Below are 115343 nucleotides of genomic sequence, written 5' to 3' on the forward strand. Positions count from 1 at the left end.
GTAATCCCAAATCCATCGCAGATCTTTATTATCGACGGCACAGAAGGCGCATTCGTCTTATGGAGCATGGTGCTCAGGGTGGAGTAAGGAATCCCAGACGCCTTGGCCAGGCGGTAATAAGTCCACGAGCGGGCCTGACAGAGCTCCTGGATACGAGCTACAACATCAAATTCCTGCATGGGGTACCTCCTGGAATTAGTGATTATATTTTACCCAGGAGTACGGAATTCCGTTAGATTATAAATTACGTATTATTTTAATTGATTATATGACGTTATAATGATATATTGGTGCAGTAGACATCAGCCACGTTTGAGTCTGACTTTACAAATCTGGGAGGAATACACCATGGATCACATGAATGAACAGTCCAAAGAACATACATCAGAAGACGAATATGTTGAAAAAGGGAAACACATTTTGTTAAACGGGATCAAACGAGCTGTTTTGGGGCTATTACTTTTTGTAGTGGTACTGATTGTAATTAATATCGGCACCAACATCTTTTCTTCCTATCCAGATGTGATCTCCGTCAACGAAGTTTATAAAATGGAGTATCCAGGTGATTATGTACAAGAACATGTCGGGGAAAAAATACATTTCTCCGATGTTGTAATATGGAACACAGATCCTTCTTCCGGACTGGCGCAAGACGCTCTTTTTGACATTTATTTTAAGAATCCCGACGATGTTGCCAAGATTGCTCCTATGGACAGCATCGTGATCAAAGGAGAACTTTCCGGCTTTAACTCTAGCGGCCGCGTTCTAATAAAAAATGCTATCCTGGAAAAGATCGACGGAACAAACGAATCTTTAACATCGGAGCAATCGCAACCTGAACCTACTTACCCTTCTGAAAATTCCTATGATATTTGTATCAGTGCAGAACAGTTAATTGAGGAAGCAGATGCCAATATCGCAAGAGTCATCGGCACTTATGCCGGCAAGCGCGTAATGATTACCGATTTGAAGATTATAGCTACTGACGCTGATAGCGCATATTTTGACGCCGTAAATTCAATCTACTTCCGCGATCCAAATGATCTTTATTCCATCAAGGTAGATGATAAAATAACCGTCATTGGCTCTATCGAAGAATTTATCGGAACGTATGCCATTATGGATGCAGTCTTAGTCAACAATCCTGACATCAGTACACAAAGCCAAAGCAACGAACCTAACACTCCAAGTTCTACGGATGACACTCCAAATTTAGTACCTGACGCTGATACAGTGCCAGCAATCAACCTCAATTATAATTCTTACGATTCGAACTGGAATTTTGTAAATGAGCATATTGGCGAATGGGTTCGCATGTATGGGGTCGTGGCCGATATGCGCTGTACGGATTATGCCTATGGTCCTGAGTCTTACATTTACATGGACCCCAATGATCCTATCTCTCATTATGGGGATTTCATTGTGTATGGTGAGGATATGAGCATGAGCATTCCCATTGCGGACAGTCTGACTGATGATTTCCTCATTTATATCACTACTGATGGTGATAAAGTAATTGGTATCAATGCCACACCTGCCAATGATAATTTGTCTTCTGACCCTGGTTATGGCGCCAGTGAACCTTACTAAACCCGCCAATACAAACTTTAAATAAAATCGCAAATCTTTAACGAATGACTGAGCATAGTACCAATTACAGCAACAGGCGCTACAACAAAACAAGTGCTTATAATAACCTCAGCTCAGATGAAATCGGGGACATTTTATTGGATGACACAACATTTCTTCAGGGACAATCTTTCTAACATTTTTTCTAACACAAATCTTGAAAATATCCGCTCCCAGATAGATCACCGTTCATACATCTGGGGATTTCGCAAAAACATCAAGAATATGCCCCGAAAATTAGTTCCCAAATCCACGTAATTACTGCGTATTTAAGAACCTTTTTCTCCTATAAGGCCCTCATAACCCGGAGGTCGAAGGTTCAAATTCTTCCCCTGCAACCAGAAATCCGCTGGAATCGCATGATTCCAGCGGATTATTTTTGCTTTTTTGTACTTTTTCTGACCCAGATTCTGACCCACGTCGGCACAAGCTCCGGATCGCTCTCCTCGCCGTCTGCGGCAAGGCTCGCTCCCTCCGCTGCGCCTCCTTTCCAAATGCGACCCGCTGCGCTGGGCTCTCATTTGGTTTTATCCGCCTCCCAATACCCTCGCCATCGTTTGGGCCGTCTGGCGCCGGGCGACGCTGATTACATAGGCGTAGGTGTCCAGAGTAAAGCCCGCCGAGAAGTGCCCCAGCATACCGGAGACGGTCTTGATATCCACCCCGTTTTGCAGGGCCAGGGCGGCAAAGGTGTGTCTCAAATCGTGGAACCTCACTCTGGGGCGGCCCTGCCCGTTTCAGCACGTCTATCGTATCCTCTGCCAATGGCAGAGTGCGGTAGGCGTTTTTTGTTTTCAGCGGAGCTTCGGTGATCTCGCCGTTGATGCGGGTGCTCCGCCGCCGAACGCAGCTCTCCCCTTCTCAGCCCTGTTGTCAGCTCCAGGCAGTGGAGCTCAAACACGCCCTTCTCTGGCCCCCCTCAGAAAGGACTGGAGCGGCTCCGCAGGAAGGGTATTCATCTCCCTGTGCTCCATCTTGGGCAGGGCGCTCCCCTCCGCCGGGTTGTCAAGGATGATCCGCTGCTCCTGCGCCAGCTTTAAGGCAGAGGATAGAATCTGGTGGATGTTCCGCACCGTCGTGGCACTGAGGCTCTTGGGCTGGCCTTCGGCCTCCGTCTGGGTCTTGCCCAGTACGTTCTTGTAGATAGCCTTTCCGATTTCCGGGTCATATCCCGCTGTGTATCATCCCTCCCAGCGGCCATCTTTCCGTTTCCTGATATTGCCCTCACCGTTGGCCCGCTTTTTCGCCATATGTGTCGCCTCCTTTGCAGCAACACACAATATCAGCAAACATCGCAAATATCCAGAAGCAACGGCCAGAGTTACCAGAACAGTAGCAACTGCCCAGCGGCAACTCTCTTTTTGTTTTGCAGCGCATTCCTCTACTCTATGCTCAGACTGATAGGCAACCGTTTTTCTAGTCTCAATTTCTGCAAAGCGCCAAATGCACAAGCAGCAATCTAGCTTGTCCGCCAACGTCTGCTTTAGGCTTTCCTGTCTTTACGCCTCAGGTGAATCGCAAATCCGGAAATCTCATCTTTAAAGTAGACAGCAACCAGTCCCTTTTCGTCCTGTACACGCGTCTCCTCCCGGAAATCAATTCCTCTGAAACGGAACCAGGCAACGGCCCGCTCAATGTGCGCCACCGAAAAGGCCAGGTGGCCGTGCTCACCCAGGAAGGGGGTTTTGCAGATTTCGGCTGCTGTACCGGCAAAGAAAGAGCCCGGCGTTTCCTGCACATCGAATCCGAAGAGGTCCTGAAAGCTGCCGGCCACATCCCGGGCCTGCGCCGCATCGGTACAATTGATGCCCACATGGAGCAGCTGCGCATCCAGTATGGCGGAAACGGCCTGCTTTGCCTGCATCCGGATCTTGTCAAATTCTCCCGACGCGATCTGCCGGGCAGAGGCCACGAAGCTTCCGCCGCAGCACAGAACGTTGGGCAGCGCCAGATATTCCTCCAGATTCTGTACGGAGATCCCTCCTGTGGGTATGAACCTCATCTGGGGGTAGGGCGCTGACAGGGCGCGCAGCATGGAGGAGCCTCCGCTCTGCTGTGCCGGAAAAAACTTCACCTCGGTCAGGCCCAGTTTCCGTGCGGCTTCCAACTCAGTGGGAGAGGAGATACCGGGGTAAATGGGGGTACCATGGTCAAAACACCACTGCACCACATCCGGATTCAATCCAGGTGAGACGAGGAACTTCGCACCTGCGGAAACCGCCGCCTCCGCCTGCTGGACCGTCAGGACCGTACCGGCGCCAGCCAGAAAGTCGGGGAACGCCTGGGCGATCTCCGCGATGGATTGGGCGGCGGCCGGTGTGCGGAACGTGATTTCCGCGGCCGGGATCCCGCCGTCAATCAATGCCTGCGCCAGAGGCACGGCATGGCCAGGGCTGTCAACCGTCACTACGGGAAGCAGGCCAACGGCATAGAGCTGGTCAGAAAGATTGGTCATACAGCACATCCGCTCCTCTCCATAAAGCGTGCAAGTTCCGCACGATTGGGCAGGCCCTCATTATCACCCACACTCATAACCTGAATGGCGCCGATGGCGTTGCCGCGCCGGACCGCCTCAGAAAGCGGCAGGTTCTCCAGCAGACCGCTGAGCACGCCGACAGCAAAGCCGTCGCCCGCACCTACTGTGTCCACCACATGAGCCACCGGGAAGCCCTCCACCTGGAACCCGTTCTCCCCGTCAAAGGCGCACGCGCCCTGAGGCCCCAGCTTGATCACCACCGTTTTCGTGCCGCGCTTCCGATAGAAGGCGGCAATGTCTTCCGGGGCATCCAGCCCGGTGAGCAGACGTCCCTCGGCGATCCCGGGCAAAAACAGATCGCACATGCCTGCGGCCCGGTTGATAAACTCCGCCATATCCGCCTGGCTGGGCCACAGCTGGGGGCGGAGGTTGGGATCAAAAGAAAGGAACAGTCCTTCTGCCCTGGCCCGCTCCATCAGCGTCAGGACAGCAGCCCGGCAGGAATCCGAGAGCGCCGGGGAAATACCGGTCATATGCAGCACGCCGTATCCCGACAGATCCAGGTCCCGTACATCCTCAGGGGACAGCGTGGAGGCGGCGGAGCCTTTGCGGAAGTAGAAAATCTCCGGGTCGCCGTGAGAGGTCTTGGATTTGAGCATGAAACCGGTGGTCTTTTCGTCGGAGAAGGTGGTCAGTTCGGTGCCGATCCCGTTCTCCTTCATGCCGGTCAGGATGCGTTTTCCGAAGGGATCCCGACCCAGCTTGGTCAGATAGCCCACCTTGTGCTCCAGGCGGCGCAGGCCCACCGCCACGTTGTACTCCGCGCCGGCAATGGCTGTGCTGTAGCTGGAAACCGCGTCCAGCGGCCCTTCCTCCTGGGCGATAAACAGCCCCATCGGCTCGCCGACAAGCAATACGCCTTCCTTCATAAAAAGACCTCCTCAGCATTCCCAGGGAAGGGGAAGGCCGATGTCAGCCGACAGGCCCTCCAGGGATTCCGCCACGTCCGCGGGCAGCTCCAGGCCGTTGGCCTCGGCGGCGCGGTGCCGTTCCCACTCGATCTCGCCGGGGGTATAGATCCGCTCGGAGCCCTGCGCCTTGGGGGCGCTGCGAAGATTCCGGGCCATGGATTCGTTTCTGGCGGCGTAAGCCTCCGCACCGCAGAACACAGCGGGATTGACCACCAGAAAGGCGTGGCAGACATTGTTGGGCTTTTCCAGTTCGAAGCACCAGCTGACGATATCGCCATTGGTGCCCATACCTCCGCCGGACAGCGCGCCGGTCAGCAGCTCCACCAGCACAGCCATGCCATAGCCCTTGTGGGCGGCAAAGGGCTGCATGGCCCCTTCCTCGGGATAGTGGCTGGGATCGGTGGTGGGCAGGCCGTTTTTGTCCACGATCCAGGTTTCAGGAATGGAGCGGCCGTCCTTCCGGGCCTGGACCACTTTGAGGGAGGCCACATTGCTCATGGCGATGTCCAGGAAGATGGAGGGAGTGGACCGGGCGGGGGCGGCGTAGGCCAGGGGGTTGTTGCCGATCACCATACCACGGGCGCCGGGGACTGTCATATTGGGGTCCACGTTGCTCACGCTCAGGCCCAGCATACCGGCTTTCGCTGCCATATTGGCATAGTATCCGGCGGCTCCGAAATGGCTGCTGTTCTTCACCACCACAAGGGCGATACCGGCGCTTTTGGCCTTCTCAATGGCCAGGGACATGGCCCGGTAAGAGGCCGACTCGCCCATGCCATTGTGGGCATCCATCAGCGCGTAGGCAGGGCCCTCGGATACGACCTGAGTCACAGCGTGGATGTCCATGCCCCCTGCACGAAACTTTTTAATGTAATTGAACAGGTTTTTTGTACCGTGGGAATGGGTCCCAAAAGCATCGGTTTCCGTCAGCACTTCCGCGCACAGGCGCGCGTCCTCCTCACTCATTCCCTCGTGTACCAGGGCGCGGGCGCAGAAGTCTTTCAACGCCGCAATTTTGATCCGTTTTGCCATCACAATAACCTCATTTCATGCTGAATTATATTTTCCGGCCAGTAGAGCACATCTCAATATTGCCGTTGGGACAGCGGTTGAAGCACATGCCGCATGCCACACACTGGCTGCGGTCGATGGCCATTTCATCCGTACCGGATACATAGGGGGCAAAGTCGGTGCAGATGGTTTTGCAGAGCTGGCAGCCCTCTCCGCAGCCACAGTTCAGGCAGCGGGACGCTTCCGCAACGGCGTCCTCCAACGTGTTCAAAACAGGCTCCTGCATCTGATCGCGGTAGTAGCCAGTGCGCGCCAAAACCTTTTCAGCGGATACGGGAATGGCGGCGGGGGTGGGCTCCAGAACGGCCTTGTCTCCCCGGAGACGCCGGTCCAGCTCCACGGCATCCCGTCTGCCGGCCGCCACAGCGGCAATCACGCTTTGAACCGGCAGGGCGGACCAGACGCTGTCGCAGGGCAGTGTCACCTGAACACCGGCCCGGCCGTGCAGGAGCAGGCCGCCGGGCACCGCTTCCACAGGCACAACATCCGTCAGGATTTCAATCCCGTGCTCCTTGGCCAGCTCCATCTGCTCCCGGACAAACTTCTGTCTGACGTTGACAGACGGACAGACGACCACCGCCCGCTGGGCGCCCTGAGAAAGGGCGCAGACGGCGGTATCCACCGCGGCGGCCAGAGGTCCCAGGATTACGGCGGTACCGCAGAGGGTCTGAGGAGAGAGGGGCCGGACGCTCTCCATGGCCGGGCAGTTGGGGAAGGCCGCAGTCTCCGCTTCGGGCCGGCGGCGGAGGACGGCGTCAAAGTCTGCGCTTTCAGGCTCCGGAGCGCTGCATCGGATGGTGATGCCGCTTTGCGTCAGGCGCTCCAGAAGCTCGTCCAGGGCTTTCTGGGGCAGGCGCCCCGCTCGAACCAGGGTGCCAAGGTCCCCGCCAGGCGTATCGGAAGGCTCCAGTACCGTAACGGCGTAGCCGGCCCGGCGCAATTCATCCGCGCAGGTCAGTTCAGACGGGCCGGAGCCAACCACCGCCACATGCATGCCGTTGGAGGGCGCCGCAGCTGCCGCAGGCTGCCACCCCTGCTGCCTGCCCCAGTCCAGCACAAACTTCTTCAGCTGGCGGATGGCGATCGGCCGTCCATTTCTGCCCCGGACACAGGCATCCTCGCAGGGGTGGGGACAGACATAGGCGCAGGCGCCCTGCAAAACGCCCTTTCCCGTAATCAGGTCGAAGGCATGGCGCAGGTCGCCTCTGGCAATGGACTGCACATAGGCCTGCACCGGCACATGGTGGGGGCAGGCGGCCTTGCAGGGGCCGGACAGGCGGGGTTCCTTAATGTGGGCGTAGCCGTCGTACAGCGTCAGTTCGGGTGCGGTTTTGAGCTCAGGCTCCACCAGGCCGCAGAAATCCTCGATGGAGGCGTAGCCGTGGCTGTCCATATAGGATTTCAGGCCGGAAATCATCGGGCGCACGATGTCATAGCCCCGGATGAGGGTCTCGGAGCACACACCCAGCAGGGTGCCGCCGCACAATACCATCTCAGCGGCGTCCTTCCAGTCGGTGATTCCGCCGGCGGCCATGATCGGCCGTCCCGCTCCGCACACCTTGCGGATCTCATAGGTATCCCGCTGCGCCAGAGGCTTCAGCCAGGGGCCGCAGTAGCAGCTCATGCTGATCTCGTCCTGAAGATGGTAGCAGGCCTTCCCGGGGTCATCCAGATTGATGGGAGGAATACCCAGCCGGTTTCCCGTGCTGCCCACCGCGTCCGCCCCGGCTTCATACAGGGCGGCAGCCACCTGGGCCACCTGTCCCCCTTCCGGAGTGAGCTTCACAAAGAGCGGTATGCCGATCTCCCGCTTAATGGCACGCACGATCTCGGCCACCGCGCCGGCCTGCTGTCCGAGGCTGGCGCCTGTCTGCTGGGCAGTGCATGCCTCGCCGCCGGAGGAGAGGGAAACATTGTAGGACATGTTGGGGCAGCACATATTCAGCTCGATGATATCCGCGCCCGCCTCCTCAAACTGTCGGGCCATATTGACCCAGCCCTCTACACCCTTATCCCCCGCGTAGGTAATGTTGGCCATGAGGATCAGGTCGTGAAGCACCTTCTTCCCATCCCGCACGAGCGTAAGGCCCTCCTGAAAGGTGAGGCGCTTTTCAGCGGTAAAGGCCAGGGCGTTGGTCTCCTGAAACAGGCCGTAGCGGGGCTTGCGGTTGATGTAGGGAGCGGGATCAATGGACAGTTTGATGCTGGCAGCGGCCCAGCCGGTTTCCTCAATGCGCTGAAGCTGCCGGACGGTCTTGGTTGTCGGGCCGGAAGCCACATAGAAGGGATTTTTAAAGGTGACGCCGCCTACCGTGACCGGGATTCTGATCTCCTCCATCTTTACCCCTCCTGTTCCGCGCTGCGGATATGGCGCCCTTCTCTGGCTGAGCGGTAGATGAGCTCCACGACCTTCATGGCGGCCAGTCCGTCTTCACCCCGCAGGCCGGGATCGGCGGGGACGTTCCGGGCCGCGCAATCTATAAAATGAGCGATCTCGGACACGTAGCCCAGGTCGTATTTTTCATCCACGGCCGGTCTGGACCAGCCGGTGGTGATCTCGGCCTTTTCCACCGTGTAGTCAAACCCGGGAATGGAGTATCCGCGGATCGCGCTGGAGAAGGTCAGATCCAGGTGGAGGCAGCCCTTTGTGCCGTAAAAGTCCAGGATGTCCTCCATGCCGCCGGTGGTCACATAGTTGGCCTCCAGCAGGGCCGTGGTTCCGTCAGCAAAGCGCATCATGGCGCCGGCCCAGTCCTCGCCTTCCATCTCCTTATGGATCAGGTTGCCCTCCAGGCCCCGGGAGGTCAGGGCGGTCAGCTCCGTCCAGCTGCCGCCCTTCAGGGCCAGAATGAAGCCAACCGGATGGATGCCCAAATGGATCATTGCGCCGCCGCCGCAGAATTTCAGCTTCTGCGCGAAGGGGCTGTGGGAGCCGCAGTGGCATTCCCTGGCCCGCACAAAGGTCAGCTCTCCGATGGCGCCGCTCTCGATGATGGACAGCGCCTTCCGAATGGTGGGACAGCCCAGCCAGTCCTCGGCATAATAGACATGGCGGTCCGCCCGCCGGGCGGCCTCCATGATCTCCTCGGCCTCCTCCACGGTGGTGGCCAGCGGTTTTTCGCTGATGACGTGGCGGCCGTGGGTCAGCGCGGCCAGGGCAGCATCTCTGTGCAGGAAATTGGGCAGGCAGATGTCCACTACATCGCAGTCCACCTCGTTCAGGGCGGTCTCATAGTCCGTGTACGCGGCATAGTCGGTAAAGCCATATCGTTCCGCCAGAGCCTTTACACGGGACAGATCCTTGTCCACGATGGCCACGATATGGGCGCGGTCCTGAATGCGGGCGTATCCGTCGGCATGCAGATCGGCGGAAAACGCCGCGCCAATCAGAAGTACTCTCACTCGCTCCATAGTCATACCTCTCAAAAATTACTGTAGCCAAATGGCTGTTTGGCGGCCATATAGGAAAAGGCGCCTTCCATCTCCTGAACTGCCAGCTCCACAAAACGCTTCAGAACACGGGCGCCTTTTTCGGCGCTGGCTTTGCTGGGCTCGCCCCACACGCCGCTGGGGGACGCGCGGAAAACCGAGCCGTATCCCAGATAAGAACGGGGGACCTGGGGTACGTAATCCACCGCCCGGTCCATGTGGACCAGTTCCGGCGCGATGTGCAGCATCAGGGAGGTCTCCACCTCTCCGGCATGCAGCTCTGTGGTCGTCTCGATCAGCCCCTCCGCCGCCGCGACGGGGAAGAGGGTGCAGATATCTATATTGGCCACCATAAAGCCGGGATTGCAGGTGGCATTGACCTGGCGAATCACCGGCGGCAGCGCGAAAATGCCCCCGTGGCACTGAAGGATGGCACAGCGGGTAAAGCCCTGCTCCTTCAGGCTCATTAAAATGTCGGTCACCATGTGGTAGAAGGTGTCCGGATCCATCCAGACCGCGCCCTTCTTCCCCATATGTTCCCGACAGGTACTGATGGGAAGGGGCGGCAGAGAAAATCCGCCCGTGGCCGCCGCCACACCGGCGCCCAGCGCTTCGGCGATCCGATAGTCGGTGGAAAGCGGAAGATGGGGGCCGTGCTGCTCAATGGACCCGATGGGCAGGATAGCCAGGTCCGGGTTCCGGGCAGCCAACTCATCTGCTGTGACATCAAAAAGCTGCATGATGTGCTCCTTTCTTCAGGGGAAATTCCCGCTTAAAAAGCCTGGGATGCACTATCGGCGTCCAGATAGAGACTGGCGCCCTGACAGCGGCGCAGGATACTGGCGGGGCAGGACTCCGAAATGGGGCCGTTCAGAGCAGCCGCGATAGCGGCCGCCTTCCGCACCGTGGGCACCACCGCAACGGCGTGGGGCACAGACATGATCTGTGACATCGTCAGAGTGAGCGCCCGGCGAGGTACCTCGTCCACAGTCGCAAAGCAGCCGTCGTTGACCTGCTGCATCCGGCAGACCGGGTCCAACTCCACGATCTTTACCCGCTTGGGGTCGTGAAAATCAGCCGCGGCGGGGTCATTGAAGGCGAGATGCCCGTTTTCGCCTACACCCAGGAAAATGAGATCGGGCGGATACTTCTCCAGCAGCGCACTGTACTGCTGGCACATGGCCTCCGCATCCTCCGGTTTGCAGGCCATATAGTGCAGCTCCAGGAAGGGGACCTTTTCGAAGATGGCCCGGCGGAGAAAGTTGCCGAATCCGGCGGGATGGCCTGCCGGAAGGCCGATGTACTCATCCTGATGAAAGCCGCGGACCTTGGACCAGTCGATATCCTGCTTCAGGAGGGATTCCAGAAGGTCGTTCTGGGAGGGAGCGGCAGCGAAAATCACGTTGGCACAGCCATTTCGCGCAATGGCGTCCCGGATAATGCCGGCGGCCTCGGCTGCGGCGGCCGCGCCGCTCTCCGCGCGGGTGTCATGGACATGAACAGGCAACAGCTCTATCGTTTTATATAATTTCTCCATAGAAGATCCTCTCCTTCTCGGTTTACTCGCCTCGCACACCCAGGTAGGCGGATGCAATGTCAGCGTTATTCAGCAGTTCCTGTCCGGATCCGGCACTGACCAGATTTCCGTTTTCAATGACATAGGCGTAATCGCAGATACTCAGAGACTTTTTGGCGTTCTGCTCCACCAGCATCACAGTGATTCCGTCGTCCCGGATTCGCTGGATGGTCTCAAACACCTCGCTTACGATGATGGGCGCCAGACCCAGAGATGGCTCGTCCAGCAGAAGGACCTTCGGCTTGGCCATGAGGCCGCGGCAGATCGCGCACATCTGCTGTTCGCCGCCGGAGAGCGTGCCGGCATCCTGGTGGCGTCGCTCCTTCAGCCGGGGGAAAAGTTCATACTGTTTGTCGATCAGGGCCCGCACCTCTTTGGCGTTGCGATTCAGATAGGCGCCCAGGCGCAGATTTTCTTCCACGGACAGCCCTGCAAAGATCCGCCGGCCCTCGGGCACCTGCACGATGCCCGCCGAGACTACCTTGTGGGAATGCGTGGGAAGGACCACGCCGTTCAGAGAGATTGTCCCGGTGTGCTTCACCATGCCGGAGACCGCATTGAGAATGGTGGTCTTGCCCGCACCGTTAGAACCGATGATGACCGTAATTTTCCCGGCATCCACATCCATATCCACACCGTGGATCGCCTCGATCTGCCCGTAAGAAACATGCAGTCCCCGAATTTCCAGCAGAGCCATCAGAGTTCCTCCTCTCCCAAATAGGCAGCCAATACCGCCGGATTCGTCTGAATTTCCGCCGGAGTTCCAACCGCGATGGTTTTTCCGAAGTCCTGGACGTAGATACGGTCGCAAAGCGTCATGATAAGGTCCATCCGGTGCTCAATGACCAGAATGGAGAGCTGGAAATGCTCCTTGATGAGCCGTATGAAGTCGATCAGAGCCAGTACCTCCTCGGGATTCAAACCGGCGGCGGGCTCATCCAGCAGCAGCACCTTGGGATGGGCGGCAATCGCGCGGGCGATCTCCACCCGGCGCTGGATGCCATAAGGCAGGTTGGAGGGGCGGGCGTCCTTGTACTGGGCCAAATTCAGCACTTCCAGGCAGTTCATCGCTTCCGCGGCGATCCGCTTTTCCTCGCGCCAGCGGCGAGGCGTCAGGAACATGGCCTCCAGCAGGCTGTACTTTCCTCCCTGGTCCAAGCCCACCTTTACGTTATCCAAAACATTGAGTCCGGTGAAAAGGCGGGTGTTCTGGAACGTGCGGGACAGCCCCATGCGGGCGACCTCCACCTGGGTGCTCTGGGTAATGTCGCTCCCCAGGAACTCCACCTTTCCCTCATCAAAGTCGTAGATATGGGACAGCAGGTTGAAGATCGTAGTCTTTCCAGCGCCATTCGGCCCGATAATGCCGGCGATCTCGCCTGCATGCAGCTCCATGTTGAAGTCCTGAACAGCCTTAACGCCGCCAAAACTTTTAGAAAGATGCTCCGTTTTCAGGATCGTATCACTCATGTTTCTTTCCTCCCTTGACTTTGGAGCTCTTTCCCCGTGAAAAGCGCTTACGCAGCGCGCCCAGGCTCAGCTCCCGCTCGCCCAGAAGGCCGGTGGGACGGAAGTTGATGATCAGGAGGATCAGGATGCAGTAGATGATCGTCCGGTATTCCTGGAGGCTCTGACCAAACAGTGTCACGTTTCGGAAGATCTCCGGCAGGCACTTCAGGAAGGCGGCGGAGAAGACCGCACCGGTCAGACTGTTCGTGCCGCCGAAGAACAGAAAAATCTCCTGCTCCGACGATGCGGTCCAGCCAAAGGATTCCGGAAGCAGCACCCGGTTCTGCAGGCCGTAGAGGATACCCGCCAGGCTGGCCACAATGGAGGCCAGGATGTAGATTTTGATCTTCAGCTGATAGACATTGATTCCGAAGCTCTTGGCCGCCAACTCATCCGTCTTGAGGGCAATGCACATGCGGCCGAAACGGGAGTACTTCAGGTTCCGGATGCAAAATACCACCAGCACCACCAGCAGGATGGCGAGGGGCATCAGATGCTCCACCTTGGGGATTTTGGAATAACCCTGGGAGCCATTGGTAATATCGCTGAAGGTAATGAGCAGCGCGGTAATGGCCTGACCCAGGCCGACGGAAATCAGGGAAAAATAGTCTTTGCGCATGCGGACGGTGGGCAGGGCGGCTACCCAGGCTACCAGCGCGCATGTGGCGATCCCGCCCAGACTGGTAATCCAAAACGGCAGGCCGGTGTTTGCGGCCAGAATAAACGTCACATAGGCGCCAACGGCCATGTAGGCTGCCTGGCCCAGACTGAACATGCCGGCCAGACCGGTCAGGGCAAAGATACCGGTGACAGCGATGATAGAAATACATGCCTGAATAACCAGGCCAACGTAATAGGAACTCATATCATCACCCTCCCCTTATACCTTGTCCTGAGCAAACTTTCCGGAGATTCCCTGAGGACGCAGGAACAGGAACAGCAGCATGATCCCAAAAAGGAGTGCGGGCGTGATGCTGGAGCCCAGATAGTAGACCAGCACCATTTCGATCACGCCCAGCAGAATGGCCGCAATAATAGCGCCGGACAGGCTGCCCAGTCCGCCAATCACGGAGGCGATGAAGCCCTTTACCATCATGGAAGAGCCAAGAGAGGGGTAAACCGAATACTTGATGCCCAGCAGGGTTCCGGACACGCCGGCCAGAAAGCCGGCCAGCGCGAAGGTCAGGAGAATGATAAAGCCGGAATTGATACCCATCAGGCGGCCTGTCCGTCCGTCGATGGCCACGGCCCGGATAGCCAGACCGATTTTTGTCTTATTAATCAGGAGCATCAGCACCACCAGCAGCACCAGCGAGATAACCAGGACGACCAGGTCCATGGTGGAGAAAGAGGCGCTGAAAAACTGCATAGAGGTTTTTTCAAACATAGGCGGGAAGCCATAGGACATCTTTCCGAAAAAGACGTTCAGGATCTGTTCGATCAAAATGGCAAAGGTGATGGACGCCACGAAATAATAGATGTTCGGGCTGTTGTTTTTCCGGATGCGGCGGTAGCAGAGCGTATCCAGAAGCAGCGCGATCAGCAGGCTGACAATTGCGGTAAAAATCAGCGTGGCCCACAAGGAAGTCTGCAAATAAAAAGTCAACAGGGAATTGAGGAAAGTTTGCAACCTTAGTAGGAGGCGAAAGAGAGCAAAACAAAAAGACCGCCGCGCAAGCGCCGGTCAAATTGAAAGAGTATGGAAGTGGTTAATCAGCATTTTCCCGTAAAGCCAGATACTCCTTTACACGGCCATAGTAGATGCGTAGGAACTTGTTGGCGCCGGCTGTCATGTAAACCAGATAAGGTTTGCCCTCGGCTCGCTTCTTGTCCATAAAGCAGTACACCGGGTCGTCCGCAGGCATAGTTTTTAACAAGCAGTCCATGACCAGGAAGAGTGCTTTGCGCAGTTCTGGCGGACCGCTTTTGGAGGCTCTTGTACTCTTTGCCTCATGGGTGCCGGACTGGTCAGCTCCAGGGTCAACCCCCGCAAAAGCCGTAATGGCGTTTCTGTGGGTGAACCGAGTTACATCACCAAGTTCCGCCATAAGCTGCGGGCCAAGAGAATCTCCAACACCATGCATAGCCATGACTACGGGATATTCTGGGAGCTGGGCTGCCAAGGTACGCATTTCGGCCTTGAGCCGTTCCAGAGACGCAGAGACGGCGTTCAGCGCATCAATAGCCTGCCGGATCATCGTTTTGGTCAGGGCATCTTTGGGGAGCATGGCAATCAGATCTTGTGCTCCAGCATGGATCTCAACGGCTCGGCTCTGGCTGAAGTTGTAACCATGGCGCTTGCACCACTTGCGGTAGCGCTCGGTAAAGGCAGTAAGGCTCATATTCCGAACGCAGTCCACATGCCAAAAGGCCGTGGCAAAGTCCACCCATTTCTGACTGCCGTCCTCTCGGACGGGACTGTCAAACAGGGCATTGACACCGGGATAGGTCTGGTCCAGGAGCGCAATGAGATTGTTTTTCATCATCGTCTTGGTCTTGGAGTACAGCCCCTGCTGCCGGTTCAGCGTTTTCAGTTGCATCCGAATCGTGTCCACAGGAGTATGTTGGCGCAATTCCACCCAGTTGTCAAGCCCATAGCGGGCAATCTTCCTGGCATCCGCCTTGTCTGTTTTCACTTTGCGCAGGGTGTTGTTCCCGTAGTCCTTGATGAGCTTTGGATTGACCGCGCTGACAAAGATGCCCTGATCGTGGAGAAAGCGGGCCACCGGCTCATAGTACCGCCCGGTGTGCTCCATGACCACCCGTGTCTCACCATCCAAGCTTTTCAAGTAGTCTGCCAGCTCTTTGAGTTCACTGCCGGTGTGACCAACAGAAAACGGCTTTGCCACCACTTCCCCAAAGGGACGGAGAACAGACACCGTGCTCTTTCCCTTGGAAATATCAATCCCTGCCACATTGCTCATGTACAACGCTCCTCATCATGGATTTGTCTTTGGCGACCAACCATTTCATCATTGCCGATCCAATCTATTTGATGACACGGGCGCACCGGTGTGGCGGCTCAACCTGCATAAATCGAACGCTGCGAACGAGAGGCTGGCTGACGGACTTCGTTACGGACGCGATGATCCTTGGAGGATTGCATCAGGCCAAGACACTCTCATTCTAACAGCTTAGGCAACGATACGGAAAAGACACGGCTGGCTGCCGTGCCTTAAACCGTAAATATATTGTAATAGGAGGATTTTCAAACGCAGAATAGAAGAAATAGGCAATGTAGGCGGCGGCACTGATCATTCCGCCGTGGGCGAAGTTGGAGAACTTCAGAATGCTGAATACCAGGGCAAAACCTACGGCAATCAGGGCATAAACCGCACCCAGGGAGATCCCGTTGACGATAAGTTGCAGACTCAAGATAACACCTCCTGATTTGTAGAGGGTATATGGAAATACATGGGGGCGGCGTTTGCCGCCGCCCCCGGTGGAAAAAACTGCGCGTTAGGCGTCCCACTCCTCACTCAAAGTATAGGAGGTGATAACCTTGATGTGGAAATCTTCATCGTACTCCGCGATCAGCATGGGCATGCCGATGGTACGATGGGTTTCAGGATTGATGGTGATAGAATGCGCAGCACCGGGGGCATCCTTCACCTGGGCCAGTGCGGCAGCCACCGCCTCGCCGTCATAGGGATCGTCCACCGCCTTGAAGCCTTCCGCCAGAACCATGGTGGCGTCATAGCCAAAGCAGGCGTTAGCGATGGGATACTTGGTCCCGGTCTCCTCCATGTACTTCTGAATGATGGGATAGGACGGGTCATCCGGATTTTCCATATCGTAATTCATCAGGAAGTAGCAGTCGTACACGTCGCTCTTAACCAGCGTATTGAAGGGGGACTGGAAGGTGTTGTTGCCCAGAATGATTCCCTCGTAGCCGGCCTCCCGGAGATAGTCGTAGCAAAGTGCGTTATCGGCAGCATAGTTGCACACAAAAACGGCATCAGGGTTGGCGTTGGCGATCTTTACCGCCTGCGCCCGGTAGTCCACGTCACCAGCCTGGAACGTCTCTTCCGCCACGACAGTACCACCCTGAGCGGTTACATATTCAGCAAAGGGCTCAGCGTGCATGACTGCATAGCTCAGTCCGGCATTGTAGAAAGTGGCGAAGGTCTCACAGCCCAGCTCCTCCAGGCCGTAGGCAGCAATGCAGTAAGACTGCTGGGCACAGCCGGGCTCAGCCAGGAACATGTAAGGATAAGGCTCACCAGTCTCCTCATTGGTGGTGCAGCGCTCGTCCATAAAATGGCCCACGATCGGGACCTGGTCCTCTTCGGAGAGGTCCACCCAGGCCAGGGCGGGATTGGACAGCGGAGGGCCGACGATGGCAGCCACGTTATGCTCATCCACCAGCAGGCGATAGCAGTTGATCCCCTCCTGAACATCGCCCTTGCAGTCCATGGTCACCAACTCCAGCTGCCTGCCGTTGATCCCGCCCTGCTCGTTGATCAGGCGGACAGCATACTCCACGCCCCAGGCATTGGCGTTTCCAGCCTCAGAGGCGCTGCCGCTGAGATCCTGAATGGTTCCGATGACGATGGTGTCCTGATCGCCGCCGGCGCTTTTGCTGGCGTCAGGTGTGTTTGTCTGCTCGTCGGTGGTACCGCAGCCGGCCAACATCCCCAACGCGGTGGAAGCGGCAAGAAGAACAGCGAGACTCTTTTTTACTTTCATAGTTGTTTCCTCCTTCTGCGTGACGTTTTGCGAGCTGATTTTTGCGAAAGAAATTGAATATTCCGCCAAGTAAACGTTTTCTTTGTTTTCGCAGCAGACGAGCTGGAAAGAATCACCTCCCATGGCTCAAATATACATTTCCCCAAAAGATAATTGATCTTCCATGGCCTCATTATACACAATCGACAGAAAAACGCAAGATAAAATTCTGGAAATCAGGAAAATATTTTAGTAAACGTTTACTAAACTATTGACTTTTTTGGGCCAGTTCTGCATAATAAATTTGCAAATTTATCGACACAAAGGAGTCGGTCATGAAGATTGGTATTTTGGGTGCGGAAAGCAAACATACAGACTATTTTGCCTCACTCTTGAATTGCCGCAGGCTGTTTCCGGATATGGAGGCAGCCGCCCTGTGGGGCGGAGATTGTCCCCAGCGGATCTCACACTGCACAGAGGTCGGCGCCATTCCAGCCGTGTGCAAGACTCCAGAAGAAGTCATCGCACACAGCGACGGCATCCTGATCACCACCCGCAGAGGAGAGAGCCACCGCCGGTTGGCAATCGAATGTCTTCAGGCGGGAAAGCCGGTTTTTGTGGATAAACCCTTTTCCTGTACGCCGGAAGACGCTCTGGCCATCATAGAGGAATCACAGCGGACAGGGGCCCCCCTGATGGGAGGCTCCACGCTGTGTTTCCTGCCCCAGGTGGAGGAATTCCGCGAGCGGGCAAGATATTGCTCCAAAGTGAAGCTCTCCTATGCAGCGGACTGCGATTCGCCCTTTGGCGGATGGGGCTTTTACGGAAGTCACCTGACGGACCTCTGCTCCGTGATCTGCGGGATGGACGCGAAGAGCGTCCGCGCTGTGCGCATGGGCAGTACCGTGGAGATCGAAATCTGTTACCCGGGGCGCCATGTAACGCTGTACACCAAGCCGGATCTGGAGGAACCGGAGGTGGTGTTTTCTTCCTGGGGCGAGGAGCGGTGCCGGCTGCCGGACTTTAACCGGTGCTATGAATATGGCATGCGGGCATTTGCAGATATGATGCGGGGCGGGCTGAGCCGCGGGACCAGCCGCCTTCTGTTTTCCACCCGTCTTCTGGCCGCAGTGGAACAATCTTTGCATTCGCAGGAGAAGATCTCTCTTGTGGCGTAAGCAATGTATAAAAAAGCCAGGGAGCAGTTTCCTGCTCCCCGGCTTCCGGATATCTCATTCAATCACTTCAGCGCACGTACACTCTGGCGCTCCACTAAAATAGGCTGAAGGCTCAGATTCAGATTCGAACTTTTGTGGCCAGGAACAAGCTCATCAATGAGCATCATCGCCGCAAGGCGCCCTGTCTCGTAAGAGGGGCAACGGATCGTGGTCAGCGCCGGCATAAAGCTCTCGGCAAACGGGATGTCGTCAAATCCCATGACCGAGATATCTTCAGGCACCCGGACACCGCTCCGATGCAGTTCGGCAATGAGGCCAAAGGCCACCATATCGTTGACGCAAAGCACAGCGGTGACATCGCTTCCCCGCGCCAGCATCTGCTTGGCGATGCCGCTTCCGGCGTCCATCTCATAGCTTCCGCTCTCAAATGCATCACCCGGCTCGCTGATATAGAGCAGGTCTTCTGATACGGTCAGGCCAAACGCTTCCATCTGCGCCCGGTAGCCGTTCAGCACCGCCTTTCGGGTCCAGCGCGTTAAGGGAGTGGAGGCGAACGCGATCCGGCGGTGTCCCTTGTCCCACAAGTACTTGACAGCCATTTGGGCACCCAGCCCGGAATCGTAGTTGATACAGGCGCAGGCGTCATTCTCAAAGCGCTGATCCAGCTGCACGATCTTCATGCCCTTGGCAAGGAACTCGGAGACAGACTTCTGCTCCTCGTCCACTGAGGAGAGAATGACACCCCGAACCTGGCGATTGTAGAGCCGCTCCAGAAATTCGTGCTCCCGCTCCACACTGCGGGCCGAATTACAAATGATGATATGGTAATTCCGTTCAAAACACACAGCAGAGATGCCCTGGATGGTCTGCATATAGAATGGATTGGTAATATTGGGGATAACCAGGCCAATATCCTGACTTTCAATCCCCTTTAAATTGCGCGCTGCAACGCTGGGAATGTACGATAGCTCCCGCGCCGCGTCCAGCACCCTCTTTCGCAGGCGGGGAGAGACATTGTACCCAGAGTCCCCCAGCACTCTGGATACTGTGGCAACAGAAGTCTCCGCTTTCAGCGCCACATCGCGGATAGTAGCCCGTTCCTTCTTGGTAATGGTAATCGCCTCCCGATGCAAGTTGGGGTGTTCTTATTTTAACCGCAACTTCTCGGTTAATCAAGATAAGAAAGGAACGCAAGAAAACAGAAAGGAGCGGAAAAGAATGACAGAACAAGATCGGCTGGAAACAGTCACACGGCCTTCCCCGGCCTTGATAGAGGACATCAAGCAGCTGGAAGGGTCAATTATGGTCCTGGGCGCCGGAGGCAAAGTAGGGCCCAGCCTGGCGCTCAAAGCGAAGCGTGCCTGCAAAGCCGCGGGGATCACCAAACAGATCATCGCCGTATCCAAATTTGACGATCCGGACGCACCGGAGCTGATGAGACAGCACGGAATCCAGGTTTACGAAACAGATCTGTTCGATCCAGAACAGTTAGCAGTTCTCCCCAAAGCGCAGAACATCATTTTTATGGCAGGCAGGAAGTTCGGAACCACACAGAACCAGGACTTGACCTGGGCGGTAAACGTTCTGCTGCCAGCCAAAATATGCGAAGCATTTCCCGACGCCAGAATCGTCGTGTTTTCCACCGGAAACATTTACGGTGACCGCCCCGCAGGTTCGGGCGGTGCTTCAGAGGCAGATGCGCCGGCTCCCGACGGCGAATATGGCCAGACCTGTCTGGGACGGGAGCGGGTGTTTTCCTATTACGCCAAGAAAAACGGGACAAAATCGCTGATGTTCCGTCTGAACTACGCCGTGGACCTCCGCTACGGTGTCCTGTATGATATCGCAAAGAACGTTTGGGACGGAACCCCTGTCAAACTGGGCAGAGGCGTGTTCAACTGTATCTGGCAAGGTGATGTTTGTGAATACGCCCTGCGCGGCCTGCTCCACACCGCCAATCCGCCTGTCATTCTGAATGTAACAGGACCAGAGACCATTTCCACCCGATGGGCCGCGGAGGAGTTCGGTCGCATATTCCAAAAAACGCCCTGCTTTGAGGGCGAAGAGCAGCCGCAAGGTATCTTCAGCAATACGGCCAAGCTGAACGAATGGATGGGGTATCCCAGCGTAACTTTGGCCGACATGATCCGCTGGCAGGCCGAATGGGTCCGGGACGGCGCGCCCACCCTGACGGCGCCCACTCATTTCGACACCACGGACGGCAAATATTAAGGAGGTCCCCTTATGGTTTCATTTGATATCAAAGATAAGGTAGTTGTCATTACGGGAGCCGGTGGGGTCCTGTGTTCCACAATGGCATATGAGATGGCCCAGCTGGGGGCGAAAATCGCGCTGCTGGACATTGCTGAAGACCGGATCGCCGCCATTGCCGACGAGATATGCCAATCCGGCGGAGACGCGATCGGCGTACCCTGCAATGTGCTGGAGACAGAAAGTATCACAGCCGCCAAGGACGCAGTTGTAGCGCGTTACGGACGCGTGGATGTTCTGATCAACGGCGCAGGCGGCAATAAACCCGCCGCCACCGCCAGCCCCGACCTGAGCTTCTTCGATATGCCCGCCGACAGCCTGTCCTGGGTCCTGAACCTCAACCTTCTGGGCACCATCTATCCCACGCAGGTATTCGGACGGCAGATGGCGGAACAGGGTTTCGGCTGCGTGATCAATATCTCTTCCATGTCCGCCTACACACCGCTGACCAACACAGTGGCATACAGTGCGGCTAAAGCCGCCGTTTCCAACTTCACCAGTTGGATGGCAACCCATTTTGCTCAGAACTACTCCCCCGAAATTCGGGTAAACGCCATTGCCCCCGGTTTCCTCCACACGCAGCAAAACCATTACCTTCTGGTAAACAGCGACGGCACGCCCTCCGCCCGGGGGCAGAAGATCATCGCCGGAACGCCCATGGGCCGCTATGGCAGGCCGGAGGAGATGGTAGGCGCCATCGTCTATCTCTGCTCAGAGGCCGCCAGCTTTGTGACCGGTGTAGTACTCCCCATTGATGGCGGATACAACTCTTACTCCGGGGTCTAAATTTGCTTTAATGTCCACTCCGCCGGCAAAGCCTTTACCTTTCTGTGCCTCACCTCGGACAGGGCGCCCCGATTCCCCAGATCCGTCAGGATCAGCCGCTACTCCTGGGCCAGTTTAAGGCCGGCTGTGAAGCTGGCACTCGGAAAGCCGCTTGTGCATAGCAGCTATGCAGTAATACATTGTGTGTCGCCCTCGTTGCGGCAACACACAATACCAGCTTTTCCGACGGATGGTCACAGGGAGTAGGCCGAGTTATCAGAACAGCAGCAGCATCCCAACAGCAGCTTTCTTCTGGCTTGCCGCGCATTTTCTGAGGTCTCCAGCTACCGTGGCGGCAAAAAGAAGGGAACTGCTTGGGAACGCTGGCTTTTCAAACCCACCGGCCACTGTGGCTAAATTCAGGCTTTATGTTTGGAGCGCGGGGAGAACAAAACCTTTTGTAACCGCCGCAAGAGCTTCCATACAGGCTTTGGAAGTCACACAGTCAGAGCCTGGCGTCAAACCGACTGGACCTGCGACCATAACCTTCAGCTGCTCCTCCGTGGCTCCGCACCGCTCCGCAATCAGCTTCGCAAATTTCTCCAGCCCGTCGGTTGGAGCAGCATATACCGCCTGTCCCATGTCGGAATCCACAACGATCCGCTGATACCCCACCCGCCGGAACACCTCTTCCACAATATCAAAGGGAAGGTGGTGGGCTGCGGGCTCCACTTCGTCGAATACCACAGCATTCAGCTCGATCATGGCTCCCTGGTCCGCCCAGCGGAGCATATTTTCGATGCCGGCGTCGATGTTGAAGAAGGGATGGTTGACCAGGATCTTCTGAAGTCCCAGCTCCACGGCCTTGTCGATCAGCTTGTTGATCTCGGCCACGGTGCCGTGCCCGGTCCCCAGGGCCACCTCCGGGTAATACCGGGCCAGATACTCCAGTACCTCCACCACTTCCGGCTTCAGCTCTCCCCGCTCGTCCAGATAGTAGATGGGTTTCTCCTGAATTTTCAGCTTCCCGGCGCCCACAAATTTCTTTTTCTTGTGGTGGTTGATATGATTCATCGCCGAAATAGTCGGCATGAACACGATCTTCGCTCCCATGGCGCAGGCCGCGTCCACCGCGTAGATGTTGATTCCCCCCACCGCGTTGTTCAGCACGATGCAGCCATAGGCCCGGCAGCTCCCATCGCCCAGGAACTTGGTCACCATATCTGTCCCCATAATCGTGGGGAAATAGTGATCCTTCGACACAAACGCCCGGTAGCCCCGCTTCTGGGCGTCCAACAGCATATCACCGGCGTCCAGCTTTCTCTTTGCCACGGAGGGGCCTGCATGTACATGGATATCCACCACGTTTTTCATCTTATCGCTCATTTTGCATACCTTCTTGCAGCTCACACCGTTTCCACAACGGCGGCCATGCCCATTCCGCCGGCCGCGCACAGGGTCGCCAGGCCCAGCCGGGCGCCCCGCCGCCGCATCTCGTGGATCAGGGTCACCATGATCCGGCTGCCGGAGGAGCCAATGGGATGGCCCAGAGCAATGGCCCCGCCGTTTACATTGATTCGGTCCATGCGTGCCTCCAGTCCCATCTCCCTGATACAGGCCACGGACTGAGCGGCAAAGGCCTCATTCAGCTCAATCAGATCCATATCCGCCAGGGACAGGCCGGCCCGCTCCATGACCTTTTTTACTGCAAAAACAGGTCCCATGCCCATATATCCGGGATCCACTCCAGCGCCGGCAATCCCCCGGATCCGCGCCAGGATATTGAGGCCCCGTTCCCTTGCATAGCGCTCGCTGGCCAGGATCAAAGCAGACGCGCCGTCGTTTCTCCCCGAGGAATTGCCTGCCGTCACCGTGCCTCCCGCTTTAAACGCAGGCTTCAGCTTTGCCAGCAGCTCCATGCTGGTCTCTCTGGGGAATTCATCGGTGTCAAATACCACCGGCGGCTTCTTCTTGCCCTGGGGCACGGTCAGCGGGACAATCTCCTCCTGAAAGCGTCCCGCCCGGATCGCCGCCGCCGCCTTCTCCTGGGAAGCCAGGGAAAACCGGTCCTGATCCTCCCGGGTGATGTGATACCTTTCCGCCACATTCTCCGCGGTCATTCCCATATTGAAGCGGCCATAAAGATCCGCCGGCTGGGAACAGAACTGGGCTTCCGTCAGGGAATCTTTCAGCTCCGTGTTTCCTGTGCCCACACCCCACCTGGCGTTGGAAAGATAGAAGTGGGCGTTGGTCATGCTCTCCACACCGCCGGCCAGAACCACCCGGTTCCCGCCCAACAGGATGGAGTACATTCCGTCCCGCACCGCCAACATACCTGAGGCGCAGGCACACATGACCGTGTTCCCCGGCACCTCCTCCGGAACGCCGGCTTTCAGAGCTGCATAGCGGGCAATGTTGGAAAAATCCGAGGTCTGACGGCACTGTCCAAAGTCGACCTCATCAACTTCTTCCGGTTTTATCCCGGCCCGCTCCATCCCAGCTCTCATTACTTCCGCCGCAAGATCCGCAGCCGACAGAGGCTTCAGGGAGCCTCCAAATTTTCCAACCGCAGTCCTGCACGCATCCACAACCACAACTGATTCCATTTTTCTCCACCACTTCTCCCCCATACGCTTTCAGCATTTATGGCGTAAAACACCAATGCCTTCTGATTTTTCGTCTGCTTTTTGACCTTCTTTCCATTTGTTTAGAGTTTAGCATTCCATTTATCTCTTTACAAATGAATAATTCTGTATTAACTTATCTATATCTTAGATATATCGTCAAGGGGGGAAACCATGGCATTGACCCGCGAAGCAATTGAAAGCTTTTTGGCCACCGTCCGCCTGCAATCCGTCTCAGAGGCCGCTAATGCGCTGTTTGTCTCTCAGTCAACCATTAGTCATCGGCTTCAGGTGTTGGAGGCCGAATTGAACACAAAGCTCTTTTATCGGCAACGGGGCTTTAAGCACCTGACCCTCACGGAAAGCGGAAGGAGCTTTATTCCCCTTGCCAATCAGTGGCTGGAACTGGACAGTACCATCCATCAGTCGTTGTCCTCCACCCCCTCCGGGAAAATCGTCATCGGCAGCATGGACAGTATCAACCAGTACCTGTTAAACGACATCATCCGCCAGATCAAATTAAATGACCCCCGGCTGAATCTGCAGTTCGTGTCCTATCACTCCCAGGAGATTTACTCCCGCCTGACATTGGGGCACATGGATATCGGCTTCGCATTTTATCCCATCCACTATGAGATTGACGCGATCCCCGTGTTTAAGGAACCGCTGTACATGATTTCCGTCACAGGCAGCATCTACCCCCAGGGTCCTATTCACCCCCAGCAGTTGAAAAAACAGGATCAGATCCTCTTTCGCTGGAACCCAGATATCCTCTCCTGGAATCACGAGTGGTGGCCAGAGTCTGAGCCTCCCTATGTCCAGGTGGACTCCACAGCGCTGCTGACCACCTTTTTGACAGAGCCTCACCACTGGGCGGTCTGCCCCGCTTCTGTGGCGGAAAATCTACGCACCCAGGGTCTTATAGAGATTCACCCCTTTTCCGTTCCGGCCCCACACCGGATCTGCTACCTGCTAAAAAAGAAGCACGCCGCGCACATCGGCTCGGATTCCGTGGAGAAATTCATCGACCTGTTCTACCGGCATCTGCCATCCCATCCCTGGAGATATGAGGAAGATTAGCTCCAGGGAAGCAAGTCTCCAGGTCTGTTTTCTCTGCTGAAACAGCATATCCCCGGGGCGCAGGCGCCCCGGGGATATGCTGTTTCATGTTCTATTACCGGATCTCTTTGCTCTCTTCCCGGTCCGCAGTACGCTTGGGGAAGAAAATGTCCATATTGTAGACAGGCTTGTCATAAGGGTTCTCAATCCAGTGCATGGCACCGGCCGGAATACTCATGAAACACAGGCCGCCGTTGTTGTCCAGATCAGCATCAAAAGTATAGACCTGATCGTCCACATGGAAATCGCACTTGCCCTTGAGGATGACCACCGTCTGCTCGTAGTCATGCTTGTGGGGGCCGGGAACATGGCCCGGCTGGATCACACCCATGCTGATGGTATAGTGGCTGCTGCCCTGGTAAACCTTTCTCTTCACTGTCGGTTTTGGATTGAACCATTCGCACTTTCCCCAGTCCAGATGTCTTACTTCACTCATCATCCGTTCCTCCCTTGATGATTTTTATCCAGTCACCTTGGTACTCTGTCGGTTCTTTACGCAAATAATTGTAACAGGCACACATTCACCGCGCTAATGAATTTTTCCACACAACTTATCGATAACTTGAATATATATAGAAACGGATTGGTCGGAGTACTTGCCAGTCTGACTCTTTCTTACATCCTCAGAGCATGAAAGCAGGCTGGACCGTCCGAAAACCCAGGCACTACGTCTGCCCGAAAACACACCAAACAGCAGCCCAGTGTCCAACGGTATCCACATTCCGAGCGAAAAGGGTGCAAAAGCGCTCAACGGGGTCGAAACCACTTTCGAGCCGCAACCCATGGCGGTATTGGCGCCAGAGGTCTCGCCGGACCCGCCTCCGTACAGCACCGCTCCCGGTGCAGCGCCAGAAGGCTGAAAAAGCACCGCGATCCATGGGATCGCGGTGCTTTTTGTATTTTCAACACAGGTCTAACGCTTTGATTGCCCAGGCCTGGGGCTTGCGCCTCTTCCTCTGTACCAAATATTTAAATAGCAAATTTATTTCGGTTACTAATGATCATGTTTTTATCTCTCCATAGATTTGCCATGTATTTGGAATCCTTATGCGGCAGGCAAGCTTCAACAATCCAGCCTAAATGTGTATAAATTTTCGGTACCGTTCCAAAACGCTTCACGCTTGCAAACCGTTTCCGTTTTAAAAATTTGGAACAGAGCTCGTCAGAGAATACGGTTCAGCTCATTAGAGTTGGAGTGCCGCGAAGAAGCCGGAGGACGTCGCGTTATAGATCGACTGCTCCTTGCCGTTGCAGTCGCCCGCGTTGATTACATCAAACGCAGTGCCGTAGAAGGCGTCCCGGGCATCGCAGTCGGATCTCATACCAACAGCAAAGATCACCGTGTCGGCCGGAATCAGTTTTTCCGCACCGTTTTCATCGACGGCCATAACCCCCTCTTCGGTAATTGCCGTACACTTCGTTTTCACCATGCTCTTGATCGGATGCTCCCGTTCCTTGGTTTCGTTGACGAACACCGCTTTTTCGCGGTCATATTCCTTTTCCATAAACCAGAGGGTATAATACCGGTCTATGTACAGGGTTTCCGGCAGCAGAATATCGCCCATCTCAATTACCGTAACGTCGGTCTTGCCCTGCTCGGCCAGGTATAGTGCGGTTTCACACCCGACCGATCCGCCGCCGATGATCACGATCTTTTCACCAACCTTTGGCTTTCCACCGTACAGATCCAGCGCAAGGAAGGTATTGTTCTTCTCTTTGCCCGGAATATTGGGCACAATCGGCTTGGACCCGATGGCCACGATAACGGCGTCCGCCTTTTCGCTCTCACACAGTTCCGGAGTTGCGGGGGTGTTCAGACGGATCTCAATATTGGGATTCTTGTTGACCTGGCGGATCAGGAAATCCTTGAATTTTTTAAGGTCCACCTTGAATCCCATATAGTCCGAGTGGATCAGCTGGCCGCCAAGACTGCCGGTCTCTTCAAACAGGATAACCTTGTGTCCCCGGTCAGCGGCGTCCAGCGCAGCCTCCATCCCGGCGGGGCCGCCGCCCACCACCAAGACCTTTTTCTGCCTTACCGGTTTGGGGATATCGTGGATCACAGAAGGCAGGAGCTCTTTTGGATTTACCGAGCATTCCCAATGGAAGGTGCCGTTTTCAAAGTCAGATACGTTGCCCGGCCGTGCGGTATTGATTCGGCTGGCCGAGATATCCAAGCAGCGCATACAGCGAATGCAGGGGCGGATGTCCTCCTTTCTCCCCATACGGGCCTTGATCCCCCACTCGTTGTCCGCCATAAAGTTTCGGGCGGTAGCGATAAAGTCGGCTTCGCCGTTGGCCAGTATCTCTTCGGCCACATCAGGATCATTGATGGAACCGATGGCGCTGATGGGTGTATGAAGATGCCGCTTGGCATAGGCCGCCAAATGGCGCTTTTCACAGTTCGGCATATAATAGATGGATTCCTGAATGCCCATGGTGGGCTGCACGTGTCTGGTGCCGCCGGAGCACTGGATGATATCGACCTTATCCTCGATGAATTTCAGCATCTCTACCGCGTCTTCCGGTGTAACACCGCCGTTGGTGAATTCGGACAGGCTGATACGGAACTCGATCACCAGATCTCCGCCTATCCGGTCGCGGATGGCGTCCAGCACCATGGATGCCAGGCGGATCCGGTTTTCCGGGCTGCCGCCGAAGCGGTCTATCCTCTTATTCTCATAGGGGGACATAAACTGCGACAGCAGCCAGTTATGCCCGCCATGAAGCATAATGACATCAAATCCCCCGCGTCTGACCATGTTGGCCGCATTGGAATAATACCGCACAATCTCGTCAATGTCCTTCTCGGTCAGCTCATGGACCTTTGCCCCGGTGTAAAGGATCTTTTCCGTGGGACCCACCGCATTTTTGGACCACTGACCGATATGCGTCAGTTCCATGGACGCCAGGGCGCCATAGGCGTGGACATAATCCGTAAACAGGTGCATGGTTGCAAGAGTATTGGGCTTGAAAAGGTTGTAGCTGGGTGTAACGATACCGCCGCCGCCCGGCTCCACGCCGCCCTCCATCATATTGACAACAGCCGCGCCGCCCTTGGCCGGTCCGGCATAGTATTTGATTCCCAATTCCGTGATATGTGCATAACCCGTCCCGTCAATTTCCAGTACCGGCAGGCGGCACCCGTGGGGGGAGGCAATGATTCGGTTTTTAAAATACTTGCCGCGGATCACCGCCGGGCTGAAAAGGTGGGGGTAGTGTTCTTTATCGGACAGCAGCGTTTTCATAAATATCCCTCCATTTTTGCACAGATTATCTGGGACAGTATCCCAATAACTCGTTTCCGGCTGTTCAGCTCTCCATGTCAAAGGCGGCCAGCTGTTCAGCCGCCTGCTCGTCGGTCAGCCGCTGGAGTCCGAAGCCAGTCAGGGCTGTAATCACACAGGCCAGGATCGTCAGCGGGATGGGGAACATATAAATGGCAAAGTCCAGGGTGGACATTCCGAAAGTAGTGTGATAGAACACCGGGGTAAGCAGCCAGGGCCAGAAGGAGCACATCGGGCCCGGGACAGCCAGCAATACCCGTGCCAGGACCAGGCGGTCAATCTTATGCTCCAGATACACGCGTTGGAAGATACTTCCGGTAATAATCTGCGGCGCGTATGCGTTGCCGCCGCAGGGGGACAGGCAAATACCGGTGAGAATGGTGGCCAGGATGACCGAGCGTTCTTTCTTGAGCTTGGAGAAGAACACTTCCATCAGTCGGGCCATAAAGCCGGATTCCTCCATGCACGCAATGATCATCTGCGCCATGATGATTACCAGCAGCAACTGCGTTGTGCCGTTCATGCCGCCGCGGTTGAGCAGGCTGGTGGTCTGGCTGCCCAGCTGGGCCACATCTACGCCGGCAGTGTTGACCATGCTGGTGCTGAAGCCGCTGGTCATGGAGATCAGCCCGCTGGACAGGCCAAAGGGCTGGAAAATCGTGCCCAAAACAATTGCCAGAACCGCACTGATCACCAGCGTAGGCGCGGCCGGTATCTTCATAATCATTCCCACCAGCAGCATCACAAAGGGAAGGACCAGCAGGATGTTGAAGTTGAAGATCTGATCCAGTTCACCCAGCATGATCTGCAAGGTTTCGTTTTCCGCTGCCTGACTGACACCGGAATTCAGGCCCATGATAAAGAACAGGATCGCCACGATCAAATAGGCGGGCGCATATGCATATACGATCGTATTTTTTACCGCCGCGTACAGATCCACACCGGAAGCGGCGGCAGCCAGGTTGGGGCCGTCGGACACGGGGGAACAGTTGTCGCCGAAGTTTGCGCCACACCAGATGGCGCCCATTGTGATGGGAAGATTCATGCCGATCGCCTGTGCAATGGCAAAGATGGCGATGCCGACCGTCCCCAGGGTGGTCCAGGAAGATCCGCAGAACATGGCAACCAGCATACAGGTGAGGAGCGCTGTTACGTAGAAATACGAGGGGTTAATGATCTGCGCCCCGTAGTAGATGAGCATGGGGATCGTGCCGCTGTATACAAAAGCGCCGATTACCGCGCCCAATGTAATGATAATAAGCAATGCTCCCAGCGAATTGCCCACCCGCTTTCCCATTGCCCTGAGCATCTCCGGCCATGTTTTTTTGGAAACCGCCATGGTGATCAGGATCGTGACCGCTGTTGCCAGCAAAAATAGCGACGGGATATTGATTCGGAAAATCGCATAGCCCACCAGGCAAAAGGCGAACACCACAATGAACGGGGAAACTGCTACTAGGATAGGGATTTTCTTTGTGTTGGCGCTGGTTTCTGACATCTTTCTCCACTCCTTTTCCATTTTCTTTCCTTACACGCCTAAATAATTCATCATTTATTTGTGTACATTAAAAAACGTTTTTGATCCGCTTCAGAGCCGTTTCCAGCGTCGCCCGGGGAACCGCAAAATTCATGCGCATAAACCCCTCCCCTTCCGGCCCGAAGTCAGTTCCGCTCTGCAGTCCCACCCCCGCCTGATTCACAAATTTTTTCACCAGCTGCGCTTGGGCAAGCCCCAACTCCCTGCAGTCCAGCCACAGAAGATATGTTCCCTCCGGAGAAACAGGTTTTATACCCGGTATGTCTCGCAGGATCTCGGATGCGTACTGTAAATTCCCCCACAAATATTCACACAGTTCCTCGACGTAATACTCACACTGCTCAAAGGAGACACAAAGGGCAAGCGTTCCAAAAATATTTTCGCGGTACCCTTTGCAGGCGGCCCGTTCCCGTTCCATTCCCTCCCGCAGCACCGGGTTCTGGCAATAGTAGGCCGCCGTATTCAGGCCCGGCACATTAAATGTTTTGCTTGCCGCCAAAAATGTCACGCTGTTTTGGGCCGCCCACTGGGAAACCGCAGAAAACGGGATATGCTTTTGGCCGGGATAAATGATGTCTGAGTGAATCTCATCCGCCAAAACAACAACGCCGTATTTCCTGCAAATCTCACCCATACGACTGAGTTCACTTTGGCTGAAAACACGTCCGGTGGGATTATGGGGATTGCAAAGTATGAATATCTTACTTTGCTCCTGTCGGCAAAGAGCCTCCAGCCCATCAAAATCCACCTCGTAGCGCCCCTCCTTTAAAATCAAAGGATTCCGTTTAACCTTCCGCAAATTGCGCTCAACCGACTGTACAAAGGGAGGGTAACAAGGCGTCTGAAGGATTACGCTGTCACCGGGTTCAGAGAAGGCACGTATTCCATAAATGATCCCGGGGATCACACCTGGACAATAGGCGACATGGTCCTTGCCAATTGCAAGCTGATGGCGCTTGTCATACCACGAAGCCACAGCGCTTTTCAACTGTTCGCTTTCAGGGGTATACCCGTAGATCCCATGTTCCGCCCGGGAAGTGAGCGCATGCACCACTTCCGCCGGCGCTTTGAAATCTGAATCAGCCACCCACATGGGGATTGTTTCCGGCGGATAAAATTTTGTGCTGTACTTCACCGAATCACCATTCCGCCGGTCAACTATTTCATCAAAATTGTGTTTCAACTTGCGCCTCCTTCTCTCCAGCACCCGATTGGTATACCAAAATTATAGCAACCCAGATCTTTCAATGCAAGATATTTTCTTTGCATAGTTAAAATATCATGTAAATGCACAATATTTTTTTGTATTTTTGGGCATAACAACGTAATTTTATTATTCTTAATTTTTTCTCTTTCCTTTTTTCGAAAAAATGGTATACTAATTTTAGCGCACAGGTTAAAATATCATCCAATTTACAGCCGGCGATACGCTGATTTTTTGTGCAAAAGATCTTAGGTTTCCGAGACGAAATTTTTTGCGGAACGAGAAAGGACATAACATATGGCAACAGAAACGAAAGCCAACGGCTCACCCAGACTGTTTGAACAAATTCTGGAGAAAATCAAGTCGTTAATCATTAACGAGCACCTGACCAGCGGGGACCGTCTTCCCTCCGAACGGGAACTTGCGGAACGCTTTGGTGTAAGCAGGGTACCCGTCCGCGAAGCTCTGAAAATTTTGGAGTACATGGGGATCCTTGACGGAACACAGGGCTCCGGCTTCTATGTCCGTGACGTGCAGGTCGGTGATCTCTTCAACAAGGTCAATTTTGTTTTCGCGGCTACTTCCAAAACCATTACGGAGCTGATGGAGGTCCGTATTTCTTTGGAGGCCGACGCCGCCTACTATGCCGCTCTTCGCAGAGATGAGCAGGATCTGGCAGCCATGCAGGAAACGCTTCAGGCGATACGGCGGCTCAAGCGGCTCAATTCCAATCAGGAGGAGGATATCGAGGAACTGCGCCAGCAATCCAACAATTTTCACATGGCGATTATCCGCGCGGCCAAAAATTCCGTTCTGCAAAGCGTATATGTCAGTCTGTTTGATATGCTGCAGGTTTCCAGGCAATATACCTTTGCCCATTCTACAGTTTCATACAATTCTCTGTTAGCTCATGAGGCAATTTATGAGAAAATTCTCTCAGGCAATGCTGAAAGCGCCCGCACTTGCATGGCGGAGCACCTTACAGAAGCAAGGGATGTATTTGTGCGAAGCATTGTCGATGAGGAGCAGAAGCCATAAGCGGATCATCTCTGACTTTATATGATAAGGAGGAATTACGGTGCCAGTCGGAATCTTGATTGATAGTACGGCAACTCTGGTAGGCGGAATCCTGGGCTCTTTTCTTGGCGACCGGTTTCCTCCAAAGATTGCCAAAACGCTGTCCTATGTCTTTGCGATCTCAGCAACTGCGATTGGCATTACGATGATCGTCTCTGTCTCTCAGCTTTCCGCGGTTATTCTGTCACTGATCCTGGGCGCCTGCTTAGGCGAGCTTTTCTCCCTTAACAGAAGGATTTCAGCCCTTTCGGGCAGATTGAACCTCTTTTTTCAAAACAGATTTTCCTGCCGCTCCATGGACACCACAGAGTTTATTAACATTATCATCATGTTTTCCATCAGTGGATATGGTATTTTCGGTGCTTTGAATGAAGGCTTTTCCGGTGATCACTCCTCTCTGATTGTAAAAGCCATTCTGGACTTTTTTACCATATTATGTTTTTCAGCCACATTTGGAAAAATCCTCATTTGCACGTTTGTTCCCCAATTCTTCGTATACATATCGCTATATCTTTTGGCCTCTTTGGTCATGCCCCTGGCAGATGCCACAGTTATGGGCGATCTGTCCGCCTGCGCCGGCATCATCACCATGGCAATCGGCTTAAATCTTTTGTTCAAAAAAAATATTCCAACAGTGAGTATGCTTCCAGCGTTGGTTTTGATTATTCCGATCTCCCGACTATGGGCATTCTTACTGTAGCACCAGCTAATCGCTGATCACAGAAGACTAACCCCAATTCAGAAATACCAGGCATTTTCTATCGTTTCAGCACACATTTCGGCTTTTTGGACGCCAACATTTTATTGGGCAGAACCCATTAAAAGCTTTCTACATGCTAAACATTGTCCCGGTACTGACTTCAGCGGCCGCCCGAAGCAGGCCTGGTAATGCCCCTGAATCTGGGCCAAGACCGCAAATCAGCACCTTCTCAGCTAAATGGCCAAGCGAAACGTACAAGAAAATAAGAAAAGCATGCAGAGGGGGGACTGGAGGCGGCAGTTTTGGATTAAAAGCTGCTATTGGCAGCGCGGCAATTGCTGGCACACCAAATATATGAAAACAAAATAAACTATTTTGTATATATCCCTTAATCATCATCAAAATCTGAATGATATTATTTATGTTTATAAAACGTCAGGTTCAAGGGCTCTTAACACCAGAAATTCACCACACAAAAAACACCTCTGCACATGGAACAACCTTGTTTCCATGTGCAGAGGTGTTTGCTGATTTAGAGGTTCAGGATGGACTTAAAGAACAGTGCTGGTAGAAACCGTTCGGCTTGTCTGACACCAGACAACAGACTGATTTAGCCCCTCAAAGAGCGCCCGGAGGCCCACGTAATCCGTTCCGGATACGGAGGTGACCGGCAGGGTTGCAGATACGCCGTTATAAGTCACGGTAACGAACTCTCCGTTTTTCTCCACGGTGCCGCCGATTCCATTCATTACATCCGCAACAGGAGCATAAATCTTGCCGGGCTCCTCAATCAGCGCGGAATTGAAGGTGAGCGGTACGCCATGCCACATTATCGTCGGCACAGCGGTATCCTTTGTATAGACCACCTCGCCGCCGATGACGGTCATCAGCGCCTGTACATCCTTCATCTCATCCTCAGGACAGGTCATGATATCCCGGTCGATCACAACGAAGTCTGCCAATTTCCCCACTTCCAGAGACCCCTTGATATCCTCCTCGAACTGGCCGTAGGCCACCCAGATCGTGTAGGATTTCAGTACTTCTTCCCTAGTTACAGCCTGCTCGGCATACCACCCGTTCTCAGGCACGCCGTCCCGATTCTTCCGGGTCACACCGGCGTAGAAGTTGTGCCAGGGATTGACCAGTTCCACAGGGGCATCGGTTCCGCCCACAATAATGCTGCCCTTGTCCAGAACAGTACGCCAGGCATAGGCGCCTTTCATACGCTCTGCGCCGATGCGGTCTTCCGCCACCAACATATCAGAAGTGGCGTGGATGAATTCCATGGAGGGGATCACACCCATCTGGATGGCCCGGTCAATATCCTCGGGAGCGACGATCTGGAAATGCTCAATACGCAGGCGATGGTCCTCCTGAGGATTCTCGCTCTGAAGCCTCTCCAGCGTATCCAGCACCTGGCGGCAGGCCGCGTCGCCGATGGTGTGGGTACAGATCTGATAGCCCTGATCATAGGCCAGCTTAAATACCTCGTAGGCCTGCTCATCGGTGAAGCGCAATTCGCCACAGTAACCTTCACGGTCAGAGTATTCCTCCAGCATAGCGGCGGAGCGGGCTCCCAGCGAGCCGTCAGTAGTGATCTTTACCGCGCGCAGATTCATGCGGTTGTCGTACATCATCCCGGCAGGCAGATTTTCCCGCACATAGTCCGCCTGAGCATTGGTGGTATCCAGCAGCCGGACCAGAGGATAGGTACGCAGCTTCATCTGGCCGGTCTCATAGAGATACTGATAGTTCTCAATGTCAGTCACGTCACAGCCGGCGTCCATGGCGGAGGTGATGCCGTAGGTAAACAACTCGTTCTGCGCCAGCAGATAAATCTCCCGCTGCTCCTCCGTGGAGTAGGCAGGGATGATATTTGTGAAGAAATCCCGGGCATTGTCGGTCACACATCCCAGGACCTCCCCATCCTCGGTTTTCAGGATCTCTCCGCCCTGGGGATTGGGGGTATCTTTGGTGACCCCGGCCAGCTCCAAAGCCATGCTGTTGACCCAGGCCATATGGCCGTCCGCACGCTTCAAATACACCGGATTATCGGGCGCCACCGCGTCCAGTTCCTCCTTTGTTGGGAAGTCGGTGTCCTCCCAGATCGTATTCATCCAACCTTGACCCTGGATCCACTCGCCCGGCTCCGCCTCTTGCGCAGCAGCCCGCACCGCCTCCAGAATCACATTCTTGGGTTTCCAGAACACATTGAGCTGGATCAGTGTTTTCCCCATGCTGGACATATGCATATGTCCTTCCATAATTCCGGGCAGAACAGTCAGTCCATTTAGGTCAGTCACCTTTGTGTCCTCTCCGATATAGGCTTCCACGCCCTCCTCCCCGCCTACATACACAATGCGGTCTCCCTTGATGGCGAGGGCGGTGGCGGTCGGATTGTCGTCGTCTACCGTATAGATGTTGGCATCACGGTACACAATGTCCGCAGCAGTCTGGACAGGCGTCCCGACGGCAAACGCCGGTGCAGTGCCAAGCAGCAAGGCCATTGACAGTGTCAGGGGTATCAGCCGCGTGGGATGTTTTCCTAGCATCTTCATCTCTCCTAACATGTATAATTCGGCGTGGAGCATGGTCCCTCGGAGTAGGTTGCTGCCCTCCGCTTGCCGCAGCGGAAAGGCAAAGAACACTTCTTCATGATAAATAAAATTACCAGCTCTGTCAGTCAACCTCTTTACAAAACCCATATTTTTTGCGACAATGATCGGGAAAGGCGGTTGGAATATGGAATTGCGCAGGATAGGCTGTAATCTGGACCACGCAAAACCGAGAGCGGGTATTCGCACCTCTCCCTGGCTCTCGGCAGACGGATTGGACTGGACTGAACTTATCCAGGGCTATCCCTCATGTGTTATTCCAAGAAAACATATCCTGTGGGCGCAGGGCTCTACTGCAGATGAGGTATATGTGATGAAAAGGGGTCTGGTACGCCTGGACCACTGTTACAGCAGCGGAAAAACCCGTTGCCTCTACATTGTTTCTTCTGGTGTCACTCTGGGCGAAAGCAGCGCCCTGTTCGGTACTGCACACAGTTATCAGGCGGCCGCACTTACGTCCTGCACCGTCCATATCGTTCCGGCTCCCGTCTTCCGGGAACGGGTCTCCCTCTTCTCCGCGTTGAGTGATCAGTTGCTCAGCGTAGCGGCCGGCAAAAAGCTTGTGCTTCTGCGGCAGCTGACTTTGGGCAGCTTTTCCAGGCTATACACACGGCTCTGCCATTTTATTTCTGAACTTTCTGAACACTATGGTGAAAAAACAGAGGAAGGCATACTCTTCGCGCTTCCCTTTACCCATCAGGAGTTGGCAGAGTTATTTGGGGTCACCCGGGTCGCGGTAAGCCAATGCATGGGAACACTGCTGCAGAACCATGCAATCGAACGGCGAAGGGGCAAGTTTCTCCTTCGGGATCCAGCCGTATTGAGAAACTGCTGGAGTGAGCTGTTTCAATAAATGTTACCCGGGGCAGATAATTGCTGAGATTAAGTTCCCCTCATAGGGCGCGCGTCACAGGCCACCGGAACAGGCCACTCGCCTGCGGTCTTAAATTCCGCAATCCACTGATACCCGTATGCTGAGTATTGGCTGTTAGCAGCTCATGCAGATAGTACAACACCCTCAGCCGGTTTTCCAAAACCCGGCTGAGGGTGTTGTCGCATTAACTCCCATCCAATTCATATTTTTGGCTGTAAAAATATCCATGCTTATTTTGCGTCGGCGCTTTCCACCACATCCTGCAAGGCGGTGCCGCCGATATAGCCGGCCAGGCGGACCGACAGCTTCCCTGTCCGCTCCACGTCAAAAATCAGGCCGTTTCCGTTTTTGACAGCCGGCTTCACGTTCTCAAAGCCCGCCACCCGGAACTGTCTGCCGATCTCCCGCAGGAACCCTCCGTGGCCGCAGATGGTGACCTGCCGGCAGCCCCGGTCCAGCAGGCCGGACAGCAGCAGGCTGAAGTCCCGCCGGACCCGGGCGGCAAAGACAGGGGTGCTCTCCCCGTCCCCATAGCGGGACTGCCGCTCCGCTCCGTTCTCGTCGAACCGGTCGTCCCGCCACTTCTGGATGGCGGCGGGGTCCGTCTCATATTCGATGGGGCCGAAGTCCCGCTCGTTGAGCAGCGCCGTGGCCTGGTAGGAGGCGCCGGGATAGATGGTGGTCAGGGTCTGCCGGGTCCGCAGGAATTCGCTGGTATAGCAGACCTCCGACAGCGGGGGATAGATGCCCGCCTTCCGGTAGCCCTCCAGCTCCCCGATCCCCTCCGGGGACAGCGGGGGATCCAGCCTGGCCCCGGAGATCCTTCCGGCAAGATTGATCGCGGTTTTCCCGTGTCGGATGAAATATACAAGCATAAAGCCGCCCCTGCCTTTCCTGAACATTCTGTACGTTTTTCCCGGGTACGATGCTGTTTTGTCCCGTATTATACGACCGGGAAAACGGAATGTCAATCAGGGCCGCCGTTTTACTACCAATAGTGGCACGCCGTTTGCATAACACCTGTGTGGCGCCGACAAATACAGCATACACAGAAAGGGAGGTCACACGATGATCGTAAACGGAAGGGAAATCCTGAAAGATGCCCGTGAAAACGGCTATGCCATCGGGGCGTTCAACGCCAGCGACCACGGCACGGCTGAAATGATCCTGACGGCCGCCGAGGAGCTGAACGTCCCGGTGATGATCCAGATCAGTGATTTTGCCAGTCCGCTGGCACCCAAGCGGGTCCAGATGACGCAGAAAGAATGCGATTACTACATGATGTACCTGCGCAACCGGGCGGAGGCCTCTCCGGTCCCCGTGATGATCCATCTGGACCACTGCAAGACCTTTGACGGGTGCATCCGGGCCATACGGGCCGGAGCCACCTCTGTGATGATAGACGCCTCCATGAAGTCTATGGAGGAAAACATCGAACTGACCAACAAGGTGATCGAGGCCGCCCACGGCTGTGACGTGCTGGTGGAAGCCGAGATCGGCCACGTGGCCAAGAACACCGACGAGGTGAAGGACCAGTACACCACCGTGGAGGAGGCCAAGCACTTCTATGAGGCCACCGGCGTGGACCTGCTGGCGGTGGCCATCGGCACCGCCCACGGCGTCTATACCACCAAGCCCGTGCTCCAGTACGACCGCATCTCCCAGCTGAAGGAGGCCATCCCGGCTCCCCTGGTCATGCACGGGGCCAGCGGTCTGGCGCCGGAGGAGTATCAGAAATGCGTCCGGCGGGGAATCTGCAAGATCAATTTCAACACCTACCTGCAGACCGCCGCCGCCCAGTCCCTGCGGGAACAGCTGGCGGTGGCCGACAACACCGCCCGCTTCCGCACCCTGGTGGACGAGGCCAAGAAGGTGGGCACCGCTTACGTGAAGGAGCACATTGGCTACTTTGGAACCAAGCCGTACACCCGTTGAGTTCACGCATCCGCGCACGGCCGGCCCCTGAGGGCGGATACAGTAGGAGGGAAAAATATGGCCAACCTGGCAAACGGAATGGACCAAACTGATACACGCACGGCAATCGTGATTCTGACCCACGGGGAGCTCGGCGAGGCGCTGCTCCGCTCGGCGTCCATGGTCTTTGGGGCGGACGCCCTCTGCAAGACCGCCGCCGTGTGCCTCCATGAGGGCGAAGATCCGGACGTCTACCTGGGCCGGGTCCGGGAGACGCTGGAGCAGGCGGGCGACAACTGCCTGGTCTTTGTGGATATGTACGGCGGTACGCCGTTCAACACCTTGGTAAAATTGTCCCGGCAGCGGATCCCCTGGGCCGTCAGCGGGGTGAGTATGCCCCTGCTGCTGGAGGCCCTGAACCTGCGCAACATGATGTCCGGGCGGGAGCTGCTGGACGCCGTCTACGGGGCGTCCTCTGAGGGGATCATCAATCTCACCGATATGCTGAGCAAAAAGTTCGGCGGCACGTAGGCCCCGGCTTTCTTCCGGCAGACCACATCAAAAAAGACAGGAGGCAACCGCAATGGATTTAGGCCTGAAGAATAAAATCGCCATCGTCACCGGCGGCGCCCGGGGCGTGGGCGCCGGCATCTGCGAGGTGCTGGCCCAGGAGGGCGCCGATCTGGTCATCAACGACCTGAACATCACCGACGAGACCCATGAGTTCGCCGACCGCCTGACCAGGGAGTACGGGGTCAGGACCCTGCTGGTCCCCGCCGACGTGGGCGACGAGGCCCAGATCATGCAGATCTTCCAAAAGACCTATGAGACCTTCGGCACGGTGGACATCGTGGTGAACAACGCCTTCTTCCTCAACAACTCCACCGGCCCCATCGAGACCTTTGATCCGGTAAAATTCCAGGTGGCCGAGCGGGTGATCGTGGAGGCCGCCCTCATCACCAGCCGGGAGCTGATCAAGCACTGCAAGGAGCACGACAAGCCGGGCCACATCGTCAATATGCTCAGCAAGTCCGCCTTCCTGACCAGCAGCCCCCATCACGTGACCTACATCGCCGCCAAGGGCGCCTGCGCGGCCCTGACCCGGGGCCTGGCTTTTGAGGCCGCCCCCTACAAGATCTTCGTCAACGGCGTCATCCCCGGCTACGTGTTCAACAGCCGCACCGACGTCAATTCCGAGCGGTACAAGCGGACCATCCAGTACATCCCCCTGAAGCGCTATGGGATGCCCATGGAGATCGGCAACGTGGTGGCCTTCCTCTGTTCGGAGAAGGCCTGTCAGATGAACGGCGCCCTGGTGGACTGCACCGGCGGTACCATGAACGGCCAGATGTGAGGAGGGGTTGACCATGAAAAGCTTTTCCGGGTTTTCCCTTCGGCTGTACACCGAGATCCAGTTTGGAATGGACTGCCATAAAAATCTCTGCGCTCTGATCCAGAAGTACGGCGGCCACAAGGTCATGCTGGTGTGTGACGATGTGGTGCGGGCCATCGGGCTGTACGACGAGGTCACCGCCCTGCTGAAGGAAGCGGACATCCCCTTCGTGGAGCTGTCCGGCATCCAGCCCAACCCCCGCCGCACCCTGGCCCACACCGGTGTGGAGCGTGCCAAGCAGGAGGGCGTGGACTTCGTGCTGGGTATGGGGGGCGGCAGCACCATCGACACTACCAAGGCTATCGCCTTTGCGGTGCGGTACGACGGCGACTGGTGGGACCTCTACTGCGGCAAGGCCAAGCCCACGACCCGCCTGCCCATGGGCGTGGTCCCCACTATCGCGGCTTCCGGCAGCGAGATGTCCATGGCCTCTGTGATCCTGGACGACGTCTCCACCCACAAGAAGCTCAGCCTGCACTCTGAGCTGTGCCGTCCTGACTTCGCCGTCCTCAATCCGGAGTTTACCTACTCCGTTCCTGCCTTCCAGACGGGCGCAGGTGCCGCGGACATCTTTGCCCACACCTTTGAGCGGTACTTCTACCACGACTCCTGCGCCCTGGCGGACGGCTTCGCCGAGGGCCTGCTGAAAACGGTGGTGAAGTACGGCCCCGTGGCCGTGCGGGAGCCCAAGAATTACGAGGCACGGGCGGAGCTGCTGCTCTGCGCCTCCTTCGCCCACAACGACATCACCGGCGTGGGCCACGGCGGCCGGCAGCGGGGCGGCGCCCACGGTCTGGAGAGTATCCTGTCCGCCGCCTTCGACACCGTCCACGGCGCCGGTCTGGCGGTGGTGATGCCGGAATTCCTGCGCTACATGGCGGACTATTCTGAAGAGGCCTGCGCCCGGGTGGCCCGCTTCGCCATCCAGATCTTCGGCGTCACCCCCGATCTGGAGGACTTGAAGAGCGTGGCCTACGAGGGGGCCGCCCGGCTCCGGGCCTGGTTGGACTCCATGGGGATGCCCGCCCGGCTGTCCCAGCTGCGGGGCAAGGACGGGCCCATCTGCGCGGAGAACATCCCTGCCATCGTGGCAAACGGCCGCTTCGGCCCCGACGGGATCTACCGGAACTACGTCACCATGACCAAGGAGCAAATGACGGCGTTCTACCAGCGGATTTTGTAAGATACGCACAAGCTCTATTGGTAGTGGCATGGAAATTGCTATATAAAAACAACAATAGAGCGCGGGTATAGCAGAGGGGCAGCGTCCACCGTCCATCTGCCTTGTGCTCAAAGACTGAAAGAGGAGGAGAACTATGGCTGACATCAAAATGGTTCGTGTCGACGCGAGACTCGTGCATGGGCAGGTGGCCGGGAGATGGTTCAAGACCCTGAGCTGCGACCGTGTCGTGATTGTGGAGGACGAGTGTGCCAAAGACCCGTTCATGGTGGAGCTGTTCCAGCTGGCCTCCCCGCCCGGCACGGACATCATCTGCTATTCCTTCGACCAGGCCCTTGAGGAGTGGAACAAGGACCAGTTCGGCACAGGGCGGGTGATTGTCCTGTTCAAGTACCTGGCGTCCGCCAGCAAGGCCTGGCACATGGGCGTCAAATTCAAGGATCTCAACGTGGCTCAGATCCCCGGCGGGCCCGGCAGGCGCCTGGCCTACGCCACCGTCAGCCTGGGCGAGCCGGAGATTGAGCTGCTGGAGGATCTGGTAAACAACGGCGTCAACGTCTACATCCAGCAGGTCCCGGAAGACAAGCAGCAGCCGATCATGCCGGTGATCAACAAGCTCCGTAAGAAATAGGGATACCGTTCCATCCATCAGGTATACAGAGAGGAGTAAACGTAATGACGATATTCGTAGCATTAGGACTCGGCTTACTATATTGGATTGCTGAATATGACACCATCCTCACGAATTCGTTGAAGTGGCCGCTCTTCGTGGGCCTGCTGCTGGGCCTGCTGTTCGGCGACGTCAAGACCGGCCTCTACATCGGTGCGTCCATCGAAATGATCTTTATCGTCAACACCTCCGTGGGCGGCAACCTGCCCGCGGACAAGACCATCGCCACCTTCGTCTCCGTACCCATTGCCATTCTGAGCAACATGGAGCCTGAGATGGCTCTGGCCATCGCTGTGCCTCTGGCCACCCTGGCCAAGCCTCTGGACGACCTGCGCAGAATGATCAACGTCTACTGGAACAAGAAGGCCTCTCACGACATCGACAAGCTGAACATCACCCAGCTGAAGCTGGACGCTTGGGTCTACCCCGCCCTGGTCCAGCTTCCCCTGCGCGTCATCCCCGTCACCCTGCTGCTGTACTTCGGCGCCGGCAGCGCCGACGCCATCGTCAGCGCCCTCCCCGAGTGGGTCACCCACGGTCTGAACATCCTGGGCGGAATCCTCCCTGCCATGGGCATGGTGGCCTGCGTCAGAATGATCGGCCGCAAGAACCTGCTGCCCTACTTCCTGCTGGGCTACTTCGCCTCTGAGGTGTTCGGCCTGGAGTCCATCGTCCTGGCCATCTTCGCCGGCATCATCGCCTTCATCACCATCGGCGGCCCCGAGGGCTTCAAGGCCACCACCGACACCCTGAGCAGCTTCGCCGGCGGCGAGGCGGAGGACCGGCAGCTGGAGCGCAGGCTGTCCAAGAAGGCGCTGCGCAAGACCCGCTACCGGGGCGTGTTCGCCCACCGCATCGCCCAGGATATGGAAAACTTCTACGGCACCGGCTTCTGCGTGGCGGCTCAGCCCTGCCTGGAGGAACTGTACGGCGACGATCCCGAGGCCTATAAGGCCGCCCTCCACCGCCACCTGGTCCCCTACATCACCGAGCCCACCTGGGGCGCCTGCATCCAGGGCGCGGCCATGGCAATGGAAGAGCAGATCGCCAACGGCGCCGACATCGACCCCAGCATGGTGGTCTCCCTGCGCACCGGCCTGATGGGCCCCTTCGCCGGCCTGGGCGACACCATCAACGGCTATATCCTCAAGCCCATCGTCAACAGCATCGGCATTTCCATGGCCCTGGCGGGCAACCCCCTGGGCGTGTTCCCCGCCTTCTGGCCCCTGGTGTTCCAGAACTTCATCGTAGGCTACAATATGTTTGACCTGGGCTATAAGCTGGGCAAGAACTCCCTGCTGAAGCTGCTGAAGGGCGGCTGGATCGACAAGATCATGGTGGGCGCCGGCATCCTGGGCATGACCATGATGGGCGGCCTGACCTCCAAGTACGTCAAGCTCTCCACCATCGTGGACTTCCAGCTCTCCACCGGCGAGACCTACATCCTGCAGGACTACTTCGACATGCTGCTGCCCGGCCTGCTGCCCCTGGTCCTGTTCTTCGTCTCCTACTGGTACATGAGCCGGCCCAAGGCCAATTACACCAAGCTGGTTGTTATCTTCTTCGCCATCTCCCTGCTGGGCTCCCTGGCCGGGATCATCTGACGGCGGAGGCCCGTCAACGGGCAAATCAAAGGAGTATCCGATATGAAGAAAATGGTAATCTTTGTCAATGACGAGCTGCAGCTGGAGCAGTTCCGCTCCGGTTATGTGGGAAAGCGCTATCAGGCCATCGCGGAGGCGTACGGCGTGGAGATCCAGTATCTCATCGACACCTCCCTGCCCTCCAACGACCACCCTGAGCTGAAGGCCACCCACCGCATCGAACTGGAGGGTCCCGAGTGGGCCGTCCACGACGGCCACACTCTGGAGGTGGTGAAGGACGCCGACGTGATCCTGGTGGGCTTCCACGCGGTGAACACCCAGCTGTTGAACGCGGCGGAAAACCTGAAGCTGGTAGGCGCCTTGCGCAGCGGCTGGGAGAACGTCAACGTCCCCGCCTGCACCGAGCGGCACGTGGCGGTAGTAACCTGCCCCGGCCGGAACTCCGAGCCGGTGGCGGACTACGCCATTGCCATGATGATGGCATTCAACCGCAACATCGGCCGGGACGACATTTCCAAGCGGCCCGGCTGGAAGTTTCCCGACCCGGAGCACAACGAGATCCGTCCGGTGCTGATGGGGGAGGCCACCATCGGCCTGATCGGCTTTGGCATCATCGGCAAGAAAGTAGCCAAGCGTCTGAGCGGCTTCGGCTCCCGGGTGATCGCCTACGATCCCTACGCCGACCAGGAGGCCGCCCGGCAGATGGGCGTCGAGCTGCTCCCCCTGGACGACGTGATGAGCCAGTCGGACATCATCTCCGTCCACGCCCGGCTGCTGCCCGCCACCAAAGGCATGATCGGCGCTCATGAGATCGCCTGCATGAAGCCCACGGCTATCTTCGTGAACACGGCCCGGGGTGGTCTGGTAGACGAGGAAGCTCTGCTGCGCGCCCTTCAGGAGAAGAAAATCCGGGGCGCGGCCCTGGACGTGTTTCATGAGGAGCCCCTTCCCAACGACCACCCGCTGCGGGGCCTGGAGAACGTGATCCTGACCCCCCACGCCGCCGGTCGGGCGGGCGACACCTTTAAGATCGTCAACGATATCATGTGCGACGAGCTGGAGCGGTATTTCAAAGGGGAGCCTCTCCGCAATCAGTTGAAGTAAGCAACGTACGGCTGGCGGCCCTTGCGGGCCGCCAGCACCCATAATCCGTCCGTTGGTACGGAAAAGAACGGGAGTGGTCAAATGCTTTCCATTAAAAGGATGCTGCGAGGCGGCGAACCGGGGGAGGACCTGCTGAAGCTGGGTATGCGCTACAAGCAGGGCAAGGGGGTCCCCGTGGACGAGCAAAAGGCGCTCTACTGTTTCCGGGAGGCCGCCGCCAAGGGCAACGCCGCGGCCATGACCATCCTGGGGCTGTACTTCTCCCAGGGGAACCTGGTGGAACAGGACCCCAAACAGGCCTTCCGCCTCTATCAGAATGCGGCCAGGCTGGGGGATCCCTCCGCCCTGAACAACCTGGGCTACTGCTATGAGAACGGCATCGGAGTGGGTCAGAACCTGCCTCAGGCCATGAAGTGGTACCTGGAGGCCGCCCAGCGGGAAGACGTCCACGCCCAGGTGGTGGTGGCGGACTGGTATCTGTACGGGATCGGGACTGCCAAGGACCCGAAGAAGGCTTTTCACTGGTATCAAAAGGCCGCCGCCAAGGGCTCCAAAGAGGCCCAGGACGCGCTTGGCTCCTGCTATCTGGGGGGAAAGGGCGTGGCCCGGGACGAAAAAGAGGCGGTTTTCTGGTATCTGAAGGCGGCCAGCCAGAAGGACGGGCAGGCCCAGTGGCACCTGGGCAACTGCTACGAGGCCGGCGTGGGGGTGGAGCGCTCCGTGCCAAAGGCCGTCAAGTGGTACCGGCGGGCAGCGGAGCAGGGCTATGTGGCCGCCATGCTCTCCCTGGCCAATCTCTATTTGAAGGGCGAGGGCATTGACCGCAGCCCGGAAAAAGCGGTACACTTCTATCAAATGGCAGCCAATGAAGATGACGTTATGGCACAGCTGATCCTGGGCACGTGCTACCAGCAGGGTGTGTACGTGGAGCAGGATCTGAAGCAGGCGGTTTACTGGTATACCCGGGCCGCGGAACAGGGGGACCTGTCCGCCGCCCAGCGCCTGATCCAGCACTATGAATCAAGCGAGGAAACCGAAGAAAACCTGGAGCACGCGGCTCATTGGAGGTCTGTGGCCGAAACGCTGAAGGGCGCCTAGCAGGCGCCCGCCGTTCCGGTCTGTACGGAAACAGGGCGTCCCGACGCCTGTATGAGGAGTGGGGGAAATACCGTGGCCAGGATTGATCTTGTCAGGGAATATGTGGAAAAACGATTTGCGGACAATCTGAATCGTCCGGACGCATGCGGCGTGGAGGCGGGAGAAGTGGCCAGTGCCCTGGGTATCTGGCGGAACGATGCGTCGGCGGATCTGAAGCGGCTGTATGAGATGGGGCTGCTGCAAAAGTGCGGAAAGCGTCCGGTGCTCTACTACCCGGCCGGCGCAGTAACCCCTCAGTCGGAGGGGACGCCCGGCGGGGAGGACGATCAGAAGGCCCCCCGGCCCATGAGCGCTTTCTCCAACATCGTGGGGGCCGACGGCAGCCTGAAAAATCTGGTGCAGACCGCCAAGGCGGCCGCCATGTACCCGCCCAACGGGCTGCATATGCTGATCAGCGGTGAGAGCGGCGTGGGCAAGAGCATGTTCGCCGAGGAAGTGTGGCGCTTCATCAACGAGTTCCGGGGGAGTGAGGAGCACCCGGTTCCCTTTGTGGTCTTCAACTGCGCAGAGTACGCGGATAATCCGCAGCTGCTCCAGTCCCACCTGTTCGGCCACGTCAAAGGGGCCTTTACCGGCGCGGTGGCCGACAAGCAGGGATTGGTGGAGGACGCGGCGGGTGGCGTGCTCTTCCTGGACGAGATCCACCGGCTGCCGCCGGTGGGACAGGAGATGTTCTTCACCCTGATCGACAAGGGGATCTTCCGGCGGCTGGGGGATACCGCAGCCCGGGAGGCCCACCTGATGATCATCGGAGCCACTACGGAGGAGATCACCAGCGTGATGCTGCGCTCTTTCCGCCGCAGGATGCCGGTCCAGATCCAGCTGCCCATGCTGGCGGAGCGGCCCCTCAGCGAGCGGATCGCCCTGATCCACAACTTCCTGAACCAGGAGGCCAATCGGGTCAACTGCCCTATCTTTCTCACCGGCCCGGCCTGCCGGAGCATCACCCTCTGGCAGAGCAAGGCGAACATCGGGGACCTGAAAAACCTGCTGCAGCTCTGCTGTGCCAAGAACTACTGCGCCTACCTGATGAGCACCCGGCAGGAGAGCTCCAGGCAGCCGCTTCTGAAGATCGACCTGTGCGAGCTGCCATTCCAGAACGAAGGGCTGGAGGAGAACGGCCCGGACGGACCGGACCTGTCCCCCGTATCCCAGGTGTTCCAGGAGGGGATCCTGGCGGTCCCCCGGACCGATCCGGAATTCCACATGCCCTATGAGGACTGCAACCAGTCCATTGATCTGTATGGCTTTGTGAAAAAGCAGCTGAAGCTCTACCAGATGCAGAACCTGCCCCGTATCGAGATCGAACAGCGCATCAGCCGGGACCTGGAGGCCTACTACGGAAACGCTCTGAAAAAGCTGCCCGCTCTGGACGAATCCGGCAGGGAGCCTCTTCCCTTCCAGAACGTGGTCTCCCAGGAGGCCGCTGACGGGGCCAGTGAGCTGCTCACCCTGGCCTCGGTCCACTTCAACCGGTCCTACCCCAAAAGCGTCAGAGCCATTCTGGCGCTGCACCTGCAGCAGTTCATCGAGCGCTCCCGGGTGGGCTATGTGGGGCTGGACACCGACTTCAGCGGGGCGGAGCCCCGCTACGAGGATGAAATCTCCTTTATCCGTTCCATCCTGCCACACATCACCCATATGCTGAACACCACCGTCCCGGAGGATGAACTTCGCCTGCTGGCCATGTTCATCCGCCACCCGGACGAGAACTTTCTCCAGCGGATCGGCATTGTGGTGGCCGCCCACGGTGAGTCCACCGCCACCAGCATTGTCGGCTTCGCCCGGCAGCTGCTGTCCGTCAACTACGCCGTGGCCGTGGATATCCCGGTGGACAAGAGCGCGGCGGATATGCTGGAAAACCTGTGCCGGGCGGTGCGCACCGGGGACGCGGGACACGGCGTGATCCTGATGGTGGACACAGAGGACTTCCTGGCCGTACAGCAGGAGATCATTCAGCGCACCGGCATCCAGTGCCGGATCGTCCCCAGCGTGAACACGCCTCTGGTGCTGGAGACCATCAAGCAGGTGTTCTCCGGTTCGGAGGAGCTGGACGCCCTCTACACCCGGCTGAAGAACCGATACCGTGAGTATATCAACGTCCTCTTCGTGGACGACGCGGAAAAGCCTCCGGCGGACCGGGAGATCCCGGGGGACGAGAACCTGGTGGTCCTGACCATCTGTGCCACCGGTATGGGCAGCGCCAAGATGCTCAGCGACTTTCTATACAAACATCTGACCTTCCGCAGGCAGGTGGACATCCGCCCCATCAGCGTCAACGAAAACGGGGCGGAGATCGCTGCCGGGCTGGGCAACCGGCTGAGAGCCGTGGTAGGCAGCTTCCGGATCCCGGGCCTGGATGTGCCCTTCTTCAGCACCGAGACCATTCTGATGGGCAACGGCCTTAAGCAGCTGGACGCCCTGCTGCGGCTGGACATGGCCCGGGCCCAGCCGGACCGGGCCTCCCTCAGCCTGCGGGACTACGCCCTCTCCCGGGTCAGGACCCAGATCAAACACTTCGCCCCCTCCTACGACGGGGAGCAGGTGATTGCCGCGGCCACCTCCATTGCCGACCAGGTGGGCGCCTCTATCCTCCGTCGGCCGGTCACGGTGGACGTTCTGGTGCGGGTCATCCTCCACTTGGGCTCCCTGCTGGAGCGAATGAAAGTGGGCGAGGTGGCGGGTATGCCGGAGTGGGGCGCGGAGTGGAAGGCCGCCCGGGGCAAGGAGCTGGAGCAGCTGCGGGCCATCATCGACGGCGCGCTGCAGCCCTTCTCCTATCAGATACCGGAAGCGGAGCTTCTATATTTCATGCAGATCCTTTGAGCTCACATTTTTTGAGAAACAGCGAGGTATGTATTATGTTGACCGAAAAAGTAACCGTATGCAACCCTTCCGGTCTCCACGCCAGACCCGCCAGCGCCTTTGTGCAGACTACGGGTAAGTTCAAGAGCAAGGTGGCCATCCGGAAAGACGGGGAGGAGTACAACGCCAAATCCATTATCTCCATCCTGCGGGCCTGCGTGAAATATCAGGAAGAGGTGGAAGTGGTGGTGAACGGCGACGATGAGGCGGAAGCCCTCTCCGCCATCGTCGCCGCCATCAAGGGCGGACTGGGCGAAAAAATTCTGACCTGACCGAAGGAGGCTCGGATATGCAGATTCAAGGACTTGGCATCTCGCCCGGCGTGGCAATGGCCCGGGTGGTGGTTTTGGAAAACAAGGAGGCTGCGGTCCCTCAGCATCTGGTGTCGGAGGACCAAGTCGAGGAGGAGGTCCGCCTATTCGAAGGGGCCCACGCAAAGGCCGTGGCGGAAACCGAGGCTCTGTATCAGCAGGCGGCCCGGAAATTTTCTCAGGAGGTGGCCTCTATCTTCGAGGCCCACAAGATGATCCTGGAGGACCAGGACTCCCTGGTGGTTCCCATCGAGGACTGTATCCGGGAGCAGCACTGGAACGCCGCCCGAGCCGTGGATTGGCAGCTGGGCCAGCTAATCGGATTCTTTGAAGGTCTGGCGGACGATGAACTGATGAAGGGGCGGGCCGCGGACGCCCGGGACATCCGCGCCCTGCTGCTGCGCCATGTGCTGGGGCAGGAGCAAGTGGACACCTCCCACCTGGAGGAGGACACCATTATCGCCACCTATGAGCTCACCCCCTCCGAGACGGCGAAAATGGACCTGGAGAAGGTGGTGGGCTTCATCAGCGAGGTGGGTGGGCCCACGGCCCACTCCGCCATCATGGCCAGAAGCATGGGTATCCCTGCGGTGAGCCAGATCGGGGAGATCGGCAGCGTGCTGCACAACGGCATGGCCGTTCTGCTGGACGGCAATCGGGGCACCGTGGAGACTGACGTGACGGAGGAGCGGGCGGCCCAATTCCGCCGGGAGAAGGCGGAGGAACAGGCCCGGGCAGCCCAGGCCCTGACCTTCCGGGGAAAGCCTACCGTGACCGCTGACGGCCACAGGCTGCAGCTGTGGGCCAACATCGGCTCCCCCAAGGACATTCCCCGGGTGCTGGAAGCCGACGCGGAGGGCATCGGACTGTTCCGCAGCGAATTCCTCTACATGGACAGTGCCGGTCTTCCGGATGAGGAGACTCAATTCCAGGCTTACAAGGCGGTTCTGGAGGCGCTGGCCCCCCGTCCCGTCACCATCCGTACCCTGGACATCGGCGGCGACAAGGATCTGCCCGCCCTGGGCCTTACCCAGGAGGTCAACCCCTTTTTGGGGTACCGGGCTATCCGGATCTGCCTGGACCGGCCGGAGCTCTTCCGCACCCAGCTGCGGGCCCTGCTGCGGGCCAGCGCCTATGGCAGTCTGCGGATCATGTTCCCCATGATTTCTGAGCTGGAGGAGCTGCGGCAGGCAAAGCGCATCCTGGCGGATGTCCGGGCAGAACTGAAGGAAGCCGGGATCCCCATCTCCGCCTCTATCCCAGTGGGTATCATGATCGAGGTGCCGGGGGCTGCGCTCATGGCCGACGATTTTGCGAGAGAATCCGACTTCTTCTCTATCGGAACCAACGACCTGACCCAGTACACCCTGGCAGCGGACCGTGGCAATCCGAAGGTATCCTATCTGTACCATACAGACCACCCGGCGGTCCTCCGGCTGATCCGCCACACCATTGAGGCCGCCCACAGGAACGGCATCGACTGCGGCGTATGCGGCGAGGCCGGGGGAGATCCCGCCCTCCAACCGCTGCTCATTCAGTATGGAGTGGATGAATTGTCCATGTCCGCCCCCCTGATTTTACCTTCCCGCATGCGGATTTCCGGTATAAGTTCCCAGCTATCTTGAGTGTATCCAGTAATCTTTCAATATACACTCGTCTGCGTATACTTGCTCCATGTCAATAGAACCCATGCGGACTTCAGAGTGAAGGGGTCACAAAGGTCCTCGGTGGAGTTAAAACCCGAGGTGCAATTTATGACCGGCCAACCGGAGATTCAGATTTCCCGCCCGCAGCCGCAAAAAAGCACCGCGATCCCATGGATCGCGGTGCTTTTTCATTTTTTCGGCCGCTCAGACCTTACCTGCCCCTGGGTGGGCTAAAGGATCATTGCTGCGTTATAGCCCTGCCAGGTGGCCTCCCGCAGGTTGGAGGCCCGGACGCAGTCCCCCGCAGGGATCACACGGGGCGCAGTGCCCCGGAACCGGTCCCGAAGGGCCGATCTGGACACCATGCCGGAAGAGAGCACCACGCTGTCCGCTTTCAGGCACATCTCCCCATCCGGGCCGGCGATCTTCACAGCATCCGGCCCGATGGCCAGGCATTTGGCGCTGGTGTAGATCTGGATGTCGGGGTCCTTCTCCAGGTACTCCAGCGTGTGGAGCCGTTCGCTGAAATATCCGTCCGGCGCCAGCGTATCCCGCATCTCCACCAGGGCAACACGCTTGCCGTTTCTGGACAGATGGAGGGCCGTTTCACAGCCCACCAGGCCACCCCCCACCAGCACCACCTGCTCACCCAGGACAGAGCAGTCGGCGAAAATATCATTGGCCGTATATACGTTTCCGCCGTCCACGCCGGGGATGGGGGGGATAAAGGGCTCCGCCCCCACCGCCACCACGACGGCGTCGGGGTGCAGCTGCGCCACCAGCTCCGGGGTGGCCTCGGTATGGAGCCGCACCTCGGCGCCGGAGCGCATGGTCATGCGGATCAGCCAGTCCCGGTACTCCTTCATATCTTTTTTGAACCAGACGTAATCCGCATAAAACAGCTGTCCGCCCAGCTTGTCCCCCTTCTCCAGGAGGGTCACAGCGTGGCCTCTGGCCCGGGCCTGGATGGCGGCCTGCATGCCCGCCGGGCCGCCGCCCACAACTACCACCCGGCACGCTTTCTCCGGCTTCGGATAGAGGGCCAGCACCTCCTGCCGCCCATATTCCGGGTTGACGGAGCAGCTGTTTTCCTTGGTGGCATTGGTGAAGTCCTGCAATACCGCCGTCTTGGTGCCGGTACGGCCGCCTGCCACGTCCAAGCAGCGCAGGCACTTGATGCAGGGGCGGATCTCGTCCGCCCTGCACTGTCGGGCCTTCTCCCCCCACTCCGGGTCGGCGATAAACGCCCTGGCCATGGCCACATAGTCCGCCATTCCCTCCGCCAGGATGCGCTCCGCCAGGTCCGGATCGGTCACGGCGCCCACCACGCCTACCGGGATATGTACCGCCTGCTTGACCGCGGCGGCCCGGAAGGCGTTGTGCCCGTGCTCCACGAAATGGGAGGGGTGCATGATGGGCCGGGTGGAGGCATTCAGCCGGGTGCCGCAGGAGATGTGGAGCATATCCGCGCTTTCGGCAAAAATTCTGGCCATTTCCACACAGTCGGGCAGCTCGATGCCGCCGGGGGTCAGCTCGCTGCCGCTCAGCCGGATCTCCACCAGGATATCCGGCACCTCTTTCCGGATGCGGTCCAGCACCATTTTGGGGAACCGGCAGCGGTTTTCGATGCTCCCGCCGTACTTGTCCTTGCGGTGGTTGATAAGGTTGGAGAGGAACCCGCCCATCAGCCAGCCGTGGGCATAGTGGAGCAGCACCGTGTCGAAGCCCGCCCGCCTGGCCATGCGGGCCGCGCTGACGTAGTGCTCCGCCACCTGCTCCATGTCGTCCTCGTTCATCTCCCGCACATGGATCCCGTTGGGCATATCCATGGCGGACGCCGCCATGGGCATGGCGCCGCCGCAGTACTGGGGCAGGGCGAAGTGTCCGTTGTGGTTCAGCTCGATGGACGCAAGAGACTGGTGCATGTGGATGTAGTCGGTCAGCCGGTGCAGGCTGGGCAGGCAGTTCTCGGTGGTCAGGTCCACGTGGGAGGCGTGGGCCGAGCTGTTGCCGTGGTCCAGCAGCGCCTCTCCCAGGGTCACCATGGCGGCGCCGCCCCGGGCCTTGCCGCCGTAGTACAGGACACCCTCCATATTCAGCTGGTGGGTATAGGGGTCCGTGATATGTCCGTGGTTGGAGGGCGCGGTGATGATGCGGTTCTTGAACGTCTTGCCCCGAATGGTCATGGGGGCAAACAGGTGGGGGTACCGCTCCTCACAGGGCTGGTGATATTCCATTTCCGCCCTCCTCTCAGACAATGGTGGCCGCGGCGTCGTACGCCTCGTGGATAGCGTCCTTGACGATGCGGGGCCGGACGCAGTCCCCGATGTACTTCACGTCAAACGCGGCGCCGTCAAACTGGTCCCGCACCTGGGCCCGGGCCTTCATGCCGGTGCACAGGATCACGGTATCCGCCTCCAGGAACTGCTCCTGCCCGTTTTTGTCGGCATAGGTCACGCCCTGGGCCCCGATCCGGACGCACTTGCTCTCTGTCAGGGAGACCACGCCGGCCTGCTCCATATAGCGCAGCACGTGCAGGCGCTCGGAGAGCATGGCGTCCGGGCACAGGTAGCGCCCCATCTCCAGCACCGTGCAGCGCCGCCCCAGCCGGTTCAGGTGGATGGACAGCTCCGCGCCCACCAGGCCGCCGCCGATGATGACCACCCGGCCGCCCACCTTCTCCTCGTGGCCGATCACGTCCACGCCGGTGAGGACGTTTTCCCCGTCCGCGCCGGGGATCCTGGGGATCAGGGTCTCGGAGCCCACCGCCACGATCACGGTATCCGGGCGCTCCGCCGCCACCAGCTCGGCGGTGGCCTCGGTGTTCAGACGCACGTCAATGTCCCGCTTCTGAGCCTGGCACACCAGGTAGTCCCGGAACCTGGCCAGGTCATGCTTGAAGGGGATGTGCTGCGCGTAGTTGATGATCCCGCCCAAAACGCCGGATTTCTCATAGAGGATCACCTGGTGTCCGTCGTCCGCCGCGTAGATGGCGGCCTGCAGGCCCGCCGGGCCGCCGCCCACCACCACCACCTTCCGCTTTTCCTTGGTGCGGCGGATATGGCGGCGGTACTCATAGTTGTTGTGCAGCGGATTGACGGAGCAGTGGGTGCAGCGGGTGGCAGTCCAGTCCTGCAGCACGCTGTCGGTCACCGCCACCCGGTTCCCGCTGTCGATGCAGTGGTTGCAGCGGATGCAGGGCCGGATGTCCTCCTCCCTGCCCTCCATGACCTTCTTGGCCCAGTGGGGATCGGCCACGGTGGAGCGGGCCATCTCCACATAGTCCACATAGCCCTCGGCGATCAGCCGGTCCGCCGCCGCCGGGTCGCTCACGTTGCCGCAGCAGCCCACGGGGATGGAGATGCCGTGCTCCTTCACATATTTTGCCATGCCCGCCGTGTGGGCGTGCTCGATGAACTGGGAGGGGTGCATATCCGCCCGGGTCTCCGCCACCCAGCGGGTGCCGCAGGAGATGTGGACCAGATCGATATAGGGCTCAAAGATCTGGATCATCCGGGTGCACTCCTCGATCTCGATGCCGCCGGGCACACACTCGCTGCCGCTGATGCGCAGCTCGATGTTCAGGCCGTCTCCGATCTTCTCCCGGATCCGCTCCATCACCATCTTGGGGAACCGGCACCGGTTCTCCACGCTGCCCCCGAACTCGTCGGTGCGCTGGTTCAGCAGCGGGGAGAGGAAGCCGGACATGAGCCAGCCGTGTCCGTAGTGCAGCACGATCTGGTCAAAGCCGCCCCGCAGGGCCATCAGCGCCGCGGAGGCGTAGGAGTTGGCCACCTGCTCCATATCCGCCACGGTCATTTCCCGCACATGGTTCCCGTTGGGCATGACCCGGGCGGTGGCGCTCATGGGCTGCAGCCCCCCGCAGTACTCCGGCAGGGCAAAGTGGCCGTTGTGGTTGAACTCGATGCCGGTCTTGGCCCCATAGGCGTGGGCCCAGATGTTCAGCCGGTGGAGCGCCTGGAGCTGCGCCTCCTTTGTCAGGTCGATGTGGGCGTCATGGGCCACGCTGTTCAGGTTGTCCATCTTGGCCTCGCCCAGATTCACGCATCCGAAGCCGCCCTCCGCCCGGGAGGCGTAGTATTCAATGCCGTAATCGTTCAGAATGTTCTGGCTGTCCACAAAGGGCGGGCTGTGCATGGGCGCCACGAAAAGCCGGTTCTTATAGACGTCCCCCTTCCTGCCCACCTTCAGGGGCTGGAACAGATGGGGATATTTTTTCTTGTAAGGCTGTGTGCAAATATTCATAAGGCGATTCCCTTCTTATTTCAAAGTCCCAGCAATCAGCTGTTTCCCTATTCCCAATCAGCTCTGTTGTAAAATGCCCCGATCTGCTCCATCAGGAAGCGCTCCGCCGGGCTGGCGCCGTCGGACTGGGCGCAGAGCAAATAGTGGGTGGCCTTCAGCCGCAGGTCCTGAACGGGCAGCAGACGCAGCATCCCGCTCTGGTACAGGGGCTCGCACAGCGCCACCCGGCGGGGCAGGAACACCACGCCCTCGTTGAGCGCCACCATGCACAGGTTGCTGGACAGGCTCTCCGACCTGGACTGCATCCGCTCCCCAAAATAGGGGGCGATCTTTTTGCTGATGGAATCGTGCTCATCCGAGGAGGAGATATAGCGCATCTTGCCAAAATCCTGCTTTCTCAGGGCGGCACCCAGCTCCGGGAAGTAGTCTTTGCCCAGAACGGCGCAGAACTCATCCTCCATCAGCTTGACGGCGGTCCACCCCCGCTTCTGCACATCCGCGATCCAGGCCTCCCGGCTGTCCTCCTCCACGGAGACCACGCCCAGGTTGGCCTTTCCGTTCTGGATCAGGCTGCGGATCCGCTCGCTTCTGGCCTCGTGCACCGTCACCTCCAGCTCCGGGCACTCCCGGCCCTGCTGGATCAGCAGGCGGTTGAAGGAGGCGCACAGGGCAAGGGCCACATAGATCTGCACCTTTCCCGCGCCGGAGGCATCCTGCTCCTGCCCCAGGTTGAACCATTTGATCACCATGGGAAGGATGGTCTGGAGATCATCATACACCTGTTTTCCGGCCTCCGTCAAAACCACGCCCCGGTGGTGGCGCACGAAGAGCTTGTAGCCCAGCTCATTCTCCAGCGCGGCAATGCTGGAGGACAGCGCCTGGGGCGAGGCAAACACGCGCTGGGCCGCCTGATTGATGGAGCCGCAGCGGGCCACTTCGGAAAAATTGCGCAGGTGATTGATCTGCATATCGGCTTCTCCTTCCCGCTCGAATAGGGGAAAGTCCAGAAACATGACTGTCTCTGGACTTTCCGTCGCCGCCGGTCACAGGGGGTGTCTTTACATGGGCTGATCCAGCTGCCGCTCGATCCACTCCGGCACGTGGGGCAGGTGGTAGGGCTCGATCTGGCCGCCGTACTCCGGGTAGAGCTTGGCCATCAGGAAGCTGAGCTGGGCGTTTTCGTGCAGGAAATGGGAGCACATCTGCCGGGCCACGAATTCCACATACGTCGGGTCCCGCTCCTCTTCGCTGCGCTTATCCACCAGATGCCCGTTCTTCACGTGGGCGCCGATCCAGGCGAAGCTCCACTGATGGGTGCCGTCGCCCAGGACCACGTGCATGACGGCGGAGTAGCCCTTCTGGCCGTTGATATCCTCATACTCCAGCCGCCCTCTGGCGTTGCGGCCCATCACGCGGGCGATGTAGGGATTGATCTCATGGTAGTTCTCCGGCAGGCCGTAGTCCGACATGGGAGGCCGGCCCCCCTGGAACAGGTCCATCATGCCCCAGCCGCAGTCCTCCACCGCCAGCTGGTCGTAATGGATGATGTGGGCGCCGGGATACCAGAGCTTGTAGTGGAAGCCGGGGTCCTCCCCCACCCACTTCATATGGAAGTCCCGCACGGGCATGGTGAGCCCGGGCATGGGGGTGTTGATGCAGGCGTAGCCGATGCCGTTGGGAAGCACACAGTAGCCCATCCTGGGCCCTGTCTTGCTCTTCTCCGGGTCCAGGATCATGGCCGCCACATCTTCAGGATACATGGCGTCCTCCACGGGGATGGGGTGCCCGGGCTGAATGGCCGCCCGCTGCGCGGGGTCGGTCAGCTCCTGCCGGCCGGCGTAATAGAGGTAGGCCAGCGGCTTCTTTTCATCCGCCGGACTCAGCGGCGGCAGGTTTTTCGGATCATAGTGGTCGAAGTTCACGCTGACACCCTCCTTTACATCAGGCCGATGGCGCTCCAGTAGGCGATCATGACGAACAGCCAGCCGAAGGTCAAAATAGTCTTAACAGTAAACAGCTTCACAAAGTCCTTCATCTTGGTCACGCCCAGAGAGTACATGTACAGCGCCGAGTTGTTCTCGTGGGGCAGCACGATATTCATGGCGCCCAGCATAATGGTCATCACGATGGGCCAGGCATTGGTGAAGCCCAGGATGGAGGAGCCCATCATGCACATGGGGGCGATCATGGAGGCGTAGATGGCCATGGGGGTCATGAAGATGTTCAGGATGAACACGATGACATATACCATCGCCAGGAAGCCCACCTTGCTCATGCCGTTCAGCACGGGGGTCATGAGGGCGGTCAGCATATCGCCCAGGCCCACGCTGGTGGCCACGGTGCCGATGGCGATGCAGGCGACCATGAAGATGGGGAAGGCGAAGTTGACCTTCTTGATGTCCTCCCGGGTGCCCATGCGGATGCCGGGCAGGAACATGAGAATGACCGCGCCGATGAAGCCGTAGACCATGCCCAGGCCGGTGAGGCCGGTGGTGAGCAGATACACCAGCAGCAGCACGGCAATGACAGTGAGCTTGATCTCATCCTTCGTAAACTGGCCCAGCTTGGCCTTTTCCGCCCGGAAGAAGGCCTTGCCCTGGGTGAGCTTGCTGTCCTCCCCCTTTTTCGGCTTGAACATCAGCACGCCGATGATAAAGAAGATCACAAAGAACGGGATCCAGGCCAGGTTGTTCTTGAAATAGTCGAAGTAGGTAAAGGTGGTGCTGGTGTTCTCGATGGCAGTGGCGGCCATGCCGAACAGGAAGCCCGGCGCGGTGGGGTCCATGATGAGGATGGCGCCCTCCGTAATGCCGTTGAAGGCGGCGAACATGATGCCGGCGGAGGCTCTGGAGTCACCCAGATCCAGGGACTTGATCATGCCGTAGGCCAGTGCGCACAGGCCCAGGCACATGTTGTTGCCCAGGAAGCAGAGCACGAAGCCCAGGATGTAGAAGCCCAGGCATATGCCGATGTAGGAGCCGCCGCAGAGCAGCACCACATTGTAGGTCATGCGCTTGAGGATGTTGGTCTTTTCCATCACGCCCACCATCAGCAGCACCGAAATGCAGATCCAGGGGGCGTCCTTCCCGAAGCCGGAGGTGGCCGTGGTCAGGTCTGTCATGTAGCTGTACGCAAAAATAAGGATCAGGGACGGAACCAAAGGGGAATCAAACACGCCCAGTGCAAACATGAAAATGCACACGACCGTGATCACGCAGAAGATCTTGATCTGCAGGGTAAAGATGGCGGTAAACGGGATGCATGCCACAATGATCCCCAAAAGCACGATCACCGCCCATTTCACCAAATACAGGGTATCCAGCTTGCCTTTTTCTGCTGACATCGCTTTTGCTCCTCTCTCGTTTTGAATTCTCGGAAAGGCCCCAACTTTCGCGCTTTCATACTACCATCCGTCAGGACCGGCGAGAATAAGCATTTTCTTGCCTGCCGCATCAACTTTTCATTGATAAGGAGCATAAAGCATCCTCTGTATTTGTCCTTGTTCTTATCTATTTCGCACAAAAGCTCCCAGCTCAGCCCACGGAGAGCACCTGGGTGGAGGCCTGCCGGAACAGCTCCTCCCGCTGGGGCGTCATGTCAATATCCGTCACGAACACGTCCAGCCGCGTCAGACAGTCGATCTTGAACGGAGACTGCCGGCCCAGCTTGGCGCGGTTCATCAGCATGACCTTCTTCCCCTCCATGCCCATCAGGGTCTGGATGTACTGCCGCTCCAGATCATAGTTGTACTGTATCTCAAAGCGCTCATTCACCGCGGAGGCTGAGAAGAAGATCTTGCCCGGGTTGATCTGGGACAGGTTGGCGATGCCCAGGCTCCCCAGCACCACATTCCCGTCGAACACCTCGCCGCCCAGGATATAGACATGGGCCACATTGGGATTCTGACAGGCCGCGCAGTAGATGTTGTTGGTAAATACCACCACGTTTTTGGCACTGATGTTCCGGTACAGCTCAAAGCAGGTCCGTCCGGTGCCCACAAAGATAATGTCGCCGTCCTCCACCAGCTCCGCCGCCCGCCGGCCGATGCGTGCCAGCTCCGGCGGGGTCCGGGGCGCCGCGGCCTGGCCGGAGGTCTCCTGCCGGTCCCCGGCAAGACACACCCCGCCGTACATCCGGAGCACCTTTCCCTCCTCCTCCAGGCTCTTCAGGTACCGGTTGGCAGAGGATTTGGACCATCCGAACTGCTCCATCAGCGCTCCGATGGGCACCATGTCCTTTCCCTTCAGATATTCCAGAAGCTGGTCCAACTGACGCCGTACTTTGTCCTGCATAGTTCCACCTCATTTCGCTTTGCATTGTAGCATATTGGCACAACTGTGTCAATATTTTGATTTATTAAATCGCTCTTCCCAAAATTCTGGTTGACATTTCCCACATCCGGTCCTATAATTTCACCCAAGAAAGGCCTGCAGCTCCGTACCCCAACTTTACCCCACTTTGAAAAATCAGGAGGTCACATTCCATGAGGATTCCCATGTCCGTTATGCTGCAACAAGCGAAAAAGGGGAAATACGGCTGCCCCGCGCCCAACGTATTCAGCTGGGACGATGTAAAGACTTGTTTTGAACTGTCCGTCCAATACCGGGCGCCCATCGTGATCGATATGGCGCCCATCCCGCCGCTGATGGAGCCCATTGCCAAGGCGGTGGCCTACTATGATACAAAGTATCCCAATGCGGTAGTCACTTTGAACCTGGACCACGGCGACACGTGGGAAAACATCATGCTGGCGCTGCGCTACGGATTTGATTCGGTGATGATCGACCGCTCCATGTGCGAGCTGGAACAGAACATCCGGGAGACCGCGGAAGTGGTAAAGGTGGCCCACGCCATGGGGGTCTCGGTGGAGGCCGAGCTGGGCCGGGTGGGCTACAACGCCAACTACGCCCTGTGCGCGGAGGAGGCCAGCGCCTACACCGATCCCGGCGAGGCCCGGCATTTCGTGCAGGCCACGGGGGTGGACTGTCTGGCCGTATCGGTGGGCACCAGCCACGGCGTGTATTCCGGCGGGATTCCCCACCTGGAGTTCGAGCTGCTGTCCCGGCTGTCCGGGGAGCTGGAGATCCCGCTGGTCCTCCACGGAGGCTCCTCCACCGGGGACGAGAACCTGAAGAAGGCGGTGGAGCTGGGCATCCAGAAGGTCAACCTGTGCAGCGACCTGTGCAACGCCGGCTATGACGCCATGCAGGCCGCCTGCGCGAAGATCACCAACCGCCGGCCCATGCCGCCGGAGATCTACGATCCCATGACCGCCGGCTACCGGGAGATGCTGGAGCACTATCTGAAGCTCTTCGGCGGGATCGGCGCCCTGGACCAGAAATATTGCTGAGGGAGGAGAAGGGATATGAAACAGAGATTCGGCTGTTTGGTACATAAGGGACTGGCGGAGGTGCGGGAGCGGGAGCTGCCCGCCCTGGACGAGCACGACGTGCTGCTGAAGCCGCTGGCCTGCAACATCTGCACCTCCGACTACACCCAGTGGATGGGGCAGCGGGAGCACCAGGGCTACCCCATGGCCGGCGGGCATGAGCTCAGCGGCGTGGTGGTGGCGGTGGGGAGCGCCGTGTCCACGGTAAAGCCCGGCGATTTCGTGGCCCCCATGCCGCCCTCCGGCTGCGGCTCCTGCGAGGCCTGCCGCGTGGGCAAGATGATGGAGTGCACCAACCGGCAGGATACCCACCCCACCGCCGACGGCTATGTGTCCGGCTGGTTCGGCTTCGCCGACCTGACGGTGCGCCGGGACTATCAGATCTACCGCATGAACGATCAGCTGGACCCCAGCGACGCGGCCTTTATGGAGCCTCTCTCCACCGTGGTCCACGGCATGAAGAAGCTGCGCATCCGCCCCTATGAGACCGTCGTGGTCATCGGCGGCGGGACCATGGGCCTGCTGAACGCCCTGACCGCCCGCACCTACAACTGCCGGGTGATCGTCTCCGAGGGGATGCAGAACAAGCTGGAGACCGCCGCGCAGCTGGGGCTGGAGACGGTGGACTTCACCAAGTGCGACCCTGTGCAGACGGTCAAGGACCTGACCCAGGGCAAGGGCGCCGACGCCGTCATCGTCTGCGTGGGCAACAAGGCCGCCAACGCCCAGGCCCTGAAGATGGTGAAGGAGCTGGACGGCCGGGTGCTGTTCTTTGCCGCCGCCCACCCCGCGCCCCCTCTGGAGATCGATTCCAACGAGCTGCACTACCGCAAGCTGGAGCTGCTGGGCACCTACGGCGGCGATATGACCGACTGGGAGGACGCCGCCATGCTGCTGAACACCGGCCGGGTGGTGGTCTCCAAGCTGGTGGAACCGGAGAAGTTCGGCCTGAACCACATTCAGGAGGCCTTTGCCGCCGCCTCCGTCCCCGGTAAGTTCCGGGTCAGCGTCCTCTGCCAGGAAGACTGAGCCCTATGGACGGTTCTTTCTACCTGGTAGGCGTGGATATGGGCTCCACCGGCCTGAAGGCCGTGGCGCTGCTGGACGGGCAGGTGGCCGCCGCCGCCCACGCGCCCATGGTCTACCATCAGGAGGGGCCCGTCTGCGAATATGACGCCGAGAAATACTACCAGACCGTAGCCGGGTTGATCCGGCAGGTGACCCGTGCCATGCCCGCCCAGGCCGTCTGCCGGGGCGTGGCCGCCGTGTGCGCCAGCGGAAACGCGGTGCTGCTGAAGGCCGGGAAGCCCCTGTCCCCCATCCTGAGCTGGCGGGACAACCGGGGCGCGGCGGAGATGGAGCAGGTCTTCGGGCCCCTCACGGAGGAGGAGGTCCACCGCACCGTGGGCTGGCACAAGGTGCCCAAATTCCCCCTGGCCCAGCTCAGCTGGCTGAAATGCCGCCGCCCGGAGCTGTGGGCCCGGGCGGATCTGATCTGCGAGGGTTCATGTTATGTAAACTACCGCCTGTGCGGGCAGTTTGCCATGGACCACTCCACAGCCACCACCTTTTACCTGCAGGATCAGCAGACGCTGACCTGGAACCCGGATTTTCTGGAAAAGCTGGGGCTCCCGCCCCGAAACCTGCCCAGACTTGTGGCCCCCGGGACGCAGATTGGCCGGATCACCCCGGAGGCCGCCAGGGACACGGGGCTGCCGGCCGGCACCCCCGTGGCGGCGGGCTGCTACGACGGCGCCGCCGCGGCCAGAAGCGCCGGCCTCTTCCGCGAGGGCCAGATGCTCCTGTCCTGCGGCACCTCCTGGGTGTGCGCCTATCCCAGCAAAAGCCGCCGCCAGCTTCTGGACGCCGGTCTGATGATCGACCCCTACCTCTCGGAGCAGGGGCTCTGGCTGGGGATGACCAGCCTGGGGGAGTGCAGCGTGTATGTGGACCAGGCCCTGGATCTGGTCCTGCCCCGGGACGGAGACCGCACGGCGGCCTTCAACCGGCTGGCCGCGGCGGCCCCTCCGGGGGCGGGCGGCCTGCTGCTGGACCCGATGCGCCTGAGCGCCTGTGACCTGTCCGGCCGGAGCGGCGCCCAGATCTGCCGGGGCATCATGGAGGGGATCGCCTACTCCGTCAAGCGGCAGATCGCGGCGGTCCGCCAGAAGTGCGGCGGGCTGAGCCTCACCCGTGCCGCCATGGTGGGCGGACCCAGCAACTCCGTCCTCTGGCCCCAGATCGTCAGCGATATTCTGGAGGTGCCGGTACACGTGGCCCTCCGCTCCGACGCCTGCGCCGTGGGCGCGGCCCTGCTGGCCGGCCTGGGCGGCGGCGTATGGGACAGCCTGGCAGAGGGACAGTCCGCCCTGCGGGAGGAGGGCCGGGACTACCTGCCGGACACCGCCGCGGCGGCCGTCTATCGCCGGGCCTTCCGGGACTATGAGGCGGCCTTCCCCGGCCCGGAAGAAAACATGCACTGAATACGGAGAAGCATTTTATGCAGAAAAAGCTGTTCAACCGCTATTTTATCCTGATCTGGCTGGGTTCCCTGTGCCTGCTGCTCATCCAGAACACTATGTGTACCGTCATCCCGCTGTTTTTGCAGGAGCTGGGCTTTTCCACCTCTTTTTCCGGCCTGCTGGGGATCCCCTTTGCCGTCTTCGGCATCGCCGCGCGTATAACCGGCGGGCGCCTTATGGACGGATTCAGCCGCCGCGCCATTATGATCGCAGGCACCCTTCTGATGGGGATCGCCTCCTTCCTGTTCCGGCTGTTCCCCGTGGCCGTCCTCCTGCTCCTGCTCCGGGGCGCCCACGGCGCCGGATTTTCCCTGGGGCAGGCGGCGTTCTCCACCGCAAGCGTGGATGTCACCCCCAGGGAAAAAAGCAGCCTGGGAGTGGGCATCTTTTGGATGTCCACCGCCGTCTCCATGGCCTGCACCGGCTACCTGATCCAGCTGCTGACCGGAGACGGCACCTATGACAAGGTGTTTTCCGCCTGCCTGATCTTCGGCGCCGCAGGCGCCTGCTTCGCCTTTTTCTGCCGCTATGAGGCCCCCGGCGCCGGTATCTCCCCGGCGGACGGCCAGGAGCGGGGCCGCGGCCCGGGCCGGTTCCTGGAGCCGTCCGCCGCAAAGCCCGCGCTGATCGAATTCTTTGTGATGCTGGGTGTGTCCTGCTGCAATATCTTTATTCTCACCTTTGCGGCAGACCAGGGATATCAGAACGCCAGCGTATTCCTGCTCATCTCGGCCGTCTCCATGGCCGCCAGCAACCTGTCCTCCGACCGGCTGATCCAGAAGCTGGGCAGCAGGAACCTGCTGGCCCTGACCATGGCTGCCAGCGGCATCCTCACCGCGCTGATCGCCCTGGTGCCCTGTCCGGCCACCTACTATCTGGGCGGCATTGGCTTCGGCATGTCCCAGGGCTTCTCCTTCCCCGTCCTGACCATTCTGGCGGTGGACGGCATCCCGCAGAACCGCCGGGGTACCGCCAACAGCACCATGCTCATGGCCGGCGACGTGGGGATGGGGATCGGCACCTTCCTCTGGGGCGTGGTGATCGACGGCAGCGGCTACTCCGCCGCCTATGCCCTGGCCGGCGCCGCCCTCATCGTAAGCGGCATCCTCAGCCTGGCCTTTTATCGCGGAAAAATGCCGCAAGCCTGAAGACCTCCGGTTTCCCACGCCCGAAACACACACCTTGAACAAGCCCTGCAAGGACACAGGAAAAGCCAGCGCCTGAACGGCGCTGGCTTTTCCTATGTCCCGGCCATGGCAGCCCGATCCCCGAGCCCTGCCCTTTCATGGCCGGCAAAATGAGGTCCCCCGCCTTCCCGGAAAGAATATTTTCTTCCTTCCATACTTGACAATCCGGCATCGGCGTAGTACCATGTCAGTGTCACGAACATTTCTTATTAAGAATCGTTTTTACTGCAAATATTTTGTGCTGCATTCCAGGCTGTGGGTACATTCTTTGGGGAGGTATTCGTATGGAACAAAATCTCAGTCAAAAACGGATCATCACTGTTGCTGTTACCGGCGCATGGCCCACCCGGAAAGACAACCCCAATCTGCCTGTGACCCCGCAGGAGATTGCGGACGACGTCTACGAATGCTGGAAGGCGGGGGCGGCCATCGCTCACATCCATGTGCGAAACGATGACGGGACGCCCTCCACCGCCTTTGAACGCTATCAGGAGACCATTGCCCGGATCCGGGAAAAGAAGGACTGCGACATCTGCCTCAACATCACCAGCTCGGGCGGCACACTGGGGTCCGGTACCACCGCCGAGGACGATGAAGAGCGCATCCGCCCGGTCCGGGAGCTGCTGCCGGAGCTGTGCTCCTTTGACTGCGGGACGATGAACTGGCAGTACCGCACCATATTCGAAAATCACCCCAGATTTCTGGAGAGCCTGGGCCGCACGACACAGGCGTACAACATCAAGCCGGAGATCGAGATTTTTGACGCCGGCATGATCTATACCGCGCAGCACTACATCAAGACAGGGGTACTGGCCCCGCCCTGTCACTTCCAGCTGATCCTGGGGGCGGCCGGCGGCGTAAAGGCCACGGTGGAGGATCTGCTCTATCTGAAGAGCCGCCTTCCGGCGGGCTCCACCTGGGCCGCCGCCGGGATCGGCCACGGGCACATGCCCATCCTGCTGGCCACCATCGCCCTGGGCGGGCATCTCCGGGTGGGTATGGAGGATAACGTCTTTTATCACAAGGGCGTGCCCGCCCGGAGCAACACCCAGTTTGTGGCCCGGGCCAGGCGCCTGCTGGAGGAGGCGGGATACGCCGCCGCCACGCCGGAAGAAGCCAGACAGATCCTGGGTCTGACCAGAAAAGTGTAACAATGAGCGGGCAGGGACACCCCATGGTCCCATCCCCGGCTCTTGTCCATAAAAAAACACCCATCACAAAACCAGAAAAAGGAGAGAAACAGACCATGAACTTTGAACTGACCCAGGACCAGCAGAGCATCCGGCAGATGGTGCGGGAATTTGCTCAGACCGACCTGCTGCCCAGCGTGCGGGAGCGGGACGAGAACAGCCAGTTCCCCCTGGAGGCCTTCCGCAAGCTGGGCGAGACCGGCCTGTACGGTCTGCCCTACCCCACCGAGCTGGGCGGCCTGTCCGGCAGCTACCTGAGCTACATCCTGGCGGTGGAGGAGGTGTCCAAGGTGGACGCGGCCTTCGGCATCGCCTTCTCCGTGGATACCTCCCTGTACGGCGGCAGCATCGCCAACTCCTCCGCCCCCGCCGAGATCAAGAAGAAGTTCCTGGCCCCCATCACCTACGGCCAGAAGATCGGCTCCTTCGGCCTCACCGAGCACTCCGCCGGCAGCGACGCCGCCGGCCAGCAGACCGTGGCGGTGAAGGACGGGGACAGCTACATCCTCAACGGCTCCAAGTGCTTCAACACCAACGGCCCTCTGGCCGACTACACGGTGATCTACTGCCTGACCGATCCCGCCCTGGGCACCAAGGGCATGGCGGCCTTCGTGGTGGAAAAGGGCACCCCCGGCTTCACCGTGGGCAAGGTGGAGAACAAAATGGGCATCCGCAGCGCCCAGGTGTCCGACATGATCCTGGACAACGTCCGGGTACCCGCCGAGAACATGATCGCCCAGCCCGGCGAGGGCTTCAAGCTGGCCATGAAGACCCTGGACGGCGGCCGGATCGGCGTGGCCGCCCAGGCTCTGGGCATCGCCAAGGGCGCCTTCGAAATCACCCGCAAGTACATGATGGAGCGGGAGCAGTTCGGCAAGCCCATCAGCAAGCAGCAGTACCTGGCCTTCAAGATGGCCGAGCTGCAGACCGACATCCAGGGCGCGGAGCTGCTGCTGTACAAGGCGGCCATGGACAAGGAGGAGGGCCGGCCCTACACCGTGTCCGCCGCCATGGCCAAGATGACCTGCTCCAACGTGGCCATGAAGATGACCACCGAGGCGGTGCAGCTGCTGGGCGGCAACGGCTACATGAAGGACTACCACGTGGAGCGCATGATGCGGGACGCCAAGATCACCCAGATCTATGAGGGCACCAACGAGATCCAGAAGCTGGTCATCTCCGGCCAGCTGTTCCGCAAGTGATATGGGTCCCGCCTCTTGCGGCAGAGCTTTGCAATGAACATTTTGATGTGTGTCTGCGCCCCGGTTTCTGACAGCGGAGATCATGTCTCAAGGCCCGGCGCCTTGAACGGCGCAATGCAGGCATCAGAAAAGATCCCCGGCGTAAGGATTACCGCTGCGGCCGTGGAGGAACCCGGCGGAATCGAAACGCTGCGCACCTGCCTGGCACTGGCTGCGGATAAGGCCGTTCTGATTCGGAATCCCGGGATCAGCCGGTATGATCCGGCAGCATTTGGAGCCCTGATGGCTGGTGCTGTCGCGTCCATTGAAGAAACGGATGGAACTTTTGACGCGATATTCTGCGGTGACAACGACCAGGGTCAGGAGGGGCTGGGTCCCGCTCTGGCCGGTTATCTGGGCCGGCCCCAAATAACCGGCGCCAGCAGCATTGAGCGGGATGCCCACAGCCTCTTGGTCCGGCAAAACTGGGACGGCGCATGTACCCTTCTTCAGGTGAATACGCCTTGCGTCATCTCCTTTCTTCCTTCTCATGCTCCCGTGGGCTATCCCAAACTTCCCCGCCTGATGGCCGCTAACCGTGCAGAAGTGCCCGTGTACGGCGTTCAGACATCCCCTCGTGTTCAGCAGCTGCTGTCCTTTCATCCGCGGCCCGGAAACGAGCGGATTTTCAAGGGCAGCGAGGCGGGCCTGTTTGTGAAATGCCTTCTGGATGAACCCCTTTTGCGAGACGCCTATACCCTGTAAGAATCAGATCCGCCGTAAACTTGTGTGAAAGCCAGCTGTCGGATCCCCGGTCATGTCAAACAGCCCGCTGGAGTCGTTCGCTCCAGCGGGCTGTTTTTCTGTGCCTCCAGATGCTGTGTTCCTGCTATCCGGCGCTTCTTTCTCAGAATAAAGGGCCAGATAAGTACAAACCGATTTTTTGATTGCTCCGAAGCAAAAAGCCGTCTCCTCAGCGCACAGGCATTGAGAAGGCGGCTTTTTTATAATTTTTTCAGGCTAGTCCCAATCACGAAGTTTGTGACAATACTGGGTGCAGAGCTTGTCGGTACATTCGCAGCACTGGAGGGCCGCGTTGGAGTGGTCCCAGAACCGTTCCGGATACATCATGACGCACAGCTCCCACACTAGCCACGCCACGGCGGCCATCAGCACCAGGGAGTGGGCATAAAAACCGCCCATAAAAATCAGCGGCGAGAACATCATCAGATGGTCCCAGTTGAAGATCCTGCATGTGGTACAGCAGCGGTTCCGCATAATCAGCCGGAAGGGGCACCAGATCAGCACACAGATCAGGTCACAGACATAAAACAGCACGGAAAACATAAAAAGGATGACCTTGTCTATCACACCGGAACAGTACAGCACCCCAATTCCCGCAATGAGCGCACACCAGAGGATAAACACCTTATACGCCGCCTTGGTGGTGGACACGATGTAACTGCGCAGCGCCTCATGATTGATTTTTTCCCGTATTGGCCTGAAGCGGTTGGCAAAGAGCTTCTGAGACCCCAGAGGCACCTTGTTCCGGATGGGGATGATCTGGAGGAACATATCAATGACCCAAATGGCCCACAAGATGTGCAGCGGAGAGAACTTTTTGAAAAAATTCATTCCGTCGAGCACCGTAAAACAGTCTCTCCGGTAAATGCACATCAACGTGCATATCACAAAAATCAGGCAGCGTCCGATCAGTCGGCCAAAGTAACGCTTTCTTGTTGCAGACATTTTATCCTTCTTTCTGTCTCTATTGTGATGCTGCGATCTCCGCTATCGTGACGGGTATATCTGCAACCTGTATAACCGTCAATAGTTTTCGGAGAGGCTGAACAGGGTCCCGTGCAAAAGCGTTTGTAATATAATTAGTATAATACATTTTTATGGTACTGCACAAGCCCAAACAGACAAAATCCGGCGGAATCATAGGATTCCACCGGATTTCGTTTATTTTTTTACCCCGTATCAGGCGTAATTCTGGTACAGCGTCATATTCAGATTGATGTTGCCCCGGCTCTGCCAGGTGTCCGGTTCATAGGCCACAATGCGGATCGTCACGGGGGTCTCCTGCTCCGTCAGGGGCTGCTCCAGCGTGACCGTGGGCAGATGGGTGTTCTGGCGCAGGACGCCGGTGGAGCCCAGCAGATTCCCGTCTCCGTCCAGCACCTCGGCCCGGAACCACACCTCATTGTCGGCGGGGTTGGTCAGATAGAGCTCTACAGTCTGCCCGTCATTGGCGGGCACGCCGCAGAGGATCACGGAATATCCCTCGTCCACCTGCAGCGTGGAGTAGCCGTATTTCTCGTCCACCTGGGGCGCGCCGGCGACGGCGGCGGTCTCAAAGTCCGGGTGGGTCAGGGCCGCGGGCTGAAAGTGGAAAAAGGCCCCTACCGCAGCCGCCACCCCTATGACCGCAATGAGCAGATAGACGCCGCCGATCTTCCACGCGCGCTTCTTCCAGGTCCGGCAGTTTTCCTGTATCCGCTGCGGGCGAAGTTCCGCCGCCGCTCTGGTTTCTGTTGATGTTGTGACAGCCATAAAGATCCCTCCAATGATAAGACAAACTCAGGCAGGCGTTGGGAACGGAGCGGAGGCTCTCCGCCCTGTTCCCAGCGTCCGCCGGGGGATGGTGGCAGGACGCATCCCCCGGGACGCAGGTATGGGATACCGTGCCGCTCACGCGGCTCATAACTTACTGTCTAGTGACCTTCAGTGTAAATCTGGCAATCTCTGTGGCAGTGGGGTATGCCACCTCGGGGGTACCGCTTACGGTAACCGTAATATCGCCGGACTTGACAGAACCCACTGCACTGTTGTCATAGGCGGAGTCCAGTAAAAGTTCTTCGGTAACCGCCAGCGTCACGCCGCTGTCAGAAGAGGTGGGAGCAGCATTTTCAGGCGCTACCTTGATTGCCACATCAGAGTAGTTATTGACCTTAATGACCTGGGTGGCTTCTTTCCAACTTCCATCATCGTTAGTGGTTTCATATTTCAGTGTCTCGGGATTCCAAATAGTCGTAGCGCTATTGTTCCACGTAAAGGTTACCTCTGTAGTGTTAAAACTCACCGCATACACATGGGTGGTACCGCCGGTAGAAGAACTCTGCAGCTTGACGGTCACATCCTTGCTGCCAATTTCCGTACCGCTCGTGTCTCCTGTCCCCGCAGCTTTACCTGCGGTGGAGGTGTTGCCCGCGTTGTCTTCTGTCAGGTGATTCTGGTCGCTGAGATACGCCGCCCCGGCGCTGACGGTCATGGCACCAGCCAGCATAGCCAGAGCCAGAGTGGTAGCTAAAATTTTCTTCATTTCTTCGTCTCCTTTCAAACAAAATCACTGCTATATTAAACCGGTTCTGCCACACCAGGTTTAACCATTGGTCTTGGCCACCCGCACGGTGATGGTGCCGGCCTGCGCCGCCTGGGCGGGGAGGGCCACATCCGGCGGAGCCGTGCCCGCCGCCTGGAGCGTAAACTGCGCCGCCGCCTGACTGTCCAAGGTGCCGCTGAGGGTCTTGGCGGTCTCGCCGGCACTCTCCGTAAAGCCCGCCGGTCCGGTGAGGCTGCTCAGGGGCAGCAGGCCCCGGAACCCCTCGTCATACTGGAGGGACACCTCCACCTGCACGCTGGCTCCAGGGGAGCGGTTGGTCACGGTGACGGTCCCCGGCTCCCCCTCCGGCGCAGACACCTGCCACTGGCCGGAGGCGCCGCCCACGCCTTCGTACTCCAACGTCTCCGGGTTCCAGATCAAATCCGGAGGCGTGTAGGTCAGGGTGAGGGAGGAGGGGGCTTCAATGTCCACGCTGTACTGGGAGATGTTCTGCACCGTCACCAGCAGGTCGCCGTTCTGGGCCGTTCCGCTCACATGGGGGTCATTTTCCGGCTCATAGATTTTCGGCGTCCCATCGTAGGGCGCAAAGAGAATCACCGGATCTTCCAGGCCTGTGTAGCCGTCCGGCGCCCGGGTCTCCGTCAGCCGGTAGTAGCCGGCTGGGAGATTTTCAAAAGCCCCGGCCCCGGCGGCGTCCGATGTAATCTGCCGGACGGGGAAGGTCTCATCCCGGATATAGTTCCCTGCCCCATCGGTAACCAGCTTATAGTCATAGCCCCCTTGAGGGCTGCTCGTGACCGTGGTCTGAAGCCGTTCCAGGGTAAACTCCGCCCCCGACAGGGGCGTCGCCCCGGTGTCGGTTTTTTGGATATCGAAGGTGGTCACATCCGGGTCCCACACGGCGTAGAGCACCGTGCTCTTTGTGATAGGCTGGCTGAAATGAAAGCGGTGCTGCTCAAATTCCACCAGATCCACCCGATTGTCCCCGCCCACAAAGGGCCAGCTGTCCGGGTCCGTATCCGTCCACCCGATGAAGGAATAGGCGGTGCCGTCCGACAGGACATAAGACGGGTCCGAGGGCTGTGGGACCATCCCACCGTCGGCCACATAGGCCACCCATTGGGGAGCGCTCTCACTGCCGGCGTTGTAGAACTGCCCGCTGGTGTCCGTCCACGTGCCGTCCCGCAGGTCGAAGGAGACCACCAGCCGCTCCTTCCACTGGGCATACAGGCTGGCGTCCTCCCGCAGGCCGCCGGGCTGATACCAGGGGGCGTCCTTCAGGGTGTCCGTGGTGTAGGGGGTCCCGCTGCCGTCGGCAGCGGTATTCCAGCCGGTAAACTCATAGGCCAGCCGCTCCGGCTCCGCGGACGGCACAGTTGCCGCCCCGGGATAGGTGACGGTCTGGGCATAGGACCCGCCGTCGGCCGACGGGGCCAGGAAGTCCTCCGCCGCCGGCCAGGAGGCGGGAAATTCCCCATTCCCATTGAGATAATAGGTCAGGGTATAGTCCCCGTTTTTCATGTAGATGTGGAGGACGTTCCGCTCCTCCTGCTGGGTCACCAGCAGGACCTTCTCCGACAGCTCCGTATCCAGCTCCCGGCCCACCATCAGGGCGTCCAGGGGCCCGGTATCCTCCAGATACCGGCCGTAGTTCACCGCCAGGTCGGCGGCGGAAAGGGCTCTGCCCAGGGTCTCCGTGGCCTCCAGGGTGAAAAGAGCGTCGTCCCCTTCCGCCGGGTAGCTCCCGTCGTCTGCCTGGAAGTGGTAAACCACCCGGAAGGGCTCCAGCAGGGTATTGGACACATAATAGATGTAGAGATGGTTCTCCTCCTCCGCCGCCGAAAGGGTAAAAGTGGTGTTCCAGCTGTCCCGGGGCGTGTAGCCGCCCACCACCACCGCCGCCTCGCTGACGGACGTGGACTGGCTCAGGGAGGCCTCATCCACGACGACGGTCTTGTCAGCCGCCAGAAACACCGCGTCCGGCGGCGGCGCCGTGCGCCCGTAGTCGATACCCATATCCCGGACATAGTGGACGTGATAGGTCACTTCACTGGCGATTTTGCTGTAGAAGAAGTCAAAGTAAACCTCCTCACCTTCCGCCACTACTTTCGTCTGCTCGCCAGCATTGGAGAGATAGCCTTCCGCGGCCCGGGCTTCCTCCGTCACGGAGGAACCCACCGCCACACCGGTGACGTGTTTATCCGCCAGCAGGCGGTAGTAGGTGGTGCCGTCGATCACCTCCGTCCCCAGCCCGTTTTCCTGCGTCTCCGTAGTGAGGTAGCGCACGGTGTAGTGCCCCGTGTACTCCGTTTTCCAGCGGGCGGTGAGGGTCAGGTCGGACACCACCAGCTGGGATTCGTCAAAGAGATAGCGCTGCTCGGCGCCGTTCACCTCGTAGCCCCAGTAGTCAAAGGCCAGACTGTAGTCGCTGTCAGCCCCGTGGCGCTCTTTGACGATCTCACTGGCCTTGGTGCCGCCGGGGATGCCGGAGACCGTATAGATGGTGGTCACTTCTCCGTCCGGCCCGGTCACCTGGTCCACAGTATAGGTGTAGCCCAGGGCGGTAAACTGGTTCAGGGAATCCTGGTACAGCTTGCCGCCCGGCACCACCAGCTTCAGGGTAAAGGTGGGGGCGATCCACTTGGCGTAGAAGTTGACACTGGACACCGGGTTTTCCGTGGACCAGTCCACCGGGAAGGTCAGGTTGGCATCGGTATACCAGCCGCCGAAGGTATAGGCATTCCCGTAGGAGGAGACATAAGGCGGTTCCGGCATATAGTCGTAGTCGAAGCCGACCAGTTCCTCTGCCAGCGTCTTGTCGGCGATGTAGTGGAAGTTTACGGTTTTTATCTGCGCAGAGGTCCCATTGGTCAGATTAGCGTTGTTTTCGTGGTAGGTCGCGGTATAATTATCATAGGTATAAAAGAAATAGATGTCATTTCCATTGTAACATCCATACTGATAGGACACATTGGCAAAAACGGGAGCACTCTGCGCACTGGCACTATCTTGGGTCATGATGGACATAGGAGAACCATATTGGTAAAACCTCCGTCCCTTCACAACTTCAAGGCCGCCGTCTGCCACAATATTGACAGCGGAATACGTTTCATAGTCTGATCCGGTAAAACTCATTCCAGATTCTTCTATGCCTGGTATTGCCTCAAAGAAGCAATGATATTTCATTTCAGATCCCGTAAAGTTCCAGTTGTAATAGGCAACTAAGTGGTGCTCCACGTTTGGGTTTTCCGGATCGATAATCAGATCGGCCGACATCGTGGAGTAGATTCCATTGATAACACTGTTTACTCCAGGATTTTTCTTCGCGTAGGGACTTAGAGCATGAGTACCCCAACCTAAAAAAGTGCGAAGTCCAAACCATCCACCGCTTCCCATGGTTTCTCGTACAGGCCATCTGTCAGAGATGTACTCTCCATATTTAGCCTTGATCCGGTACCATTCTTCGGAGGTATCGGTAATGAAATAGGTTTTTCCACCAATGGTCATCTCAGGCGATCCGCCCAGAGGCAAGGTCCCTTCTTCGTACCCAGCTTTCCAATCATCGGCTGTTTTTCCAGTGGAGTATCCGCCATCTGCAACATGATAAATCCAAAAACCTTCCCAGCCCAAATGGAATGTAAGGGTATACTCCTTACGGGCATAGCCGATGTTAATGGCGGTGCTGCCGTCGCCCTCGGCGGTCTTGAGCGCCCCGTATTGACCCGCGATCTCCTGGGTTGCGCTGTCAACCCAGGTGAAAGTGAAGTACTCACCGTCCGGAATGTTGGCCGCCTTCATGGCATCCGCCGACAGGTATTGGTCAATGGAAATATCCACTTGATCGCTCTCACTTACCCGATAGCCCACCGTCTGGCCGGCGGTCACGGTGATCTTTCGCTCCCCCGACACGGTGAAGCCGTCATCGTTGGCGTTCTCCAGCCAGTAGACCAGGGTCACCGTGGTGTCCGCCCCTACCCAGTTGGCCTCCAGCGTCAGGTCGTGATCCGGCATGGCGGAAGGCTGCTCCATCGGGGTTCCATCTTCATTCAGCCAGGTCCAGTTTGCAAACGTATAGCCGGGCCTGGTATGGCCGCCCCCCACAGCCTCCGGAATGGCCTGCCCGAAGCGCAGCTGCACCGGGTCCACCGCGTTGCCGCCGTTCATCTGGTAGTAGATATAGTGGATGTTCCGGTCATAGCGGAGCTGGATCACGCTGGTGCCGTTGGCATTGATATTGTAGCTGTCCGCGTCCTCCGACGAGGCTGCCGTCAGGGTGAAGCCCTCGTAGCGGGGCGCCAGATCCAGGTCGTTGAGGCTCACATGGGTGGTCCCATCCACGCTGCCTGAGGCGGACCCCAGGATAGTGGTATACTGCTCCGGGTTATCCGGGTCCTGTCCCAGATATTCCACCTTGAATGTTACCTTGCCAACCAGGGTATAGGTGACGGGGATATTGATCTGCACGTTGCCGTTTTCATCCCGCTGATAGTCCTTCTCCCCCTCGTCCCAGGCCACATAGCCCGCGTCGCGGCAGCTCTGGAGAAAGGCATCGTCCAACTTCCCGGAAAAAACGCCGTTTCCGATCATTCCATTCAGCTGGGTACTGCCAGCGATCTGGGGGCTCAGCCCCTCCAGGGACTGAGTTTGGGGCAGTTGGATGGAGATGGTCTCCTCGTAACCGTAGGGCACAGTGGAGGTCTCCGCCGCCACGGTGTTGGATTCGTTGGCGAACTGATAGTATAAGTTGACCACATACTGGCTGTCGCTGATATAACGGGCCACGAAAACCGTGTCCCCTGTCACGGTATAGATGTTGTCGCCGGACGCCCCCTGGGCCACCCAGTCCCGGAAGCTGTATCCCTCCCGCTCCGGGGGATCAGGGATGACATGGGGTCCGTAGGAACCTACCTCTCCGCCGCCGGGGTAGTACAGGTACCAGGTACAGTCCTCCCCTGCCGGGACCTGCGCCCCCTCCTGCTTCAGCTCCTCCGCCGTATACAGCTTGGCGCCCTCCGGCACGTCCGAAAAGGCATATCCGGTCCCGTTCTGGAACTCACTCAGATCATAATTGACGAAACGGACGGTATATCCCCCGCTGGCCAGAGCTGCCGCCGGTATCAGGGACAGCAGCATACACACACATAGAATCAGTGCCGCCCACCGGCGGGGCTTGCCGGCTCCGCCCGGCGCGGTCCGCTTTTTCATCAGGCGCTTGGGGCGGTAATGAGTTGGAAACACAGCGGCACCTCCTTCCTCACAGCTGTCATTTATCCTACGGTGACCTCCAGGGGCACCACCGTATTGACGGCCGATTTCTCATTGGTCTCAACGTCATAGAATTCCAGCAGCACGGACAGCTCATACTCCCCGGCGGGCAGCCGGCTGCCGTCCGGCAGCGCGCTCAGGGTGATCACATCTACCCCGTAGCCCGGGGCGATCAGCCCCGACTGGTACAGGGTGACCATGTTCCCATCTCCGGCATAGCCGATCTTCTCCTGGTCCTCAGCCGTCAGCCGTACCGTGGCCACAAAGCCCCGGGTGCTCCAGGTGGGACAGCGGAGCCCCACGCTGCCGGCATAGTTCTCCGTGCTGACGTACATCTCCGCGTTCATGATAAAGCTGGAGCTGGTATCGGTGACCGCGTCCGGCTCCGGCGTGATCTCCGTCTCGGGGTCAATGGGCTGGGCGTTGGGGTCCAGAATCACCGGGGCGAAGATCTCCTGACCTGCCGCCGCCTGGGCGGTAAGGGCGAAATAAAGGGGGGCCGGGACGCAGAGCAGCAGCAGCAGCAGGGCCAGTCCCCACCAGGGGAGCGGCAGCTTCCGGCCGATCTTGCCCACCGCCGCGGAACCCACAACAGTTCCGCCATTCTGGGCCACCAGGCCGCCGGTATAGCGGGACGGCGCGCCCTGGAAGCTGGCGGTACAGTTGGCGATCTCCCCTTCATTGTTGGCACACAGGGGCGCCGCGGCGCTGCCCTTCCCCAGGAGCACACAGTCCACACCCAGGTTCAGGACCATGCCCTTCTTGCCGATACAGCCGAAAAAGCCGGCAAAGGGGTGTTTTCCACCGTTGACCACAAAGTTGTGGATCAGATGCCCGCCGCCATCAAAGCAGCCCTCAAAAGGCGTGTTGGCGTCCAGGCCCACAGGCGTCCAGCCCTTACCGCCCAGGTCGATGTCTGCCATCAGGCGATACAGCACGGAGGTTTCAGCCGTTCCGCCGTTGACCTGCTCGGCAAATTCCAGCAGTCCTTTGCGGTCCGTGATCTCTACCACCCGCTCGTACTCCCGGCCGGCTGCCATCTGGTCGTACAGGCCCAGCCTGGTCCTCTGCTTTCCGTCGGTATGCAGATGCCAGATGCCTGTCAGGTCCCATCCCTCCAGGGTCTCCTCCGAAACATCCTCCTCCGGCAGGGAGCAGTCCCAGTCCGACCAGTCCTTTTCCTTCGCGTCCCGCTCCCTGATCCAGAAGCTCTGGCGGCATCTGCCCTTCTGCTGTCCGCACAGGCCGTTCTTTTTTCCCTTCCCCAGAATCCGGCCCTGGGCCGCGCAGCGCTCCAGCGTTCCGCGGTTTTCCCCGCAGAATCCTCCGGACAGCATACCAGCGGCCTGCCGCAGGCAGACCCTGCTGTAACAGTCGATGATCCGGCCGGTATTCAAGGCGGCAAAGCCGCCGGACAGTTTCTTCTGGAGCGCCATGCATGCCCCTCCTAAACCCGATTTTGGCTTTTTCCTGTGTGTATTTCTGTGCTCTGCCCCTCTGTTTCAGGCTTCGTGCACGATGCAGCTACTGATTCCATGTTATCATAATAATATAAAATTTACCCACTAATTTCTGCCATTTTGGCAAATGTGACGGATCTGTGACTTTTCCGGTGCCGCCGGCATGGTATAATATAGGAAACAGAATACATACAAGGAGGAGCCGCCATGTACCGGGTCTTACTGGTGGACGACGATCCCCATATACAAGCAGCCAATGAGGCTTATTTGAAAAAGCAGGGCTATGAGGTCTATCTGGCAGGAAACGGGAGCGAGGCCCTGGAGCTGGCCGCCACAACCACACCGGATGCCGTGATACTGGATGTAGACATGCCCGGTATGGACGGTATCACGGTCTGCCATCAACTGCAGAAAATCAGCCAGGTGCCGATCATCTTTCTCTCGGCCTACGCAAAAACCGACGACCGGATCCGCGGTCTGATGGCCGGTGGTGACGACTATCTGGGCAAGCCCTACTCTCTGGTAGAATTCGAACTGCGGCTGCGCCTGCGGATCCGGCGCGGTCACCATGAGGAAACCAGTGATATCCTTCGCTTCGGCAGTTTGGAAATCGACCTGGGCCTGCGTGAGGTCCGCTACGGAGAAAACTCTGCCCCGTTTACTACCCTGGAGTTCGATCTTCTGGCCTTTCTGGCCCAGCACCCCGGTCAGGTGTTTTCCTATGAACAGCTCTATGACCAGGTATGGAAAACGCCCATCAATCAGGGCCTTCATAACATCCAGGTCTGCACGGCGCGCGTGCGTCAGAAGCTGGACCAGCTCTGTCCCGGGATACCTTACATCCAGACTGTGCGGCGGAAGGGATACCGCTTCAACGCCGCGCCGGAACAATAAAAACCGCCCCGGAGTGCTCCGGGACGGTCAGATACCCTATTTTTTTCTTCGGAAAGGACCTATACCTGCCGCTGCCACGCCGACAATCCCGCAGATGGCCACACCGCCTGCAATCAGAAGTGTCTGCCGGCCGCCGGAAGGGTTTTGCGGCGCTTCCAGCGATTTCACCTCATCATAAGCCGTCTCCTCCGCAGCGGCCACAGGCTCCGTGGGGGCGGCGGAGGGCCGCTCCGCCTGCGCCGGGACTTCCTCCGGCACTTTCTCGTCGAGCATCGGCTCTGTTGCTTCTGCCGGTTGTTCTTCCGCTTCTGCCGGACCGTGCACTGTCAGATCAGGCTGCTGGGTCTGCGGCAGCGCAATGGGCGGCGCCAGTTCCTTTTCGGGTTCCGCCGGCTCCGGCACCCGCTCCGGCGGGTTCGGGTTGGTACTGCCGCCCCGGTTTCCGCCGGAATCCTCTGTCTCCTCCGGCTATAAGGCAAAGGCCTCTGAACGCCAATAGAGGTGCTCCCACAGATCCTCCGCCGCAATCCGGAACATCCGGGGTGTCTCATCCGGCAGGACAAAGACGCACTGGCTGCCCTCGGGTTCCGCATCTATGACAAAAAAGTTTTCCTCTCCCTCCCACCGGGTCCAGGTAACGCCATGATCTGTGGAGACCTCACCCCAGACATCCGCAAAGGCTGGGAGCTCCAGCACCGTCAGCTGCACTGTCGGCAGCAGATCCCCCTTCCATACCGCATTGGTCACCACCAGGGTGTCCGGCGTGTACCAGTGGACCGTCAATTCCAGCGGCAGGAAGCTGAGCATGGGCTGGCCCATCTGATCCAGAAAGCTGCCGGCAATCGTCAGTTCTCCCTCTGTCCGGCCATCATATCCGCTGAAATCCCAGGAAAGGGGAATTTCTGTCCAGGTTGCCGTCCCCCGGTCCTGCACATCCGCCTCCAGGACATCGGGAAGCATTTCGGCTGTCAGCTGCGTCCCCGCCTCCAGCCAAATGTCATCCGGAGCCGTGTAGCTGGTATCTACCAGCGGAACAGACCACGCCACGGTTCCCTCCTCCGTTTCCATCCGCTGGAATTCGGAGGAATTCCCCATCCCCGATCCGGCCTTCCGGCAGCGTTATGTAATAGGATTCCAGCGGCGTCTCCGGCCCTGCGGCCAGAGCGGGCATTGCAAAGGTCCAGCTCAGTGCCGACACACACAGCCAAATCGCAGCTCGCCTGCTCCATTGCATACTGTTCACATTCCTCCTGTGGGGTGTTTTTATGAAGAAACGAGCCAAACAGAGCCTGCTCCTTTTCGGTTTTGTCATGCTGGCAGGCTTGGTGGTCTATGGTCTCTTGTTTCACTTTGACAATAAGTATACTGCCGCTCTGCCCGGAGGATACGGGTATAACGTCCTCCAGGGATCTCCGGACCAGGTGGCTTTTCTGGTTGACGGATGGGAATACTACCCGGGGCAGCTTTTGGAGCCGTCAGATTTCTCTGACGGGATCACGCCGGAGTCCTACACATACATTGGGGAACATTCCAACTTCTCCGACGCGCTGGGAACCCCGTTCGGTACCGCCACCTATCGTCTGATTTTGTACAGCACCGGCGACCAGCAGCTGTCACTCTACCTGCCGGAGCTTCTCTGCGCAGGACGTGTCTACATCAACGGCACGCTGGCAGGCACTCAGGGCAGCCCGGATCCTTATTATCCGCGGGTGATGGATGGGTTCTACGCTTTTTCAACCAACGGCAGTACAGAAATCATCATCCAATGTGCCAACTATACCCACTATTACTCCGGAATGTATTATCCTCCGGCCGTAGGCAGCTCGGGGGCTCTTTTCCGGATGCTGGCGGCGCGGCTTGCCGTCTACGGATTCCTGTGTTTCTCCGCCCTTGCGATCACCCTGACCAATCTGGTCCAGTGGCTGCTCGGGCAGGACAAGCTGGCCAGCCGGATGGGTTTTCTGAGCCTGGCCTTTGCGGTACGGGTGTCCTATCCCTTCTTCCGGGCTCTCGGCGTCCCCCTGGTGCGCCCGCTCTACGCCCTGGAAGACCTGTGCGGCAATATCGTGCTGCTGTGCGCCATTCTGGCAGCCGGTGAGCTTTCCGGCGCAGCTGTCCGCCGGTATCACCGCAGGGGAGCAGTGCCGGCTGCCGCCAGCCTGTGCGCATTTGCGCTGGTTTTCCCGTTACTGATTTTACCATACACCCCAGAGTTTATCAACTTCTACGGAATCATCTTGTATGTGTGGAAGCTGGCAGCCGGATGCTATCTGCTGTTTTTGGCAGGGCGTACCATGCGCGACGGCAGGCCGCTGGGACAATATCTTCTCTGCACAGCAGGACTTTACGGCTTGTCCACTGTGATTTCTGTGACAACGGCCAATATTTTTGAGCCCATCCGCGGGGCCTGGCTGGACGAATACGGCGGCTTTACCCTGGTCATTGGATTTTCTGCCCTGATGATACGGCGCTGTGTGCTGCTGGTCCAGGAGAACAGGCACATGTCCTTCCACCTGCAGGAAGAGGTGGACCGTAAGACCCGCGGAATGACGACGCTGCTGAAGGAGCGCCGGGAATTGCTGGCCAATCTGCTCCATGATCTGAAAAATCCCCTGTCGGCTCTGCGCAGTTATGCGGAATTGGTACGCAACGGCAATGTGGCTTTGGATCAGGAGACGGCCTTCTACCTGGACGCCATAACGGAACACGTGGAAGTGATGGGAGAGCGCATCAATATCCTTCAGGATTTTTCCCAAAGGGAGCGCGGAATCCTGCAGATGGAGGCCCTGTGCCTTAATCAGTTTTTGCAACAGTTCTATGATTTCAACAAGCCGGACATGGAACTCTCCGGGCAGGAGTTCCGCCTGGAGCTGCCGGAAGAAAAGGTACTGATTCAGGGCAACCAGGACCGTCTGCGCATTGCGCTGGAAAACATCTGCTACAACGCCCTGTCCTTCACGCCGCCGGAAGGCAGCATCACCCTGGCGCTGAAACACACGGGGTCCTTTGCCTTCATCACCATCCAGGATACAGGCCAGGGGATCGCCTCGGAGGATCTCCCCCATATCTTTGAACGGGGCTTTACCCGCCGGACCGGTCTCGGGGGCGAGGGGCTGGGTCTGTTTATCGTGCAGGCGGTGGCGCTGGAGCACGGAGGCAGCGTGCAGGCGGAATCTCAGCCCGGGAAAGGCTGTCTGTTTACCCTCCAGCTGCCGGTGCTGCAGGAGCAGAGAGATTGTCCGGGCCCGCCCGGCCTGGTCTGACGGAAAAGGAGCGCCGCATCCCGCCGGGATGCGGCGCTCTTCCTTTCTCGCCGATCATTCCCATCACACATCGGAAACCGTCCGACAAAGCCGGTTGAAAAAAACCGCGGCGTGTGAGACAATGCATCTATAAAAATCCCAGCGCAATCTCCAAAGACTGTTTGGAAAGAGGGTGGACCGGATGAGACGTTTCCTTTCTCTGCTCCTGGCGGTGCTGCTGGCGGGCTTTCTGCTCGCTCCGCTCCAGGGGCAGGCGGCGGAGGAGGCAGAATTTGACGGCTATCTGGTGCGCCTGAACGACGCGGGAGCGCGGAACGGCCTGATGCTCCTGGGCGCGGACGGCTGGGAGGAAGTGACCGACGGGCTCTATCTGGTGGAGGATCTGGAGACCGCCCTGGCCATGGACCAGCTGGGCCTGGCGGCCTACTACGAGCCCAACTACCGGCTGGAGCTGCTGGAGGGGGACTGCACCACCGCTCAGTGGAACCTGCTGGCGGTAAACGCCCAGGCCGCCTGGAACCACACCGACAGCGCGGGCAGCCATGACGCCCGGGGCGACGGCGTGACGGTGGCGGTCATCGACTCCGGGGTGTATGCGGCCCACCCCGACTTCAACCAGGCCAATCTGCTGGACTGCTGTAATCTGGCGGGGACCGCCGGCGGGGTGGACGGCTGGCACGGTACCTTTGTGGCCGGGGTCATCGCCGCCCAGGTGGGCAACGGCATCGGCGTGGACGGGGTGACGCCCGACGTGACGATCCTGCCCATCTGCATCACGAAAAGCGGGCTCTCCACCACCAGTCTGCTGGTGGAGGCCATTGACTATGCCGTGGAGCAGGACGTGGATGTGATCAATCTGAGCATCGGCGGCAAAACCAGCAGTCTGGCCATGGAGGAGGCCTGCCGGAAGGCCCTGGACGCCGGGATCATCCTGGTGGCGGCCGCCGGAAACTACAAGGCCGGCGAGGCCAAGAGCAGCGGCACCTATATGTACCCCGCCTCCTTCGACGGCGTGGTCAGCGTATCCGCCTGCAGGCAGGACGGAACGGACGTGGTATTTGACGACAGCTATTCCTACTTCAACGACCAGGTCACGGTGGCCGCGCCGGGCACCGCCGTCCAGTCCCTCGATCCGGACGGCGGCGTGTCCACCCAGAACGGCACCTCCTTTGCCGCGCCGGTGGTGACGGCCATGGCAGCCATGGCCAAGCAGCGCAGTCACAGCATCACGCCGGAGGCCTTCGGGCAGCTGCTCACCTCCACCGCCGCCGACCTGGGGGAAGCGGGATACGACATCTGCTACGGCCACGGCCTTGTGGATATCGCCGCCTTCGTGGACGCTCTGGACCGGGAATACTCCATCACCTACGACCTGGGCGGGCCGGACGCCGCCTTTGGGGCGGGCACCCAGGTCCCGGCCTCCTACGCCCTGGGCGGGTCGGACATCCCCCTGCCGGAGCCGGTCCGGCCGGGATACCGGTTCCTGGGCTGGCATGAGACGGCGGACCGCTCCGGCGACCCGGCGGCGGCCATCCCCGCCGGCACGGTGGGGGACCTGACCTATTACGCCGCCTGGGAGCCCATCCCCATCTGTTACTTCGCCCAGTATGACGCAGCCGGGCGGATGCTGGCGGTCACCCGGCTGCCCCAGGGGGAGACGGAGCCGGACGGGGCGGAGATCCTGGAAAACGCCGCGCTGGGCAAGCTGTTCCGGCTGGACAGCAGCGGCGCGCCCCTGGAGGCCGCCCGTTCCATTCCTCTGAACACCCGGAGCTCCCCCTGATCTCCCTTTAAGAAAGGAAGCCCGACCCATATGAGACAGCGGAACCTGACCCAGGGCAGTATCCTGAAGTCCCTGCTCTCCTTCGCCTTTCCCGTGCTGCTCTCCCTGCTGCTGCAGGCCATGTACGGAGCGGCGGATCTGATCATCGTGGGGCAGTTCTCCGGCACCGGCGAGCAGTCCGGCGTGGCCACCGGCAGCCAGCTCTTTAACATCATCACCATGGTCATCACCGGTCTGTCCATGGGCGTGACCGTCTTTGTGGGACACGCCATCGGCTGCGGCCAGCGGGAGCGGGCTGGCCGGGGGATCGGGGCGGGCATCGCCATTTTCGCCGTGGTGGCCGCTGGGGTGACGGCGGTGGTGGTGCCCGGCAGCGACCTGCTGACCGGGTGGATGCACGCCCCGGCGGAGGCCTTTGTCCACACCAGCAGCTATGTGCGCATCTGCGGCATGGGCACGGTCTTTATCGTGGCCTACAACGTCATCGGGGCGGTTTTCCGGGGGATCGGGGATTCCAGGACCCCTCTGCTCACGGTGGCCATCGCCTGCGTCATCAACATCGCGGGGGATCTGATCCTCATCGCCGGCTTCGGTCTGGGGGCCACGGGGGCGGCCATCGCCACGGTGGGAGCCCAGGCGGTCAGCGTAGTGTGCTCTCTCTGTCTCATCCGCAGGCGGGGTGCCCTGCCCTTCCGCTTCTCCCTCTCCTGCATCCGCCTGGACCGGGCACACGCCGGAAAGATCCTGCGCATCGGCATCCCCATCGCCCTGCAGGAGCTGCTGGTGCAGTTCTCCTTCCTGTTCATCCAGGTGGTGGTCAACGACATGGGGGTGGTGGAATCGGCTGCGGTGGGGGTGGCCGAAAAGGTGTGCAGCTTCCTGATGCTGGTGGCCTCCGCCTACATGCAGTCCATCTCCGCCTTCGTGGCCCAGAACAACGGCGCCGGCGCCGGCGACCGCTCCCGGAAGGCCCTGTTCTACGGCATCCGCACCGCCCTGGCCGCCGGAGCCGCCATGGGGGCGCTGGCCTTCTTCTGGGGCTCCGGGCTGGCCGCCATCTTTTCCAAAGAGCCCCTGGTCATCGCCGCCGCCCACTCCTACCTGAAGGCCTACGCCATCGACTGCCTGCTGACGGCCATCCTCTTCTGTTTCCTGGGCTACTTCAACGGCTGCGGCAGGACCCTCTTTGTGATGGTCCAGGGCATCGTGGGGGCCTTCTGCGTCCGCATACCCGCCGTCTGCCTCATCAGCAGTCTGGGGAACGCCACCCTGTTCCACATCGGTCTGGCCACCCCCCTGTCCTCCGTGGTGCAGATCCTCCTCTGCCTGATCGCGTACCGGCGGTACCGGAGCCGTCCCCTCTGAACCGCTCAAAAAAACCGGGCCGGAGGCCGCCAGATCGGCGGCCTCCGGCCCGGTTTTCTTCTATTTGATGCCGTAGTGCTGCAAACGGTCATAGAAGCTGGACTTCTTCAGGCCCAAAAGCTCCATGGCCTGATGCCGGTCCCCGCCGGTGCGCTCCAGCGCCCGGCGTATGGCCTGCTCCTCCGCGTGCTCCATCTGCTCCTTCAGGGTACCGAACGAGGCGCTCTCCCCCGCTGCCAGGGGGCGGCCGGCGGCGTTGAGCTCGATATCCTCCGCCCCGATGATGCTGTTCTCACAGACTGCCACCGCCCGCTCCAGCACGTTGCCCAGCTCCCGGATATTGCCCGGCCAGGCGTGGCGCAGCAGCTTCTCCACCGCCGAGCCGGAGAGCTTTTTCGGCGGGATGCCGTACTCGGCGCAGATGGATTCCGTCAGGCTGCGGCTCAGCAGATACAGGTCGGAGATGCGCTCCCGCAGGGGCGGAATCTCGATGGGAAACACACTGATGCGGTAATACAGGTCCTCCCGGAACCGCCCGTCCTGCACCGCCTTCCACAGATCCTGGTTGGTGGCCGACAGGATGCGCACGTCCACGTCGGTGGGCTTGGTGGCTCCCACCCGGTAAAACCGCTTGTTCTGGATCACATAGAGCAGCTTGACCTGGGCACTCATGGGGATCTCCCCGATCTCGTCCAGGAAGATGGTGCCGCCGTCGGCCTGCTCAAAATAGCCGGGCTTGCCGGCGGTGAGGGCTCCGGTAAAGGCCCCGCCCACATAGCCGAACAGCTCGCTTTCAAACAGATCCCGGGGAATGGAGCTGCAGTTCACCTCCACAAAGGGGCCGTTGGGCCGGGACAGGCGGTGGATCTCAGAGGCCAGCTGGGACTTTCCCGTCCCGCTCTCCCCGGTGATGATGATGTTGCACCGGGCCTGTGCCGCCTTGAAGGCCAGATATTTCACCCGCTGAATGGGGGGCGAGCTGCCCGCGAAATTGGGAAAGGCGCTGTCCGGCACACCCATGACCCGGTTATTTACATTCAGGCTGGCCTGTTCCACCTTGGAGATCAGATCGTTGCGCTGGTCCAGCAGCTTATGCAGCTCCGACAGGTCGGTGAGCTTCAGCACCGCCCCCCGCACCCGCTCCCCCTCCATCACGGGCAGGATGGAGCAGAGCATCAGCCGCTTGTTCACGTCCAGCTCCTCGTCCAGGGTGGCGCCCCCCTCCCCGGAGAGCAGCCGGTCCACACGCTGGGTCAGCTCGCAGGGCTGGAACAGCTGAAAAAAGTCCCGGCCGATCACGCCGAATTCAGTGGTGCCGTCGTTTTTGGACTGGAACGGCGCGCCGTCCAGCAGGTTTTTCAGGTCCTCCCGCCGGATGGTACACCCCTTCTCCTGGTAAAACTTCACCTGTTTGGTCTGCCCGTCCAGCACCACCAGATGGGCCAGGGACCGCAGATAGCGCAGATAGTAGGGCTCCCCATCCACTGAAATGGTGAGCAGCTTCTCATACCGGCTCACGGAGAGGGACACGTCCACCCCGCCGCAGCGTCCCTCCAGCTTCAGTTCCTGGGGCGCCGCATACTGCCCGCACCGCCGGTAGAGCGGCTTGGAGGCAGGGTCGTGATAGATCCCCGCCGCCAGGACCACATCCCCCAGGGCCAGCTCGGGATCGGAGAGGTTCAGGTGCCGGAAGGCCTCCGGCGTCATGCCGCCGTCGTCGTCCCCCAGCATGTTGTCGGCAATGAGCACAATGTCTCCGGGCAGGATGGAGCCCGCCGGATGGGACCGGCCGCCCTCCAGCACGATGCCGGTGATCTCCTTGGCTTTCCGGTTGAAATGGGTCACGATCCCGCCGGCATTGACGCAGATGATGCCCTCATCCACGATCTCCGTAATGGTATCCACCAGTTTCTCGTTCACAGGCCGCCCTCCTCTCGCCGGTGCTTTCTCCCATTATAAAATACATTTTCCCCGCCCACAAGGGCAAAAAGAGCGCCCCGTCCGGGGTCTGCCGGGCGGGGCGGGGAGAGAGGGAGGATATCCTGCGGAGCGCTTACTCCGCCTGACGTACAAAGTCACAGATCTCATCGAAAAAGGGGCCGTCGGTCAGCTGCTTGCCCATGTCCACCCAGAACAGGAAGCCGTTGTCGCTGTTGGTGTAGATGGAAAGCCCGTCGCCGGTGTCCCAGTCCAGGATGGACAGGGACTTGAAGCCGTCGTTGTCGCCCCAGTGCCACAGCACGTGGGGGTCCGCCGCGCACAGCCCCCAGCCCAGTCCCCAGGGAACGGCCTCCCCCAGGCGGTTCTGGGGCGCGGTCATCTCCCGGAACGCGGCGTCCCGCAGGCCGCCCCGCTCCCGGACCACATATTGCAGGAATTTGATCATGTCAAAGGAGTTGGAGTACAGCGACCAGGCCGCGCAGGGCTCCGGGGCGTTTCCCGTGGTGCGCCGCCGGTCCCTGACCTTGACGATGGAGCCGTCCCCGCCGAAGCCCTGGGCGAAGGCCTTGCCCACCGCCGGCGTCCAGGTGGCCGTGGAGCGGGTCATGCCCAGCGGGTCCAGAAGGTATTGGTGCAGCAGCTGGTTCAGGTCCCGGTCCATGATCTGCTCCACCATGCGCTGGAGGAGGAAGTAGCCCTCGCCGGAATAGCTGTAGCCGCTGCCCGGATCGAACAGCATGTCCATGGGCCTGGCCTGCCAGTTGGGCAGGCCGCTGCCGTGGCACAGGCAGTGCCGGGGGGTGATGGCGGAAAAGCGGGGGTCGTCCGACCAGGGCGCTCCCTTCAGCACTTCCGCAATGGGCCGGTCCAGATCCACCCGTCCCTCCTGGCACAGGCGCATCACCAGGGTGCCGAACAGGGATTTGGTGAGGGACGCCGATTCGAACAGCACCGCCTCGCTCATGGGGGTGCCGCTGGTATCCTTCACCCCAAAGGCCTCCGTACAGCAGATCTCTCCGCCCCGCAGCAGGGCCAGGGTGCCGCCGGGGATACCCCGGTCCGCCATCTCCCGCCGGAACAGGGCGCCGGCTGCAGAGGGGTCGGCGGTAAATTCAGCTCTGATACGCAAACAATCGCCTCCGTTGTTTTAGAGCCCCAGCGCCACGGCGCCGCCTACCAGCACCATCTGGGCCACCAGCAGGATGAAGAACAGGGGCAGGAACCACTTGATCCACTTCTCATAGGGGATGTCGGCCAGGCCGCAGACCACCACGATGTTGCTGGTGGGCCACAGCAGGTTGGACAGGCCGTCGCCGAACTGGAAGGCCAGACAGGCGGTGTCACGGGTCACGTTGAGGGCGTCGGCCAGAGGAGCCATGATGGGCATGGTGACGGCCGCCTGCCCGGTGGCGGAGGAGATGGGCAGGTTGATGATGGTCTGGGCCAGCAGGATCATCTGGGCGGAGATGGAGGAGGGGGCGTGCTTGAGCAGCTCGGCCAGAGCGTGGATGATGGTGTCGGTGATCATGGCGTTGTTCATGACCACCATGATGGCGTAGGACAGGCCGGCGATCAGGGCGCCCCAGGCCATGCCCTTCACGCCCTCCACGAACTCATCCACGTACTTCTGTCCGCTCCAGCCGCTGATCAGCGCGCCGATGATGGACATGAGGATAAACAGGCCGCACAGCTGCTCGTTGCCCCAGCCGTACTTCAGCAGGCCCACCATCAGGACCGCCAGCACCACGGCCAGATCCACCAAGATAAGGGCGTATCTGGGGGTCATCTTGTACTGGTCCAGGTCGCCGTCGCTGAAGGAGTGGATGCAGGGCCGGCCGTAGACGATGGACCGGGTGGGGTCCCGGCGGATCTTGATGCCGTACCACAGCAGGTAGGCCATGGAAATGCCCATCAGCACGGCGAAGCACAGCCAGCGGTAGGGCAGGTTGGAGTAGAGAGGCACCTCGGAAATGCCCTGGGAGATGGCCACATTGTAGGGGTTGAGGGTACCGGCGGTAAAGCCGATGTACTCGCCCAGGGCCAGGATGGCAAAGCCGAACATGGCGTCATAGCCCAGTGCCACGCCCAGGCCCACGATCAGCGGATAGAAGCCGAACAGCTCGCTGAGCATGCCGAACATGGAGCCGCACAGGCCGAAAACGATCATCAGCAGCACCACGATGACCAGGCCCTTCTTGCCCAGCCGCTTCATGATGGAGCCGATGCCGGCGTGGAAGGCGCCGGTGCGCACCATGATGCGGAAGCAGGAGCAGCAGCACAGGACCATGAAGATGGTGCTGGCCGCCCCCACACAGCCGCTGTACAGCGCGGAGAACACGCCCAAGAAGCCGGTGGGTGAGGTCTCCGCCTTGTCAATGACGTGGTAGGAGCCGTCGATCGCCAGATTGCGGATCGTGCCGTTGATCTCCACCTCATGGTAATCGTAAGAACCTGCGGGGACGATCCAGCTGAGGATGGCCACGATCACCACCATGATGAACACGACGATCCAGGTGTCCGGCATTTTGAACCTTTTCTTTTCCAACGTGGCGGTCTTGTCTTTCCTCATAGTGATTCTCCTCTCTTTTTCGGTTCTATCAAATACCGGCCGGATATGCCGGTACTGGATACCATGCCGTGGAGGGCGGGGGGATCAGTCCTCGAAGTTGGCGTGGACCGTCATGGTCCCGTCCCGCAGCATACACCTGCCCATGGCGTAGACGGTCTGAATGTTCAGATCCCCGTCCAGCAGCACGATGTCCGCGTCGGAGCCGGCGGCCAGACAGCCCTTGGCCGGATAGAGCTTCAGCGCCCTGGCCACGTTCTCGGTGGCGGGGGTGATGGCCTTTTCCAGGGGGCAGTGCTGCATCCGGACCATGGCCCGCACCGTCTCGTGGAGGGCCTGGATGCTGGCGGCGCCGATGCCGATCATCTCCTTCTTCTCGTTCCAGATGGGCAGGCTGCCGTTGCTGTCGGTGCTGATGGTCACCAGCCCGTCCGGAGCCTCCTCCATGGCCCGGACCAGCAGGGCGGTGCGGTTGAACATATCCTCGGGGTCGCAGGTGAAGTCGATGTAGCCGCCCAGCCTGGCAAAGCGGATGGCGGCGTCGTACTTGGCGGCCAGATGGGTGGGCCGGAAGTTCCAGATGGGGATCTCGGTGTGCTCCACAATGTCGAACAGCATGTCCAGCTGGGCCTTGCCGCTGCCGGTATGCAGGTGGACGATGCCCGGCTTGCCGGACAGCATCCCCGCCACCCGGGCGTCGGAGGCCAGCTTGATCAGGGATTCCCTGGTCATGTTGCTGGAGCGGTGGTCGGAAATGGCGATCTTGACGCCGATGATCTCCTCCACGAACACGATGTCGTCCATCACGCTGCCGGTGAGGGTGGGGGAGGGATAGTTGTAGTTGCCCGTCAGGCAGTAGGCGGTCAGGCCGAACTCCCGCAGGGCCTTGGTCTTGGCCACCAGATTGGCCACGCTGCGGGTGGTGCCGTCCGTCCCCAGCAGGCCCACCAGAGTGGTCACTCCCGCCTTCACCGGGGCGCTGAACTTCAGGGGCGGCACCTGGGTGATAAAGCTGCCCTCCCCGCCGCCGCCGGTGACGTGGACGTGCTGGTCGATGTAGCCGGGAATGGCGGTCATCCCCTTGCCGTCCGACACCTCCAGGCCGCTGTAGTCGCACTGGACGCGGTCGGCAATCGCCTCGATCTGGCTGCCGGCAATCAGGATCTCGCTGGGCCGCCAGGCCCCGTCCCGGTAGACTTTTACGTTTCGAATCAGCTGAATCATGGTGCTTCCGTCTCCTTTCCGCCGGACGGGCTTGAGATGGGTTCCCGTCCGCACAGACCCTATCATACAGGAAATGGGGCCCGCTGAAAAGCGTTCAGGCGATGAGGGGCGCCTGGCAGGCCCGGATGGCCGCCCGGGCCAGCACCAGCGTGGGGTCGATGGCCGGTCCCTCCAGCCCGTACTGCCGGAACGCCACCGGCAGCTCGGTGCAGCCCAGGATGAAGGCCTGGGCGCCCCGCTGCCGCAGGCCGGCCAGCACCCGCCGGATCTCCTCCGTGGGGAATTGGGGCTGTCCGCCCTTCACCCCCCGGTAGATCAGATCCATCACCGCCCGCTGCCCGGCCTCGTCGGGCAGGAGCAGGGCGGGCCGGCCGGCAAAGGCCTTCTGATAGATCCCGCTGCGCACCGTCCCGTCGGTGGCCAGCAGCGCCACGGTGTCCAGCCCCGTCTGCCGCACGTGCTCCGCCGTCAGCCGGGGCATGTGGAGTACGGGAATGGTCACGGCGGCGGCCACATCGTCGTAAAAGTAGTGGGCGGTGTTGCAGGCGATGGCCAGCACATCCGCTCCGGCGGCCTGGAGCCGTCTGGCACTGGCGCACAGCTCCGGCCGGGGGTCCCGGCCCTCGTGGAGGATGGCCTCCGTCCGGTCGGGGATGGCGGTGTCGTTGTCCAGAATGATGTGCAGGTGCTCCCCGTCGCTGTGGGCCCTGGTATTGCGGATGATCTTGTTGAACAGGTCCTCGGAGGCCAGCGGCCCCATCCCGCCGATAATGCCCAGTGTTTTCATGCGCTCACGCCTTTTCCAGCAGATGCTTGGCCGAGATCCCCGGCTCCGTCATGGAATAGGGGTCCAGGATCTGCTCCAGGGTGGCCTCGTCCAGAATGCCCTCCTGAAGGATCAGGCTCTTCACCGAGACGCCGGTCTGGATGGCCCGCTTGGCCAGGTCCGCCGCGGCGCTGTAGCCGATGTGGGGGCACAGGGCGGTGATGATGCCCACGCTGTGGTCCACCATGTCCTTGCAGCGCTCGGCGTTGGCGGTGATGCCCACGATGCAGTGGTCGGTGAGGGTCTTCACGGCGTAGGTGAGGAACTCCACGGCGTGGGTCAGGTTCCAGAAGATGATGGGCTCAAAGGCGTTGAGCTCCAGCTGACCGGCCTCGGCGGCCATGGTGATGGTCAGGTCGTTGCCCATCACGTTGAAGGCCACCTGGTTGACCACCTCCGGGATGACCGGGTTGACCTTGCCGGGCATGATGGAGGAGCCGTTCTGCCGTGGGGGCAGATTGATCTCCCCCAGGCCGCAGCGGGGGCCGGTGGACATGAGGCGCAGGTCGTTGCACATCTTGGACAGGTTCACCGCGCAGGTCTTGACGGCGCCGGACACGGCCACGAACTCGTCCAGGTTCTGGGTGGCATCGATCAGGTCAAAGGCCTGGACCAGGCGCAGGCCGGACACCTTGGACAGGTTGGGGACGATGCGGCGCAGATATTCCTCGTCGGCGTTGATGCCGGTGCCGATGGCGGTGCCGCCCATGTTCAGGCAGCGCATCTCGTCCTGGGCCCGCACCAGACGCGTGATGTCCCGGCGGATGGCCTCGCTGTAGGCCCGGAACTCCTGCCCCAGCCGGATGGGCACCGCGTCCTGCATCTGGGTGCGGCCCATCTTGATGACGCCGTCGAATTCCTCCGCCTTTCGGGTCAGGGCCTGATACAGCCGCTCCAGCTGGATCTGGGCCCGGATCAGCAGCTTGAGCACCGCCATCTTGCCCGCCGAGGGAAACACATCGTTGGTGGACTGGCCGTAGTTGACGTGGTCGTTGGGGTTGACCAGCGTGTAGTCCCCCTTCTCGCCCCCCAGCAGCTCAATGGCCCGGTTGGCGATGACCTCGTTGGCGTTCATGTTCAGGCTGGTGCCCGCGCCGCCCTGGATGGGGTCCACGATAAATTCCTCGTGGAGCTTGCCTTCGGCGATCTCCTCGCAGGCCTTTACGATGGCGTCGGCCACCCGCTTGTCCAGCAGGCCGATCTCATAGTTGGTGATGGCGGACGCCTTCTTGATCTCCGCGATGGAGTTGATGATCTCCGGGTGCATGGACAGACCGGTGATATGGAAATTCTCCGCGGCACGCAGGGACTGCACCCCATAATAGACGTCCTTGGGCAGGGTGCGCTCCCCGATGGAATCGTGCTCGGAGCGGTACTTGCTCTCTTTCTGATTCATGGTCCTGTCGCCACATTCCTTTCTCTCCCCTGTCACTCCAGAGACGGGGGAATCAGCTGATTGCGGATGATGTCGGCATAGCTCTGCCGCCGGACCATCAGCTCGTCCGTCCCGCCGTGGACCAGCACCACCGCCGGGACCGGATTGTTGTTGTAGTTGCTGGCCATGGCGTAGCCGTAAGCGCCCGTGCAGAACAGGGCGAAAATATCCCCCCGCTCCGCCGGCGGCAGGGACAGGTCCCGGACCAGCACGTCTCCCGCCTCACAGCACTTTCCGCATACCGTCACCGTCTCCCGGTCCGCCCGGTCCATCTTGTTGGCCAGCACGCCCCGGTAGACCGCCTGGTAGAGGGCGGGACGGATGTTGTCCGACATGCCGCCGTCCACGCAGACATATTTCCGCACACCCCTGATCTCCTTGATCTCGCCCACGCTGTACAGGGTCATGCCCGCGTCGCCCACAATGCTCCGGCCGGGCTCGATGACCACCGCCGGACGGGGCAGCCCCCACCGGTCAAAGCGGTCTGCAATGCGCTCCAGCATGGGGTCCAGATAGTACCGGAAGGGCTTCCGCTCCTCGCTGGTGTAAGTAATGCCGAAACCGCCGCCCAGGTTGAGCTCGGTCACCGCAACCCCAAAGCGTTCCCTGACCTGGCCCACCACCTCCAGCATGGCCTCGACGGCCTGGATGTAGGGTCCCCGGTCAAACAGCTGGGAACCGATGTGGAAATGGAAGCCCAGGAAGTCCACGTGGGGCGCCGCCAGGGCCCGCTCCACGGCGGGATAGAGCACATCCTCATCCAGCGGGAAACCGAATTTGGAATCCTTCTTCCCGGTGACGATATAGTCATGGCTGTCCGCCCTGACCCCCGGGGTGATCCGGTACAGGACGCTGACCCGCTTGTCCAGGGCCGTGCAGAGCTTCTCGATCATGTCCAGCTCTTCCGCGCCGTCCACGATGATCCGGCCTACCCCACGGGACACCGCCAGCTCCAGCTCCTGCAGCAGTTTGTTGTTGCCGTTGAACTCGATCCGCTCCGGCGGAAATCCGGCGGTCAAGGCGGTATAGAGCTCGCCCCCCGACACCACATCAATGCACATCCCCGCCCGCTGGGCCAGCCGGCACATGCCCAGCGAACAGAAGGCCTTGGCCGCATAGGCCACCCGGCTTCCCGGCCAGCGGTCCAGGAAATCCCGCCGCAGCTCGTCAAAATGGGCCTGGATCACGGATTCAGAATAGACATAAAGCGGGGTCCCGTATTTCCTGGCCAGCTCCGTAACATCACAGCCGTCGAAAAACAGCTTTCCTTGTTTCGTCTCTACCATGTGTCCAGACCTCCTTGTCGGTGTCACTCTCATAGTGTGCATTCCGGATGCCAACTTCCCGAAAAACGGGCAAAGCCCTGCGCACCCGGACCTCTGAGCCCTTCCGTCTTTGGAGACCGCGCCCCAAAAGTCCGCATTTCCGGAAAACAAATCCGTTTTGTCCGAAAATTCGGACACATCCTTTCAAGAGAAAAAAATACATTATTTTCGCTCAAGACATATATTTTTTGAAATTTTCAAATTAAGATAGTTTCTCAGTGATGATTGGTGTATAATGGGCCTTGCGTAGCATCCCGCCCGGCTCCGGGCGGAAAAAGGAGAGGATGAACACACATGGACTACCGGATCGAACACGACACCATGGGCGAGGTTCGGGTGCCCGCCGACCGCTATTGGGGGGCCCAGACCCAGCGCAGCTTTCAGAATTTCAAGATCGGCACCGAGCAGATGCCGGTCGAGATCATCCGTGCCTTCGCCGTTCTGAAACAGGCGGCGGCCATGGCCAACCACCAGCTGGGCAAGCTGGACGACCGCCGGTATGAGCTGATCTGCCAGGTGTGCCGGGAGATCCTGGACGGCAAACTGGACGGGCACTTTCCCCTGGTGGTGTGGCAGACGGGCAGCGGCACCCAGTCCAACATGAACGTCAATGAGGTGGTGGCCAACCGGGGCAACGAACTGGCGGGGGAAAAGCTGCTCCACCCCAACGACCACGTGAACATGTCCCAGTCCTCCAACGACACCTTCCCCACCGCCATGCACATCGCCGCGGCCATGGAGATGGAAAACAAGCTGCTCCCCGCTCTGGACAAGCTGGCCGCCGTGCTGAAGGGGCTGGAGGAGGAGAACGCCGACGTGGTGAAGAGCGGGCGCACCCATCTCCAGGACGCGGTTCCCATCACCCTGGCCCAGGAGATCAGCGGCTGGCGGACCAGCCTGGAGCGGGACCGCGCCCTGCTGGAGCTGGCCCTGCCCCCCCTGCGGCAGCTGGCCCTGGGCGGCACCGCCGTGGGCACCGGTCTCAACGCCCCCAAGGGCTTCGACACCGCGGTGGCCCAGGCGGTGAGCCAGCTCACCGGCAAGGACTTTTCCACCGCCCCCAACAAGTTCCACGCCCTCACCAGCAAGGACGAGCTGGTGTTCGCCCACGGCGGCCTGAAGGCCCTGGCCGCCGACCTGATGAAGATCGCCAACGACGTGCGCTGGCTGGCCTCCGGCCCCCGGTGCGGCCTGGGTGAGATCCGCATCCCGGAAAACGAGCCCGGCTCCTCCATCATGCCCGGCAAGGTCAACCCCACCCAGTGCGAGGCGGTGACCATGGTGGCCGTCCAGGTGATGGCCAACGACACGGCGGTGGGCATGGCGGCCTCCCAGGGCAATTTCGAGCTCAACGTATTCATGCCGGTGTGCATCTACAACTTCCTCCAGTCGGTGCGGCTGCTGGCCGACTGCATGGACTCCTTCCGGGTCCACTGCGCCCAGGGCATCACCGCCAACCGGGACAAGTGCCGGGAGAACCTGCACAACTCCCTGATGCTGGTCACCGCTCTCAACCCCTACATCGGCTACGAGAACGCCGCCAAAACCGCCAAAAAGGCCTACGCCGAGGGCATCTCCCTGCGGGAGGCCTGCATCGCCCTGGGCTTTCTGACCCCGGAGCGGTTCGATGAGGTATTTCATCCGGAAGCAATGGTTTAAGGATAGAAAGAAGGAATGAAAATGGACGTCAATCAGCAATCTCTGGAGCTGCACCGGCAGCTGGCGGGCAAGATCGAAGTGGTGGCCCGCAAACACATTGAGACCCGTGAGGACCTGTCCCTGATGTACACCCCCGGCGTGGCCGAGCCCTGCCGGGCCATCGCCAGGGACTATGAGGAATCTTTCCGCCTGACCCGCCGGGGCAACCTGGTGGCCGTGATCACCGACGGCACGGCGGTGCTGGGCCTGGGGGACATCGGCCCCGCCGCCGGTATGCCGGTGATGGAGGGCAAGTGCGCCCTGTTCAAGGAGTTCGCCGGGGTGGACGCCTTCCCCATCTGCGTGGACACCAAGGACGTGGACAAGCTGGTGGAGACCATCTACCTGATCTCCAAGAGCTTCGGCGGCATCAACCTGGAGGACATCGCCGCCCCCCGGTGCTTTGAGGTGGAGCGGCGGCTGAAGGAGCTGTGCGACATCCCCGTGTTCCACGACGACCAGCACGGCACCGCCATCGTGGTGGCCGCCGCCATGCTCAACGCGGTGAAGGTCACCGGCAAGGAGATGGGAAAGCTGAAAATCGTCATCAACGGCGCCGGCGCCGCCGGCATCGCCATCGGCAAGCTGCTCATCTCCATGGGCTTCGGCAACATCGTCATGTGCGACATCCACGGCATCATCTGCGAGGGGGACCAGGGCCTCAACGCCGGACAGGAGGAGATCTCCCACAGCTCCAACCGGAACCATGAGCACGGCACCCTGGCCGACGCCCTGAAGGGGGCCGACGCCTTCGTGGGCGTGTCCCGGCCCAACCTGGTCACCGCCGAGATGGTGTCCACCATGCGGGACGGCATCGTATTCGCCATGGCCAACCCCACCCCGGAGATCATGCCCGACGAGGCCAGGAAGGGCGGCGCCGCCGTCATCGGCACCGGCCGCTCCGACTTCCCCAACCAGATCAACAACGTACTGGTGTTCCCCGGCGTGTTCAAGGGCGCCCTGGCGGTACGGGCCAGGGAGATCACCGAGGAGATGAAGGTGGCCGCCGCCCACGCCCTGGCCGACCTGGTGCCCGCCGACAAACTGGGCGCCGAGAACATTCTCCCCTCCGCCCTGGACAAGAGCGTGGCGGACGCCGTGGCCAAGGCGGTGGCCGACACCGCCCGGGCCCAGGGGATCGCCCGGGCCTGACCAAACAATTCTATTCAGAAGGAAAGGAAGCGTTGAACTGTGAATCACAACTCTCTGTTCAGGCGTGCAGGAGCGATTCTCTGCACCGCGGCGCTTATCCTGTCCCTGGCGCCGGCGACCCTGGCGGCGGGCTCCTCCCCCGCCGTCAGCAGCAACATCAACAAGGAGGACTACACCACCTGGAGCAAGCCGGTGACCTCCTACCTCTATGAGAACGGAACCGGCGGCCTCACCCGGGTGGAGTACACCGGCGGCCAGGTGGTGGTGGAGAACTACAGCTCCTCCTTCGCCTTCCTGGACAGCCGGGCCATCCAGCCGGAGCTGCCCGTCTGGGGCGGCTTCTTCGCCGGGGAGAACTACAATTTCCTGATCTTCGGCCAGCAGAACACCGCCGAGAGCGACAGCGCCGAGGTCATCCGGGTGGTGAAGTACGACAAGAACTGGAACCGGCTGGGCGCGGCCAGCCTGAAGGGGGCCAATACCACGGTGCCTTTCGACGCCGGTTCCCTGCGGTGCGACGAGTACGGCGGCTATCTGTACATCCGCACCAGCCACGAGATGTACACCAGCAGCGACGGGCTCAACCACCAGGCCAACCTGACCATGGCGGTGCGCCAGAGCGACATGACCATCACCGACTCCTTCTGCAAGGTGATGAACATCAGCTACGGCTATGTCAGCCACTCCTTCAACCAGTTCCTCCTGGTGGATGAGGACGGCAAGATCATCGCCCTGGACCACGGGGACGCCTATCCCAGAAGCGCGGTGCTGACGGGCTACTACTCCAACGCCTCCACCGGCAGGTTCTCCGGCAGCGGCTACAACTGGTGCTGGAACATGGACCTGATGAAGTTCGCCGGGAGCGTCGGCGACAACACCACCGGCGCCTCGGTGGGCGGCCTGGCGGAGACCGCCAACGGCTATGTGATGGCCTTTAACTACGACGGCGCGGGCGGCAGAGGCGACCGGTCCGTGTACTTCCAGTACATGGACAAGGCCACCGGGAAGGGCCGCCAGTATCAGATCACCTCCTCCGGCGGCAGCACCACCCCCGTGCTGGCCCCCACGGGGTCGGGCGGCGGCTACCTGCTGTGGAACGGCAAGAGCGGCTATACCGTCAGCGACACGCTGTACTATCTGCCCTACGGTTCGGACGGGGTCCCCGGCGCCACCCAGACCGCCAATGCCCCCCTGTCCGACTGCCAGCCCATCCCCTACGGCGACGGGGTGGTGTGGTACGTGACGGAGAACTCCGTTCCCACGTTCTATACCCTGAACACCTCCGGGGTCACTGCCCATTCTCTGGGCGCCGCCCAGCCGGAGATCACCCCGACCCCCAGCGTGACACCCACACCTACTCCGACCCCAACGCCCACGCCGGAGCCCACCCCCGGCTCCTTCACCGATGTACCCGCCTCCGCCTGGTACGCGGACTACGTCAATACGGCGGCTGAGGCGGGCCTGATGAACGGCGTGGGGAACGGCAAGTTCAACCCCACCGGCATCATGAGCGTGGCGGAAGTGGTCACCCTCACCGCCCGGCTTCACGCCGAGCGCCACGGCACAACGGTACCTGCCGCCTCCGGGGCCTGGTATCAGGGGGCCTACGACTACTGTATCCGGAACGGCCTGTTCACCGCCTCCGAGGTGCCCCAGTCCATTCTGGAGCACACGGCAACCCGGTTCCAGATGGTGGACCTGATGGACCGGGCGGTGCCCGACAGCGAGAAGCAGCCCATCCGCACCGTGCCTGACGGGAGCGTGCCCGACCTGCGGGAGTCCGACCCCTACGGGGACGTGGTGTACCGCTGGTACCGGGCAGGCATCACCGAGGGGGACCAGAACCGCCGCTTCAACGGCAGCTCCCAGATCAGCCGCTCGGAGATCGCCACCATCCTGTGCCGCCTGGCGGGGCTGACCCCCCGGGTGGGATCGGACGCCCCGGAGCCGGGGGAGACCCCCGGCCAGAGCGGCAGCTATACCGCCCCGGAGCTGGCCTTTTCCCTTCCGGTGATGGCGCTGGAGGAGGGCCGCTCCATGCGGATCACCCTGCTGGACGCCCAACGCCACTCCATTACCGCCACCCAGGGCATCACCTGGACCAACGAGACGCCGGATATTCTGTCCTTTGACGAAAGGGATTTCAGCATCCGCAGCCTGAGCGTGGGGACCGGCCGCCTCAGCGCCGCCTGGAATGGCCACACCGCCTCCATGACGGTCCATGTGGTTCCCAAGGGAGAACAGCTGGCCCTGTCCGCCCTGGGGCTGTTTATCTCCCCCGGCGACCGGGCCTCCACCCAGCTCTATGTCTTTGACAGCACCCGGTATTACGGCCAGAACTACACCATCCAGTGGAGTGTGGATCACCCGGAGATCCTCACGCTGGAGGAGACCACCATCAACGGAAACCCCGCCGTGCGCTTCACCGCCAACCGGTGCGGCGACGCGGTGATCACCTGCCGGGTGACCCTGCCCGACGGCAGCTCCACGGAGACCTACTGCTGCGTAGGCGTCCGGCCCTGAACCAAAAAATCCCCGGCGCATCAGCGCCGGGGATTTTTTCTGCCGTTGTCAGCCCTGCTTCAGCAGGTTGGTAAAGAGCTGGGCCACTTCCGCCCGGGTGGCAGTGCCCAGAGGATTGAGGCTGCTGTTGGAGCCCTGGATCAGCTTCTCAGCCACAGCCCACTTCATGGCGTACTCCGCCCAATCGGACACCTGCTGGCTGTCGGAGAAGGAGGCCAGATCGGTGGTGGCGGTCACGTCATTGCCCTTGTACCTGGCGTAGTTGTACAGCAGAACCGCCATCTGCTCCCGGGTGATGGGGTCCTCGGGGCCGAACTTGCCGCTGCCGTAGCCGCTGACGATGCCGTTGGCGGCGGCCCAGTTCACCGCGTCGGCGTACCAGGCGCCGGAGGCCACGTCGGTAAAGCCGGCGGAGGCGGCGGGCTTGCCCTGCTCCAGGTTATAGAGGATCTGGGCCATCATGCCCCGGGTCAGGTTCATGGCGGGGCTGAAGGTGGTGCCGTCGTTGGTGCCGGTCATGATGCCCTTCCCGTACACATAGGACACGGCGTCATAGTACCAGGCGCTCTCCGCCACATCGGTGAAGGGCAGGCCCTTCTGGGCCTCGGCCTTGAACGCGGCCTTTACCGTCACCTTGGAGGCGGGCATGGTGAAGGTGTACTTGCCGTTCCCCTTGTCGGTGAGGGCCACAGCCTTGCCGTCCTTGTCGGTGACGGTGAGGGTATCCAGCACATAGCCCTTGTCGGGGGTGACAGTGAGGGTCACTGTGGTACCCTTGGAGGCGCTCTTGGTGCTGGCGGTGACGGCGCCGTTGGCGGCGCTCTCCACGGAGACGGCGTAGGTGGTCACACCGCCGCCGGAAGGCGCGGTGTAGGTGAAGTCACGGGCTTCGCCGGTGCCCAGGGTCAGGGCCGTGCCGTTGAGGGTCACGGTGATCTGGCCCGCGGTGCCGTTCTTCACGGTGATGGTGCGGCTGCTGCCGGTGACGCCGGCACTCAGGCCGTCGGCCAGGACGGTGACGGTCTGGCCGTCAACGGCGTCGTTGACGGCGTCCTGGAGGCTGTCATAGTACACGCCGTCCAGCTGGGCCTGGATCACGCCGGTGCTGTCGCCCAGCACGGTAAAGGTGCTGAAGCCCTTGGCGTTGGTAAAGGTCAGGGTATCGCCGGACACGGTGCCCAGATGATAGTAGGTCTTTCCGCTGTCCTTCACGTGCCTGACGTAGAGGCTGCTGCCGTCAGCGGCAAAGCCGGCAGGCAGCGGGATGGTGATGTCCACCGGCGTGGTGACGTTCATCGCCACGCCCTCCCGGAGGGACACAGTGTTGTCGTCGGTCATGTCGCCGGGGTTGGTGGTGGCCTTTACATTGTAGTAGGCGCCGATGTCCAGGGCCAGGGTCTTTTCGGTCTCATCGTAGCCGGTGACCTCCACCTTCAGGTAGGGCTCCACCACCACGGTGATGTCGGCGTCCCCAGTGCTGATGCCCGCGTCCGTCAGGGCCTTGTCCGCCGCGTCCTTGGTGCCCACAACGCCGGCATCGCTGCTCAGACCCACCGCCGCATCGGTCAGATCCTTGGCGGTGTCCGCGCTGTTCAGGGCGCCGGCCAGCTCGGTTCCGAAGTTCTCCGGCAGGCCCAGGCTCTCGCCCACCTCAACGGAGGGCTCACCGGCGGAGACGGCGGTCTCCACGTCGGGCTCCTCCGCCTGCCGGGCGACGGTGTAATAATAGGTCACGCCGTTGACAACCCTGGTCTCGGCGGCGGCGGCATAGCCGTCCGCCGCATAGGCGCCGGGGTTGGAGGTAAAGGCGCCGCCGGTGACGGAGACCGTGTCCTTCGTGGTCTCCCGCACCAGGATGCAGTCCTTGCCGCCGGCGCTGCTGAGGCAGCCGCCTTCCACCTTCAGGTTGACCACATTGGTCATGCCCGCCACATTGCCGATCTCATGGATGGCGGTGGAGTGCAGGCTCTGGACCACGGCGTCCCCGGAGATGGTCAGGTTCATCTGGCCGCTGTAGCCGATATAGGAATCAATCACGATGGCGGAGCCGTCATAGGCGATGCCGTTGGTGTTGGAGTAGCTGTCGTCCAGCACGTCGTCGTTGGCCACGCCTCTGACCGTACCGCCGGTGATGTTCAGGGTGCCGGACTTGATGCCGATGGCCGCGTATCCCTCCACGGTACCGCCCGCGATGTTAACGGTGCCCAGCTGAGGCTGGTAGATGGCCACGCTCTTGGCCGTCACGGAGGCGCCGTCATAGATGTTGATCTCGGTCCCGCCGTTGTTGGTGGCGGCATTTCTGGTGCCGTTTCCGAAGATGGCGCTGTCGTTCTTGCTGTTGATGGTGCCGTAGACATTCAGGGTGGCGCCCTTGCCGCCGATCCAGACGCCCAGGCCGTTTTCCACATCCACCACCACATCGGGTCCGATGGTGAGGGTGGTCTTGGCGGTGGTGTCCGCCCAGGTGGCCCCGTCGGTGTTGCCCACCACCTGGAAGCCCCAGACATCGTTCCCGGTCACATTCATGGTGCCGGAGCCGGTCAGTTCCAGGCTGCCGCCGTTCACCACGGAGAAGCCGTGGGTGGAGGCGCCCGCCACGGAGATGGTCTTGCCGTTCATGTCGATCCGCAGGTCCTTGGCGATGGCAAGCCGGCCGGGCAGAGCCACATTGTTCAGCAGCTTGATGGTGTCGCCGTTCTTGGCGGCCGCCACAGCGGCGGAGAGGGAATTATAATAGTAGTTGGAGCCGATGGAGGCCACGGCGTTTTCCGCGCTCAGGGGAACCACGGTATAGGTACCGTCCCCGTTGGCCTTGCCCGTCATGGAGGGATCCGCGTAGGGGGTGGGGTCGGCGTCATAGTTGCCGGCGGAAATGGTCAGGGAACCGCCCGCGCCCACAGAAACCTTGGCAAAGCCGGTGACCTTGACGTCGGCGCTGATGGCCACGGCCTCGGTCAGGACAACGTTCCGCTCCACGCTCACCAGGCTGCCGTCCCCGGCGGCGGCCACAGCGTCGGCGAAGGAGGCGTAGGGCATGCCGTCCACCGTGGCCGCGATGGTACCGGCGTCGGCGGCAGTCCACACGCCGTCGGCCTTTACGGCCTCCTTGTCGGGCTGCAGATTGTTGGTGGCCGTAGTATAGGCCACCAGCTTGTCCGTCTCGGTGCCCTTCACTGTGACGGTCAGGCCGGAGTGATCCAGGCCGATGATCTCCACCGGAGCAGTGGCCCCGTAACCGCCGCAGATGCCGCCGTTGACGTTGATGGTGGTCACCGTACCGGCCAGGGTGCAGTTGTAGATGCCGATGGTGCCCTTGGAGCCGGTGCTGGTGCCCCAGACCGCGCCCTGATTGGCGTAGCCGGTGACGTCGGCGTCCAGGGTGCAGCCGATGAACTCCACCCGGGCGGAGGGGTCGTCGGTCCAGATCTGACCCACAAAGCCGCCCACGCCGTAGCTGATGGGGCTGCTCACGGTATAATCCTGAATGTGCACGTTCTGCACGGTGCAGCTGCCGCTCATATATCCGGCCAGGGCGCCGATATAGCTGCTGGTGCTGTTGGTGCTGGTGCCGCTGATGGTCAGGTTCCTGACGGTCACATCGCCCACATTGCCGAAGAGGCCGCCCCGGTACTCGGAGGTCACCACCACCTGCAGGTCGCTGATGGTGTGATTGCCGCCGTCAAAGGTAGAACCGTGATAGAAGCTGGAGCTGCCGATGGGGGTAAATTCCACATCAGGCATGGCGATATCGCCGGCCAGCCTGACAGAGGCGGGGATATTGCCGTTGTCCCACTCCACCAGGCAGGAGAGCCATTGCAGCTGCATGGGGGTGGAGATGGTGCACACGCCGTTCTCCACCGCGGGATAGTCGGTAATGGTGCCGTTGTTGGTGAGATTCAGCGGATGCTCCACAAAGCCCTGGGCCCCGACGGTCAGGGTGCCGTCGTTGGTCATGGTGCTGTCCAGAGACAGGATGCCGTTCACCGTCAGGGTAACATCAGCAGGCACCGTCAGGGTGTAGCCCTGCTGCAGGGTGAGGTCGGCGCCGGCGGGGATGGTCATGTCGGCGCCCAAAGTGATGCGCTTGGGCTCCAGCACGGAGCCGTTCAGGGCCCCGGCCAGCTCCTCATAGCTGTTTACCGTCAGGTCGGCGGCGGGCTGGGCGGCCTGCACCACATAGCCGCTCTCCTCCTCCACGGCGATGTAGCCCTCCGGCAGATAGTCGGCGTAGGGCTCATGCTTGAAGGTGCCGCCGTAGATCTGCACGTTGCCGGCGGACTCAAAGTCCAGGACGTCCGTTCTGGAGCCGTTGCAGGCAAAGCTGCCGCCGTAGATGTAAACCTTCGCGTTGTACATGGTGGAAACGGCGTAGTCCGTCTCCGAAATGACGGTAACAGTCTTGCCCTCAGCGGGGCGGATGGTCAGCACGCCGTCATAGAACATGCTGATGGCGTTCATGTAGTTGTCCCCCGCGCCGCTGCTGCCGCCGGCATAAAAGTATCCGCCGGTGATGGTCACGTCGCCCAGCGCGGAAACCGCGCGGCCCATGCCGGAGCTGCCGCCGGAGGCCAGGATCTGACCGCCGTTGATGGTGGTGCTGCTCCCCGCCTCCGTATAGATGGCGTTGCGGTTATAGCTGGTAACGGTGCCGTCGTTGATTACAACCGTACCGTAATTCTGGATGCCGCAGCGGCCGATGAGCTTGGTCTCCTGCCCCTCGTCCTGCTCCACGGTCAGAACACCGCTTTTCTGGTTGTTGACCGCGAAATGGGCCGCGGTGTTCTCCTTGGCCGCCACCGTGCCGTTCTTGACGGTCAGCGTGCCGCTGTTGTCGATCACGTCCACATCCGCCTCCACAGACAGGGTGTGTCCGTTCAGGTCCAGCGTGATGCTCTGCTCCGCCGGAACGGACAGAGTGGCCGACAGGGTGATGTCGTCCGTCAGTTGGATCACATCTCCCGCTGCGGCCTCCGCCACCGCGGCCGTCAGCTCCGCCTCATCAGCCGCGGAGCTGGAATCCGCCGCCATTGCCGTCATAGGCAGAATGCTGAATAGCATAGCTATCGTCAATAAGACGGCAAAACATCGTTTTTTCATACAGGTACCTCCTTTGCTGGTTCCGATGCGCTTTTATACTATAGCAAAATCACGCTGCTCTGTCCAGAGATCTCCCCTGTATTTACGCGGTCTTTACCATGGCCGGTTTCCCGGGGCGGGATATGGCCGCCCCTCGGTTGACAAGGCTACGCAGGGTGAAATATAATAAGCAGGATAACTGGCGAAATTTGACGATTCGCCCACAAAGGAGACTATATCATATGATGGATAACAGGCTCATCGCAGTGGCCCAGGGCCAGGCTCCGGCTGACGTGATCATCCGGGGCGGCCAGCTGGTCAACGTCCACACCGCAGAGATCTACCCCGCCGATGTCGCCATCGCCGGGGAGCGCATCGCCGCCGTAGGCAAGCTGCCCGAGGGGTGCTGCGGCCCGGACACCAAGATCATTGACGCCGCCGGCAAGTATCTGGCCCCCGGCTTTATCGACGCCCACATCCATATTGAGAGCAGCATGCTCACCTACACCGAGTTTGCCAAGATGGTGGTCAAGCACGGCACCACCGCCGTGGCCAGCGACCTGATGGAGATCACCATCGTCTCCGGTGTGGAGGGCATGAAGGAAGTGCTGGCCGAGTCGGAGCACACCCCCGTGAAGCTGTACTACCCCGTCCCCGCCTTCATGGAGGAGAACGGGCTCCAGACCACCGGCTCCACCCTCCACGCCGAGATGATGGACGAGCTGATCCAGCTGCCTCAGGCGGTGGGTCTGGCCGAGGTGCTGGTGCCCCCCATCCTGGGCGGCAGCCCCGCCTCCGCCCACATGCTGGAGCTGGCGGAGAAGTACCACAAGACCGCCGAGGGCCACGCCCCCGCCACCTATGACGGGGCGCTGAACGCCTATGTATCCGCCGGCATCAACTCCGACCACGAGTCCACCAACAAGGAGGAGGCCCTCCAGAAGCTGAGAGCCGGTCTGCGGGTGCTGATGCGGGAGGGCTCCGCCTCCACCGACCTGCGGGCCTGCCTGAAGGTCCTGACCGAAAACCACGTGGACGCACGCCACTGCGCCATGGTGTCCGACGACATTGACGCCCTCCACATCAAGGACCTGGGCCACCTGGACCACAAGGTACGCATCGCCGTGGAGGAGGGCGTGAACCCGGTGACTGCCATCCAGATGGTCACCCTCAACCCCGCCGAGAGCTTCCGCATCGACAACGAGTGCGGCTCCATCACCCCCGGCAAGTACGCCGACGTGGTGCTGCTGTCCTCCCTGGAGCAGTGCAAGGTGGAGCAGGTGGTGTCCAAGGGCGAGCTCATCGTGGACCACGGCGCCCTCACCCGGGAGCTGAAGGCCCCCGCCTACAGCGACAAGCTGCTGAACACCGTCCACATGCCCGCCGTCACCGGGGACGACCTGGTGCTCAAGGTGGACCCCAAGGCCAAAAAGGCCACCGTCCACGTCATCGGCGCCTCCCCCGTGTCCCTGCTCACCGACGACCTGACCGTCACCCTGCCGGTGGCCGACGGCGTGGTACAGCCCGATGTGGACCATGACATCCTGCGCATCGCCTGTGTGGAGCGCTACGGCAAGAACGGCTCCATCGGCCGGGCCTTCATCAAGAACTTTGGTCTGAAGTCGGGCGCCATCGCCATCTCCGTGGGCCACGACCACCACAACGTATCTGTGGTGGGCTCCGATCCCGCCGACATGGCCCTGGCGGTCAACCGCATCCAGGAGCTCCAGGGCGGCCTGGTGTTCGTGGACGGCGGCAAGGTCATTGAGGAGATCGCCCTACCCATCTGCGGCCTGCTGGCCGACGAGGAGGGCGAGGTTGTGGCCGAGAAGCTGCGGGCGGTCATCGCCGCCATGGCCCAGCGGGGCTGCACCGTCCCCTCCCCCAACGTGACCCTGTCCTTCATCACCCTGATCTTCATTCCCGCGCTGGCCATCTCCGACCAGGGTCTGTTCGACGTGAGCAAGTTCCAGATCATCGACCCGGTGATCTCGGTGGAATAAGGAGGAAAGCGCAATGGCTCAGACTTATCTGAAAAACGGCTACGTCCTCTCCATGGACGCCAATGACACCGTGTATGACGGCGGCGGCGTGCTGGTGGAGGACGACAAGATCGTGGCAGTGGGCAAGGTGGACCCCGCTCTGGTGAAACCCGACGCGGAGGTCATCGAGCTGAACGGCAAGTACGTCCTGCCCGGCTTCGTCAACACCCACGTCCACACCTCCCAGCAGATCAGCCGGGGCGTGGGCGACGACGTGGACTTCATCACCTGGCTCCACGACCGGATGTGGCCCTATGAGAGCAACATGACCGAGGAGGATTCCTACGTCTCCACCCTGATGACCTCCCTGGAGCTGATCCGCTCCGGCGTCACCTCCTTCGCCGAGCCCGGCGGACAGTTCGTCTCCGGCATGGCCCGGGCCACCAAGGAGTCCGGCCTGCGGGGCAAGCTGGCCAAGTCCGTCATGGACTGCGGCGAGGGGCTGCCCAAGATCTGGCAGCGCACCATGGACCAGGAGCTGGAGCAGCAGGTCATCGACCTGGAGAAGTACCACAACACCGCCGACGGCCGGGTCCAGGTGTGGTTCGGCCTGCGGACCATCTTCAACAACACCGACGAGCTGTGCGTGCGCACCAAGGAGCTGGCCGACAAGTACGGCGTGGGCATCCACATGCACGTAGCCGAGGCCAAGGAGGAGAAGGAGTATACCTACGCCCGCTGGGGCGAGGGCACTGTCAAGCACCTGGAGAAGCTGGGCGTGCTGGACAAGAACCTGCTGGCCGTCCACACGGTGTGGCTCACCGACGAGGAGCTGGAGCTCTTCAAGAAGCGGGACGTGAAGGTGTCCCACAACCCCGCCTCCGCCATGCGGGTGCTGGGCTTCGCCCGCATCCCCAAGATGCTGGACATGGGCATCTGCGTGTCCATCGGCACCGATGGCGCCTCCTCCTCCAACCACATGGACATGGTGGATGAGATGTGGCTCACCTCCCTGATCCACAAGGGCTGGCGGCTGGATCCCACCGTGGTGCCCGCCCAGGACATCCTGCGGATGGCCACCAAGTGGGGCGCCCGGGCCCTGCTGGACGAGGACCTGTACGGCTCCCTGGAGGCGGGCAAGAAGGCCGACCTCATCGTCATCGACCCCCACGGCCCCTCCATGATGCCGGTGAACGACAAGATCGCCGCACTGGTCACCGCCATGCACTCCTCCAACGTCCAGTCCACCATGTGCGACGGCAAGTGGCTCATGCGGGACCGGAAGATCCTGGTGCTGGACGAGGAGGCCATCCTGAAGGAGGCCTGCGCCCGGGGCGCCGCCATCTACGACCGGGCGGGTATCAAGCTGCCCGACCGCTTCCCGGTGGTCAAGGTGGACCAGGACTAACTGAATGATAAAAAAGGGGACCGGATCCCACTGGATCCGGTCCTCTTTCCTGCGTTACAGTTTGAAATCCTCGTCCTTCAGATTGCTGAAGTCGGGGGCCTTGGGCATGGGCGGCACCCGCTTGAGGGGGTCGTACTTGAACGCCCGGCAGCTTCCGGCGGGAGAGACTACCCCCTTTTTGGCACAGAGGACCTTCTCCTCGTCCAGCTGGGTCCCCCGTTCACAGTAGGCGCAGCGGGGCTCGATCTTCTTTTGGAACAGCATGGGAACGCCTCCTCCCCGCTCTGCCGCGGGCCGATTCTCTTCAGCACATTATAGCACGGCCCTTCCGCCCTTGCCAAGTTTTTTTCTGGAGCCGGCGGCCGCCGCCAGGAAAAACAGGAGGAACACCATCCAGGCGCTCACCACCGAAACCGCCAGGGTTCTGGAGAAGCCGGTGCCCGCGATGTCGGCCACCTGCTGGGCCAGGTAGTGGGACACGGGGGCCTCCAGCGGCACCACCCGCACCAGGAAGGCGGTAAACAGGGCGGCCAGACCCCCGTGGAGCAGCTTGCCCAGCAGATAGGTGCGGGGGGACAGGCCGCTGTCCCCCAGGAAGGAGAGCACCTGGCAGTGGACGGAGATCCCCGCCCAGCCCAGGATGAAGGCGGCCATGGTGAGCCGGCCGCTGAGGGTTCCCTCCCCCGACAGGGTCCACACCCCGGAGGAGATCTCCACCAGGCCGGTGAGCAGCCGCCGGGCCCACTCCGGCGTCATGCCGAAGGGGGCCAGCACCGTGCCCAGCACCTGGGCCAGGCCGGGGAGAAAGCCGGAGGTGACCAGCATCTGGATCACCACCGTAAAGAAGATCACAAAGGCGCAGATATTCAGGGTGGAGAGAAAGGAATTCTTGATGGCCCCGGTAAAGGCGGCGGTAAACCGGGGAGCCCGGAACCGGGGGGCCGTCCCCCGCCGGGCTTCGCTTTGTTTCTCCCGTCCGGCGCCGTAGAACCGGAAGAGCACCCCGATGCACACCGACGCCAGGGCGTGGGCCAGGCAGAGCAGCACCCCTACCCGGCTGCTGGCAAAGACGCCGGCCCCCACCACCCCCAGGATGAAGGCGGGGCCGGAGTTGTTGCAGAAGGCCAGCAGCCGCTCGGCCTCCGTCTTGGTGCACATGCCGTTCTGGTACAGGCTGATGGCGGTCTTGGCCCCCACCGGGTAGCCCCCGATGAAGCCCAGGGCGAAGGCGGAGGCGCAGGCGCCGCCCACGTTGAACAGGGGCCGCATGACCCCCTCCAGCAGCCGCCCCAGATACTCCGCCAGGCCCAGCTCCACCACCAGGGAGGAGAGCACGAAGAAGGGAAACAGGGAGGGGATGATCACGTTCCCGCACAGCTGGATGCCGGTGCGGGCCGCCTCCATGGAGTCCTGGGGATAGAGCAGCAGCGCCAGGGTGGCCCCCATCAGCCCCAGGCCCAGCAGCAGATCCCGCGCCCCTTGTTTTGAAAACAGCCTGGACATGGCCCTCACCTCCGTCAAGGATGCATATGCGTCCATGGCGGCAGAGTTGCCTGTCCAGGCTGAAAACGGCTCAATTCTTTTGGAAGGTGCGGCTGAACAGGGTATAATCCTGCTCCAGGCGGGATAATAAGGGGTACTCCCCCCGGTGGAGGATCCAGTCCACCACCACACCCCGGAAATGGCGGAAGAGGAAATCGGCCAGCCACTCCGGCGTACACCCCGGCATGGGGACCCCCTCCCGCTCCATCTGGCACAGGCACTCCCGCACCGCCCGCAGGGTATACCGGGTGGGGTCCATGGAGGCGGCATCGTCGGGGGAATCCAGCCGCCGCTGATAGTAGCGGGCCACCAGCTCCCACCCCTGCTCCTGGGTAAACCTGGCGTAGGTGGACAGGATCAGCCACAGCCGCCGGTCCGGCGGATCCCCTTCATGGCCCGCCAGGGCCTTTTCCATGTGCTGGTCCAGAGGGGAGAAGCCCCGGGAGAGCAGGTCCTCCTTGGAGCGGAAGTGGTGGTAAAAGGCGCCGGTGGTGATCCCCGCCCGCTGGCAGATGTCCCGGACAGACACCTTATCAAAGCTGTGCTCCCGGGCCAGAACCATGGCGGCCTCCAGAATCGCCTGCTCGGTCTGCCTGGCCTGTATCTGCCGACGCTGATGATAGTCCATATCTCCCCCGCTCCCCCTTGACATTTCCATATCGCACCATTTATAATAATGACATAACAATGTTATGCGACCTTAACGCCATTATAGAGTAGGATGATCGCCTTGTCAAACCCGGAAAAAATCGCGCTGCTCACCGATTCCACCGCCGATCTCTCTGCTGAGATGCGCTCGGGCAAGCCCATCTATACGGTGCCGCTGAAAATCATCTGCCAGGACGGGGAATTTTCCGACGGCGTGGATATCTTCGCTCAGGACGTATACCAGCGGCTCCATCAGGGGGAGCTGCCCCGCACCTCCCTGCCCGAGGGGGGCGCGGTCAGCGATGCCCTGGACCGGATCCGGGCCGACGGCTATGAAAAGGTCATTGCCCTGATGCTCTCCGGAGGGCTTTCCGGCACCTACAATATGGTGCGTCTCCAGGGGGAACAGCGGGAGGACCTGCAAATAGCGGTCTTTGACTCCAAGAGCGGCGCCCTGGGACTGGGTATTATGGTACTCCAGCTGTGGGAGGAGATCCAGGCCGGGACCGATTGGGACACCCTGGTCTCCCAGCGGGTGCCTTTTCTGGTGGAGCACACCTACCCCTTCTTCTCGGTGGATACCCTGGAGTATCTCTACAAGGGCGGGCGGATCGGCAAGGTGGCCGCCATGGCGGGTACCATGCTGAGCATCAAGCCCATCATCACCTTCGCCGATGACGGCCAGCTCCAGAGCGTGGCCAAGGTGCGGGGCCGCCGCCAGGTGCAGGACAAGATCCTGGACCTGATGCGCCAGAAGTTCCAGCCGGGCAGGCGCTACAACCTGGGTGTGGCCAACGGCGGCGCGCCGGAGGAGATGGCGGAGCTGTCCGCCAAGGTGCGGGCCGCCTTCCCCGACTATGAACACTGCTGGGAGGGGCCTCTGGACGCCACCCTCAGCGTCTATATCGGCGACGGGGTCATTGGCGCCGGCATCCAATATCTGGACTGAGTTACACAAAAACGGCGGACGCCAAGGCGTCCGCCGTTTTTTCCGCTCACAGCGCCAGGGCGGCGCACCAGCACAGGGTAGCCCCTATCGCCCCCGCGGCGGCGTACACCGGGCCGGGGACCCGCCGCCACAGCTTGTGCCAGCGGGTATTCTGCCGCAGATAGCCATTGGCCGCCCGCTGGGCCTCCTGGAGCACCTCGTCCGCGGTCACGCCCTTTTTGAAGGCGTCCTCTTTTACAATAAAAATGGCCTGCTCAAAAAAACGGGGGTCGGGAGACCGCACCACAATGACCTGCCGGGACACGCCCTGCACCATATTGCCCACATCCTTTCCTGCTTTGTTCCAGTATGTCCCGCTTCCATCCACCCTATTCCCATTTTGGCACAGATTGGCGCTCATAACCGGGCCAGCCGCGCCGTACACTAGCTCCAGTGAGAAAAGGAGGCGGAAGGATGGGCGTCAACAAGCGAAAATTGACCGGGGCCCTGGCCCTGCTTTTCATTTTGAATATCGGGATCATCGTCCTGGCCCAGCAGGCCCAGGCGGCCACCTACCGGCAGGGCTCCACCGGGGAACAGGTGCGGATCATCCAGAGCAAGCTGAAAAACTGGGGCTATTACGACGGTTCGGTGGACGGTATCTTCGGCAGCAAGACCACCGAGGCGGTGAAGTATTTTCAGCGGAAAAACGGCCTGACCGCCGACGGCATCGTGGGCCCCGCCACCCTGCGGGCCCTGGGCATGCCGGACAGCGGGAGCAGCACCAGCCAGTCGGCCAGCGTGGACCTGCTGGCCCGGGTCATCTCCGCCGAGGCCCGGGGTGAGCCCTACAGCGGTCAGGTGGCGGTGGGAGCGGTGATCCTCAACCGGGTGGAGCACCCCTCCTTCCCCAACACCATCGCCGGTGTGGTCTACCAGCCGGGGGCCTTTACCTGCATGGTGGACGGGCAGATCGACCAGCCGGTGGCGGAATCGGCGGTGCGGGCGGCCCGGGAGGCCCTCAACGGCGCCGACCCCAGCGGCGGGGCCATCTACTATTTCAACCCCAGCACCGCCACCAGCGCCTGGATCTGGAGCAGGCCGCTGATCAAGGTCATCGGAAACCACCGGTTCTGCTCCTGATGAAAAAAAACACGGGGGACGGCCAAAGGACCGTCCCCCGTGTTTTGTCCGGGCGGCTCCTCTGCTATACGCGGGAGCCGCTTCTTCATTCTGTTATTTTCAGTCCGCGGGCTTGAACATGCCCTTGTCCACGCCGCACAGGGGGCAGGACCAGGTGGCGGGCAGCGCCTCGAAGGGAGTGCCCGGCGCGATGCCGTGGGCGGGATCCCCCTCGGCGGGGTCGTAGACATAGCCGCACAGGGCGCAGACGAACTTGCCGCCGGCGGTTTTCTCCGCGGGGGCGTCCACCGGCACGGTGCACAGGGCGGCCACGCTGCGGGCGTAGTCGGCCATGGCGTCCAGGTCGGCCTGGGTGGGGGTGAACAGCACCCGGAAGGGGGCCTCGGGGGCGGCATAGCGCAGGCCCTTCAGGAAGGTGTGGAGCATGGGGGCGGCCTCGCCGCTCCAGCCATAGGCGCCGAAGGCGCCGGCGGCCTTGCCCTTCAGGTTGATGGGGTCAATGGAGGTGAGCACGTCCCACACCGCCTTGGGGGCGGCACGGTTGATGGTGGGGGAGCCCACCAGCAGCACGTCGGCCTCATGGGCCAGCTTGACGCACTCGGCATAGGGCACCACGGTGACGTCGGCGGTGGTCACGTCGTAGCCCTCCCCCTCCAGGGTCCTGGCGGCGGTCTCCGCCAGAGTGCGGGTGCAGCCGTAGGCGGAGGCGTACACCACGAAGGCGGTGCGCTTCGTCTTGGGGGTGGGGGCGCTCCAGGTCCGGTAGAGCTCCTTGGCCTTTTCGATGCCCTCCACCAGGCAGGGGCCGTGGCTGGGGCAGATCAGGTCGGCCTCAGCGGGCAGCTTGTCCAGGCCGGCCAGCACGCTGGGCTTGAAGGGCCCGAAGATGCCGGCGAAGTAATAGGCAAACTCGCCGTCATAGGCCTTCTTGTCGTGGATGTTCTTGTCCAGCATGGTGGGCTCGCAGAAGTGGCAGCCCAGGAAGTCGCAGGTAAACAGGGTCTTGCCCTTGGGGTCCCAGGTGAACATGGAGTCGGCCCAGTGGAGCATGGGGGAGGGGATGAACTCCAGCACACGGTCGCCCAGGTCCAGGGTGTCCCCGGCGGCCACGGTGCGGCAGGGCAGCTCCAGGTTGGTGATGTCCTGCAGGTGCTTCTTGCCCGCCTTGGTGGCGATGATCTGCAGCTTGGGGCACAGAGCCAGCAGCTTGGCCACGCTGCCCGAGTGGTCGGGCTCGTTATGGTTCATAATGAGGTAGTCCACATCCTCCAGGGGGATGACCTGGCGGATGTTATCCACATACTCCTCAAAATAATCGGTATGTACCGCCTCGATGAGGACGTTCTTCTCTCCGGTGATCAGATAGGCGTTATAGGAAGTGCCATACTTGGCCTCCATCACGATGTCGAACACCCGCAGGGAGGGGTTGAGCACACCTACGGACCAGAGATTTTCCTTCAGCTTGATCGCGCTCATGGCGATTCCTTCCTTTCTTTTTATTTCATTTTATTTCCTAGCAGAACACAGTATATTATCCCGTTTCTCCCTTGTCAAGGGCATTTGCAAAAACTGGCTGGTCTGTTTTCCGCCGCCCCCCGCCTTGACTTTCCAAAGGGCGGAGGATACAATGAAATGATATAAAATGACTGATTCTGAGGTGACCATCCATGCCCATTTATCTTGATAACGCCGCCACCACCCAGGTGTGTCCCCAGGCAGCCCAGGCGGCCTACCAGGCCATGACGGAGGGATTCGGCAACCCCTCCTCCGGCTACGCCCTGGGGCAGGCGGCGGCAGCCCGGGTGAAGGAGCACCGGGAGACGGTGGCCCGCTGCCTGGGCTGTCTGCCTGAGGAGCTGACCTTCATCTCCTGCGGCACCGAGGGGGACAACTGGTCCATCCGCTCCGCCGTGGAGTACGGAAAGCGGAAGGGAAAGCACATCATCACCACTGCCATCGAGCACGCCGCCGTGCTGGAGCCCATGAAGGACCTGGAGCGGCAGGGGTACGAGGTCACCTATCTGAAGCCGGACAGGACCGGCCACATCTCCATCGACGCCCTCACCGCCGCCCTGCGGCCGGATACCATTCTGGTGTCCATGATGCTGGTGAACAACGAGCTGGGCACCATCCTGCCGGTGGCGGAGGCCGCCCGGGCCATCAAAGCCGCCGGCTCCCCCGCCCTGCTCCACTGCGACGCGGTGCAGGGCTTTTTAAAGGTACCCTTCACCCCCAAGGAGCTGGGGGTGGACCTGCTCACCGTCAGCGGCCACAAGATCCACGCCCCCAAGGGGATCGGCGCCCAGTACATCCGGAAGGGGCTGAACCTGAAGCCCCTGCTGCTGGGGGGCGGACAGGAGAGCGGCCTGCGCTCGGGCACCGAGCCCACCGCTCAGATCGCCGCCCTGGCCGCCGCCTGCGGCGCCTGGCAGGAGGAGTACCGGGAGAAGATCACCCAGATCAGGCGCTACGCCCTGGAGGTCCTGCGGCAGGTGCCCGGCCTGGAGGTGATCAGCCCCGGGGACGCCCCCCACATCTGCGCCGTGTCCCTGCCCGGCTATCCCAGCGAGATGCTGGTGCGGGACCTGTCCGACATGGGCATCTGCGTCTCCTCCGGCTCGGCCTGCCACAAGGGCAAGCCCAGCCACGTGTTCGCCGCCCTGGGTCTGCCCAAGCGCACCCTGATGGGGGTGCTGCGGGTGTCCTTCTCGGCGGAAAACACCAGGGAGGATGTGGACATTCTGGCCGAGGGGCTGACTTCCATCACAAAAAATCGGATCGCAATGAGGTGAGGTATTGTTCTCCTACCTGAACCGGGGCCGGGCCTTCTACAAGGACGTGGTCCTGCTGGCGCTGCCCATTCTGCTGCAGAACCTGTGCACCACCCTGCTGGGCCTGGTGGACACCTTTATGGTGGGCGCCCTGGGAGAGGCGCCGCTGGCAGCGGTGCTGGTAGCCAACAACCCGGTGTTCGTCATCCAGCTGGTGATCTTCGGGTTGCAGAGCGGCTCGTCGGTGCTCATCAGCCAGTTCTGGGGCAAGGGAGACACCGATTCCATCAACCGGGTGGTGGGCCTGGGCTGCTATGTGGCCGGGGCTGTGGCCGCCCTGTTCGCGGCGGTGATGTGCTTCTTCCCCACCCAGCTGATGGGGATGCTCACCGACAACCAGGCCCTGGTGCCTGTGGCCGCCAGCTACGCCCGCATCGTGGGGCCCTCCTACCTCTTCAACAGCATCACCGGGGTGTATGTGGGGGCCCACCGGTCCATGGAGAACCCCAAGCTGGGCATGGCGGTCTTTGCCATCTCCATGAGCACCAACACCTTTTTGAACTGGATTTTGATCTTCGGCAACCTGGGGGCTCCCGCCCTGGGGGTGGAGGGGGCCGCCCTGGCCACCCTACTCTCCCGGATCCTGGAGTTCCTCATTATGGGCACCTACGCCCTCACCAACCGGCGGTTCCGTTTAAAACCCGCCCTGCTGGCCCGGCCGGGGGCCCCGCTGGTGCGGAAATTCTTCCGCTACTCCGGGCCGGTGGTGCTCAACGAGACCCTGTGGGGCCTGGGCACCGCCCTCCACAAGGTGGTCATGGGCCATATGGAGAATTCTACCGAGATCCTGGCCGCCCGGGCCGTGGCAGGCAACATCGAGGATCTGTCCACTGTGGCCATCATCGCCGTGGGCGGCACCACCGCCATCGTGGTGGGCCGGGAGATCGGCGCCGGACGGCGGGAGCACATCTATGAGATCGGCGCCACCCTCAACACCCTGGCCATGGCCTGCGGCCTGGTCATCGGTATCCCGCTGATCTGCTGCGCCCACCTGATCTTCCCCTGGTCGGTGTACCCCTTCTTCCACCTGTCCCCCATGGCCGGGGAGATCGCCACCATGATGCTCACCTTCATCGGGGCCGTCCTGCCCCTGCGGGCCTTCAACACGGTGAACACGGTGGGGGTGCTCCGGGGCGGCGGCGACGTGCGGGCCGCCACCATCATCGACCTGCTCCCCCTGTGGCTGGTGGCCCTCCCCCTGTCCGCCCTCTTCGGTCTGGCCCTGAAGTGGGGCATCTTCTGGGTGTACCTGGGGGTGGTGATGGAGATGATCACCAAATTCTTCATCGGGGTGCCCCGGTTCCGCTCCCGGGCCTGGATCAATGACGTAACTCAGTTCTCCCATGAAACAGAAAAGGAGGTCTCCCCATGAAGGTCACGGTTCTGATGGAAAATTCCGCCCCGGACGGTCTGATCGGCGAGCACGGGCTGTCCTTCTACATTGAATACGGCGGCGGGCACTACCTGCTGGACGCCGGTGAGTGCGGCGCGGTGCTGTACAACGCCGGCAAGCTGGGGGTGGACCTGGCCGGAGTGGAAAAGGCCGCCCTGTCCCACGG

At 60.3% G+C, this 115343-nt stretch carries 91 protein-coding genes (2 of these 91 only partly in view); 40 read left to right on the top strand and 51 right to left on the bottom strand.

Annotated elements, in window-relative coordinates; translation table 11 throughout:
• On the bottom strand, positions 1-179 hold the 5' portion of the coding sequence (locus E0E41_RS14985; RefSeq protein ID WP_130870557.1) for a helix-turn-helix domain-containing protein. 166 nt of this gene lie to the left of the window's left edge; 179 of the gene's 345 nt are visible here — the first part of the coding sequence; the start codon lies at positions 177-179; its stop codon lies off the left edge, out of view.
• A 169-nt stretch (positions 180-348) separates the two neighbouring features.
• Between E0E41_RS14985 and E0E41_RS14990 the strand changes: the two genes are divergently transcribed.
• Positions 349-1590, top strand: coding sequence for a hypothetical protein (locus tag E0E41_RS14990; protein WP_130870558.1), 1242 nt, complete (start codon positions 349-351; stop codon positions 1588-1590).
• Positions 1591-2156: 566 nt separating this feature from the next.
• Here the strand turns inward: E0E41_RS14990 and E0E41_RS14995 are convergent.
• From E0E41_RS14995 to E0E41_RS15065, 15 genes are all read right to left on the bottom strand, one after another.
• Positions 2157-2345 (bottom strand): tyrosine-type recombinase/integrase, encoded by a 189-nt coding sequence (locus tag E0E41_RS14995; protein WP_130870559.1) that lies wholly within the window; start codon positions 2343-2345, stop codon positions 2157-2159.
• Between the two features lie 767 nt (positions 2346-3112).
• Entirely contained in the window at positions 3113-4084 is a 972-nt protein-coding gene (gene eda / locus E0E41_RS15000; RefSeq protein ID WP_130870560.1) for a bifunctional 4-hydroxy-2-oxoglutarate aldolase/2-dehydro-3-deoxy-phosphogluconate aldolase, read from the bottom strand.
• Positions 4081-5034 carry a sugar kinase gene (locus tag E0E41_RS15005; RefSeq protein ID WP_130870561.1) on the bottom strand — a complete coding sequence of 318 codons (954 nt, stop codon included), beginning with the start codon at positions 5032-5034 and terminating at the stop codon, positions 4081-4083. The genes eda and E0E41_RS15005 overlap by 4 nt, the downstream gene beginning before the upstream one ends.
• Positions 5035-5046: 12 nt before the next feature.
• Positions 5047-6108, bottom strand: coding sequence for an Ldh family oxidoreductase (locus E0E41_RS15010; RefSeq protein WP_130870562.1), 1062 nt, complete (start codon positions 6106-6108; stop codon positions 5047-5049).
• Positions 6109-6133: 25 nt separating this feature from the next.
• Complete coding sequence (locus tag E0E41_RS15015; protein WP_130870563.1) at positions 6134-8485, bottom strand: NAD(P)-binding protein; 2352 nt, start codon at positions 8483-8485, stop codon at positions 6134-6136.
• A 2-nt stretch (positions 8486-8487) separates the two neighbouring features.
• Positions 8488-9558, bottom strand: coding sequence for a Gfo/Idh/MocA family protein (locus E0E41_RS15020; RefSeq protein ID WP_130870564.1), 1071 nt, complete (start codon positions 9556-9558; stop codon positions 8488-8490).
• A gap of 11 nt (positions 9559-9569) precedes the next feature.
• Positions 9570-10316: a creatininase family protein gene (locus tag E0E41_RS15025; protein WP_130870565.1), complete on the bottom strand. Its 747-nt coding sequence runs from the start codon at positions 10314-10316 to the stop codon at positions 9570-9572.
• A gap of 32 nt (positions 10317-10348) precedes the next feature.
• On the bottom strand, positions 10349-11113 hold the full coding sequence (locus E0E41_RS15030) for a 6-phosphogluconolactonase (protein WP_130870566.1): 765 nt from the start codon (positions 11111-11113) through the stop codon (positions 10349-10351).
• A gap of 22 nt (positions 11114-11135) precedes the next feature.
• Positions 11136-11849 (bottom strand): ABC transporter ATP-binding protein, encoded by a 714-nt coding sequence (locus E0E41_RS15035; RefSeq protein WP_130870567.1) that lies wholly within the window; start codon positions 11847-11849, stop codon positions 11136-11138.
• Positions 11849-12622, bottom strand: a complete 774-nt coding sequence (locus tag E0E41_RS15040; RefSeq protein WP_130870568.1) for an ABC transporter ATP-binding protein — start codon at positions 12620-12622, stop codon at positions 11849-11851. The genes E0E41_RS15035 and E0E41_RS15040 overlap by 1 nt, the downstream gene beginning before the upstream one ends.
• Positions 12615-13526 carry a branched-chain amino acid ABC transporter permease gene (locus E0E41_RS15045; protein WP_130870569.1) on the bottom strand — a complete coding sequence of 304 codons (912 nt, stop codon included), beginning with the start codon at positions 13524-13526 and terminating at the stop codon, positions 12615-12617. The genes E0E41_RS15040 and E0E41_RS15045 overlap by 8 nt, the downstream gene beginning before the upstream one ends.
• A gap of 15 nt (positions 13527-13541) precedes the next feature.
• Entirely contained in the window at positions 13542-14291 is a 750-nt protein-coding gene (locus tag E0E41_RS15050; RefSeq protein WP_130870570.1) for a branched-chain amino acid ABC transporter permease, read from the bottom strand.
• Positions 14292-14370: 79 nt separating this feature from the next.
• Positions 14371-15585, bottom strand: coding sequence for an IS110 family transposase (locus E0E41_RS15055; RefSeq protein WP_130869799.1), 1215 nt, complete (start codon positions 15583-15585; stop codon positions 14371-14373).
• Positions 15586-15787: 202 nt separating this feature from the next.
• Positions 15788-16036: an ABC transporter permease subunit gene (locus tag E0E41_RS15060; protein WP_242623802.1), complete on the bottom strand. Its 249-nt coding sequence runs from the start codon at positions 16034-16036 to the stop codon at positions 15788-15790.
• 84 nt (positions 16037-16120) lie between these two features.
• On the bottom strand, positions 16121-17350 hold the full coding sequence (locus E0E41_RS15065) for an ABC transporter substrate-binding protein (RefSeq protein WP_130870571.1): 1230 nt from the start codon (positions 17348-17350) through the stop codon (positions 16121-16123).
• Positions 17351-17664: 314 nt separating this feature from the next.
• Between E0E41_RS15065 and E0E41_RS15070 the strand changes: the two genes are divergently transcribed.
• Positions 17665-18507: a Gfo/Idh/MocA family protein gene (locus E0E41_RS15070; protein ID WP_130870572.1), complete on the top strand. Its 843-nt coding sequence runs from the start codon at positions 17665-17667 to the stop codon at positions 18505-18507.
• 62 nt (positions 18508-18569) lie between these two features.
• Here E0E41_RS15070 and E0E41_RS15075 read toward each other — a convergent pair whose 3' ends face one another.
• The gene (locus tag E0E41_RS15075) at positions 18570-19640 is read right to left on the bottom strand and encodes a LacI family DNA-binding transcriptional regulator (RefSeq protein ID WP_130870573.1); all 1071 of its coding nucleotides are present in this window, start codon (positions 19638-19640) and stop codon (positions 18570-18572) included.
• 85 nt (positions 19641-19725) lie between these two features.
• On the opposite strand from E0E41_RS15075, the gene E0E41_RS15080 reads away from it, so the two are divergent.
• Together E0E41_RS15080 and E0E41_RS15085 are read left to right on the top strand one after the other, a co-directional pair.
• Positions 19726-20739, top strand: coding sequence for an NAD-dependent epimerase/dehydratase family protein (locus E0E41_RS15080; RefSeq protein ID WP_130870574.1), 1014 nt, complete (start codon positions 19726-19728; stop codon positions 20737-20739).
• Positions 20740-20751: 12 nt separating this feature from the next.
• Complete coding sequence (locus E0E41_RS15085) at positions 20752-21564, top strand: SDR family oxidoreductase (RefSeq protein WP_130870575.1); 813 nt, start codon at positions 20752-20754, stop codon at positions 21562-21564.
• A 405-nt stretch (positions 21565-21969) separates the two neighbouring features.
• On the opposite strand, the gene E0E41_RS15090 is transcribed toward E0E41_RS15085, so the two are convergent.
• Positions 21970-22929 (bottom strand): DUF6282 family protein, encoded by a 960-nt coding sequence (locus E0E41_RS15090; protein ID WP_207303229.1) that lies wholly within the window; start codon positions 22927-22929, stop codon positions 21970-21972.
• A 20-nt stretch (positions 22930-22949) separates the two neighbouring features.
• Positions 22950-24149 carry a thiolase family protein gene (locus tag E0E41_RS15095; protein ID WP_130870576.1) on the bottom strand — a complete coding sequence of 400 codons (1200 nt, stop codon included), beginning with the start codon at positions 24147-24149 and terminating at the stop codon, positions 22950-22952.
• Positions 24150-24341: 192 nt separating this feature from the next.
• On the opposite strand from E0E41_RS15095, the gene E0E41_RS15100 reads away from it, so the two are divergent.
• Positions 24342-25247, top strand: coding sequence for a LysR family transcriptional regulator (locus E0E41_RS15100; RefSeq protein WP_130870577.1), 906 nt, complete (start codon positions 24342-24344; stop codon positions 25245-25247).
• Positions 25248-25341: 94 nt separating this feature from the next.
• Here the strand turns inward: E0E41_RS15100 and E0E41_RS15105 are convergent, their stop codons facing one another.
• The 4 genes from E0E41_RS15105 to E0E41_RS15120 all read right to left on the bottom strand — a co-directional run bounded on the left by E0E41_RS15105 (position 25342) and on the right by E0E41_RS15120 (position 31293).
• Positions 25342-25722 carry a cupin domain-containing protein gene (locus E0E41_RS15105; RefSeq protein ID WP_165450565.1) on the bottom strand — a complete coding sequence of 127 codons (381 nt, stop codon included), beginning with the start codon at positions 25720-25722 and terminating at the stop codon, positions 25342-25344.
• Between the two features lie 748 nt (positions 25723-26470).
• On the bottom strand, positions 26471-28534 hold the full coding sequence (locus E0E41_RS15110) for an FAD-dependent oxidoreductase (protein ID WP_130870579.1): 2064 nt from the start codon (positions 28532-28534) through the stop codon (positions 26471-26473).
• A gap of 64 nt (positions 28535-28598) precedes the next feature.
• Entirely contained in the window at positions 28599-30071 is a 1473-nt protein-coding gene (locus E0E41_RS15115; RefSeq protein ID WP_165450566.1) for a Na+/H+ antiporter NhaC family protein, read from the bottom strand.
• 67 nt (positions 30072-30138) lie between these two features.
• The gene (locus E0E41_RS15120) at positions 30139-31293 is read right to left on the bottom strand and encodes a MalY/PatB family protein (protein WP_130870581.1); all 1155 of its coding nucleotides are present in this window, start codon (positions 31291-31293) and stop codon (positions 30139-30141) included.
• Positions 31294-31611: 318 nt separating this feature from the next.
• On the opposite strand from E0E41_RS15120, the gene E0E41_RS15125 reads away from it, so the two are divergent.
• Entirely contained in the window at positions 31612-32352 is a 741-nt protein-coding gene (locus E0E41_RS15125) for a FadR/GntR family transcriptional regulator (protein ID WP_130870582.1), read from the top strand.
• Between the two features lie 40 nt (positions 32353-32392).
• Positions 32393-33091, top strand: a complete 699-nt coding sequence (locus E0E41_RS15130; protein WP_165450567.1) for a DUF554 domain-containing protein — start codon at positions 32393-32395, stop codon at positions 33089-33091.
• A gap of 551 nt (positions 33092-33642) precedes the next feature.
• Here E0E41_RS15130 and E0E41_RS15135 read toward each other — a convergent pair.
• Positions 33643-35643 carry an amidohydrolase family protein gene (locus tag E0E41_RS15135; protein ID WP_130870584.1) on the bottom strand — a complete coding sequence of 667 codons (2001 nt, stop codon included), beginning with the start codon at positions 35641-35643 and terminating at the stop codon, positions 33643-33645.
• Between the two features lie 190 nt (positions 35644-35833).
• On the opposite strand from E0E41_RS15135, the gene E0E41_RS15140 reads away from it, so the two are divergent.
• Positions 35834-36559 (top strand): Crp/Fnr family transcriptional regulator, encoded by a 726-nt coding sequence (locus E0E41_RS15140; protein ID WP_165450568.1) that lies wholly within the window; start codon positions 35834-35836, stop codon positions 36557-36559.
• A gap of 251 nt (positions 36560-36810) precedes the next feature.
• On the opposite strand, the gene E0E41_RS15145 is transcribed toward E0E41_RS15140, so the two are convergent.
• Entirely contained in the window at positions 36811-37455 is a 645-nt protein-coding gene (locus tag E0E41_RS15145; RefSeq protein WP_165450569.1) for a histidine phosphatase family protein, read from the bottom strand.
• Positions 37456-37648: 193 nt separating this feature from the next.
• On the opposite strand from E0E41_RS15145, the gene E0E41_RS15150 reads away from it, so the two are divergent.
• From E0E41_RS15150 to ptsP, 11 genes are all read left to right on the top strand, one after another.
• The gene (locus E0E41_RS15150; protein WP_130870587.1) at positions 37649-38515 is read left to right on the top strand and encodes a class II fructose-bisphosphate aldolase; all 867 of its coding nucleotides are present in this window, start codon (positions 37649-37651) and stop codon (positions 38513-38515) included.
• A 57-nt stretch (positions 38516-38572) separates the two neighbouring features.
• Positions 38573-39025 carry a PTS sugar transporter subunit IIA gene (locus tag E0E41_RS15155; RefSeq protein ID WP_130870588.1) on the top strand — a complete coding sequence of 151 codons (453 nt, stop codon included), beginning with the start codon at positions 38573-38575 and terminating at the stop codon, positions 39023-39025.
• 52 nt (positions 39026-39077) lie between these two features.
• On the top strand, positions 39078-39848 hold the full coding sequence (locus E0E41_RS15160; protein WP_130870589.1) for an SDR family NAD(P)-dependent oxidoreductase: 771 nt from the start codon (positions 39078-39080) through the stop codon (positions 39846-39848).
• Positions 39849-39861: 13 nt separating this feature from the next.
• Positions 39862-41070: an iron-containing alcohol dehydrogenase gene (locus E0E41_RS15165; protein ID WP_130870590.1), complete on the top strand. Its 1209-nt coding sequence runs from the start codon at positions 39862-39864 to the stop codon at positions 41068-41070.
• A gap of 133 nt (positions 41071-41203) precedes the next feature.
• Positions 41204-41698, top strand: coding sequence for a PTS sugar transporter subunit IIB (locus E0E41_RS15170; RefSeq protein WP_130870591.1), 495 nt, complete (start codon positions 41204-41206; stop codon positions 41696-41698).
• A gap of 44 nt (positions 41699-41742) precedes the next feature.
• Positions 41743-43341: a PTS system mannose/fructose/sorbose family transporter subunit IID gene (locus E0E41_RS15175; RefSeq protein WP_130870592.1), complete on the top strand. Its 1599-nt coding sequence runs from the start codon at positions 41743-41745 to the stop codon at positions 43339-43341.
• A 42-nt stretch (positions 43342-43383) separates the two neighbouring features.
• Positions 43384-44445 (top strand): NAD(P)-dependent oxidoreductase, encoded by a 1062-nt coding sequence (locus E0E41_RS15180; protein ID WP_130870593.1) that lies wholly within the window; start codon positions 43384-43386, stop codon positions 44443-44445.
• A gap of 81 nt (positions 44446-44526) precedes the next feature.
• Complete coding sequence (locus E0E41_RS15185; RefSeq protein WP_130870594.1) at positions 44527-45543, top strand: tetratricopeptide repeat protein; 1017 nt, start codon at positions 44527-44529, stop codon at positions 45541-45543.
• Between the two features lie 72 nt (positions 45544-45615).
• A complete protein-coding gene (locus E0E41_RS15190; RefSeq protein ID WP_165450570.1) occupies positions 45616-48429 on the top strand; it encodes a sigma 54-interacting transcriptional regulator in 2814 nt (937 codons plus the stop codon).
• A gap of 35 nt (positions 48430-48464) precedes the next feature.
• Positions 48465-48740: an HPr family phosphocarrier protein gene (locus tag E0E41_RS15195; RefSeq protein ID WP_130870596.1), complete on the top strand. Its 276-nt coding sequence runs from the start codon at positions 48465-48467 to the stop codon at positions 48738-48740.
• Positions 48741-48757: 17 nt separating this feature from the next.
• Positions 48758-50404 (top strand): phosphoenolpyruvate--protein phosphotransferase, encoded by a 1647-nt coding sequence (gene ptsP, locus E0E41_RS15200; protein WP_130870597.1) that lies wholly within the window; start codon positions 48758-48760, stop codon positions 50402-50404.
• A 251-nt stretch (positions 50405-50655) separates the two neighbouring features.
• On the opposite strand, the gene E0E41_RS15205 is transcribed toward ptsP, so the two are convergent.
• The 6 genes from E0E41_RS15205 to E0E41_RS15230 form a co-directional block, all read right to left on the bottom strand.
• A complete protein-coding gene (locus E0E41_RS15205; protein ID WP_130870598.1) occupies positions 50656-52662 on the bottom strand; it encodes an FAD-dependent oxidoreductase in 2007 nt (668 codons plus the stop codon).
• 13 nt (positions 52663-52675) lie between these two features.
• Positions 52676-54691: an FAD-dependent oxidoreductase gene (locus E0E41_RS15210; protein ID WP_130870599.1), complete on the bottom strand. Its 2016-nt coding sequence runs from the start codon at positions 54689-54691 to the stop codon at positions 52676-52678.
• Between the two features lie 47 nt (positions 54692-54738).
• Positions 54739-55659 carry a LysR family transcriptional regulator gene (locus E0E41_RS15215; RefSeq protein WP_165450571.1) on the bottom strand — a complete coding sequence of 307 codons (921 nt, stop codon included), beginning with the start codon at positions 55657-55659 and terminating at the stop codon, positions 54739-54741.
• A gap of 90 nt (positions 55660-55749) precedes the next feature.
• Entirely contained in the window at positions 55750-56613 is an 864-nt protein-coding gene (locus tag E0E41_RS15220) for a DAPG hydrolase family protein (protein WP_130870601.1), read from the bottom strand.
• 14 nt (positions 56614-56627) lie between these two features.
• Positions 56628-58034 carry an SLC13 family permease gene (locus E0E41_RS15225; protein ID WP_130870602.1) on the bottom strand — a complete coding sequence of 469 codons (1407 nt, stop codon included), beginning with the start codon at positions 58032-58034 and terminating at the stop codon, positions 56628-56630.
• 190 nt (positions 58035-58224) lie between these two features.
• The gene (locus E0E41_RS15230; protein WP_130870603.1) at positions 58225-58983 is read right to left on the bottom strand and encodes a DeoR/GlpR family DNA-binding transcription regulator; all 759 of its coding nucleotides are present in this window, start codon (positions 58981-58983) and stop codon (positions 58225-58227) included.
• Positions 58984-59174: 191 nt separating this feature from the next.
• Between E0E41_RS15230 and E0E41_RS15235 the strand changes: the two genes are divergently transcribed.
• The 7 genes from E0E41_RS15235 to E0E41_RS15265 all read left to right on the top strand — a co-directional run bounded on the left by E0E41_RS15235 (position 59175) and on the right by E0E41_RS15265 (position 66925).
• Complete coding sequence (locus E0E41_RS15235) at positions 59175-60041, top strand: class II fructose-bisphosphate aldolase (RefSeq protein WP_130870604.1); 867 nt, start codon at positions 59175-59177, stop codon at positions 60039-60041.
• Positions 60042-60056: 15 nt separating this feature from the next.
• Positions 60057-61109: a zinc-dependent alcohol dehydrogenase gene (locus E0E41_RS15240; RefSeq protein WP_130870605.1), complete on the top strand. Its 1053-nt coding sequence runs from the start codon at positions 60057-60059 to the stop codon at positions 61107-61109.
• A 5-nt stretch (positions 61110-61114) separates the two neighbouring features.
• Positions 61115-62563, top strand: coding sequence for a xylulokinase (locus tag E0E41_RS15245; RefSeq protein WP_130870606.1), 1449 nt, complete (start codon positions 61115-61117; stop codon positions 62561-62563).
• A 17-nt stretch (positions 62564-62580) separates the two neighbouring features.
• On the top strand, positions 62581-63750 hold the full coding sequence (locus tag E0E41_RS15250) for an MFS transporter (protein WP_130870607.1): 1170 nt from the start codon (positions 62581-62583) through the stop codon (positions 63748-63750).
• A 323-nt stretch (positions 63751-64073) separates the two neighbouring features.
• The gene (locus tag E0E41_RS15255) at positions 64074-64940 is read left to right on the top strand and encodes a 3-keto-5-aminohexanoate cleavage protein (RefSeq protein WP_130870608.1); all 867 of its coding nucleotides are present in this window, start codon (positions 64074-64076) and stop codon (positions 64938-64940) included.
• Positions 64941-65035: 95 nt separating this feature from the next.
• Positions 65036-66181: an acyl-CoA dehydrogenase family protein gene (locus E0E41_RS15260; protein WP_130870609.1), complete on the top strand. Its 1146-nt coding sequence runs from the start codon at positions 65036-65038 to the stop codon at positions 66179-66181.
• 45 nt (positions 66182-66226) lie between these two features.
• Positions 66227-66925, top strand: coding sequence for an electron transfer flavoprotein subunit beta/FixA family protein (locus E0E41_RS15265; protein WP_278045196.1), 699 nt, complete (start codon positions 66227-66229; stop codon positions 66923-66925).
• Between the two features lie 255 nt (positions 66926-67180).
• Here the strand turns inward: E0E41_RS15265 and E0E41_RS15270 are convergent, their stop codons facing one another.
• From E0E41_RS15270 to E0E41_RS15290, 5 genes are all read right to left on the bottom strand, one after another.
• Complete coding sequence (locus E0E41_RS15270; RefSeq protein WP_130870611.1) at positions 67181-67795, bottom strand: hypothetical protein; 615 nt, start codon at positions 67793-67795, stop codon at positions 67181-67183.
• A 348-nt stretch (positions 67796-68143) separates the two neighbouring features.
• The gene (locus E0E41_RS15275) at positions 68144-68716 is read right to left on the bottom strand and encodes a hypothetical protein (RefSeq protein ID WP_130870612.1); all 573 of its coding nucleotides are present in this window, start codon (positions 68714-68716) and stop codon (positions 68144-68146) included.
• A gap of 154 nt (positions 68717-68870) precedes the next feature.
• On the bottom strand, positions 68871-69485 hold the full coding sequence (locus E0E41_RS15280; protein ID WP_130870613.1) for a hypothetical protein: 615 nt from the start codon (positions 69483-69485) through the stop codon (positions 68871-68873).
• Between the two features lie 60 nt (positions 69486-69545).
• Entirely contained in the window at positions 69546-74744 is a 5199-nt protein-coding gene (locus tag E0E41_RS15285) for an InlB B-repeat-containing protein (RefSeq protein WP_130870614.1), read from the bottom strand.
• 29 nt (positions 74745-74773) lie between these two features.
• Positions 74774-76207, bottom strand: coding sequence for a hypothetical protein (locus E0E41_RS15290; protein ID WP_130870615.1), 1434 nt, complete (start codon positions 76205-76207; stop codon positions 74774-74776).
• 231 nt (positions 76208-76438) lie between these two features.
• Here E0E41_RS15290 and E0E41_RS15295 point away from each other — a divergent pair, with 231 nt between their 5' ends.
• Positions 76439-77125: a response regulator transcription factor gene (locus E0E41_RS15295; protein ID WP_130870616.1), complete on the top strand. Its 687-nt coding sequence runs from the start codon at positions 76439-76441 to the stop codon at positions 77123-77125.
• A 36-nt stretch (positions 77126-77161) separates the two neighbouring features.
• Here E0E41_RS15295 and E0E41_RS15300 read toward each other — a convergent pair whose 3' ends face one another.
• Both E0E41_RS15300 and E0E41_RS15305 read right to left on the bottom strand, forming a co-directional pair.
• Positions 77162-77527 (bottom strand): hypothetical protein, encoded by a 366-nt coding sequence (locus tag E0E41_RS15300; RefSeq protein WP_130870617.1) that lies wholly within the window; start codon positions 77525-77527, stop codon positions 77162-77164.
• Positions 77528-77593: 66 nt separating this feature from the next.
• Entirely contained in the window at positions 77594-78172 is a 579-nt protein-coding gene (locus E0E41_RS15305; protein WP_130870618.1) for a hypothetical protein, read from the bottom strand.
• Between the two features lie 218 nt (positions 78173-78390).
• Here E0E41_RS15305 and E0E41_RS15310 point away from each other — a divergent pair, with 218 nt between their 5' ends.
• The 3 genes from E0E41_RS15310 (at position 78391) to E0E41_RS15320 (ending at position 83536) form a co-directional block, all read left to right on the top strand.
• Positions 78391-80388: a sensor histidine kinase gene (locus tag E0E41_RS15310; protein WP_130870619.1), complete on the top strand. Its 1998-nt coding sequence runs from the start codon at positions 78391-78393 to the stop codon at positions 80386-80388.
• Between the two features lie 181 nt (positions 80389-80569).
• Positions 80570-82171, top strand: coding sequence for a S8 family peptidase (locus E0E41_RS15315; protein WP_130870620.1), 1602 nt, complete (start codon positions 80570-80572; stop codon positions 82169-82171).
• 30 nt (positions 82172-82201) lie between these two features.
• Positions 82202-83536, top strand: a complete 1335-nt coding sequence (locus E0E41_RS15320; RefSeq protein WP_130870621.1) for an MATE family efflux transporter — start codon at positions 82202-82204, stop codon at positions 83534-83536.
• A gap of 60 nt (positions 83537-83596) precedes the next feature.
• Here E0E41_RS15320 and E0E41_RS15325 read toward each other — a convergent pair whose 3' ends face one another.
• From E0E41_RS15325 to lysA, 7 genes are all read right to left on the bottom strand, one after another.
• Positions 83597-85456 carry a sigma-54 interaction domain-containing protein gene (locus E0E41_RS15325; RefSeq protein ID WP_130870622.1) on the bottom strand — a complete coding sequence of 620 codons (1860 nt, stop codon included), beginning with the start codon at positions 85454-85456 and terminating at the stop codon, positions 83597-83599.
• 133 nt (positions 85457-85589) lie between these two features.
• Entirely contained in the window at positions 85590-86606 is a 1017-nt protein-coding gene (locus tag E0E41_RS15330; RefSeq protein ID WP_130870623.1) for a serine hydrolase domain-containing protein, read from the bottom strand.
• 18 nt (positions 86607-86624) lie between these two features.
• Positions 86625-88046 carry a YfcC family protein gene (locus E0E41_RS15335; RefSeq protein WP_130870624.1) on the bottom strand — a complete coding sequence of 474 codons (1422 nt, stop codon included), beginning with the start codon at positions 88044-88046 and terminating at the stop codon, positions 86625-86627.
• 84 nt (positions 88047-88130) lie between these two features.
• On the bottom strand, positions 88131-89267 hold the full coding sequence (iadA, locus tag E0E41_RS15340; protein WP_130870625.1) for a beta-aspartyl-peptidase: 1137 nt from the start codon (positions 89265-89267) through the stop codon (positions 88131-88133).
• A 94-nt stretch (positions 89268-89361) separates the two neighbouring features.
• Entirely contained in the window at positions 89362-90054 is a 693-nt protein-coding gene (locus E0E41_RS15345; RefSeq protein WP_130870626.1) for an aspartate/glutamate racemase family protein, read from the bottom strand.
• A gap of 4 nt (positions 90055-90058) precedes the next feature.
• Positions 90059-91489, bottom strand: coding sequence for an aspartate ammonia-lyase (locus tag E0E41_RS15350; protein WP_130870627.1), 1431 nt, complete (start codon positions 91487-91489; stop codon positions 90059-90061).
• A gap of 32 nt (positions 91490-91521) precedes the next feature.
• A complete protein-coding gene (gene lysA / locus E0E41_RS15355) occupies positions 91522-92814 on the bottom strand; it encodes a diaminopimelate decarboxylase (RefSeq protein WP_130870628.1) in 1293 nt (430 codons plus the stop codon).
• Positions 92815-93147: 333 nt separating this feature from the next.
• Between lysA and fumC the strand changes: the two genes are divergently transcribed.
• The 3 genes from fumC to E0E41_RS15370 are packed head-to-tail and all read left to right on the top strand — an operon-like array spanning position 93148 to position 98226.
• The gene (gene fumC, locus E0E41_RS15360; RefSeq protein WP_130870629.1) at positions 93148-94512 is read left to right on the top strand and encodes a class II fumarate hydratase; all 1365 of its coding nucleotides are present in this window, start codon (positions 93148-93150) and stop codon (positions 94510-94512) included.
• Between the two features lie 21 nt (positions 94513-94533).
• Positions 94534-95703 (top strand): NAD(P)-dependent malic enzyme, encoded by a 1170-nt coding sequence (locus E0E41_RS15365; RefSeq protein ID WP_130870630.1) that lies wholly within the window; start codon positions 94534-94536, stop codon positions 95701-95703.
• Positions 95704-95742: 39 nt separating this feature from the next.
• Positions 95743-98226, top strand: coding sequence for an S-layer homology domain-containing protein (locus E0E41_RS15370; RefSeq protein WP_130870631.1), 2484 nt, complete (start codon positions 95743-95745; stop codon positions 98224-98226).
• 48 nt (positions 98227-98274) lie between these two features.
• Here the strand turns inward: E0E41_RS15370 and E0E41_RS19030 are convergent, their stop codons facing one another.
• The gene (locus tag E0E41_RS19030; protein WP_242623803.1) at positions 98275-103323 is read right to left on the bottom strand and encodes an S-layer homology domain-containing protein; all 5049 of its coding nucleotides are present in this window, start codon (positions 103321-103323) and stop codon (positions 98275-98277) included.
• 221 nt (positions 103324-103544) lie between these two features.
• On the opposite strand from E0E41_RS19030, the gene ade reads away from it, so the two are divergent.
• Positions 103545-105305: an adenine deaminase gene (ade, locus tag E0E41_RS15380; protein ID WP_165450573.1), complete on the top strand. Its 1761-nt coding sequence runs from the start codon at positions 103545-103547 to the stop codon at positions 105303-105305.
• Between the two features lie 13 nt (positions 105306-105318).
• Positions 105319-106692 carry an amidohydrolase gene (locus E0E41_RS15385; protein WP_130870633.1) on the top strand — a complete coding sequence of 458 codons (1374 nt, stop codon included), beginning with the start codon at positions 105319-105321 and terminating at the stop codon, positions 106690-106692.
• A 54-nt stretch (positions 106693-106746) separates the two neighbouring features.
• Here the strand turns inward: E0E41_RS15385 and E0E41_RS15390 are convergent, their stop codons facing one another.
• From E0E41_RS15390 to E0E41_RS15400, 3 genes are all read right to left on the bottom strand, one after another.
• Positions 106747-106956 (bottom strand): hypothetical protein, encoded by a 210-nt coding sequence (locus E0E41_RS15390; protein WP_130870634.1) that lies wholly within the window; start codon positions 106954-106956, stop codon positions 106747-106749.
• A gap of 48 nt (positions 106957-107004) precedes the next feature.
• Entirely contained in the window at positions 107005-108195 is a 1191-nt protein-coding gene (locus E0E41_RS15395) for a nucleoside recognition domain-containing protein (RefSeq protein ID WP_130870635.1), read from the bottom strand.
• 70 nt (positions 108196-108265) lie between these two features.
• On the bottom strand, positions 108266-108862 hold the full coding sequence (locus E0E41_RS15400; protein ID WP_130870636.1) for a TetR/AcrR family transcriptional regulator: 597 nt from the start codon (positions 108860-108862) through the stop codon (positions 108266-108268).
• A 93-nt stretch (positions 108863-108955) separates the two neighbouring features.
• On the opposite strand from E0E41_RS15400, the gene E0E41_RS15405 reads away from it, so the two are divergent.
• Positions 108956-109831: a DegV family protein gene (locus E0E41_RS15405; protein WP_130870637.1), complete on the top strand. Its 876-nt coding sequence runs from the start codon at positions 108956-108958 to the stop codon at positions 109829-109831.
• 46 nt (positions 109832-109877) lie between these two features.
• Here the strand turns inward: E0E41_RS15405 and E0E41_RS15410 are convergent, their stop codons facing one another.
• Positions 109878-110147, bottom strand: a complete 270-nt coding sequence (locus E0E41_RS15410; protein WP_242623846.1) for a translation initiation factor 2 — start codon at positions 110145-110147, stop codon at positions 109878-109880.
• Between the two features lie 137 nt (positions 110148-110284).
• On the opposite strand from E0E41_RS15410, the gene sleB reads away from it, so the two are divergent.
• Positions 110285-110953, top strand: coding sequence for a spore cortex-lytic enzyme (gene sleB, locus E0E41_RS15415; protein WP_130870639.1), 669 nt, complete (start codon positions 110285-110287; stop codon positions 110951-110953).
• 99 nt (positions 110954-111052) lie between these two features.
• Here the strand turns inward: sleB and E0E41_RS15420 are convergent, their stop codons facing one another.
• Positions 111053-112429 (bottom strand): rubredoxin, encoded by a 1377-nt coding sequence (locus E0E41_RS15420; RefSeq protein WP_130870640.1) that lies wholly within the window; start codon positions 112427-112429, stop codon positions 111053-111055.
• 191 nt (positions 112430-112620) lie between these two features.
• Here E0E41_RS15420 and E0E41_RS15425 point away from each other — a divergent pair, with 191 nt between their 5' ends.
• The 3 genes in view from E0E41_RS15425 to E0E41_RS15435 are tightly spaced (at most 4 nt apart) and all read left to right on the top strand, a layout consistent with a single transcriptional unit that may run on beyond the window.
• Positions 112621-113745 (top strand): cysteine desulfurase family protein, encoded by a 1125-nt coding sequence (locus E0E41_RS15425; protein ID WP_130870641.1) that lies wholly within the window; start codon positions 112621-112623, stop codon positions 113743-113745.
• 4 nt (positions 113746-113749) lie between these two features.
• Positions 113750-115156 (top strand): MATE family efflux transporter, encoded by a 1407-nt coding sequence (locus tag E0E41_RS15430; RefSeq protein ID WP_130870642.1) that lies wholly within the window; start codon positions 113750-113752, stop codon positions 115154-115156.
• Positions 115153-115343: the beginning of an MBL fold metallo-hydrolase gene (locus tag E0E41_RS15435; protein WP_130870643.1), read on the top strand. The gene runs 571 nt beyond the window's last position; 191 of the gene's 762 nt are visible here — the first part of the coding sequence; it begins with the start codon at positions 115153-115155; the stop codon falls past the right edge of the window. The genes E0E41_RS15430 and E0E41_RS15435 overlap by 4 nt, the downstream gene beginning before the upstream one ends.

It is taken from the genome of Intestinimonas massiliensis (ex Afouda et al. 2020), from assembly GCF_900626285.1.
GTDB classification, from domain to species: Bacteria; Bacillota; Clostridia; order Oscillospirales; family Oscillospiraceae; genus Flavonifractor; species Flavonifractor massiliensis_A.

Coding starts and splice junctions, on each gene's coding strand:
- E0E41_RS15260 (WP_130870609.1), top strand. CDS start 65,036: ATGAACTTTGAACTGACCCAGGACCAGCAGAGCATCCGGCAGATGGTG.
- E0E41_RS15420 (WP_130870640.1), bottom strand. CDS start 112,429: ATGAGCGCGATCAAGCTGAAGGAAAATCTCTGGTCCGTAGGTGTGCTC.
- E0E41_RS15160 (WP_130870589.1), top strand. CDS start 39,078: ATGGATTTAGGCCTGAAGAATAAAATCGCCATCGTCACCGGCGGCGCC.
- E0E41_RS15280 (WP_130870613.1), bottom strand. CDS start 69,485: ATGAAGAAAATTTTAGCTACCACTCTGGCTCTGGCTATGCTGGCTGGT.
- E0E41_RS15425 (WP_130870641.1), top strand. CDS start 112,621: ATGCCCATTTATCTTGATAACGCCGCCACCACCCAGGTGTGTCCCCAG.
- E0E41_RS15165 (WP_130870590.1), top strand. CDS start 39,862: ATGAAAAGCTTTTCCGGGTTTTCCCTTCGGCTGTACACCGAGATCCAG.
- E0E41_RS15385 (WP_130870633.1), top strand. CDS start 105,319: ATGGCTCAGACTTATCTGAAAAACGGCTACGTCCTCTCCATGGACGCC.
- E0E41_RS15020 (WP_130870564.1), bottom strand. CDS start 9,558: ATGGAGCGAGTGAGAGTACTTCTGATTGGCGCGGCGTTTTCCGCCGAT.
- E0E41_RS15080 (WP_130870574.1), top strand. CDS start 19,726: ATGACAGAACAAGATCGGCTGGAAACAGTCACACGGCCTTCCCCGGCC.
- E0E41_RS15245 (WP_130870606.1), top strand. CDS start 61,115: ATGGACGGTTCTTTCTACCTGGTAGGCGTGGATATGGGCTCCACCGGC.
- E0E41_RS15015 (WP_130870563.1), bottom strand. CDS start 8,485: ATGGAGGAGATCAGAATCCCGGTCACGGTAGGCGGCGTCACCTTTAAA.
- E0E41_RS15390 (WP_130870634.1), bottom strand. CDS start 106,956: ATGCTGTTCCAAAAGAAGATCGAGCCCCGCTGCGCCTACTGTGAACGG.
- E0E41_RS15295 (WP_130870616.1), top strand. CDS start 76,439: ATGTACCGGGTCTTACTGGTGGACGACGATCCCCATATACAAGCAGCC.
- E0E41_RS15110 (WP_130870579.1), bottom strand. CDS start 28,534: ATGAAAACGCTGCTGTCCGATAAAGAACACTACCCCCACCTTTTCAGC.
- E0E41_RS15045 (WP_130870569.1), bottom strand. CDS start 13,526: ATGAGTTCCTATTACGTTGGCCTGGTTATTCAGGCATGTATTTCTATC.
- E0E41_RS15270 (WP_130870611.1), bottom strand. CDS start 67,795: ATGAATTTTTTCAAAAAGTTCTCTCCGCTGCACATCTTGTGGGCCATT.
- E0E41_RS15310 (WP_130870619.1), top strand. CDS start 78,391: ATGAAGAAACGAGCCAAACAGAGCCTGCTCCTTTTCGGTTTTGTCATG.
- E0E41_RS15185 (WP_130870594.1), top strand. CDS start 44,527: ATGCTTTCCATTAAAAGGATGCTGCGAGGCGGCGAACCGGGGGAGGAC.
- E0E41_RS15010 (WP_130870562.1), bottom strand. CDS start 6,108: ATGGCAAAACGGATCAAAATTGCGGCGTTGAAAGACTTCTGCGCCCGC.
- E0E41_RS15180 (WP_130870593.1), top strand. CDS start 43,384: ATGAAGAAAATGGTAATCTTTGTCAATGACGAGCTGCAGCTGGAGCAG.
- E0E41_RS15115 (WP_165450566.1), bottom strand. CDS start 30,071: ATGTCAGAAACCAGCGCCAACACAAAGAAAATCCCTATCCTAGTAGCA.
- E0E41_RS15315 (WP_130870620.1), top strand. CDS start 80,570: ATGAGACGTTTCCTTTCTCTGCTCCTGGCGGTGCTGCTGGCGGGCTTT.
- E0E41_RS15290 (WP_130870615.1), bottom strand. CDS start 76,207: ATGGCGCTCCAGAAGAAACTGTCCGGCGGCTTTGCCGCCTTGAATACC.
- E0E41_RS15065 (WP_130870571.1), bottom strand. CDS start 17,350: ATGAAAGTAAAAAAGAGTCTCGCTGTTCTTCTTGCCGCTTCCACCGCG.
- E0E41_RS15155 (WP_130870588.1), top strand. CDS start 38,573: ATGGCCAACCTGGCAAACGGAATGGACCAAACTGATACACGCACGGCA.
- E0E41_RS15410 (WP_242623846.1), bottom strand. CDS start 110,147: ATGGTGCAGGGCGTGTCCCGGCAGGTCATTGTGGTGCGGTCTCCCGAC.
- E0E41_RS15040 (WP_130870568.1), bottom strand. CDS start 12,622: ATGAGTGATACGATCCTGAAAACGGAGCATCTTTCTAAAAGTTTTGGC.
- E0E41_RS15230 (WP_130870603.1), bottom strand. CDS start 58,983: ATGCAGGACAAAGTACGGCGTCAGTTGGACCAGCTTCTGGAATATCTG.
- E0E41_RS15240 (WP_130870605.1), top strand. CDS start 60,057: ATGAAACAGAGATTCGGCTGTTTGGTACATAAGGGACTGGCGGAGGTG.
- E0E41_RS15175 (WP_130870592.1), top strand. CDS start 41,743: ATGACGATATTCGTAGCATTAGGACTCGGCTTACTATATTGGATTGCT.
- E0E41_RS15235 (WP_130870604.1), top strand. CDS start 59,175: ATGAGGATTCCCATGTCCGTTATGCTGCAACAAGCGAAAAAGGGGAAA.
- E0E41_RS15335 (WP_130870624.1), bottom strand. CDS start 88,046: ATGAGGAAAGACAAGACCGCCACGTTGGAAAAGAAAAGGTTCAAAATG.
- E0E41_RS15105 (WP_165450565.1), bottom strand. CDS start 25,722: ATGAGTGAAGTAAGACATCTGGACTGGGGAAAGTGCGAATGGTTCAAT.
- E0E41_RS15395 (WP_130870635.1), bottom strand. CDS start 108,195: ATGTCCAGGCTGTTTTCAAAACAAGGGGCGCGGGATCTGCTGCTGGGC.
- E0E41_RS15195 (WP_130870596.1), top strand. CDS start 48,465: ATGTTGACCGAAAAAGTAACCGTATGCAACCCTTCCGGTCTCCACGCC.
- E0E41_RS15205 (WP_130870598.1), bottom strand. CDS start 52,662: ATGGAATATCACCAGCCCTGTGAGGAGCGGTACCCCCACCTGTTTGCC.
- E0E41_RS15210 (WP_130870599.1), bottom strand. CDS start 54,691: ATGAATATTTGCACACAGCCTTACAAGAAAAAATATCCCCATCTGTTC.
- E0E41_RS15345 (WP_130870626.1), bottom strand. CDS start 90,054: ATGAAAACACTGGGCATTATCGGCGGGATGGGGCCGCTGGCCTCCGAG.
- E0E41_RS15085 (WP_130870575.1), top strand. CDS start 20,752: ATGGTTTCATTTGATATCAAAGATAAGGTAGTTGTCATTACGGGAGCC.
- E0E41_RS15350 (WP_130870627.1), bottom strand. CDS start 91,489: ATGAATCAGAAAGAGAGCAAGTACCGCTCCGAGCACGATTCCATCGGG.
- E0E41_RS15005 (WP_130870561.1), bottom strand. CDS start 5,034: ATGAAGGAAGGCGTATTGCTTGTCGGCGAGCCGATGGGGCTGTTTATC.
- E0E41_RS19030 (WP_242623803.1), bottom strand. CDS start 103,323: ATGAAAAAACGATGTTTTGCCGTCTTATTGACGATAGCTATGCTATTC.
- E0E41_RS15025 (WP_130870565.1), bottom strand. CDS start 10,316: ATGCAGCTTTTTGATGTCACAGCAGATGAGTTGGCTGCCCGGAACCCG.
- E0E41_RS15030 (WP_130870566.1), bottom strand. CDS start 11,113: ATGGAGAAATTATATAAAACGATAGAGCTGTTGCCTGTTCATGTCCAT.
- eda (WP_130870560.1), bottom strand. CDS start 4,084: ATGACCAATCTTTCTGACCAGCTCTATGCCGTTGGCCTGCTTCCCGTA.
- E0E41_RS14990 (WP_130870558.1), top strand. CDS start 349: ATGGATCACATGAATGAACAGTCCAAAGAACATACATCAGAAGACGAA.
- E0E41_RS15135 (WP_130870584.1), bottom strand. CDS start 35,643: ATGCTAGGAAAACATCCCACGCGGCTGATACCCCTGACACTGTCAATG.
- fumC (WP_130870629.1), top strand. CDS start 93,148: ATGGACTACCGGATCGAACACGACACCATGGGCGAGGTTCGGGTGCCC.
- E0E41_RS15255 (WP_130870608.1), top strand. CDS start 64,074: ATGGAACAAAATCTCAGTCAAAAACGGATCATCACTGTTGCTGTTACC.
- ade (WP_165450573.1), top strand. CDS start 103,545: ATGATGGATAACAGGCTCATCGCAGTGGCCCAGGGCCAGGCTCCGGCT.
- E0E41_RS15225 (WP_130870602.1), bottom strand. CDS start 58,034: ATGTCAGCAGAAAAAGGCAAGCTGGATACCCTGTATTTGGTGAAATGG.
- E0E41_RS15055 (WP_130869799.1), bottom strand. CDS start 15,585: ATGAGCAATGTGGCAGGGATTGATATTTCCAAGGGAAAGAGCACGGTG.
- E0E41_RS15400 (WP_130870636.1), bottom strand. CDS start 108,862: ATGGACTATCATCAGCGTCGGCAGATACAGGCCAGGCAGACCGAGCAG.
- E0E41_RS15070 (WP_130870572.1), top strand. CDS start 17,665: ATGAAGATTGGTATTTTGGGTGCGGAAAGCAAACATACAGACTATTTT.
- E0E41_RS15250 (WP_130870607.1), top strand. CDS start 62,581: ATGCAGAAAAAGCTGTTCAACCGCTATTTTATCCTGATCTGGCTGGGT.
- E0E41_RS15150 (WP_130870587.1), top strand. CDS start 37,649: ATGATCGTAAACGGAAGGGAAATCCTGAAAGATGCCCGTGAAAACGGC.
- E0E41_RS15145 (WP_165450569.1), bottom strand. CDS start 37,455: ATGCTTGTATATTTCATCCGACACGGGAAAACCGCGATCAATCTTGCC.
- E0E41_RS15170 (WP_130870591.1), top strand. CDS start 41,204: ATGGCTGACATCAAAATGGTTCGTGTCGACGCGAGACTCGTGCATGGG.
- E0E41_RS15140 (WP_165450568.1), top strand. CDS start 35,834: ATGGAATTGCGCAGGATAGGCTGTAATCTGGACCACGCAAAACCGAGA.
- E0E41_RS15095 (WP_130870576.1), bottom strand. CDS start 24,149: ATGGAATCAGTTGTGGTTGTGGATGCGTGCAGGACTGCGGTTGGAAAA.
- E0E41_RS15275 (WP_130870612.1), bottom strand. CDS start 68,716: ATGGCTGTCACAACATCAACAGAAACCAGAGCGGCGGCGGAACTTCGC.
- E0E41_RS15405 (WP_130870637.1), top strand. CDS start 108,956: ATGATCGCCTTGTCAAACCCGGAAAAAATCGCGCTGCTCACCGATTCC.
- E0E41_RS15320 (WP_130870621.1), top strand. CDS start 82,202: ATGAGACAGCGGAACCTGACCCAGGGCAGTATCCTGAAGTCCCTGCTC.
- iadA (WP_130870625.1), bottom strand. CDS start 89,267: ATGATTCAGCTGATTCGAAACGTAAAAGTCTACCGGGACGGGGCCTGG.
- E0E41_RS15365 (WP_130870630.1), top strand. CDS start 94,534: ATGGACGTCAATCAGCAATCTCTGGAGCTGCACCGGCAGCTGGCGGGC.
- ptsP (WP_130870597.1), top strand. CDS start 48,758: ATGCAGATTCAAGGACTTGGCATCTCGCCCGGCGTGGCAATGGCCCGG.
- E0E41_RS15090 (WP_207303229.1), bottom strand. CDS start 22,929: ATGAGCGATAAGATGAAAAACGTGGTGGATATCCATGTACATGCAGGC.
- E0E41_RS15265 (WP_278045196.1), top strand. CDS start 66,227: ATGTGTGTCTGCGCCCCGGTTTCTGACAGCGGAGATCATGTCTCAAGG.
- lysA (WP_130870628.1), bottom strand. CDS start 92,814: ATGGTAGAGACGAAACAAGGAAAGCTGTTTTTCGACGGCTGTGATGTT.
- E0E41_RS15100 (WP_130870577.1), top strand. CDS start 24,342: ATGGCATTGACCCGCGAAGCAATTGAAAGCTTTTTGGCCACCGTCCGC.
- E0E41_RS15035 (WP_130870567.1), bottom strand. CDS start 11,849: ATGGCTCTGCTGGAAATTCGGGGACTGCATGTTTCTTACGGGCAGATC.
- sleB (WP_130870639.1), top strand. CDS start 110,285: ATGGGCGTCAACAAGCGAAAATTGACCGGGGCCCTGGCCCTGCTTTTC.
- E0E41_RS15125 (WP_130870582.1), top strand. CDS start 31,612: ATGGCAACAGAAACGAAAGCCAACGGCTCACCCAGACTGTTTGAACAA.
- E0E41_RS15215 (WP_165450571.1), bottom strand. CDS start 55,659: ATGCAGATCAATCACCTGCGCAATTTTTCCGAAGTGGCCCGCTGCGGC.